The sequence below is a fragment of the Ramlibacter sp. P4_H7 genome, assembly GCF_056400765.1.
Genome location: NZ_JBFUKP010000015.1, coordinates 1 through 112,797, shown reverse-complemented (window position 1 = coordinate 112,797; position 112,797 = coordinate 1). Strand labels below are relative to the sequence as shown.

Sequence of the window (112,797 nt, the reverse complement as noted above, 5' to 3'; positions counted from 1 at the left end):
TTGCCCAGGGAGGACACCACACCGCCGGTGACGAAGACGAATTTGGTCATGTCAGGTCGGGAGGGCCGCTCCCGAGGAGGTGGTAAAGGGAGATTATAAGGAAGGACCTTTGTCCCTCCGACGGCACGGCGCATGGATGTGCCGGAAATGCAGCGGCGGCGGCATGTTTGCACGGCGAACAACTTGGTTTGGTGACGGTTGGTAGTTCGCGGAAGCGTGTCGCGCGAGGAGGCTTGAGGTGGCGGCCTCTCGCAGATCGCGTTGGGGACGGAGGCGTGTCGCGCCAGGCGGTGCGCGGTGCCGGCCCGCTGGGGTGGCGTCCGGCGCGCAAGCGCGCCGGCAGACCTGAAAGGCTGGTCCCGGCGCCGCTCGCAAAACAACTCGTCTGGAGTTCGTCCGCGCGCGAACGAACTCCAGACTCGAACAAGTTTTGCGAGCCAGAGACGTACGCGCGGCTCGATACGCGCCAAGGCGCTCTCGTAGCCGCGCTGCGGCGCCGGGACCAGCCTTTCAGGCGCCACCCCTTCATGCGGGCCGGCACCGCGCACCGCCTGGCGCGACACCGAGCGCTCTGCTCATTCGGGCAGCACGCACACCGCTGCATGACACCTAGGGCTCCGGCCGATCCACACGTGGTGCACCAAGGCTCTGCTGGCTGCCAAGCCCCGCGTGGGCGGGCTGGGGCGCGCATGAAGGCAGGGCGCCTGCGAGGGCCGGGCGGGCGGCCAGCATGGCTACGAGAGCGTGTAGCGCGTATCGAGGCATGCGTACGAGATCTGACTCGCGGATGCTGCCCGAGCGGAGGGTTTGCCTGCGCGCAGGCAAACACGCAGCGAGTTCAGCCGCGCGGGCCGYCYRCCCGGYCMWCGCAGGTTTGCCGGCGCGCTTGCGCGCCGGACGCCCTGCCAGCGCGCCCCRGCCCGCCCGCGCGGGGCTTGGCAGCGGGGCGCAGCTCCCGGCTGAGTACGGCAGCCACTGTGCCCGCTTTACAGGAGCGGGTCCCAGCAGCGAAAGCGACACGAACCCTCTGCTACATTGCGCCCCATGAACGACCTGGCCGGCAAGCACATCGTCCTGGGACTCACGGGCGGCATCGCGTGCTACAAGGCCGCGGAGCTGTGCCGCGCGCTGATCAAGGAGGGCGCCACCGTGCAGGTGGTGATGACCGAGGCGGGCGAGCAGTTCATCACGTCCGTGACCATGCAGGCCCTTTCGGGGCGCAGCGTTTACGGCTCGCAGTGGGACCCGCGCGAGCCGAACAACATGCCGCACATCAACCTGTCGCGGGAGTCCGATGCCATCCTGATCGCGCCCTGCAGCGCGGACTTCATGGCCAGGCTGGTGCACGGCCGCGCGGACGAACTGCTGTCGCTCATGTGCCTGGCCAGGCCGATCGACCGTGTGCCGCTGCTGATCGCTCCGGCCATGAACCGCGAGATGTGGGCGCACCCCGCAACCCAGCGCAACATGGCGCAGCTCGCGGCCGATGGCGCCACGTTGCTCGGCGTGGGCAGTGGTCCGCAGGCCTGCGGCGAAACGGGCGACGGCCGCATGCTGGAGCCGCAGGACTTGCTGGAGGACCTCATCGCCTTCTTCCAGCCCAAGCTGCTGGCCGGCCGCAAGGTGGTGATCACGGCCGGTCCCACCTTCGAGGCGCTGGACCCGATCCGCGGCATCACGAACCACTCCTCCGGCAAGATGGGTTTCGCCATCGCGCGCGCGGCGCGGGAAGCCGGCGCCGAGGTGGCGCTGGTGGCCGGGCCGGTGAGCGTGCCGACGCCGCGGGGCGTGCGCCGCATCGACGTGAGGTCGGCGCGCGACATGCTGGCTGCCACGCAGGCGGAGACGCCGTCGGCCGATATCTTCATCGCGGCCGCCGCGGTCGCGGACTGGCGGCCGGTGTCCGAGTCGGACCAGAAGATCAAGAAGGTCGGCAGCGGCGATGTGCCCACGGTGCGCTTCACCGAGAACCCCGACATCCTCGCCACGGTCGCCCAGGGCGAGCGTGCCAGGAGCGGCGCGCTGTTCTGCGTCGGCTTCGCCGCGGAAAGCCACGACCTCGTGAAGCACGCCACCGAGAAGCGCAAGCGCAAGGGCATCCCGCTGCTGGTGGGCAACATCGGCCCGCTCACCTTCGGGCAGGACGACAACCAGATGCTGCTGGTCGATGCCGACGGCGTGCAGGAACTGCCGCGGGCCTCCAAGACCGACTGCGCGCGCCGCCTGGTCGGCGAAATCGCCCGCCGCCTGACGCCGCGGGCCTGAACACTCCCGAATGAAAGTCGACGTCAAGATCCTCGATCCCCGCATGGCGGATCAACTGCCCACCTATGCCACGCCCGGCAGCGCCGGCCTGGACCTGCGGGCCTGCCTCGATGCACCGCTGACGCTGGAGCCCAACGCCTGGCAGCTGGTGCCCACCGGCATCGCCATCTGGCTGAACGATCCGGGCTATGCCGCGCTGATCCTGCCCCGCTCGGGGCTGGGCCACAAACACGGCATCGTGCTGGGCAACCTCGTCGGCCTGATCGACAGCGACTACCAGGGCCAGCTGATGGTGAGCGCCTGGAACCGCAGCGACACGGCCTTCACGCTGCAGCCGATGGAGCGCCTGGCGCAGCTGGTGATCGTGCCCGTCGCGCAGGCGTCCTTCAACGTGGTGGCCGACTTCCCCGCGACGCAGCGCGGGACCGGCGGCTACGGTTCGACAGGGAAGAGCTGAGGCCCGGTCCCGTGCGCGACCGCTGACCGGGGAGCCGACCCTCTCCTACACCAAGCTGCGGGAATGGCTGCGCCTGCGGATGGGTTTTCCTCGCTTCAATGACTGGACAGGGCGACCCATGGTGGGTCCCGCCATGTTGTATCGAACGAAGGAGATTTCCATGAACCTGTCCCGCCTTTCCACCCTGGTCGCCGGTGGTGTCGCTGCCGCCATGCTGGCTGCCTGCTCGTCCTACCCGGTCGCCAACAACACCTATCCGTCGTATCCGACGAGCACCTATCCGACCACTACCAGCTATCCGGCTGCGTCCTATCCGGTCGCCGGCACCGAGTACGGCCGGATCACCAACATCGAATACATGCCGGTCGGCACCAACGCCCCGAACCACAACGGCATCATCGGCGCGGTCGTGGGCGGCCTGGCCGGCGCGGCCATCGGCAGCCAGATCGGCGGCGGCACCGGCCGTACCGCTGCGACCGTGCTGGGTGGCGTGGCCGGCGCGGCGATCGGCAACCAGGTGGCGCGCAACCAGCAGGGCGTGACGACCGCTCCCGGCTATCGCATCACGATGCAGTCCGACCAGGGCGCGATGCGCACGTTCGAAGTGCCCGCGACCGGCGACCTGCGCGTGGGTGACCGCGTGCGCGTCGACAACGGCGTGATCTACCGCGCGTGACGGTCCACTTCGGGAACACCGGGTGTTCCTGAAAGGGTCCAACACCGAAAAGCCGGGCGCAGCCCGGCTTTTTCATTGGAGCTGCCGGCCGGCAGTCCTTCTGCACGGGGCTCCGGCCTCAATCCCCGATCCGGAAGAAGCCGGTGCCCAGCGTGCCCTGGCCGATTTCCTCTTCGGTGGCCTCGCGCACGCCCTCGACCTTCAGGTGCAGCCGTAGCGCGATGCCGGCCAGCGGGTGGTTGCCATCGAGCACCACGTGCTCCGGATAGATCTCGGTCACGGTGTAGAGCAGGTTGCGCGGGGCGTCCTCGCTGGTGGCGCCGGTGGGCAGGCCCTCGTAGGTCATGCCTTCCTCCAGCACCTCGGGGAACACCGTGCGCGGCTCCAGGAACACGCGCGTTTCGTCGTAGTCGCCGAAAGCGTCTTTCGGCTCCAGGTGCAGGTCCACCCGGTCGCCCGGTTCGTGGCCCTGCAGCGCCTCCTCGATCTTCGCCAGCAGGTCGCTGCCGCCCACCAGGAACTCCACGGGCTCTTCCAGCCGATCGAGTTCCTCTCCCAGCGTGTCCTTGAGCGTCCAGCTGAGGGCGACGACGCAGTGCGGTGTGATTTCCATAGGAGAATTGTCGCACCGCGATGGACATCGATCGACATTCGGCCCTGCTGGGCGGCCTCACGCCGGCCCAGTTCATGAAGCGCCACTGGCAGAAGAAACCCCTGCTGGTGCGCCAGGCCGTGCCCGCGTTCCAGCCGCTGCTGACGCCTGCGGAACTGTTCGCTCTGGCCGCCCGCGACGAGGTCGAGTCGCGGCTGGTGGCCCGCGAGGGCGCATCCTGGCGGCTGCAGCGCGGCCCCTTCGCCCGGCGTGCGCTGCCCGCACGCAAGCAAAGCGACTGGACGCTGCTGGTGCAGGGCGTGGACCTGCACGACGCGCGCGCCCATGCGCTGCTGCGCAGCTTCGACTTCCTGCCCGCCGCGCGGCTCGACGACCTGATGATCAGCTTCGCGACCGACGGTGGCGGCGTCGGCCCCCACTTCGACAGCTACGACGTGTTCCTGCTGCAGGCGCAGGGCCGGCGCCGCTGGCGCATCGGCCGGCAACGGGACCTGTCGCTGCAGGAAGGGCTGCCGCTGAAGATCCTGGCCCACTTCGAGCCCGAGCAGGAGATGGTGCTGGAGCCGGGCGACCTTCTGTACCTGCCGCCCCGCTATGCGCACGATGGCATCGCGGAGGGTGACTGCCAGACCTATTCGATCGGCTTTCGCGCGCCGGCGCAGGGCGAACTCGCGCGCGAGCTGCTGCAGCGCATGGCCGATGAGGCCGCGGAGCAGGGCGCGGAGCGCATCTACCAGGACCCGCGGCAGGAGGCCACCGGCTCGCCGGGCGCGATTCCCGAAGGCCTGGCCGTCTTCGCCCGAGATGCGCTGGCCGCGGCTCTGAAGGATCCTTCGTCGCTGGACCGGGCCCTGGGCGAGTACCTCACGGAGCCGAAGGCGAACGTGTGGTTCGAGCCGGGACGGGTGCCGCGCCGGCTGCGGTCCATCGCGCTCGATGCGCGCACGCGCATGCTGCACGACCGTCGCCACGTGTTCATCAATGGCGAGGCCTGGCGCGCAGGCGGACGCGATGCGGCACTGATGCGCCGGCTCGCCGACCAGCGCCGGCTCGATGCGCGGGAACTGGAGGGCGCCAGCGAGGCGGCCCTTGACCTGCTGCGGTCCTGGTGCGATGCGGGCTGGGCCCACGCGAATGGAGGTGCGACATGAACGACGGCGTGCATGCGGCCGGGCCGGAACTTCCGTCCCGCCGCTTCGAGGGTCGGGAAGAGTTCCGCCAGCTGGTCCGCGACGCTCTTGCCACCGCGGCGCGGGAAGGCTGGCGCGAGATCGTCCTTAGCGATGCCAGTTTCGAGGACTGGCCCCTGGGCGAGCGGGCGGTGGCCGAATCGCTGCAGGCGTGGTCCCGCACCGGGCGCCACATGGTGCTGCTGGCCAAGCGCTACGACGCTGTGGCGCGCCAGCATGCGCGCTTCGTGCGCTGGCGCGGGCTCTGGTCCCACATTGTCACCGCGTCGGCCTGTTCCGCGGCCGATCCGCTGGACCTGCCCAGCGCGATCTGGAGCCCGTCGTGGGTGCTGGAGCGCCGCGACATCGAACGCTGCAATGGCTACTGCGGCAGCGAGCCCGAGCGGCGCGTCGCCGTGCGCGAACTGCTGAACGCGTGGCTGCAGAAGGCAACGCCGGCATTTCCGGCCAGCACGCTGGGCCTCTGACGGGTCAACGCGGCAGTGGGGAAGGCCCGAAGAAAATGCAGGTAAGGTTATAATAATTGGCTGAGCTGGAAAGGGCTCGAGCCTCTCCACTCGGTCACCTGGCGGCGCATGCTGCCAAGGACAAATTCCGGAATCGTTGTCCCTATCCCTAGAAGGAAACTGAAATGAAGAAATCGCTCGTTCTCGCCACGATGGTCGCAGCCGTTGCCCTGGCCGCCTGCGGCAAGAAGGAAGAGCCGGCGCCTGCTCCGGCTCCCGCTGCTGCTCCCGCCCCGGCTCCGGCGCCCGCCGCTGCCCCGGCTGCCGACGCTGCTGCCTCCGCTGCCGCTGGTGCCGCTTCCGCTGCTGCGGACGCCGCCTCCGGTGCCGCCAGCGCTGCTTCCGCCACCAAGTAAGCCTTCGCGCTTGCCAACAGAGCCGCCTTCGGGCGGCTTTGTCATTGGTGGGCCGCGTTCCTAGGCGGCAAGCCAGCCGCTGCCGCTGCGCCCGTCGGCGATGTGGATGTCCACGGCCGAGCCCAGGGACTCCTCGAGCGCGCAGCGCGCCAGTTCCGGCCGGTTGTTCTGCTCGCTCAGGTGGGCGGCCAGCACTTGCCGCAGCGCCCCTGCCTGCAGCAGCGACTGCGCGAGGGCGGCCGCCGCACTGTTGGCCAGGTGGCCCCAGGCACCGCCGACGCGGCGCTTCAGGAAGGGCGGATAGGAGCCGCCCATCAGCAGCTCCTCGTCGTGGTTGCACTCCAGCAGCACGGTCGCGCAACCGGCGAGCTCCTGCTGCACGTGCGCGCTGACGTGGCCGAGGTCGGTCAGGATGCCGAAGCGCGTCGCTCCGTCGGTGCAGGTGAGCTGCAGCGGCTCGCGCGCGTCATGCGGCACCGTGAACGGCCGCACCTGCAGGCCGCCGACCTCGAAGGCCGATGCGTCGCATGCAATGCGCAGCAGCCCGTCGAAGTCAGGCTGGCCGATCGCGGCATAGGTGCCTTCGCTCATGTACACGGGAATGCGCTCGCGCAGGGCGAGCTGGCGCGCGCAGCCGATGTGGTCGCCGTGCTCGTGGGTGACGAAGATGGCGTCGATCTGCTCGGCCAGCATGCCGGCGGCGCCCAGGCGCTTGTCCAGCTCGCGGATTCCGAGGCCGCAGTCGACCAGCAGGTGGCTGAGGCGGGCGCCGGCATGCGCCTGCACGACGGTGGCGTTGCCGGAACTGCCGCTGCCCAGGGATTTGAAGCGGATCACGGCGAAGGGGACGAAGCCCGCGGCGGCAGCCCGGGCCCCATCCCGTCCTTACTTCAGGTCGTCCGCGATGACCTGCACGATGCGCTGGGCATCCTGCGAGGCCTCGGGCGCGCCGCTGGAATTGAGCACCGCGACCGTGGTGGTCTGGCCCTCGCCCTTGACCGTGATGCGGTACTTGAGCGGCTGCTCGTTCGAGGTGCGGCTGAACAGCTTGCCGAAGAAGCCGGGCTCCTTCTTGTCGGGGTTCGGCGGCACGTAGCGCACGAAGTAGGTGCCCTGGCTGCGGTCGCGGTCCTCGACCGTGAAACCGGTACGGTCGAGCGCCAGGCCCACGCGGCGCCAGGCGCGATCGAAGGGTTCGTCGATCAGCACCACGGGCTGGCTGCCGATCGTGGAGACGCGCGAGGTCGGCTTGATGTCGGATGGGGCGGCGGCGGCGGACTGCGCCTGAAGTTGCGGCGCGCCGAGCTTGACCATCAGCCGGCGCAGGAATTCGGCTTCCAGCTCCGGGTCGGTCGGCCGCGGCTGCCACATCGTCTGGTCCTTCTGCGTGTTGCTGTACACCTCGATCATTCCGCGATGGCTGATGAAGATCTCGGTGCCGCTGGCGGAGCGCTCCAGGCGCGTGCGGAACTTGTCGCGCTCGGCCGTCGAGTAGACCGAGTCGAGCAGCTTGCCCAGCGAATTGCGGATGAAGTCGGTCGGGATCTTGGCGCGGTTCTCGGCCCAGTCCGTTTCCATGATGCCCAGGTTGGACTGGTCCATGGCCAGCAGGAAACCGTTCTCCTGCCAGAAGTCGCGCACCAGCGGCCACAGCTGGTCCGCCGGGCGGTTCACCACCAGCCAGCGCTGCGTGCCCGCGCGCTCGATGCGCACGTCGCCCACGGCCGTGGCGGCCGTCGGCAGGCCGGGGACCGACTGGCCCAGCGCATAGCTGTTGGCCGACACCGTGCCGCCGCCGGGCACCACGTAACGCGTGTCGCGCGACAGCTGGGTGAGGTCGGGCGGGACTTCCAGGGTCGGGGCCTTGCTGGCGCTGCGGTAATCGATCTTGTCGCTCTCCAGCACCGAACAGGCGCTCAGCGCAACGGCGAGGGCGAGCAGCCCGAACTTCTCAATCAACTTCATTGAATCCCCTCAAACTTTCGCGGGCTCAGGCCAGCAGGCCGGCGGCGCGCAGCGCGGTTTCGACCGCGGCCTCGTTCGCCTTGGCAAGCGGCGTCATCGGCAGGCGCAGCGCGCCGCCCATCAGGCCCATGCGGGCCATCGCCCACTTGACCGGGATCGGGTTGGCCTCGACGAACAGGTGCTTGTGCACGGGCATCAAACGGAACTGGATCTCCATTGCGCGCCTGGTGTCGCCCGCGATCGCGGCCACGCACAGCTCGTGCATCAGGCGCGGCGCCACGTTGGCGGTCACGCTCACGTTGCCCTGTCCGCCGCACAGCATGAGCGCCACGGCGGTCGGGTCGTCGCCGGAGTAGACGGCAAAACCCTTGGGCACTTCGCGGATGAGCCACTGGGCCCGCTCGATGTCGGCCGTGGCCTCCTTGATGCCGATGATGCCGGGCACGCGCGCGAGCCGCAGCACGGTGTCATGCTGCATGTCCGCGACGGTGCGGCCGGGCACGTTGTAAAGCACCATGGGCAGGTCGCCGGTCGCTTCGGCGATGGCCTTGAAATGCTGGTACTGCCCTTCCTGCGTCGGCTTGTTGTAGTAGGGCACGACCTGCAGCTGGCAGTCCGCGCCGACCTTCTGCGCGTAGCGGGCGAGCTCGATCGCTTCGACGGTGGAATTGGCGCCGCAGCCGGCCATGATCGGCACGCGGCCGTTGGCCTGTTCGACCGCCACGCGGATGATCTCGCGGTGCTCCTCGACGTCGACCGTCGGCGACTCGCCGGTGGTGCCGACCACGCCGATGCAGTCCGTGCCTTCCGCGATGTGCCAGTCGACGAGCTTGCGCAGCGCCGGATAGTCGACGCTGCCGTCCTCGTGCATCGGCGTCACGAGCGCCACGATGCTGCCAGTAATCGGTGTCATGGGGGTTCTTCCCGGGGAATAGGTGATTGTAGCTAGAGCAGGTAACGCACCGGTGCGGCGCCTGCCGGCTCGCGCACGGCCGCGATCCGCTGGACGAATCGATCGGGTCCGCCCAGGAAGCCGTCTTCGTAGGCGACCACCCGCAGCCCCGCGTACGCACGCAGCAGTTCGCCCGGCGCGAGCAGGAAATCCGCACGCGACGGCTTGCCCACCGTTTCGTTGCCTTGCGCGAAGGTTTCATGGAGCAGCACGCCGCCGGGCGCCACCGCTTCCAGGATGCGCGTGCAAAGGGGACGCCAGAGGTAGTTGGTGACGACCACGGCGGCGAACTGCCGTCCGGCCAGCGGCCAGGGACCGTCCTCGATGTCGGCCAGCAAGGTTTCGCCGATGCCCTGCAGCGGCGCCAGCGCATCGGCGTCGCGGTCCACGCCGGTCACCGGATGGCCGCGGCTGGCGAACCAGCGCAGGTGGCGGCCGCGCCCGCAGGCGAGGTCCAGCACGGCGCCGCCGGCCGGCACCAGCGGAGTGAACCGGACGATCCAGGGGGAGGGGGCTTCGCTGCCGTGCATGGCTTCAGCGGGGACGCACTTCGTCCTTCAGGGCGGCCAGCGCCATGTTCTCCACGACACCCGGCGCCAGCAGCTTGAGGAAGCGGCCGATCTTGCCCCGGGCCGTCATGACGATGTCGCGCTGGCGGCGCTCCATGCCGTCGACGATCAGGCGCGCGCATTCCTCCACCGTCATCGCGTCGTCCTCCTTCAGTCCGCTGAACCCGGCTGCCTCGCCGCGCGCGTTGTAGCCGCGGTGCCGCAACTGCGTGGTGACGACGCCGGGGTAGGCGATGGTGACGCTCACGCCGGCGCTTTTCAGCTCCGCCCGCAGCGCCTCGAAGAATCCCGTCATCGCGAACTTGGTCGCGGCGTACGCGGAACGGCCGGGGACGCCGAGCAGTCCCGAGAGCGAACTGACCGCGACGATGCGGCCGCGAGCCGCCTTGATGGAGGGCAGGGCGGCATGGGTGCACCATACGGAGCCCCACAGGTTGACCTTCATGAGGTCCTCGTACCAGTGCAGGTCCCGCGCGCTGACTTCCTCGAACAGGGCCTGCGCCGAGACGCCCGCGTTGTTGACCAGGGTGTCCAGGCGGCCGAACCGGCGCAGCGCTTGCTCGACGAGGTCCCGGCACTGCGCCTCCACCGCCACGTCCATGGCCACGGTGAGCACGTCGCTGCCGTGGGCGCGGCACTGCGCGGCGACGGCGTCCAGCTTCTCGGTGCTGCGGCCGGCCAGCACCAGGGCCTGGTCCTTGCCGTGCAGGGCGGCGAGCTGGCGCGCCATCTCGGCCCCGATGCCGTCGGAGCCGCCGGTGATGAGGGTCACGTTCATGGCCGCGAACTGTAGTGCACGCGCGGCGAAGTGCGGTTGCAGGCTGTCGGAAACGGTGTCACCGGAAACAGGCCCAGATCATGTCGCCCAGCGCGACCATCATCTGCGGCTGCGCGTAAAGCGCGAACACGCCGGCCAGGACCACCGCGGCGGCGGTCCAGGCGGTGAACTTCCAGGCGCGTGGGCTCATGCCGGCTGCGGCTGCGCCCCGCGCGCGATCGGTGACTCGCGCACCGGCAGGTTCACCAGCGCGGCGAACAGGCCCAGGGCGATGGCGATGTACCAGACGATGTCGTAGCTGCCGGTGCGGTCGTACAGCAGGCCGCCCAGCCACACGCCCAGGAACGAACCGATCTGGTGGCTGAAGAAGACGAATCCGCCCAGCATCGACAGGTGGGCCACGCCGAAGATCTGCGCGATCGTGGCATTGGTGGGCGGGACCGTGGACAGCCACAGCACGCCCATCACGGCGGAGAACAGGTAGACCGACATCGGCGACAGCGGGGCCCACAGGAACAGCGCGATCGCGATCGAGCGGCCGAGGTAGATCGCCGCCAGGATCTTGCGCTTGGCAAGCTTCTGCCCCAGGGTGCCGGCGATGTAGGTGCCGAACACGTTGAACAGTCCGATCAGCGCGAGGGCATAGCTGGCCACCTGCGGCGACAGGCCCTTGTCCTTCAGGTAGCTGGGCATGTGCACGCCGATGAACACCACCTGGAAGCCGCACACGAAGTAGCCCGCCATCAGCAGTTGGAAGCTGGGGTACTTGAAGGCTTCGGTCAGCGCCTGGAAGATCGTCTGGTCGCGCTTCGGTGCGGGCGCGCCCGCGTGGAAGCCGGGCTCGCGCAGTCCGAAGGCGAGCGGGACGATCAGCAGCACCGCGATCGCCAGCACCAGCAGCGCCTGCTGCCAGCCGACGCCGCCGATCAGGAAGCCTTCGACCGGCACCATCAGGAACTGCCCGAACGATCCGGCCGCCGCGGTGATGCCCATGGCCCAGGAGCGCCGGGCCGGGTCCACCTGCCGCCCCACGACCCCGTAGACCACCGCGTAGGTCGTGCCGGCCTGGGCTGCGCCGATCAGCACGCCCGCGGTGAGGGCGAACAGCAGAGGGGTCGGCGCCAGGGCCATGCCGGCCAATCCGGCCGCATAGAGGGCCGTGCCCGCGAGCAGCACGCGGAACGCCCCGAACCGGTCGCTCAGCATGCCGGCGAAGATGCCGATCACGCCCCAGGAGATGTTCTGGATCGCGATCGCGAAGGCGAAGGTCTCGCGGCTCCAGCCCTGCGCCTGGGTGATCGGCTGCAGCCACAGGCCGAAGCCGTGGCGGATGCCCATGGACAGGGTGACGATCAGCGCCCCGCAGGCCAGCACCTGCGTCATCGATAGCTTGCGTTGGACGGATTGCATGGATGGGACTCTACCGACTGGTCCCTGCTTTCGCTTGCTGCACGCCTGACAACCCTGTTGAAATGTTCGGGGGGGATTGATGAGGCCCGCGCATCAATGTACGCTTGCCTGTACGTTCATCCAGTGAGCCAACGCGCGCCGACTACAATTCGCACCCCTATGGCCACCAAACCCTCCGAGTACTCCGAAGGCTCGATCCGCGTGCTGAAAGGCCTGGAGCCCGTCAAGCAGCGGCCCGGCATGTACACGCGCACCGACAACCCCCTGCACGCGCTGCAGGAGGTGCTGGACAACGCCGCCGACGAGGCCCTGGCCGGGCACGGCAAGCGCATGAAGGTCATCCTGCACGGCGATGGTTCCGTGAGCGTGGAGGACGATGGCCGCGGCATCCCGTTCGGCCTGCACCCGGAAGAGAAGGCCCCCGTGATCGAACTGGTGTTCACGCGCCTGCATGCCGGCGGCAAGTTCGACAAGGGCAAGGGTGGCGCCTACAGCTTCTCCGGCGGCCTGCACGGCGTCGGCGTCTCGGTGACCAACGCCCTGGCCAAGCGGCTGGAAGCCACGGTCCACCGCGACGGCCAGGTGGCGACGATCACGTTCTCCGGCGGCGACGTCGTCGAGCCGCTCAAGGTCCGCAAGGCCGGGCCCGACGACCGCAAGCAGGGCACGACGGTGCGGGTCTGGCCCGACGCGAAGTACTTCGACAGCACCGTGCTGCCCATGAACGAGCTGGCGCACCTGCTGCGCAGCAAGGCGGTGCTGATGCCCGGAGTGACCGTGCAGCTGGTCGACGAGAAGAAGAAGGACACGCAGTCCTGGCAGTACAAGGGCGGCCTGCGCGACTACCTCATGCAGACCCTGACGGCCGATCCCGTCATCCCGCTGTTCGAGGGCGAGGGCTACGCCGACAGCAACGAGAACTTCGCGGAAGGCGAGGGCGCGGCGTGGTGCGTGGCCTTCACGGAAGACGGCCAGCCCGTGCGCGAAAGCTACGTCAACCTGATTCCCACCACGGCCGGCGGCACCCACGACAGCGGCCTGCGCGATGGCCTGTTCAATGCGGTCAAGAGCTTCATCGAACTGCACAACCTGCAGCCCAAGGGCGTGAAGCTGCTGCCGGAGGACGTGTTCGCCCGCGCCTCGTACGTGCTCTCGGCCAAGGTACTCGACCCGCAGTTCCAGGGCCAGATCAAGGAACGGCTGAACTCGCGCGATGCGGTCCGGCTGGTGTCCAGCTTCGTGCGGCCGGGGCTGGAGCTCTGGCTCAACCAGCATGTCGAGTACGGCAAGAAGCTGGCTGAATTGGCGATCCGCGCCGCCCAGTCGCGCCAGAAGGCCGGCCAGAAGGTGGAAAAGCGCAAGGGCTCCGGCGTCGCCGTGCTGCCCGGCAAACTCACCGACTGTGAAAGCAAGGACCTGTCGCACAACGAGATCTTCCTGGTCGAGGGCGACTCCGCCGGCGGCAGCGCCAAGATGGGCCGCGACAAGGAATGCCAGGCCATCCTGCCGCTGCGGGGCAAGGTGCTCAACACCTGGGAGGTCGAACGCGACCGCCTGTTCGCCAATACCGAAATCCACGACATCGCCGTCGGCATCGGCGTGGACCCGCACGGTCCCAACGACACGGTGGACCTTTCGGGCCTGCGCTACGGCAAGATCTGCATCCTGTCCGACGCCGACGTGGACGGCTCGCACATCCAGGTGCTGCTGTTGACCTTGTTCTTCCGCCACTTCCCCAAGCTCATCGAGGCCGGCAACGTGTACGTGGCGCGGCCCCCGCTGTACCGCGTGGACGCGCCTGCACGCGGCAAGAAGCCGGCATCCAAGCTCTATGCGCTGGACGAAGGCGAACTGACCGCCATCCTCGACAAGCTGCGCAAGGAAGGCGTGAAGGAAGGCTCCTGGACGATCAGCCGGTTCAAGGGCCTGGGCGAGATGAGCGCGGAACAATTGTGGGAAACGACGCTCAATCCCGACACCCGGCGGCTGCTGCCGGTCCAGCTCGGCAAGTTCGACTTCGCCGGGACCGAGAATCTCATCACCAAGCTCATGGGCAAGGGCGAAGCCGCCGCCCGCCGCGAGCTGATGGAACTGCACGGCGACGCCGTGGAGATCGACATCTGAATCGAGACCCCGACGCATGACGAAAGCCGCTGCCGCCTCCCCCCTCCAGCAGGCGCGCGTGCGCCTGCGGCCGACCATGCAGAGCGACCTGGATTACGTGCTCACGCTCGAGCGCGACCCGGAGAACCTGCCGTACATCACGCCCTGGGAGAAGATCCAGCACGAGGCGGCGATCCGCTTTCCGGACTTCCGCCACTTCATCATCGAGACCGGCCCCGATCTGGAACGCGGCGGCTTCCTGATCCTGATCGGCTGCCGCAACCAGCACCAGTCGATCGAGCTCAAGCGCATGGTGGTGCAGACCAAGCACCAGGGCTTCGGCCGCTCGGCGCTGCGCGAGATCCAGAAGATCTCGTTCGACGACCTGGGCGCGCACCGCTTCTGGCTGGACATCAAGAAGCGCAACACGCGCGCGCAGGCGCTCTACGTCAGCGAAGGCTTCGTGTTCGAGGGCGAACTGCGCGAGGCGGTGAAGGTGAGCGACGGATACGACTCGCTGGTCGTCATGTCCATGCTGCAGTCGGAGTACGCGCGCCGGCGCCAGCAGGCCACGGAGATGCCCGGATGAAAACCCGCCAGGCCCTCGCTGCGGTCGCCGTGGTGGTCGCGACCACCTGGCTGGCGCCCGCGCACGCGGAGGTCTGGGGCTACGTGGACGACCAGGGCGTGGCGCACTTCGCCTCGGAAAAGGTGGACGCGCGCTACGAACTGTTCTTCCGCGGCGGCGAGAGCTTCGACACCAGCGGCGGCGTGACGCCGCGTGCGGTGGCCGTGCCCACCCGGTCGGCGACCAAGCTGCTCGCCTTCTTCGACATTTCGCCCAGCTACAAGCAGGTGAAGCACCACCTGCGCGAAGCCGCGCGGGAGCAGGGCGTGGACTTCGAGCTGCTGCAGGCGCTGATCGCCACGGAGTCGGGCTTCGATCCCCGGGCGGTTTCGCCCAAGGGCGCCGTGGGCCTGATGCAGATCATGCCGGCGACGGCGGTGCGCTATGGCGTCCTCGGCGACCACCCGGAGGCGGTGGCGAAAAAGCTCACCGATCCGCGCACCAACGTCCGCACCGGCGCGCGCTACCTGCGCGACCTGATCCGCATGTTCCCCGGCCAGATCGAACTCGCGCTGGCCGCCTACAACGCGGGCGAGGGTGCCGTGCAGCGCGCGGGCAACCGCATTCCCAACTACCGCGAAACGCAGAATTACGTGAAGACGGTCATGCAGCTCTACGGCATGCTCAAGCCGCCCGCGACGGTCGCTTCCGGCGGCCATCCGCTCCAGCGCGTTCAGATGGAACTACCCGCACCCACGGCCATGGCGCGCCGCAACCTGCCGCCGCAGGCCGCCGCGCCCGAACACGGCCAACTCGTCCTCGACGACTGAAGGATGCCGTCCCTGGCCCACACCGGCGTCGACCGGCACGGGGACGCACGCGCATGACGGAACCCATCGTCCCCGAACAGCTCTGGCTCGGCGCCTTCGTCGGGGCCCAGGTGCTGCTGGTGTGCTTCTGCGTCATCAAGGCGAATACGTACCACGAGCGGGCCCTGCTGCTGCACGGCGCGGCCACGCTCATGTCCGTGGTCGCCGTGCAGGTCCTGATCGGCAACCACCTGCCCCCCGGAGTGCTGCTGCTGGTGCCCGCGCTCGCCGGCCTGCAACTGCTGGACCTGGTCAGCCACGCGGGCGGGCTGCGCGCGGCGCGGCGCTGGCTGCTCGCGGTGAGCGTGCTGGTGCTGCCACTGTTGGCCGCCGGCGCGGTCTACAGCGTGTGGGCCCTGGCGGCCGGCGCCACGCTCTGGACCGCCGTGGTCGTCCTCATGCTGCGGCACGCCTGGCGCCAGAGCCAGCCCTGGGTGTGGTGGCTGGTGCCGGGCGTTGCCGCGCTGGTCGTCGCCAGCTTCGAGGTTGCGATCGACCATCCTCCGTACTCGCTCGATGACGCCATCGTGCTCAGTGGCCTGCTCACCGCCTGGTCGGCCTGCACCTACCTCGCTACGGGTTGGCGCGGCCGCATCCTGGGAGAGACGCGCGCCCGCCTGAATGCGCGCAAGACGGTGGACCCCCTGACCGGGCTCGCTACCCCGCTGGTGCTGGGCGAGCGCATCCTCGCGGCGCGCCACCTGGTCCGGCGCTACGGACATCCGAGCGTGCTGATGGTGGTGCACATCGAGAACCTGGCCGCGCTGGCCGAGGAGTTCGGTCCCGAGACGGCCGAGTCCGCCGTGCTCGCCGCCGCCAGCCGCGTGCGCGAAGCCCTTCTGCGCGACGGGGACGTCGCCGCCCGGTTGACGCATGCGCGCTTCGGCGTGCTGGTCGAGGGCGCCGCCCCGGGCGAGGCGGCGGCCACCGTGGCAACGCGTATCCTCGTGGCCGGGCTCAAGGAGCCGCTGCCGGCCGCACGGGCGGAATACCTGCGTTTCCGCATCGTGCTGGCGGGGGTGCCGACCGAGGACGTGCCGCCCAAGCTGCTGCTGCAGGCGCTGAACGCGCGGATGGACCAGGAGCTGCGGCTGGCCTCGGAGCGGCGCATCGTGACCCTGACGCAGGAAGAACTCACCGCGGCCTTCCCCTGGCCGCAAGACTAGAAGAAAGCATGGAGCAAGAACTCATCACCCTTCCGCCGGGCGACGACGACAGCGGGCTCGACCTGGCCACCTACGCCCAGCGCGCCTACCTCGAATACGCCCTCAGCGTCGTCAAGGGCCGCGCCTTGCCCGACGTCGCCGACGGCCAGAAACCGGTGCAGCGCCGCATCCTCTATTCGATGTACCGCATGGGGCTCGGCTTCGGCACGGGCAGCGGGCCCAAGCCGGTGAAGAGCGCGCGCGTGGTCGGGGACGTGCTGGGCCGCTTCCATCCGCACGGCGACCAGGCCGCCTACGACGCCCTCGTGCGCATGGCGCAGGACTTCGCGCAGCGCTACCCGCTGATCGACGGCCAGGGCAATTTCGGCAGCCGCGACGGCGACGGCGCGGCGGCGATGCGCTACACGGAAGCGCGGCTGGCGAAGATCGCCAACCTGCTGATGGACGAGATCGACGAGGGCACGGTCGAATTCATCCTCAACTACGACGGCAGCACGCAGGAGCCCGTGGTGCTGCCGGCGCGCCTTCCGTTCGCGCTGCTCAATGGCGCCAGCGGCATCGCGGTGGGGCTGGCCACGGAGATCCCTTCGCACAACCTGCGCGAAGTGGCGGAGGCCTGCGTGGCGCTGGTGAAGAACCCGAAGCTGGCCGACGAGGACCTGCTGTCGCTGGTGCCGGGACCGGACTACCCGGGCGGCGGCCAGATCATCAGCAGCGCCGCGGACATCGCCGAGGCCTACAGCACCGGACGCGGCTCGCTCAAGGTGCGCGCGCGCTGGAAGATCGAGGACCTCGCGCGCGGCCAGTGGCAGCTGGTGGTGACCGAGCTGCCCCCGGGCGTGAGCTCGCAGAAGGTGCTGGAAGAGATCGAGGAGCTGACCAACCCCAAGGTCAAGGCCGGCAAGAAGGCCTTGTCGCAGGACCAGGTGCTGCTCAAGCAGACCGTGCTGTCCGTGCTGGACACGGTGCGCGACGAGTCGAGCAAGGACGCCCCCGTGCGCCTGGTGTTCGAGCCCAAGACCAGCAGGATCGACCAGAACGAGCTGACCACGACGTTGCTGGCGCACACCTCCCTGGAGAATTCCGCCCCCGTGAACCTCACCATGGTGGGGTTGGACGGAAGGCCGGTGCAGAAGTCGCTGCGCCAGATGCTGGTGGAATGGATCGAGTTCCGCCAGCGCACGATCGAACGCCGCTCGCGCCATCGCCTGGACAAGGTCCTGGACCGCATCCACATCCTCGAGGGCCGGCAGCTGGTGCTGCTGAACATCGACGAGGTGATCGCGATCATCCGCGCGGCGGAGGATCCCAAGCAGGCGCTCATCGCGCGCTTCAAGCTCTCCGAGCGGCAGGCCGAGGACATCCTGGACATCCGGCTGCGCCAGCTGGCGCGACTGGAGGCGATCAAGATCGAGCAGGAGCTGAAGGAACTGCGCGCCGAGAAGGACAAGCTGGAGGAAATCCTCGGCTCGCCGGCGGCTTTGCGCCGCCTCATGATCAAGGAGATCGAAGCCGACACCAAGCAGTTCGGCGATCCGCGCCGCACGCTGATCCAGGCCGAGAAGAAGGCGGTGGCGGAGGTGAAGGTCATCGACGAGCCGGTGACGGTGATCGTTTCGCAGAAGGGCTGGGTCCGCGCGCGTCAGGGCCATGGCCACGAGGCGAGCAGCTTCGCCTTCAAGGCGGGGGACGGCCTGTACGGCACGTTCGAGTGCCGCACCGTGGACACCTTGCTCGCCTTCGGCAGCAATGGACGCGTGTACTCGGTGCCGGTGGCGACGCTGCCGGGCGCGCGCGGCGACGGCCAGCCGCTCACCACCCTGGTGGAACTGGAATCGGGCACGCAGCTCGTGCACTACTTCGCCGGCGCCGCCAGCGCGTGGCTGCTGCTGTCCAACTCGGGCGGGTATGGCTTCCTGGCGACCGTGGAGAACATGGTGTCGCGGCAAAAGGGCGGCAAGTCCTTCCTCAGCCTCGGCGCGGGGGAAACCGTCTGCCGTCCTTCACCGGCGAACGTGCCGCCGCAGGCGCCCGCGACCCACGTGTGCTGCGCTTCCAGCGGCAGGCGCATCCTGACCTTCGAGATCGGCGAGCTGAAGCCGATGGTCAACGGCGGCCGCGGCCTGATGCTGATGGACCTGGAGCCCAAGGAAGAACTCGCGGGTGCGGCAGCCTACACGCGCTCGGTCCGCATCACCGGGCTGGGTCGCGGCGACAAGGAACGCGAGGAAGTGCTGGAGGTCCGCTCGCTGAACAACGCCAAGGGTGCCCGTGGCCGCAAGGGCAAGGCGGCGGACCTGGGCTTCAGGCCGCTGTCCGTCGCGCGGGTGGAGTGATGGAACGCCGCCGCCTTCGCGCGGGCCAGCCGATCACGCCCCAGGAGTTCGACGAACTGTCGGACGAGGAGCTGGAGCGGCTGGTGCCCAAGCGCTATCGCGAATTCTTCCCGGGCAAGGATGGCTGCGCCGACGGCTTCTTCTACCTGCACGACGGCACGGCGTACAGCTTCTACCGGGGAGGCTTGCTGGACGAGTGATCCGGCGACGCCGGTGAGTTGAGCTAGATCAGGCAGCCGCCGCGGTCGCCGGCGGATCATGGGGCGTACAAGAAGGGAGGCTGCCTTGAGTTCGATCCCCATGACCGCCCCCGCGACCCCGGCCGCGGCGTCGACCGGCAACCTCGTCCGGCGGTTCGGGCTGTTGGCCGCGGTCGCCGTGATGCTGGCGGTGCTGCTGTGGCCGGCCCAGGCCGGCTTGCCGCGCTCGGGCCAGGTGATGCTGGGCATCCTGGCTTTTGCCGTGATCGTCTGGATGACCGAGGCACTCGACTACGCCGTGAGCGCCGTGGTGATCGCGGCGCTGATGGTGTTCCTGCTCGCCTTCGTGCCGGATGCCGCCAAGCCGGCTGCGGGTGCGATGGGCACCGGCGCGGCGCTCACCCTGGCGCTGTCCGGCTTTTCCAGCAGCGCCGTGACGCTGGTGGCCGCGGCCCTGTTCATCGCCGCCGCCATGACGGCCACGGGCCTGGACCGGCGCATCGCGCTGCGCGTGCTCACGCGCATGAAGCCCCGGCCGGGCAGCATCGTGATCGGCGCCATGGTGGTGGGCTTCCTGCTGGCGTTCATCGTTCCGAGCGCGACGGCCCGGGCGGCCTGCCTGATGCCGATCATGATCGGCTTCATCCACGCCTTCGGCGCCGAGCGGCGCAGCCGCTTCGCGGCGCTGCTCGTGATCACGGCGGCGCAGACGGTCAGCATCTGGAACATCGGCATCAAGACCGCCGCGGCGCAGAACATGGTGGCGATCGGCTTCCTCGAGAAGCAGCTCGGCGCCGGCATCACCTGGACCGACTGGTTCGTCGCCGGCGCGCCGTATTCGGCGCTGCTGACCATTGCCCTCTACTTCATCATGACCCGCATGCTCAAGCCCGAGGTGCAGGAGATCGCCGGCGGCACCGCGGCCATCCGCGAGCAGCTCGCGGCGCTCGGCCCCATGACCAGCGCGCAGTGGAAGCTGCTGGTCCTGGTGCTGGCGCTGCTGGCCTTCTGGTCCACCGAGGGCGTGCTGCACGGCTTCGACACCACCTCCACCACCGTCGCGGCAATCGCCCTGATGATGCTGCCCGGGGTCGGCGTGATGGACTGGAAAGCCTCGCAGAAGGGCTTCCCCTGGGGCACCGTCGTCCTCTTCGCCGTGGGCATCAGCGTCGGCTCGGCGCTGTTGAAGACGCAGGCGGCCGCCTGGCTGGCCAACCTGATCGTCACGCACCTGGGGCTGCAGCAGGCGAGTGCCTTCGCCATCCTGGCGCTGCTGTCGATGTTCCTGATCGTGATCCACCTGGGCTTCGCGAGCGCCACGGCGCTCGCCTCCACCATGATCCCGATCGTGATGAGCGTGCTGTCCACGGTGCAGACGCCCGGCATCAACGTGGTGGGCATGACGATGCTGCTGCAGTTCGTGGTCAGCATCGGCTTCATCCTGCCGGTGAACTCGCCGCAGGCGATGATCGCCTACGGCACCGACACCTTCGACGCCAAGGACTTCGTTCGCACGGGGCTCGTGCTGACGATCGCCGCGGTGGCCTTGCTGCTGCTGTTCTCGCTGACCTACTGGCCCTGGATGGGGTACATGACGACGGCGCGCTGACGCCGCGGCGGGTCATCAGACTTCCGCGATCAGCTCGATCTCGACGCAGGCTCCCATCGGGATCTGCGCCACGCCGAAGGCGCTGCGCGCATGCGCTCCCTTGTCGCCGAACACCTGGCCGAACAGCTCGCTGGCGCCGTTGGTGACCAGGTGCTGCTCGGTGAAGTCGGGGGTCGAGTTCACCAGGCTCATCACCTTCACGATGCGCTTCACGTTGTTCAGGTCGCCGACCGCCGCATGCAGCGTGCCCATCAGGTCGACGGCGATCGCGCGAGCGGCCTGCTTGCCTTCCTCGGTCTGCATGGTCTTGCCGAGCTGGCCGACCCAGGCCTTGCCGTCCTTCTTCGCGATGTGTCCGGACAGGAACACCAGGTTGCCCGTGCGCACGAAGGGCACATAGGCCGCCGCAGGCGTGGCCACCGGCGGCAGGGTGATGTTCAGTTCCTTGAGCTTGTCGTAGATGTTCATGGGCGCTCCTGCAAAGGCCCCATTCTAGGAAGCCGGCTGCGGCTCGGGGCCCGGCCCGCCCGCAGGCGTCACCGTGACCGCAACGCGCAGCGAATGGTTGGCGCCGCCATGGATCACGCCGCGCACGGGCGACACGTCCGAATAGTCGCGACCGGTCGCGAGCCGCACGTAGTCCTCGCCGGCCAACCGGTCGTTGGTGGGGTCGAGTTCCAGCCAAGTGCCGGGGCCGTCTGCCGCCGGCAGATAGAGCGCCACCCAGGCATGCGAGGCGTCGGTGCCCACCAGCCGCGGCCGGCCCGCTGCCGGCTCCGTGAGCAGGTAGCCGCTCACGTAGCGTGCGGGCAGGCCGAGGCTGCGCAGGCACCCCAGCATCACGTGCGCGAGATCCTGGCACACCCCCTTGCGCAGGCTCAGCGCCTCCAGCGCGGGGGTGTTCACGTCCGTGGCCGTGGTCGCATATTCGAAGTCCTCGTGCACGCGGTGCATCAGGTCGCGGGCCGCTTCCAGCAACGGACGTTCCTGGTCGAAGCTGGGCTGCGCATAGCTCGCAAACGCCAGGTCGCGCGGCACGTACGGCGAGGCAAACACGAACTCGCTGGCGGGGTCGTAGCGCGCCTCGCGGTGGTAGCGCATGCGCTCCGCGACCTCCTCCCAGGACAAGCTGGAATCCGGCAGCTCCGAGGCAGCGGTGGACACCAGGCTCTCCGCGCGGATGCGCAGCTTGTCGTGCGACGCCTGCAGGCTGAAGAAGCACCGCGTGTTGCCGTACACGTCCACGGCCTCGGTCTGCCGGGCGGGTGCTGGCTCCACCTTCAGCCGGTGCGACAGCAACTGCTGGCCGCTGGTGCTGGCCGGCTTGAGGTGGGCCATGTGCTGCGCGGTGCGCACCACGGGCACGTAGTCGTACGCGGTCTCGTGCAGGACGTGCAGCAGCATGGTGGTTCAGGCGCCGACGCTGTGGCGACTGTCGTCCGAATGCGCAAAATAGCGCGCCGTGAGTTCGTCGGAAAGGCGGAACGAGGCGTCGACGCACAGCTGCAGCAGGTCCATCAGCGCAGCGTGCCGTCCCTGGACGTCCCGCTGGCACAGGTACTCCAGGTTCCACCGCTGCGGGTCCGGCACCGTCATGGAAATCGCGGCCAGGGTGCCGGGCGCGGAACCCGCGAGCTTGGCAAGCCGTCCGCGCAGGGTCTGCGCCACCCAGCCCAACGAACGCGGGTTGTCGCGGTCCAGCACCAGCAGGTCCACCAGCGCGTGGATGTCGTGGCGCTGCTGGTACTGGGCGTGGAACGTGATCGTGCTGTCGAACAGCGCCACCACGGCCTCGAAGCCGCCTTCATCGTGCACGGCGCCGGAGCTGAAGGCATAGGCCAGCGCCTGGGCGAGGAAGCCGAGGCGCTCCAGGTGGCGGCCGGTGGACAGCAGCCGCCAGCCGTCGTCCCGCGTCATGCGGTCGGTCTGCGCACCGGTCATGGCTGCGGTGTGCTCGGACAGCGTCTCCAGCACCCGCAGAGCTTCGACCGAGGAATACTCCCCTTCGCTGACGCAGGACGCACAGCCGAGGCGGAACTCCTGCTCCGCGCGCACGATCAGGTTCCATTGCTCCTGCGAGAGCCGCTCGCGCACGGCGGCCGCGGATCCTCGCAGCGCGCAGAGGTTATAGCCGACGCTGGTGGCCTTCTTGCTGTCGCCCAGCGAAGCGACGAGGGAGCGCTCGAAGACCCGGCGGGCGTGCGTGGCAGCCGGCACTGCCGTCAGCACGAGCCCGTTGGCCACCGCGAGTTCGCTGAGCCAGGCCATCAGGGGTTGTGACGACTGGTCCTCGCCATTGAGGCTCTCGATGGCGAGCCGCGCAAGGCGGGCCGTGTTCTCCGTGCGCTCGGTATAGCGGCCCAGCCAGAACAGGTTCTCGGCCGCGCGGCTGGTGACGCTGTGGGTGCGGTGCGGCGTGTCCACCGACGGATGCTCGTGGTGCAGCAGGCTGGTGCGATCCACCTCGCCCTCGGTGAGCACCCAGGTATCGGCGCTGCTTCCGCCGCGCTGCATCGAGGTGATCTCCAGCTCGTTCGAGGCGATCCGGGTGAGGCCGCCCGGCAGCACGCGCCATCCCTGGGCGCCATCGGAAACCGCGAACACCCGCAGCAGCAGCGAGCGCGGAAGGATGCGTTCGCCGCCGCGGCCGGCCTTCCATGTCGGCATCTGCGAAAGAGGCACGTAGGCCTGCACGGTGTGCCGCTCCGGCTCCCGCATGATTCGGCCCGCCCATTCGTCCAGCTGGCGCCGCGACAGGTTGCGACCCAACACGGCGCCCGGCACGCCGCCGGCGAAAGTGGACTTGACCACGCTGCTGGCGAGCTGGGGCAGCACGGCGAGCATGGCGGCGCGCTCACCGCACCACCAGGTGGGCAGCGCGGGCAGGCGCAGCTCCTCGCCCAGCAACTTGCGGCTGAGCGCCGGCAGGAAGCCGATCAGCGCCGTCGATTCCAGGAATCCCGAGCCAGGACTGTTGGCCACCAGCACGTTCCCCGCACGGATCGCCTGCAGCAGGCCGGGCACGCCCAGGTGCGAGTCGGCGCGCAACTCCAGTGGATCCAGGAATTCGTCGTCCAAGCGCTTGAGCACGCCATGCACGGGCTGCAGGCCGGTGAGCGTCTTCAGGTACAGGCGCTCGTCGCGCACGGTGAGGTCGCTGCCCTCCACCAGGGTCAGGCCGAGGTAGCGGGCGAGATACGCATGTTCGAAGTAGGTCTCGTTGTACGGGCCGGGCGTGAGCAGGACGATGCGCGGTTCGCCGCCGTCGGCGGGGCACATGGCGGTCAGGCTTTCCAGCAGCGCGCGGTAGGTCGCCGCCAGCCGCTGCACCTTCAGGTTGCGGAAGGCCTCGGGGAACAGCCGGGAGATGATGAGCCGGTTTTCGAGCAGGTAGCCGAGACCGGAAGGCGCCTGGGTTCGCTGGGTCATGACCCACCACGCGCCGGAGGCATCGCGCGCGAGATCGAAAGCGGCGATGTGCAGGCGCCGCCCCCCCGCCGGCTTCACGCCGTGCATCGCGCGCAGGTACCCGGGGTTGCCTTGCACCAGCGCCGGCGGCAGCAGGTTGGCCGCCAGCAACTGCTGCGGGCCGTAGACGTCGTCGAGGATGCGCTCGAGCAGCCGCACGCGCTGGAGCACGCCGGCTTCGATCTGCTGCCAGGAGTCGGGCGGGATGATCAGCGGGAACAGGTCGAGCGACCAGGGCCGCTGCGGCCCGCCCTTGTCGGCATACACGTTGTAGGTGATGCCGTTGCCGCGCACCTGGCGCTCCAGGTCGGCGGTGCGGCGATTCAGGTCGGCAAAACCCTCGCGCCCCAGGTTCTCGAAGAAGGATGCCCAAGGGGCGGTCGGCAGTGCGTGCGGCCCTACGACGACTTCTTCCTCGCGGTCCTCGTCGTCCGACGGCGTCGAAACGCCGCCGCGCAGCTCATCGAAGTGGCCCGCGGCGGCAGGCGGAGCCAACGCCGCGGCCAGCGCAGCGGGTGTTTCCTCGGCCTCCGCGCCGAACAGCGAATCGATGTTGGAGTCCACGTGCCGGCCATTGTCCCATTCGCGCCCGTGCCGTGCCACGCCGCATGTTGCGCTCCCCACACGCGAGCGCCGAGTTCATGTGCAGGCGTGGTCCGCGGCTTCAGGACTTCCGGAGGTCGAGCGTGAACGGGAATTCGCGGCTGCCCGGCACGTTGATGGTTGCGGGCGGCACGTGCAGCCGCCCCGGCGTGTGACCCATGCGGAAGAAGCGCGAGAGCCGGCGGCTCTCGGCCTCGAACGCGTTCACCGGGAAGGTTACGTAGTTGCGCCCGCCCGGGTGTGCGACGTGGTACTGGCACCCCGCGATGGAGTGGTTCATCCAGGTGTCGACGATGTCGAAGGTCAACGGCGCATGCGCGCCCACGGTGGGGTGCAGGGACGAAGGGATCTCCCAGGCACGGTAGCGCACGCCGGCGACGAATTCCCCGACGGTGCCGGTGGACTGCAAGGGGAGGGCACGGCCATTGACGGTGACCACATGGCGGCTCTCGTTGAGTCCCGTGACCTTCACCTCCATGCGCTCCAGCGACGAGTCGACATAGCGCACGGTGCCGCCGGCGGAGCCTTCCTCCCCCATGACGTGCCAGGGCTCCAGCGCGGAGCGCAGCGTCACCTCCATCCCCAGGGCGTGGAGGTCCCCCGCCACGGGGAATCGGAATTCGAAGTGCGGTGCGAACCAAGCTGCGTCGAAGGCGAAGCCGGCCTGCTTCATCTCGGCCAGCACGTCCTGCAGGTCCATCCAGATGAAGGTGGGCAGCATCCACCGGTCGTGCAGTTCCGTTCCCCAGCGCGTGACCGGCGCGCGGTACGGCTCGCGCCAGAAGCGGGAGACCAGCGCGCGAATCAGCAATTGCTGCACCACGCTCATGCGCGCGTGCGGCGGCATCTCGAAGCCGCGCAATTCCAGCAGGCCGAGGCGGCCGGTGGCCGAGTCCGGCGAGTACAGCTTGTCGATGCTGAACTCCGCGCGGTGCGTGTTGCCGGTGACATCGATCAGGATGTTGCGCAACGTCCGGTCGACGGTCCAGGGTGGCATGGCTTCGCCGTACACCTGCCGGTTGCGTTCGATCTCGCGCAGCGCGATCTCCAGTTCGTACAACTGGTCGTTGCGTGCTTCGTCCACGCGCGGGGCTTGGCTGGTGGGACCGATGAACAGCCCGCTGAACAGGTAGCTGAGGCTCGGATGGTTGTGCCAGTACAGCAGCAGGCTGGCCAGCAGCTCCGGCCTGCGGAGGAAAGGCGAGTCCGCGGGCGTGGCGCCGCCCATCACGAAGTGGTTGCCGCCCCCGGTGCCCGTGTGGCGGCCGTCGGTCATGAACTTCTCTGCCGAGAGCCGGCACTCGAAGGCCGCCTGGTAGAGGAATTCGGTGTTCTGCACCAGCTCGTCCCAGTGGTGCGCGGGGTGGATGTTGACCTCGATGACGCCGGGATCGGGCGTGACCGCCAGCGTCTTCAGGCGTGGATCGCGTGGCGGCGGATAGCCCTCCAGCACGATCCGCACTCCCAACTCCTCTGCCGTCGCCTCGATGGCTGTCAGCAGTTCGAGGTAGTCCTCGAGTCGCGCCAGGGGCGGCATGAACACGTACAGCATGCCGCTCTTGCCGCCATGTTCGCGCTCGGCTTTCGGACCGTTGGCGCGCTGCGGATCGCGCACTTCGACGCACAGCGCGGTGCGGGTGATCCAGTGGGCCGACTCGTGCCGCGCGGGCGCGCGCGTGTCCACCATGCTGGCGTGCGAGGGCTCGGCTTCGCCGCGCAGGTTGGCGAGCCCGGCGCCTTCGATGGGCTGCCTGGCGGGCGGCGCATCGCCGGCGACCATGCCGCCTTCGGCGAAGCGGGGATGTCCCGGCGGGAACTGCGCACGCAGCGGCGTGTCCCCGCGCAGGGGCGGTTGCTGATCGAACGGATCGCGCGGAATCTGGTGCGGGTAGTCGCCCTGGCTCACCCACGGCAGCGAATCGAGGGGCAGCCGGTAGCCCATGGGCGAGTCGCCTGGCATCAGGTACATGCGCTCGTCGCGCAGGAACCAGGGCCCGGTCTGCCAAACGGGCCCCGCAAGCTGCGCTCCGCTCTCACGCGCCTGCAGCGGCACCGCATAACCCACGACGGTGTCCAGCTTCTGCGAGAACACGCGCAGCAGGCGCGACCGTTCCAGTTCGTCGTCCAGCCGCGAATCGAACGGATCCACGTTGACGGGCAGCCGGCGCTCCCGCCACAGGTAGTAGAACACGTCCTCGTAGCCCGCCTCGATGTGCTTGTCCGTGAGCCCCAGGCGGCGCACCACCTTGCGAATGAAGCGCTCCGCATCGTCCGTGGTGTAGCGGACCGGCACCCTCTCATCGGCAAACAGCGCCGGATTGCTCCAGCATGGGAGGCCGTCGGCGCGCCAGCAGATGGACAAGGCCCATCGCGGCAACTGCTCGCCGGGATACCACTTGCCTTGGCCGAAGTGCAGGAAGCCGCCGTGACCGTATTCCGCGCGGAGCTTGTGGACGAGTTCGGTTGCGAAGCCCCGCTTGGTCGGACCCAGTGCGTCGGTGTTCCATTCGGCCGCGTCCCGGTCTCCCACGGCGACAAAGGTCGGCTCGCCGCCCATCGTGAGCCGGACGTCACCCGCTTGCAGGTCGCGGTCGACGGCCGCTCCCAACGCCAGCACGTCCTGCCATTGCTCTTCGGTGTAGGGCTTCGTCACGCGCGGCGATTCGTGAATGCGCGTGACCTGCATGTGGTGGCCGAACTCCACCTCCGCCTCGTCCATCAGCCCTTCGATGGGCGCTGCGCCCGAGGGCTGGGGCGTGCAGGCGAGGGGAATGTGACCTTCGCCGGCGAGCAGGCCGGAGGTGGGATCGAGCCCGACCCAGCCAGCCCCGGGAAGGTAGACCTCGCACCAGGCGTGCAGGTCGGTGAAGTCCACTTCGGTGCCGCTCGGGCCATCCAGCGCCTTGACGTCGGACTTCAGCTGGATCAGGTAACCGGAGACGAAACGTGCCGCGAGGCCCAGCCGCCGCAACAGCTGGACCAGCAGCCAGCCGGAGTCCCGGCAGGAGCCACTCGCCAGTCGCAACGTCTCCTCTGGCGTCTGCACGCCCGGCTCCATGCGGATCAGGTACTTCACGTCGCCCTGCACCTGCTGGTTCAAGGCGACCAGGAAGTCGATCGTCGGGCGGGACCGCCGATCGACTTTTTCCAGGTACGCCTGCACCAGGGGCGTCATGGGCTCGCAGTGCAGGTAGGGGAGGAGTTCTTCGGCGAGCTCGGTTTCGTAGTGGAACGGGAACTTCTCGGCGCTCGGTTCCAGGAAGAAATCGAACGGGTTGTAGACCGCCATCTCCACAACCAGGTCCACCGTCACCTTGAATTCGGTGGTCTTCTCCGGGAAGACGAGGCGGGCCTGGAAGTTGGAGAACGGGTCCTGCTGCCAGTTGATGAAGTGGGTCGCCGGCTCGATGCGCAGAGAGTACGAGATGACCTTGCTGCGGCAGTGGGGGGCAGGTCGCAGCCGCACCACCTGGGGACCGAGGTTGACCGGGCGGTCGTACTTGTAATGCGTGACGTGGTTCAGCGCGGCATGAATGGACATAAGAGGTCATCGTAGCAACGAGTGGGCCAGCGGTTACACCCTGGACCCGCCGGTCGGCCCCCCGGACCGGTCGGCGGCTGGCCGATGCCGTCGGTCCCTGCGTCTGTAACAGTGCGCCTCAACCGACGAGAAGTGCCGCTTCAGGCGTCGCAATCAAGTGACAAAGTCGCAGGCGAATTCTTGTGACCAAATGTAGATGCCGGTAGCATGTAACCAAATGCGACAACCCTTGGAAGCCCGCTCTCCCGCCGAAGCGCCGCCTGCGCAGCGGATGGCCGACTTCGCATCGTCTGCGCAACTGAGTTCCACCCTGGGCGATGCGAGCGTCGTCGATGGCCAGAGCGTCGCCACCTTCCTCTATGCCCGCCTGCATAACTTTTCGGCGCTGTGCAATGCGCTGGAGCCGGAAGAAGCGGCTTCCTTCGTCAACGAGGTCCGCCGCCTGCTCACCGAGCCCGTGATGAAGCTCGGCGGCGAGGTCGCGCAGCGGAGACCCGATTCCATCCTCGCCGTCTTCTGCAACAACCCCGACGACAAGAGACCCAACCACGCGCAACGCGGCTTGCACGCGGCCATCCTGGCCGTTCATGACGCCGTGCAACTCGCGCAGGTGGTCGCCGGAAAGCCGCACCTTGCGCACCTGCCCATGCTCACGCTGGCGGCCGGCGTGCACCTCGGTGCGGCGGAGTTGTCGCGACGCAGCAGCGGAGGCAACACAAAGGTGCATGCCGCTGGCGACGCGGTCGAGGTGGCGCGCCTGCTCGAGGTCACTGCGATGGACCTGAACTGGAGCATCGCCACATCTGCCGGGACGCGACTTGCGTCGGCCGGCCGCGCCGACGGAGGCCGTATCGGTTCGGTGGGCCTGCCCGACAACAGCTTCATCGACATCACCGAAATCACGGGCCTCGTCCCGCGCAAGGGGTCGAACACCCCCCAGCGCGTATTCGACATGCTGCGCGAGTCGCTGGTCACCAACGTGCAGGCCCGCAAGCGCGCCGCGTCCGCTCCGGCGGTGAATGCCGCTCCGCTCTCGGGCGCCCAGCTGCTGATCGAGGGCTACCGCGTGCTGCGCAAGATCGGGGAGGGCGGGATGGCCTCCATCTTCCTGGCGCAGGCGGCGGAAGGCGGTCCCCCGCAGGTGTTGAAGGTGATGCAGCTGGACAAGGCCGTCGAGGCCGATGGCCTGCAGCGTTTCATCCAGGAGTACGCGCTGCTCGCGCAGATCAAGCACCCGAACGTCGCGCGAATCTTCCGGCAGGACTTTTCGCTGGCGCACGCCTACATTTCGATGGAGTACTTCCCGCAAGGCGACCTGCGCGCACGCATGAAGGCCGGAGCCATCTCTCAGGAGATGGCGATCTCGTACATCAAGCAAACGGCGGCGGGCCTTGCGGCGATCCACGAAGTAGGCATCGTCCATCGCGACCTGAAGCCGGACAACCTGATGTTCCGCCAGGACGGAAGCCTCGCCCTGGCTGATTTCGGCGTGGCCAAGCAGACGGAGATGAAGATCACCGACACCGGCGATGGCGACATCGTCGGAACGCCCTATTACCTGAGCCCCGAACAGGCTCTCGGCCAGCCGGTGGACGCGCGCTGCGACATCTACAGCCTCGGCGTGCTGGCGTTCGAGTTGCTGACCGGCCGCAAGCCCTATCACGCGAGCTCGGCCCAGGAGCTGCTGCGGATGCACGTCCAGGACCCGGTGCCCTTGCTGCCGCCGGAGTACGCGCAGCTGCAGTCCGTCATGGAAAGCATGATGGCCAAGGACCGGGAGCAACGCTATCCGTCCGCCAAGACGCTGCTCGACGACCTGGTCCAGCTGGGGTTCTGATGGAATCGTCCTTTTCCATGCCCGCTTCGCTTGCCTGGCGCGCTCCGCGTGCGGACGGTCATGATGCGATCTCGATCGATGCGCCGCCGCGGGTGCCTGGCTATCGCGTGCTGCGCCAGATCGGCAAGGGGCGCCGCACGACCACCTGGCTCGCATGGGATCTCAACCGCAAGTCCGACGTGGTGCTCAAGCTCGAAGCGGCATCCGGCGGTTCGCTGCAGCGCGACTGCGTCGTCGCTGCCCGTGTGCAAAGCCCTCGATTGGTGCGCGTGCACGGACATGGGCGGACGGCGCAATGGTCCTTCGTCTCGATGGAGCACGTGCCGGGCGGAGATCTGGCACGGCGCATGCGCACTCCGCTCGAGCGGACGGACGCGCTGCGGCTGTTCACCCAGGCGGTCGAAGCGCTCGCCCAGTTGCACCGCCAGCACCTGGTGCATCGCGACGTGAAGCCTGCCAACTTCCTGCTGCGGGAAGATGGGTCGCTGGTGCTGGCGGATTTCGGGCTCGCCATCGATGCCGGCACGGTGGACCCAGCGGCCTGCGAAGGGGCCATCGTGGGCACACCGCACTACGTCGCGCCCGAGCAGCTGCAGGGCGCGCCCGCCACACCGGCGGCGGATGTCTATTCGCTGGGGGTCATGCTGTACGAGATGCTGTGCAGCAGGCCGCCATTCCCCGGTGAGACGCTGATGGAAATCTGTTCCCAGAAGCTGCTCGCCACGCCCGCCCCGCTGCCCGCCGTCTTGGCGGACCTGCAGCCACTGCTGGATCGCATGCTTTGCAAAGAGGTGCAATGCCGGCTTCCCCATGCGGACGCCGTTCTCGGCCTGATCGGCCAGAGGTTCTGACGTGACTCTGAATGAACAATACCTGGTCGACGTGATCGGCTTCAACCCGGTGGAGCGCTCGATGCTTGCCAGCATCTTTGCGCTGGCCGCCCGGCGCGATCCTGGCTTCGTGCAGTACGACCCTGCTTCGACCGTCAGCGGATCCGCGGACATCTACCTCGTGGATGCCGAGAACGCCGAGGCGATGAACGAGTTCCGCACGCTGTCCAAGCGCGCCAACCTGCCGGCCGTGATCGTGGGATCGGGCGGCGACAGCATGGGCTTCCCGGTGCTGCCGCGGCCCTTGCAGTGGGCCCGCCTGCTGCAGGCGTTGGAACAGACGGTGAGTGCCGCCGGCACGCGCAAGGCCCGGCAGGAGGACGAGGGAACGCTTCCGCTGGGCAAGACACTGTCGGCCAGCGCGGCCGGCCGTTCGCATCCGGGAGGTGCGACCCCCCCGGCGCTGGACGACGCTGCGGCCATGAAACGTGCACGCGGGGACACGGTCCTCGTGGTGGATGACAACGCGTCGGTGCGCATGTTCATGAAGGCCAAGCTCGCCCCGTTCAATTTCGAGGTCGATTTCGCCGAAACGGGCGAGGAGGCCGTGGGATTGACCGGAGCGCGCGAGTACACCTGCGTGTTCCTGGACGTGGTGCTTCCCGGAATCGACGGGTACCAGGTGTGCAAGCTGATCAAGGCGAACAAGCACGCGATGAAGAAGACCGCGGTCGTGATGCTCACCAGCCGCAGCTCGCCGTTCGACAAGCTGCGGGGTTCCCTCGCAGGTTGCGACGAATACCTGACGAAGCCGCTGGACGAAGACCGCCTCCTGGAGGTGATCGCCCAGTTCCTTCCTTCCAGCCGCAAGCGCGAGAAATCCCGGAGCAAGTAAGAATGAGCAAATCAATTCTGGTCGTCGACGACACGCGCTCGATGCGCGCCATGGTCGCCGCGGTGCTCCAGGGCGCGGGCTATGAGGTCGCGGAGGCGGGTGACGGCGTCGAGGCCCTCGAACTCGCTCGCAACCGCGTATTCGACCTCGTGGTGACGGACCACAACATGCCTCGCATGGACGGCGTTACCTTGGTGCGGGAACTGCGCACACTGCCCAATTACGACCCGGTGGCGCTGATCGTGCTGTCCACGGAAGCCAGCCCCGAGCTGAAGCAGAAAGGCCGCGAGGCCGGTGCCACGGGCTGGATGGCCAAGCCCTTCGATCCCCAGCGCATGCTGGACATCGTCGGCAAATTCATCTGACGGCAACTTCGGGAGGCACCATGTTCCAGCCCGCCAATGCCTTCGGCGATCCGGTTGCGTTTCGCACCATCTTCTTCGAGGAAGCCCAAGAGCACCTGGCCAACGTCGAGGCCATCCTGCTGCGCATGGACACGGACGCGCCACACCCCGACGATCTCAACGCGATCTTCCGGGCGGTGCACTCCATCAAGGGCAGTGCGGCGATGCTGGGATGCACGGAGATCGCCGCACTCACACACCTCCAGGAAAACCTGTTGGACCTGCTTCGAAAGGGAGAACGTCCCATCAACGGCGAGGACGTGAATGCGATGCTTAAGGCGGGCGACGTGTTGCGGCTCCAGGTGCTGCATCGTCGTGGCACCGTGGCCGAGGCGCCCAAGTCCGAGGGCGTGGAGGCCATGCTCCGCGAACGCGTAGCGCAGCCGTCTTCAGATGCAGTGAACGGCCAGGCGGGCCCAGTGAGCCGAAGCTTTCGTGTCAAGCTCGGCCCACTGTCCGAACCGATCGACGAGATCGAACTGGACATGATGCTGACGGGTCTCTCCGAGATGGGCACCGTAGGCGACACCGTCGTGGACAACACCATCGGCGGCGGCGTGGCTTTCGACTTGCTGCTGCAAGGCGCGGCCGCCGATCTCCAAAGTGTGCTGTCGCTGGTCGTTGCGCCGGAGCTGATCTCCATCGAGACCCTGGGAGTCGTGGCCGCGGCGGAGTCCGAGCCAGCTCCGGTGAAGATGGAGCCGGCACCGGAACCTCAAGCCGCCGTTCCGGTCTCCGCAGCCAACGAGTTGGATGAGTTCTTCGTCGACCCGGCGGAGTTCCGCAAGATGCGGAGCGTGACCGCGGAGCCGCGGCCAACGGTGATGGAAGCGTCGGCAGCGGAGGCGGACTCGCTCGTGGACCTCTTCGTCACGCCCGAGCAGTTCAAGAAGGACCGTGCGCCGCGCGCGGCAGCGATGGCCCCTGCGGCGACTTCCACGGCGATGGCGGCGGATGTGCACGACCCATTGCTGCCAGCGTCCCATGAGGCGACGTTCATCCGTGTCTCTACCGAGAAGATCGACTTGCTGGTGAACCTGGTGGGGGAACTGGTGATCACCGAGGCGATGCTGGCGCGAACGGGGGCACTCGCCGACGCTGGCAACGACGGACGCTACGCGACCAACACCGGATTGGCGGACCTCTCTCGCCACACGCGCAACCTGCAGGAGGCGGTGCTCGCCATCCGCATGCTGCCGATTTCCAACGTGTTCCAGCGTTTCCCGCGCGTGGTGCACGAACTCTCGGCGCGCCTTGGCAAGCGGGTGGATCTGAAGATGTTCGGGGAGGCTACCGAGCTCGATCGCGGCCTGATCGAAAAGATCTCCGATCCCCTGATGCACCTGGTGCGCAATGCCATCGACCACGGACTGGAAACGCCGGAGGCGCGCATTGCCGCCGGCAAGCCCCCGGCAGGCACGGTCACGCTGCGCGCTAGCCAGCGCGGGGGCAACATCATCATCGAGGTCGGCGACGACGGCCGCGGCCTGGACCGTGGGCGCATCCTCGCCCGTGCCCGCCAGCGCGGCACGGCGCTATCCGATGACGCGCCCGACTCCGAGGTGTTCCAACTTGTTTTCGAGGCCGGGTTTTCCACCGCAGAAAAGGTGACCGACGTGTCGGGCCGCGGGGTCGGCATGGACGTTGTCAAACGCAACATCCAGGCCCTGAGCGGCACGGTGGACCTGAACTCGGTGGCGGGGCAGGGCACCAAGGTGACGGTCAGCGTCCCCTTGACGCTGGCCATCATGGAGGCGATGACCATTGCCATTGGCGGTGAAACCTACGTGTTGCCGCTTGCTTGCGTGGTCGAGTCCCTCAGCGTGGCGAGCGACGAATTGCACACGCTGCCCGGGCACGGCGACACGCTGCGTGTACGGGAAGAGTACCTGCCGGTGCTGCACCTGGCCCGCCTGTTCCCTCCCCGAAACCCGCGCGAGCAATCGGCCGGCATTGCCGTGATCGTCGAAACGGATGGCTCGAAGGCTGCGCTTCTGGTCGATGAACTGGTCGGCCAGCAGCAAGTCGTGGTCAAGAGCCTGGAGACGAATTTCCGCAAGGTCCCGGGGCTGTCCGGCGCCACGGTGATGGGGGATGGTTCCGTGGCCTTGATCCTCGACGTCGCGCACATGGTGCGACTGTCAGGCCGCGATGGCGCAATGCTGTTCTGATTTCTCGACGGTGCGCCTGGCGCATCAGGTGCGGGGAGAACGGAAGTACCCAAAACGAGACAGGACGATGTGGAAGGAAAGGCACTTGCTACAGGACGAGCGGGACGTCCAAACCACTAGTGCACACGCCTCCGAGTGTAACCACGCTTAACTATTGCAACAGAACTCGACGGCTGGCATTCTCAGCAAGGACCGCCGGGGAATTCGGAAACGAGGAGAAAAGAAGATGCAAGCACACGCTACCGCCGTGAGCACCCATGGGAACCGCGCGAGCGATGGCTCCGACAGCGAATTCCTGACCTTCCGACTGGGTGCGGAAAGCTATGGCATCGAGATCCTGAAGGTGCAGGAGATTCGGGGCTACGAGGCGCCCACGGCGATCGCCAACGCGCCGGCTTTCATCAAGGGCGTGATCAACCTCCGCGGCGTCATCGTGCCCATCCTGGACCTCCGGATCAAGTTCCGGCTCAGTGAGGCCAAGTACGACGAGTTCACCGTGGCGATCATCCTCAACGTCGCGGGCCGCGTGGTGGGCGTGGTGGTGGATTCGGTCTCCGACGTGCTCACGCTGGCGGAGGACGCCATCCGTCCGACGCCGGAGTTCGCTTCCGCGACGTTCGACACGAAGTACATCACGGGCCTCGGCACGGTGGACGATCAAATGATCATCCTGCTGGACATCGAGAAGCTCATGACCGGTGCCGACATGGCGCTCGTCGATGGCGCCGTCCATTGACCGCCGGGGGCGACCAGATGCTCACCCGTGCTGACCAGAGCGGCACCGCGCTCGCCGACCTGCGCGAAGTCGACCGTTCCGCGCTCGGATTCTTCCGCCGCTCGACGATCCGTGCCCGACTGACCACTGCGTTCCTTCTGCTCGCCGGCGTGCTGGCCTTGCTGGGCGTCGTCGGGGTGTGGCAACTGCAAGTGCTTGCCGATGCGGCTTTGGCGAATTCGGGTGCCGAGGCCATCCAGGCCGCGACACGCTCGGGGCAGATCGTCGTGGGTGCCATCAGCGGCACGGTCTTCCTGCTCGCCTTTGCGCTTTGCTATCCGCTGACCGTGCATGTGGTGAAGCCGGTGCGTGTCGCTGCTCGCATCGCCACCAGGGTGGCCGCGGGTGACCTGACCGTGCGAGTTCGCACGGGTGGCTCCGACGAGGCTGCTCAATTGATGAAGGCCTTGGCGGACATGACGAGCAACCTGCGCAATGTGCTTGGCAGCGTGGTGCAAGGCGCGCACGCGGTGGCCGAGACCAGTGGCCGAATCGTCAGCGGCAACCAGGACCTGTCGCAACGCACCGAGGAACAGGCGAGCACGCTGGAGGAAACGGCCAGCTCCATGGAGCAGCTGACCAGTACGGTGGCGCAGAACGCCGACAACGCGCGGCAGGCGAGCAAGCTGGCGCTGGATGCATCCGCCGTCGCCCGGCGCGGCGGCGAGGCCGTGGACCAGGTGGTCAACACGATGGATGAGATTTCGGATGCATCGCGAAAGATCACCGAGATCATCAGCGTGATCGACGGCATTGCCTTCCAGACGAACATCCTCGCGCTCAATGCTGCGGTGGAAGCCGCGCGTGCGGGGGAGCAGGGCCGCGGCTTCGCCGTGGTGGCCGCGGAAGTGCGTAGCCTGGCGCAACGCAGCGCGGAGGCAGCCAAGGAAATCAAGACCTTGATCAGTGCCTCTGTGGAAAAGGTGAACATGGGCTCGAGCCTTGTCGACACGGCCGGCCACACCATGGTGGAAGTGGTGCTTTCCGTTGAGAAGGTCAGTGCGCTGATCGCCGAAATCGCCCAGGCAAGCCAGGAGCAAAGCGCAGGGATCGGCCAGGTCAATACGGCGATCGCCCAGATGGAGCGCGTCGTGGAGCGCAATGCCTCGCTCGTGGAGCAGGCCACCGACGCCACCGGCGCCATGAACGCGCAAGCGGAAGCGATGCTGGAACTCACGCGGAGATTCCGGCTGCAGGACGATGCCAAGTCCGCGACGGGTCGCGTGACGCCGGCAGCTTCGTCCCCCCAGCCGGCACGGCCCGTTCACCCGTTGCAGCCCATTCGATTCCAGTCCCCCAGGAGCCAGCCGGCCGTGGCCGTGCGCAAGCCGAGCCGTCCCACGGCGTCGGGCGAATGGACTGCGTTCTGACGCGAGCGGCTCCCCTTCCTCCTCTACGCACCGCGATTTCCCTCTGAAGGCGTGCGGGGCCGTTCGCCTTTCCACCCGTCACCTTCGATTGTTGCCCGCGATGGGCGGACGTGCCCCAGGGCCCGGCGGTGTTGTCCGCTTCGCATCCGTCTCTGATACTTCTTGAAACGTTTGTGACAAAGAAGGAGGGGACGCATGAACGACGAAGCGCAAACCAGGTATGCCCGGAGGCGCCGCACCTTCGCTGCGGCGATCGCAGCAATGTTGATGATGTTCAGCATACCGTCGGGTGCCGCCAACCCCGCCGAGCGCGAGTACGACGAAGCGGTGCGTACTTTCCGCGCAGGCCGCATGTCCCATGCGTTCGGCAAGTTCATCGACCTGGCCAATCGGGGAGATGTCGACTCCGCGCGGATCGCCCTGTTCCTGCATTCCTATGGGCCGGTATTGTTCGGCAAGCAATGGGATGCCGGCGAGCAGGACGTCGCCTACTGGAACATGCTGGTTCGCAACAGCGGCACCTCGGCCCGGCCTCTGCCCGAGTTCGCCCCCACGGTTCTGACACCTTCCAAGGCGAGGAGCCGCGCGGCGCCTGCGAAACCGCGCGCTGTTCCCGACCTGGCGAACGTGGCGAAGAACTGACCGTGGGCGCTGTGTGCTGCGCACAACATGCAATGCCTGGTTCCACTGACGCTGCGCCGACGAAGGGTGTCGCCAGCACCGACGAACTGTATTGCCCACCCAAAACTGTGCGCCCGTCCTCTTGTTACATTGACTGACGATTGCAACAGAACGCCGCCAATGGCATCCTCGAATGCAGTTGTTCGGAAACCGTGCTGTCTGGCGGTCGAGGAGCCCGCAAGCGGGCAGGGAGGCCGGCCCGTGTCCGGCACATCGTTGAGAGCAAAAGGAACAGTGAAATGAAAAGCAAAGTGATGGCCGCCGTCACCATCGGAGCCGCGCTGGCAGTCTCCTCTGTTTTTGCAGCGGAGCGCGTGACGCCCAAGGAAGCCGAAGCCATGGTGCGCAAGGGTGTTACGTATATCAAGGCCACGCCGCGTGACAAGGCGATGGCCGACATCACCGACCCGAAGGGGTCGTTCGTCGACCGCGAGCTCTACCTGACGGTCTACAAGATGGATGGCACTGCGCTGGCGCATGGCGCAAACGCCAAGTTCGTGGGCAAGAACATGATCGAGCTGCGCGACGGCAACGGCAAGGAACACATCCGCGAGCGCATGGAGCTCGCCAAGACCAAGACCTCTTTCTGGCAGGACTTCACCTTCGTGAACCCCGTGAACAAGAAGATGGAACCCAAGCAGATGTACTGCGAGCGCACCGACGACATGCTCGTTGTCTGCGGCGGGGTCTACAAGCCGCTTTGAGGGTCGCGGCGCAGCCGCACCCGACGCATCAAGAGCGGCGCCAGGGAGGTGCCGCTCGTTTCCCAAGAGGCATTCCTTCATGAAGATCTGGCACAAGATTCTGGTCGCCCCCGGGCTGGCGATCATCTTCCTCCTCGGTTTCGGCGCGGTCGCCTATGGAGTCGTCGACCGGCAGAATGCCGCGCTCGAGGACCTCGCGAAGAAGCGGCTGGCGGGCGTGGTCATCGCAACCGATGCCTCGCAGGACCTGAGCGAAGTGCACTCCAACGTGTACCGCCTGTTCACGTGGATCGCCAATCTCAGCGAAGACAAGGTCAAGCAGTCCACCGCGGAACAGAATGCCAAGATCGAAGCCGTCGCGAAATCTTTGACGCAGTTCCGGGCGCAGGCCCATGTGGGCGCGGAAGAGCGCAAGCGCATCGATGTCGTGCTGCCGATGCTGTCGAAGTACCTCAAGCTCGTGGACGACGCGATCGATATCAGCACGATCGACGTGTCCACGGGCGCCATGACGATGCAGGCCGCGGACACGCACTTCGTTGCGATGGTCAAGAACCTGGACGACCTCGTGCAGTTCGAGAAGAAGCTGGCCCAGGACAGCTACGAGTCGGCCGCCGGGTCCGCACGCATCGCCGCACTGCTCCTGATCGCGATCCTGCTGGTGGCCGTCGCGGCTTCCGTGGTGGCCGCGTTGCTCATGAGCCGGGTCATCGTGCGGCCGCTCCATGCCGCGATTCGCACGGCGGACCGCATTGCCCGGGGCGACCTGAGCGCTGACGTCAAGGTGCAGGGCGCTGACGAGACGGCGGACCTGCTGCGCGCGCTGTCGGAAATGACGAACAACCTGCGCCAGCTGGTGGGCGAGGTCGCCGGCGGTGCGCACATGGTCGCCGATACCAGCGCGCAGATCGCCCAGGGCAACCAGGACCTGTCGCAACGCACCGAGGAACAGGCGAGCACGCTGGAGGAAACGGCCAGCTCCATGGAGGAGCTGACGTCCACCGTCTCCCTCAATGCGCAAAACGCGCGCCAGGCAAGCCAGTTGGCAATGAACGCCTCCGATGTCGCTCGCAAGGGTGGGCAGGTGGTCGGCCAGGTTGTGAGCACCATGGCCGGCATCTCGGACTCATCGCGCAGGATCGGCGACATCATCGGAGTGATCGACGGGATCGCTTTCCAGACCAATATCCTGGCTCTGAATGCCGCGGTCGAGGCTGCACGGGCCGGTGAACAGGGACGAGGGTTCGCGGTGGTGGCCGCGGAAGTGCGCAATCTGGCGCAGCGCAGCGCGGCGGCGGCCAAGGAGATCAAGTCCCTGATCGGCGAATCGGTCGAGAAAGTCGATACCGGCGGCAAGCTGGTGGACGCAGCAGGCAAGACGATGGACGAGATCGTCGCGTCGGTGAAGAAGGTCAGCGACCTGATCGCGGAGATCGCCGCGGCCAGCGAAGAGCAGGATGCCGGCATCCAGCAGATCAACACCGCGGTGACTCAGATGGACCAGGTGGTGCAGCAGAACGCCTCGCTGGTCGAGGAGGCGAGCGCGGCGACGGAGTCCATGAAGTCACAGGCAGGCTCGCTGCTGCAGATGGTGTCGCGCTTCAAGCTGGCCGAGGACGAAGCCGAGTACGCGCCCATGATGCCGGCGGCTTCACGTGATCGCGCCGGTGCGACCGAAGCCGCCTTCCTCCAGCCCATCCAGGTGAAGTCTTCCGGTGCCAGGCTGCAGACCGCTGTCGCTGGCGGGCACGGTGCGCCCAAGGGCGCCGGAGCAGAATGGAAAGAGTTTTAAGGCCAATGCTCGCAAGCGCAGGCCTGCGCGCGACGGGCACGTCTGCGGACCCGTTCGTTGCATGCGACGCCGCACTGCTGCTGAACGAGCGCGACTTCGGCACGATCCGCAAGATCATTGCGGACTACGCAGGCATCAAGCTCAGTCCCCAGAAGCGCAACATGGTCTACAACCGGCTGCTGCGCCGCCTGAGGGCGCGCGGCCTGTCCAGCTTTAGCGACTACCTGGAGTTGGTGCAGCGGGAAGGCTCCGACGAGCGCGAGCCATTCGTCAATGCGCTGACCACGAATCTCACCGCATTCTTCCGCGAGCCGCACCATTTCGAATTGCTGCTGGCACATGCCCGCCAGCGCGCCGGCAAGCGTGGCGCGCCGCTTCGCTGCTGGTCCAGTGCCTGCTCCACGGGCGAGGAAGCCTGGTCGATTGCCATGGTGCTGCGAGAAGCGGAGTGTGCCGGCGAGGTGCTGGGCACCGACATCGACACCGACGTCCTGAATACGGCGCAAGCGGGCGTCTATCGCTCAGAGCGGGCAGCCGCCCTGGCACCCGAGCGCCTGCGCCGGCACTTCCTTCGTGGAACGGGCGACAACGACGGGCTGGTCAGCGTGCGGTCCGAATTGCGCAGCCTGGTGCGCTTCGGCCAGTTGAACCTGCAATCCCCCGCGTGGCCGGCGCTGGAGCGCTTCGACGTGATCTTCTGTCGCAACGTGGTGATCTACTTCGACCGCGAATACCAGAAGAAGCTGCTCGGCCGGTTTGCCGACCTCCTGGTGCCGGGAGGACTGCTCATGGTGGGCCATTCCGAAAGCTTTCCCGCCGCCCATCCGGGCTTCCGTTCCTGCGGGCGTACCGCCTACGAGCGCGTGGGCGCATAGGGAAAGGGCGTTGGTGGAGTCCTCGGTCCCCCTGCAGTACTTCGACCGGGAATTCCGGGTCGATGCCGTCAAGATCCTTCCGGGCCAGTACCACGCCGCCCGCAAGGGCGCCATCACCACGGTGCTGGGCTCCTGCGTTTCCACGTGCCTGTGGGACCCGGTGGAGCGCATCGGCGGGATGAACCATTTCATGCTGCCCGGAGACACCGCGAGCCAAGGATCGCCGTGGGCCGCCTCCGCGCGGTTCGGCGTGTACGCGATGGAGGTGCTGATCAATGAAATGATCCACCTCGGCGCCGACCGCCGGCGCATGGTTGCCAAGGTGTTCGGCGGCGCCCAGTTGCTTGCGGGCTTCGACCGCCTCGACGTGGGCGCGAAGAACTCCGAGTTCGTCCTTGACTTCCTCAAGGTGGAAGGCATACGCCTGCTCGCCCAGGACCTGCTCGACGTGTGTCCCCGCAAGGTGCACTTCTTCGTCGACAGCGGCAAGGTGCAGGTGAAGCGGCTGAGCCTCACGCCCAGCGAGCCGGTCCAGCGCCGGGAGCGTGAGTACCTACAGCGCATCGGCGGCGAACGCGGCGGTGACGTCGAGATCTTTTCCTCGCCCCGATGATCCGCGTCCTGGTCGTCGACGATTCCGCCGTCATGCGCGCCTTTCTCGGCCGCGTGATCGGCGCGCAGCCGGACATGGAACTGCTGGGCGCGTCGCCCGATCCACTGCTCGCCATCGATCGCATCCGGCGCAACCCACCGGACGTGATCACGCTGGATGTCGAGATGCCGCGAATGAATGGCCTGGACTTCCTGCGAAACCTGATGGCCGTACGCCCGCTGCCGGTGATCATGATTTCGTCGCTGACCCGCCAGGGTGCCGAAACGACCATGCGCGCGCTGGAGTTGGGCGCCGTCGACTTCTTTCCCAAGCCGGACACGTTCGACGGGCTGGAGGGCATCGCCCAGGAGATCGCCGAAAAGATCCGCGCCGCAGCGGGGGCGCGCATCACGCGCCGGCGGCCTGCAGCGGCTCCGCCTGCGCCTCCGATCCCCAAGTCGAACTTCGCTCCGCTCCACCCGTCCGCACCCGCGCCGGGTGGAGCATGGAGCCGCGTGATCGGCATCGGCGCGTCCACCGGCGGGGTCGAAGCCCTGCGCGATGTCCTGATGCCCTTGCCTTCGCACATGCCGCCGATCCTCATCGCGCAGCACATGCCTCCCGGCTTCACCGAGACCTTTGCCCGCCGCCTCGACACGCTGTGCCGCATCCACGTCAAGCAGGCGGAGGACAACGAGACCGTGCGCGGCGGCGTGGCCTACATCGCACCTGGCGGGCGCCACCTCATGCTGATGCGGCGCGGTGCCGGTTACTACCTGCGCGTCACGGAAGATCCGCCAGTGAACCGCCATAGGCCTTCGGTGGACACGCTGTTCCGCTCGATCGCTCGAACTGCGGGCACGCGCGCCGTTGGGGTGATGTTGACCGGCATGGGAGGCGATGGCGCCGACGCCATGCTGGAGCTGTGCCAAGGTGGCGCCTACACCTTGGCACAGGACGAGGCCAGCTGCGTCGTCTTCGGCATGCCGCGCCAGGCGATCGCCGCCGGCGGCGTGCGAGAAGTGATCACGCTCGCGGACATCCCCGCGCGGCTCGAGGCGCTCGCGGTCGCCTGACAGGTCCCCCAACTGGAGGAGCTCGCGACCGCTCTCGGTGCGTTGAGCGGAGATGAGCACGCCCGCGCCCGGCTACAGGACCAGCGCCTTTGCAGCGTCACTGCCCGGCATCGTGCTCGGCGCCGCCTTGCAACTGCAGCAACCGCAGCTCTGGGCGCTCTGGACGTACGCCGCGGGCACGGCGGCCGCGGCCATCGTCCTGGTGGTTCTCTGGCATGTCGCATGCCCGGTTCGATTGCGCTCGTTCCTGGTCTTTGCCGCGGCCTGCCTGCTTTCGGCCGGCGCAACGGGCTGGCGCGCGTCTGCCTATGCAGGGAGCGGGTTGGAAGCGTCGCTGGAGGGACGCGACCTCGTGCTCACCGGCATCGTCGCGGCCTTGCCGCACCGAGGCGAGACAGGTATCCGCTTCCGCTTCGAGCCAGAGTCGGCGCGCCTGGGGGGGAAGGAGGTGCGGGTGCCGCCGCAACTCCTGTTGGGTTGGTATGGCGGCCCCGAAACCGGTGCCGAGGGCATCTTGTCGCCGCAGCGGCAACCAGCCGATCTGCGTCCTGGCGAGCGCTGGCAATTCAACGCGCGGCTGAAAGCGCCCCACGGCCAGGTCAACCCGCACGGGTTCGATTACGAGCTGTGGCTCTGGGAGCAGGGTGTCCAGGCGACCGGCTCGATCCGTGCCGGACCGCGCGACCCGCCACCGCAGCGGCTCGCCACCAGCTGGCGGCACCCGATGGAACTGGCGCGGCACGGCGTCCGGGCGGCCATCGAGGTGCAGGTGACCGATCCGCGGCTGGCGGGTGTGCTGGCGGCCCTGGTGGTGGGAGACCAGGGCGCAATCGAGCGCGCCGACTGGGACGTGTTCCGGGCCACGGGGGTCGCCCACCTCATGAGCATCTCGGGCCTGCACGTCACGATGTTCGCCTGGCTGGCGGCGGCCGGTGTCGTGCGGCTGTGGCGGCGCAGCGCTCGTCTTTGCCTGGCCTGGCCGGCACAGCACGCCGGGGTTGCAGGCGGCATCCTGTTGGCGGCGGCGTATGCTCTGTTCAGCGGCTGGGGCGTCCCGGCCCAGCGCACGGTGCTGATGCTGGCCACCGTCGGGGCGCTGCGGCTCGGCGCGCGCTCCTGGCCGTGGCCGTGGGTATGGCTGGCCGCGTGTGCGGTGGTCGTCGCCTCCGATCCCTGGGCGCTCACCCAGGCTGGTTTCTGGCTCAGCTTCGTGGCCGTCGGTGTGCTGTTTGCAAGCGGACCCAGCCGCGAGGCGTTGCCCGCCGCCGAAAGGCCGCGGCTGGCGGGCCGCGTCGCCGAGGCCGTGCGCGGGCTCGTACGCGAGCAGGCGATCGTGACGGTGGCACTGACGCCGCTTTCCCTGCTGTTGTTCGGCCAGGTGTCCCTCGTGGGGCTCCTGGCCAACCTGCTCGCCATTCCCTGGGTCACGCTGGTGGTGACGCCGCTGGGCCTTGCGGGGGTGGCGTTCACGCCCCTGTGGGGGCTGGCCGCCGGAGCAGTGGATGGGCTGGCCGTGTTGCTGCGGTGGCTGGCGGAGTGGCCGATGGCGACCTGGTCGGCGCCTGCCCCACCGCTCTGGGCGGCGGCCGTGGGCGTTGCCGGTGGGGTGCTGCTGGCCATGCGCCTGCCGTTGGCTGCGCGCCTGCTGGGCGTGCCGCTGATGCTGCCCGTGCTGTTGTGGCAGCCCGAACGGCCTTCCCCTGGTGAGTTCGAGCTGCTTGCCGCCGACGTGGGCCAGGGCAATGCGGTGCTGGTGCGCACGGCCGGCCACACCCTGGTGTACGACGCGGGACCCCTCTACAGCCGCGAAACCGACGCGGGCCAGCGGGTCCTGGTGCCGCTGCTGCGCGCGTTCGACGAGCGGGTGGACGTGCTGGTGCTGAGCCACCGCGATGCGGACCACACCGGCGGCGCCGTGGCCGTGCTGCGCATGCAATCGCAGGCCCGCCTCGTCAGCTCCATCGAAGCATCGCATCCCCTGCAGGCCCTCCGGCCGGTGGAACGCTGCATGGCGGGGCAGGCCTGGGAGTGGGACGGTGTTCGCTTCGAGATCCTGCACCCCCAGCCCGAGGCCTACGCTGCACCCGCGCGGCCGAACTCGCTGAGTTGCGTGCTGCGCGTGGGCAATGGCCGGGTCCATGCCCTGCTGGCCGGCGACATCGAGAAGCCGCAGGAAGCGACGCTCTCCGACACGCCGGCGGCCCTCCAGGCCGACTGGCTGCTGGTGCCCCACCACGGCAGCCGGACCTCCTCCAGCGCCGTCTTCCTGGACGCCGTTCGCCCCGCCATCGCGCTGGCGCAGTCCGGCTATCGCAACCGCTTCGGCCATCCGGCCCCCGACGTGGTGCAGCGCTACGTCGAGCGCGGCATCTCCCTGTCGGTGTCGCCCACCTGTGGTGCGCTCACCTGGCGGTCGGCGCTGCCCTCGGCGGTACGCTGCGAGCGGGAAGCGGCGCCACGCTATTGGCACCACGGTGCGCCGGCACCGGGCCGAAATGGTGCATGAGGACGCCCTGCCGGCGCCCAACCATGGCCGGGAACTTGCTATCCTGTCTTCCGAGCCATCGCACAGAGGATCATGCTGAAATTCGACGAGATGTTCGCACTGCTGCCCGGGAACGGATCGGTGCAGTTCCAGAGCCAGTCGCTCGGATCAATGTCTCAGACGCAGGTCCAGGGCGTGCGCGACCATTACCGCACCTACGCCGACTGGCTCGGTCGCCAGCCCCAGGAAATGATGCGCGCCCGCCGGGAAGAGGCGGAGATGATCTTCCGCCGCGTGGGCATCACCTTCGCCGTCTATGGCGCCAAGGACGAGGACGGCTCGGGCACCGAACGGCTGATTCCGTTCGACCTGATTCCCCGCATCATCCCCGCCTCCGAATGGCGGCAGATGGAAAAAGGGCTGGTCCAGCGGGTGACGGCCCTCAACCGCTTCATCCACGACGTCTACCACGAGCAGGAGATCTTCAAGGCCGGCATCGTGCCCCTGGCGCAGATCACGGGCAACGCGCAGTTCCGCCAGGAGATGGTGGGCGTCAACGTTCCCAACAACATCTATTCGCACGTGTCCGGCATCGACATCGTGCGAGCGCCCAACGCCAAGGGGGACGCCGAGTACTACGTGCTCGAGGACAACCTGCGCGTCCCCAGCGGCGTGAGCTACATGCTGGAAGACCGCAAGATGATGATGCGGCTGTTCCCGGACCTGTTCAGCGCCTACCGGGTCGCGCCGGTCATGCACTACCCCGACCTGCTGCTGGAAACGCTGCGGGCCTCGGCGCCGGCCACCACCGACGATCCCACCGTGGTCGTGCTCACCCCGGGCATGTACAACAGCGCCTACTTCGAGCACGCCTTCCTGGCCCAGCAGATGGGCGTCGAGCTGGTGGAAGGCCAGGACCTGTTCGTGCGCGACAACTTCGTGTACATGCGGACCACGCGGGGCCCGCGCCGCGTGGACGTGATCTACCGTCGCGTCGACGACGATTTCCTGGACCCGCAGGCCTTCCGCCCGCAATCGACGCTGGGCTGCGCCGGCCTGCTGAATGTCTACCGCGCCGGCAACGTCTCGCTGTGCAACGCCATCGGCACCGGCGTGGCGGACGACAAGTCCATCTACCCCTACGTGCCGAAGATGATCGAGTTCTACCTCGGGGAGAAGCCGATCCTGTCCAACGTGCCGACCTACATGTGCCGCAACCCGGACGACCTCAAGTACGTGCTGGCGAACCTGAAGGAGCTCGTGGTGAAGGAGGTGCACGGCGCCGGCGGCTACGGCATGCTGGTGGGACCGGCGGCGACGCAGCAGGAGATCGAGGATTTCCGCAGGCAGCTGCAGGCGAAGCCCGAGGGCTACATCGCGCAGCCGACGCTGTCGCTGTCCAGCTGCCCCACCTATGTGGACAAGGGCATCGCGCCGCGCCACATCGACCTGCGTCCCTTCGTGCTCTCCGGCAAGGACGTGCAGATGGTGCCGGGCGGCCTGACCCGCGTCGCGCTGAAGGAGGGATCGCTGGTGGTCAACTCCTCCCAGGGGGGCGGCACCAAGGACACCTGGATTCTCGAAATCTGAAGCTGACGGAGAAACTGCGAACATGCTCTCGCGCACCGCCGACCACCTCTTCTGGATGGCGCGCTACACCGAACGGGCGGAGAACACCGCCCGCATGCTGGACGTCAATTACCAGACGTCGCTGCTGCCCCAGTCTGCCGCCGTCTCCAAGGTGGGCTGGCAGGGCATGCTGTCCATCAGCGAGCTGATGCCCGCCTACCAGGCCAAGCACGGCGAGGTCGAACCGCAGCGGGTCATGCAGTTCATGGTGCGCGACGAGAGCAATCCGTCCTCGATCGTGTCGTGCCTGCGCGCGGCGCGGGAGAATGCGCGCGCGGTGCGGGGCTCGCTGACCACGGAGGTGTGGGAAACGCAGAACCAGACCTGGCTGGAAGTCAACCGCATGCTGCGCACCGGCGACTTCGAGCGCGACCCCGGCCAGTTCTTCGAATGGGTGAAGTTCCGCTCTCACCTGTCGCGTGGCGTGACGGTGGGCACCATGCTGATGGACGAAGCGCTTTACTTCATGCGCCTGGGCACCTTCCTCGAGCGCGCGGACAACACGGCGCGGCTGGTCGACGTGAAATTCCATGCCGTGCAGAGCGACTTCTTCGGCGCCGCCAGCGAGAAGGACCAGGAGTACGACTTCTACCATTGGAGCTCGATCCTGCGCAGCGTCTCCGGCTTCGAGATCTACCGGAAGGTCTACCGCGACGTGATCAAGCCGGAACGCGTGGCGGACCTGCTGATCCTGCGGGCGGACATGCCCCGCTCGCTGCACGCGAGCATGAACGAAGTGGTGCACAACGTCTCCATGGTGGCCAACGACCAGTCCTCGGAGACGGCGCGCCGCGCAGGCAAGCTGCGCGCGGAGCTTCAATACGGCGACATCGAGGAGATCCTGGCCACGGGCCTGCACGCCTTCCTCACGCAGTTCCTCGACCGCGTGAACGACCTCGGCGCCCGGATCAGCCGCGACTTCCTGATCCCGACCTAGGGTCAAACGAGCGCGGCCTGCAGCCAGGCCACCGCCGCCCGCTCGTCGTCGAACACGCGCACGTTGGTGCCGCTGCGCCGCGCGGCCTTCTCGCTCATGCGCGTCACGCGCTCCGGCAGGACCAGCGACGCGATCTTGCCCATGTGCGACAGGCTGGCCGCCGCCTCCTCGCCGATGCGGTAGTGGTCCAGCAGCGTGAAGACGGTCCGGACCGATCGCAGGTCGACGAGCACCCGGTCTTCGTTCCAGGTCTCGCTCTCCACCCCCAGCAGGTGGATCATCGACAGCAGTTCTTCGATGGCGAGTTGGCCGCTGACCGTGATCCGCACGAAGTGCAGTTCCTGGTCGATCGCGACATCGAAGTTCATGGCCCCGTCAATGTGCCAAAGCCGAGGCTGAGCGGGCGCAAACGTTTCCCGCTTGCAGCGACACCAGCAGGGTTGTTACCGGAGTAACTCCAGTCGAGCTGCGCGCGCCGGGGCGCACGCAGGCGAGACTTTCATCCGGCTGCGAGTACGGCCAGCGCCCCTGCCAGGTTCTCGCGGGCGCGATGCTCCAGCGCGTCATGGAAGGCTGCGGTGGCGTAGATGCGCGGGCGCGCCAGGAAGCCTGACAGCACCTGGGCCCGCCCCTTGCGGTAGTCGGCCTCCGGCACGTGCGCATACTCGGCGCGGATCTGGTTTCCGTACTCGGCGAATCGCGCAGGCGCGGCACCCAGGATCGCCAGGTCGATGTCCAGCAAGAGCTGCGTGTCGGCGTCCCCCGAGGCCGCTTCGTGGTCGCGGGTGGCCAGCACCAGGGACTGCACGCGCTGGGCGACATCTTCTGCGCAGCCCGCCGCCAGGATGCTGCGCCACGCCCATTCCGCGCTGCGCTCTTCGTTGTCGGCGCGGCGCGGGTCATACACGGCGTCGTGGAACCAGAGCGCGAGTTCCACTTCCGCCGGGCGCCGGGCGAGCGAGGCCGCCGCCTCGCAATGCGCCAGGCATTCGCGCAGGTGCTGCAGCGTGTGGTAGTGGCGATGCCGCTCGCTGTAGGCAGCCACCAGCTGGTTGAACACACCGCCGTCGATGGTGTGGGCGCCAAGCTCCGTCCAGATCCGACGCCAGGAGTCGCCGCTGACCGTCATGGGTTGCGTGCCGTGGTGCGCGACAAGGCTTCCTTCACCTCGCGCCCCAGCTCGATCACGGCCATCGCGTAGTAGCTGGACCAGTTGTAGCGCGTGATCACGTAGAAGTTCTCGGTGCCCGCGACGTAGCTGGGAGGGTCGCCTCCGTTCTGCAGTTCGACCAGCGCGAGGGGCCCCTTGTGCTGCAGCGCATCGCCTTCGAGGACCGCGCCCTTCTCCTGGAGGCGGGCCGCGGTGAAGGTCGGAAGGATGTCGGGAGCGAGCAGGCCTTCGAGGTCGAGCTTCGCCGGATCGAAGCCCACGGGGTAGTGGGTGGGCATGCCCGGCGTCCAGCCGTAGCCCTTGAAATAACTGGCCACCGAACCGATCACGTCGTCGGTGCTGTTGGCCAGGTCGACCTTCTTGTCGCCGTCGTAGTCCACGCCCCAGCGAGCCAGGCTGCTGGGCATGAACTGCGGCATGCCCCAGGCGCCCGCATAGCTGCCCCGGGGCTGCAGCGGATTGGTGCGCTCCGCCTTGTGGAAGGCGAGGAACTGCTCCAGTTCGTTGCGGAAGTACTGGGTGCGTTCCGCAGCGCGGGGGTGGCTGGAAGGGAAGTCGAAAGCGAGCGTGGCCAGCGCGTCGATCACGCGGAAGTCGCCCATCTGCTGCCCGTAGATCGTTTCGACGCCGACGATGCCGACGATGATGTCCGCGGGCACACCGAACTCCTGTTCGGCCCGCTCCAGCGTCTTGCGGTTGTCGTTCCAGAACCGCACGCCCGCATTGATGCGCGTGGCATCGATGAAGCGGCTGCGGTAGACCCGCCAGTTCTTGGGTTGGCTGGCCGGCGGAGGCTGCATCAGCCGGCTCACGACCGCCAGGTTGCGGGCCTGTCCGACCATGCGGCGCACCCAGGCCGGATCGAGGTCGCGCTTGGCCGCCATCTCCTCGGCGAATTCCATCGCGTCCTCGCGCTCCGCATAGGGCGGGCCGTTGCGCTGCACCGCCGGCTTTGCGCGCGGGGAAACGCGAGGCTTCACCTTGGCCGGCGGCGAAGCCTCGGACGGGGACGCGCTCTCCTGCCCCAGGACAGCGGGCGACCAGGCGAGCAGCAGGGCGAGCAGGACAGGAAGGAAGGGCATCAACGGGGCCAGGATAGCTGGTGGAACTCGCGCCGGAGCGCGCCCAGGCTGCTGGCGGGGGGCCGGGCGTACCGCTGGGCCTCCAGCCTGAGCAACCAGTCCGCCAATTCTTGCGCATCCGCACCGAAACGCGTGCTCACCAATTGTGCAATCTCTCGAGGAGGCGAGGTGAACCCGACCTCCAGGCCGGCCTGGCCCAGCCGCCGGCGCGTGCGCGCGAGCAGGCGCAGCCATGGATCGTGCTGCAGTCGGTCCCACCAGCTCCACGCGGCGCCCGCGAGGGCCACGATGACGACCACGCCGAGCAGCAGCCGGCTCAGGTCCTCCCAGCTCGGCGAGCTGAAACCCAGGTTGCGCAGCAGGTCGAGCTGGCGACTCTGGGTGTAGTTCAGGATCCACTGGTTCCAGCTGTTGTTCATCGCCTCCCACGCCGAGCGCAGCACCGCCGACAGGTTGGGCGTGACGGTGTCCATGGCCGCCCCCAGCACCCCGCGCGGCGCCAGCAGGCGCTGGAAGCTGCCCGTGCGGCCCGGCGCCACCGCGGAAGTGGGGTCGACCCGGACCCAGCCGCGCCCCTCCAGGAACACTTCGGTCCAGGCGTGGGCGTCGCTCTGCCGCACCACCCAATAGCCATCCATCGCGTTCAGTTCGCCGCCCTGGTAGCCGGTGACCACGCGCGCCGGGATGTTCATCGCGCGCACCAGCACCGCGAACGCGGAGGCGATGTGCTCGCAGAAACCCTCCTTGCGGTCGAACCAGAATTCGTCGGCCGTGTGCTGGCCGTACACGCCGGGATCGAGCGTGTACCGGTAGCCGCCGGTGCGAAGGAGCTGCAGCGCGGCCTGCACCAGCGCTCCCGCGTCGGCGCCAGGGTGATCGCGCCGCAACTGCGCGGCGAGTTCCAGGGTGCGCGGGTTGTAGCCCGGCGGCAGCTGCGCGTACTCGGGCAGCACGAGCAGGCTCCGCGGCGGGCCATGGCGGAACACCACATGGCTGACGGCGCGGTAGCGCAGCAGGTCCACCACCGGGCGCGAGGCGATCCACTGCAGCTCGCTGGTCATTGCCGCCTGCAGCTCGGGAGCTTCGGGCGGCTGGAGGGCGGCGTCCAGCGTGAGCAGCCAGGGCCGGTTGTTCGCCTCCATCGTCACTTCGTAGCGGACCGGTGCGCCGAGACCCCGCAGCTGCGGGTCCATCAGGTGGGGCGGAGGAAAGCGCGAACCCAGGCGCGGCAGCAGCGGGCGCCATTGGCGGCCGTCGAAGTCGCTCAGCACCGGCCCGCGGAAGTACAGGTCGCTTTGCGGAGGAGGGCTTCCCTCGAAGCGCACCCGCATCGCGATGCTTTCGTCCAGCGCGAGATGGGCGAGCGTTCCGACCTCCATCTGCGCCGACAGGCCACTGCGGCCGGACATCGCGTCGCCGGGGATGCCCCACAGCGGCGCGAAGCGCGGGAACAGCAGGAACAGAACCGCCATCACCGGCGCGCCCAGCAGCGTCATCCCCCCGGCGATGCGCGCGGATTTCAGCAACGCGGGGCGCCCCACGGGCATGTGCGCATTGACCAGTGCCGTCAGCAGGCCCAGCAGGCCCACCAGCATGGCGGCGGCCACGGCGAGGGACTGGGAGAAGAAGAAATTGGTGAGCATCGCGAAGAAGCCCAGGAAGAACACGACGAACGCGTCGCGCCTTGCCCGCAGTTCCAGCGTCTTCAGCGCCAGTAGCGCCACGATCAGCGTGACGCCGGCGTCACGCCCCAGCAGGGTGCGGTGCGTGGCCCAGGTGCCGAGCAGCGCCAGCGCCAGCAGCACGGCGAGCCACGCGCGTCCCGGCAGCGGCTGGCCCAGCACCGCCAGCGCGCCGCGCCAGGCCAGGATCACTGCCGCAAGCAGCGAGCACCACCACGGCAGGTGGTTCACGTGCGGCAGCACGATCCAGCCGATCACCAGCAGCAGGAACAGCGTGTCACGGCCGTCGCGCGGCAACGTGGCGATGCGGCGGGGAAGGAGCCTCAGCACAGTGCCAGCGCCTCCAGGCAACGGCGCTTGTGGACCTCGCCCGAGCCGGCCGCGATACGCTGTCCGGGCAGTCGCAGGCCATAGTCCTGCCCCAGCTTGTCCGCTTGCAGCACCCACGCCGTCAGCCGCGACAGGCGCGCCTCCCGTTCAAGCTGCCCGCATCGCTCGTAGTCCAGCCACAGCTCCATGCGCTGTGCCTGCAGCGTATCGCGGCTGACCAGCTCATTCGACTTGGCCGCCTTCTTCCACACCACCAGTTTCAACGGATCGCCCCGGCGGTACGGGCGCACGCCCTCGAACTCGCCGGTGTTCTGCAGGCGGTTGACGGCCGCGCCGCCAGACCGCGGTTCGCCCGGCGGCAGCGGCGGCGGCTGCGGCTCGGGGGTGGGATAGACGAGCACCTGCGCCGCCGGGCGCCACACGGTCCAGACGCGGAACGTACCCAGCGGGAAACGGGTCTCCGCCGTGAGCGGGGGCACGCGGTGGAGGCCGCGACGCTCCGGCCGGAAAGCGACCTGGATCGTGCAACCGCCCTGGGCGGGCACGTCGGTCCAGGTCCAATGGTCCTCGTGCGTAGCGTCCAGCACCGCCAGCCCGATGCCGTGGCGCTCGCTGCGGCGCGCATTGGTCAGCACCACGGACAGCGGCGTGCTCGCGCCGGCGAACTGCGGCGCGGGCGTCAGCAGGCTCATGGTCAGGCCGCGCAGGGTGGCGTGGCACACGTGCATGCCCACCACGGCGCACCCGGCCAGCAGGAAGGTGAGCAGGTAGCCCAGGTTCAGCTGGTAGTTGATGGAGCCGACCAGGAGCACCAGCAGTGTCGCGCCCAGCATGAAGCCGGCGCGCGTGGGCAGGATGTAGACGTTGCGCTGCGTCAGCGTCATCGTGTCGGTGAGCGGCAGCCGTGCCTGCCACCAGCGGCGGAAGCGGCTGCGCGCGAACGCGACGGGTTGCAGCAAGGTGGTGCTCACGCGGACCTCAGGGCAGCGGGACGGCCTCCAGCATCGCACGCACCTGTTCCACCGGGCCGCGCCCGGCATCGCCCACCGGGATCATCCGGTGCGCGACCGTCTGCGGAAAGATGGCCTGCACGTCGTCCGGTGCCACGTAGTCCCGGCCGGACAGCAAAGCCTGGGCCTTGGCGGCGCGGATCACCGCGATGCCGGCGCGAGGCGACAGGCCCTGCAGGAACCAGCGCCCCGTGCGGGTCGCCGCCACGAGGTCCTGCACATAGTCCATCAGGGGGTCGGCGGCGTGGATGGCCAGCACCTGCTCCTGCAGCTGCTGCAGCTCGATGGACGACAGCGTGTTGGCCAGTCGTTGCACCATGTCGCGGCGGTCGGCTCCGGCCAGCAGCGCGCGTTCGGCGGCGCGGTCCGGATAGCCCAGCGAGATGCGCATCAGGAAGCGGTCCAGCTGCGACTCCGGCAGGGCGAAGGTGCCCAGCTGGTCATGCGGGTTCTGGGTGGCGATCACGAAGAACGGGGAGGGCAGGGCGCGGGTCTCGCCTTCCACCGTGACCTGCTTTTCCTCCATCGCCTCCAGCAGCGCGCTCTGCGTCTTCGGGCTGGCGCGGTTGATCTCGTCGGCCAGCAGCACCTGCGCGAAGATCGGGCCGGGGTGGAAGATGAAGCTTTCCCGCCCGCGGTCGTACACGGACACCCCGGAGAGATCGCTGGGCATCAGGTCCGCCGTGAACTGCACGCGCGAGAAGTGAAGCCCGAAAGCCCGGGCCAGCGCGTGCGCCAGCGTCGTCTTCCCCACTCCCGGAACGTCCTCGATCAGCAGGTGGCCGCCTGCCAGCAGGCAGGCCACGCAGTCCCTCACCTGGGCGGGCTTGCCGACAATCACCGTGTTAAGCTGATCCAGGAGCGTTTTGAGTTTTTTTCGTGCTTCCATGAAGCACGACCTTATCCGAAATTTGGAACAGGTCCGCGACGAGCCATGCACAAGACCGGCTATTTCACACACCCGGATTGCAGGAGACACGACATGGGTCGTGGGCACCCGGAGTGCCCCGAGCGACTCGATGCCATCGAGGACCGCATGCTGGCCTCCCGCCTGCTCGACGCGGTGGAGCGGCGCGAGGCGCCCCTCGCCAGTACCGAGATCCTCGAACTCGCGCACGATCGCATGCACGTGGCCGCCATGCGCGGACTGGCCGAGGAACTGCGCGAGCAGGAAGCCGCCGGCGGCATGGACCACCTGCACATCGATCCCGACACGTCCATGAACCGGTACACCTGGAACGCGGTGCTGCGCGGTGCGGGCGCGGCGATCGCCGCGACCGACGCGGTGATCGGGGGCGAACTGGAGAACGCGTTCTGCGCGGTGCGCCCGCCCGGCCACCACGCGACGCGCAGCCGCGCGATGGGCTTCTGCATCATGAACAACGTCGCGGTGGCGGCGCGCTACGCGCTCGATCGGCACGGCCTCAAGCGCGTGGCGGTCGTGGACTTCGACGTGCACCACGGCAACGGCACGGAGGACATCCTGTCCGGCGACGAGCGCGTGCTGATGGTGGGGATCTTCCAGCACCCTTTCTATCCCTACAGCGGCTTTGAATCGCATGCGGACAACATGGTCAACGTCCCGGTGCCCGCGTACACGCGCGGGCCGGCGATCCGGGAGCTGATCCAGAAGCACTGGCTGCCGCGACTGGAGGCGTTCCAGCCGGAGATGATCTTCGTCAGTGCCGGCTTCGACGCGCACCGCGAAGATGACCTCGGCCAGCTGGGGCTGGTGGAGGCCGACTACGCCTGGATCACGCAGCAGATCAAGGACGTCGCCCGCAAGTACGGCAAGGGCCGCATCGTCTCCTGCCTGGAGGGCGGGTACAACCTCGACGCGCTCGGTCGCAGTGTCGAGGCGCACGTGCGCACGCTGGCCGACGTCTGAAGCCGAGCGAGGAGCAAGGAATGGACGACGCGTTGGTGCAGGCGCGCGATGCGCGGGGCGTGGTCACGCTCACGATGAACCGCCCGGGGAGCTTCAATGCGCTGGGCGAGGAAATGCTGCAGGCCCTGCAGGGGGCGCTGGACCGCATCGCCCGCGATGACGCCGTGCGGGTGGTGATCCTCACCGCGACCGGCAAGGCCTTCTGCGCCGGTCACAACCTCAAGGAAATGATCGCGCAGCCGGACCTGACCTATTACCAGGCGCTGTTCGCACAGTGCAGCCGCATGATGCTGGCGATCCAGCAGCTGCCGGTTCCGGTGATCGCTCGGGTGCAGGGCATCGCGACCGCCGCGGGCTGCCAGCTGGTCGCTCAGTGCGACCTCGCCGTGGCGTCGACCGATGCGCGCTTCGCGGTCAGCGGCGTCAACTACGGCCTGTTCTGCTCCACTCCCAGCGTGCCGCTGCTGCGCAACGTGCCGGCCAAGCAGGCGATGGAAATGCTCGTGACCGGCGACTTCATCTCGGCCCAGGAAGCGCAGGAGCGAGGGCTCGTCAACCATGCCGTCGCGCCGGACCGGGTCGACGCGGAAATCGATCGGCTGGTGGCCAGCATCCTGGCGAAGCCGCGCGTGGCCCTCGCGATGGGCAAGGAACTGTTCTACCGCCAGCGTGAAATGGGCATCGCGGCCGCGTACCAGCTGGCCGCGCAGGTGATGGCCGCCAACATGATGGACGGCTGCGCGCAGGAGGGCGTCACCGCCTTCACCGAGAAGCGCAAGCCGAAGTGGACGCCCGGCGCTGAATGATCGACATCGACCAGCTGATCTCCGAACTCAGCCAGCGCGGAACGCCGTGGGAGGGCACGACCCTCATTGCCTGCCTGGTCGCCGCGTACGGGATCTGCTGGCTGACCGGCCGCCGGCAACCGCCCGACTCCGTGCTGTTCGGCCGCCACCTGTTCGATGGCGTGTTGTTTCCGCTGCTGGCCCTGGCCTTCACCTACACCGCCCGCGTGGCCCTCGGCCAACTGCACCGGGTGCCGCTGCTGCGCCTGGCGGTGCCGGTGCTGGTGTCGCTGGCGGTGATCCGCCTCGTGGCCCGCGTGCTGCCGCTGGTGTTCCCGCGTTTCGGCTGGGCGCGGGTGGTGGAACGCGTGTTCTCCTGGCTCGCCTGGATCGCGGCCGTGCTGTGGATGCTCGGGCTGCTGCCGGCCGTGATGGCGGAGATGGAGTCCATCGAATTCGCCTTCGGCAAGTCCAGGGTGAGCCTGCTGTCCATCGTCCAGGGCGTGCTGTCGTCCGGGCTGGTGATGGTGCTCGTCCTCTGGGTGTCGGCCGCATTGGAGCGCAAGCTGCTGTACGCCGCGGTGGCCGACGACCTCTCCTTGCGCAAGGTGGCCGCCAATACCATCCGCGCCGTCCTGCTGCTGCTCGGCTTCCTGTTCGCGCTGTCCGCGGCGGGAGTGGACCTCACCGCGCTGTCGGTGCTGGGCGGCGCCATCGGCGTCGGCCTCGGCTTCGGCCTGCAGAAGCTGGCGGCCAATTACGTGAGCGGCTTCGTCATCCTGGCGGAGCGCAGCCTGCGCATCGGCGACACCGTCCGCGTGGACAACTTCGAAGGCGTGGTGGCGGACATCAAGACGCGCTACACGCTGATCCGCTCGCTGTCCGGCACCGAGTCCGTGGTGCCCAACGAGAAGCTGATCACCGAGCGCATCGAGAACCTGTCGCTCGCCGATCCGCGCGTGCTGCTGACCACCGACGTGTCGGTGGCCTATGACAGCGACGTCGAGCTGGTGCAGAAGGTGCTGCTGGAGGCCGCCATCGGTGCGACGCGCGTCGTGCCCGAGCCGGCGCCCGTGGTGCGGCTGGCGCGGCTGGGCGCCGACGGGCTGGAGTTCTCCGTGCTGTTCTGGATCGCCGATCCGCAGAACGGCCAGCTGGCCGTGCGGTCGGACGTGAACCTGCGCATTCTCAAGGGGCTGCGCGCAGCGGGCATAGAGATCCCGTTCCCGCAGCGCGTCGTGCACCTCACTTCATCAGCGACGGAAGCCAGAGGCTGAGCTGCGGGAAGGCGATCAGCACGCCGAGCATCAGCACCATCACCGCCACGAAAGGCCAGCAGCCGCGGAAGATGTTGCCCAGCCCGACGCCGGGCAGCAGCGCATTGAGCACGAACAGGTTCATGCCCACGGGCGGCGAGATCAGGCCGATCTGCACGATCATCACGATCAGCACGCCGAACCAGACCGGGTCGAAGCCCAGCGAGGTCACGATGGGAAAGAACAGAGGGATGGTGAGCAGCACCATCGTCAGCTCCTCCATCACCGTGCCCAGCACCACGTAGATCGCCATCATCGCGACGACGACCATGGTGGGCGACAGGCCCAGGTGGGTGATCCACTGCTTCAGGTCGCCCGGCAGGGTGGTGAAGTTCACGAAGTTGGCGAACAGCGTGGCGGCGATCAGCAGCGTGAACAGCATCGCCGTGGTGCGCGCCGATTCGACCAGGACGTCGTACAGGTCGCGCCAGCTGAGCCTCCCGCGCAGCAGCGCGAACAGGAAGGCGCCGGCCGCGCCGAAGCCCGCACCCTCCGTGGCCGTGAAGAAGCCGCCGTAGATGCCGCCCAGCACCAGGACCACCAGCACGAGCACGCCCCAGATGCCGCGCAAGGCGCGCCAGCGTTCGGGCCAGGAGCTCCGCTCGCCGGCCGGGGCGTGCTTGGGATCGCGCGAGGTGACGATGACGATCGCACCCATCAGCATCGCCGCGGTGAGCAGCCCGGGGATGACACCGGCGGCGAACAGCTTGCCGATGTTGGTCTCGGTGATGATCCCGTAGATCACCATGATGGTAGATGGCGGGATCATGATGCCGAGCGTGCCGCCCGCGGCCATGACCCCCGTGGAGAGCGAGTCGCTGTAGCCCAGCTTGCGCATCGACGGATAGGCCACCTTGCTCATGGTGGCGGCGGTCGCGATGGAGGATCCGCAGATGGCGCCGAAGCCCGCGCAGGCCGCCACGGTCGCATGCGCGAGCCCGCCGCGCAGGTGGCCGATGAAGGCGTAGGCGGCCTGGAACAGCTCGTGCGCGAGGCCCGCGCGCGCGACGAAGTTGCCCATCAGGATGAACAGCGGGATCACCGACAGCGTGTAGGCGAAGCCGGTCTCGTACACCACTTGCGCGGCGCTCGCCATGGCCGGTTGCCAGCCGCGCGTGAGCCCGATCCCCGCGAAGCCGACGAGGCCCATCGCGAATGCCAGGGGCACCCGCATGAGCGCCAGGATGAAGATGGCGGCGAAGCCGATCAGCGCCGCGGTCACAGCGCGACTCCTTCGCCTTCGGCGCGGTCCACCGGCGGCGCGCCCAGCAGGGCCAGGTGCACCACGCCGGTGATGCCGCACAGCAGGCCCATGCCATAGATGAAGGGCGCCTTGGGGATCTGCAGCTGCGCGGTGGTTTCACCGTTCTGGGCGAACTGGAGGCCGGTGCGCCACATCAACCAGGCCAGCGCCAGCAGCACGGCGGCGCACAGCAGGTGCACCACCACGCCCTGCGCGCGCCGCACCCAGGCCGGCAGGTAGGGATCGAGCGAGTCGAATTCCACGTGCTCGCCGCGACGCGACACCAGCGGCAGGGCCCCGAAGATGACGACGACCATCAGCAGCTCCGTGAGCTCCAGCGAGCCAGGAATGGAGTTGGAGACGAGCTTGCGCCCGATGACGTCGAAGAAGGTCAGGGCCATGATCGCGAAGAGCGCGATCCCCGACAGCAGCCCGCACAGCAGGTCCAGCAGCTTGTTCAATCTCTTGGTCCGGTTTTCTGGAAGGGTGCGCAAAAAGGCGGCACCCGGAGACCTCCCCGGCTGCCGCCTTCGTAGCAGGGCTGTGGGCTTACTTGGAAGCCTTCGCGATCTCGGAGCGGAATTCCGCCAGCACCTTGGCCGCGTCCTTGAGGCCCTTGGCTTCCGCTTCCTTCACCCACTTCTGCTCGAGCGCGGAGGTCTTGGACTTCACGTCGGCCACGAACTTCGCGTCCGCCTTGGTGATCTGCACGTTGTTGGCCTGCATGAGCGCGTAGGCGCGCAGGTCCACCTTGTCCCAGTTGCGGCCCATGATGCGCGCCGCCACCTCGCCGGACGCATCGTCGACTGCCTTCTTGTCGGCGGCGCTGAGCTTGCCGTACGTGCCGGGATTCATCATGAAGACGAAGCTGGTGTTGTACAGGCCGCCGGGGAAGGTGGTGGCGTACTTGATCACCTTGTCGATCTTGAAGGACTCGATGGATTCCGCCGGGAACAGCGTGCCGTCCATCACGCCGCCCGAGAGCAGCTCGTACGAATCCGGCGCCGGCTTGAGCGTCACGTTCATGCCCAGCGTCTTGGAGATCTCGTTGACCATGCCGCCGCCCACGCGCCACTTGAGGCCCTGCAGGTCTTCCAGCTTGGTGACCGGCCGCTTGGTGTTGAACACGATGCCCGGCCCGTGCGTGAAGAAGGCCAGCACGTGCACGCCCTGGTGCTCCTGCGCGAACTCGGGATGCTTCATCGCCACGCGGTTGAAGGCCACCGACAGGGGCTCGGCCGAATCGCCCAGGAAGGAGAACTCGGCCATCTGCGTCAACACGAACCGGCCGGGCGTGTAGCCATGGACGGTGAAGGAAACGTCCGCGAGGCCGTTCTTCACCGCGTCGTAGGTGCCGGGCGGGTTGGCCACCGCGCGGGGCAGCACGTTGCACTTGACCCGGCCGGCGGAGTTCTTCTCGACCAGGTCGCACCACTCCTTCTGCGCGACGCTCAGCGCGTGCGTGGGCGGCACCCAGCTGGAGGCGGTCAGCACTGTCTGGGCGCCGGCCGTGCCGGCAACGCAGAAGGCGGCCATGGCCGAGAGGGAAAGCAGGCTGCGTTTCATCCAACGAACTCCAGTGTCTGAAAGTGCGTTGGACTGTAATTCGCGGCCCGCGCCGCGCCGGTCCTGACTTACCCGCATCGCAGGTCGCGCGGCGCGGTAGCCGTCGCGAGCTGGGGGGCTTTCCGGGACGGGGCGCGTAGCGGGCCTATAATCGCAAAAAAGAACGGTCGTTCTTTTTCTGTCGCGCCATGCGGTGGCACGATGCAATCCGCGGCCGCCGCTCCCTGGCGGCATAGAATTCCAGTTTACGTCAACGTCAATTCTCGGAAGAGATCTCTAGGAGTGCCCAGCATGAAGGTCCTGGTCCCGGTCAAGCGGGTGGTGGACTACAACGTGAAGGTCCGCGTGAAGTCGGACAACACGGGTGTGGACATCGCGAACGTCAAGATGAGCATGAACCCGTTCGACGAGATCGCGGTCGAAGAGGCGGTGCGCCTGAAGGAAAAGGGCGTCGCCACCGAGGTGATCGCCGTCTCCTGCGGCGTGCAGCAGTGCCAGGAGACCCTGCGCACCGCGATGGCGATCGGCGCCGACCGCGCGATCCTGGTGCAAACCGACGAGGAACTGCAGCCGCTGGCCGTGGCCAAGCTGCTCAAGGCCCTGGTCGACAAGGAGCAGCCCGGCCTGATCATCCTGGGCAAGCAGGCGATCGACGACGACTGCAACCAGACCGGCCAGATGCTGGCGGCGCTGGCCGACCTGCCACAGGCCACCTTCGCCTCCAAGGTCGAAGTGGTCGACGGAAAAGCCAGGGTCACGCGCGAAGTCGACGGCGGCCTGGAGACCCTGTCGATCTCGATTCCCGCGGTGATCACCACCGACTTGCGCCTGAACGAGCCGCGCTACGTGACGCTGCCCAACATCATGAAGGCCAAGAAGAAGCAGCTGGACATCGTCAAGCCCGAGGACCTGGGCGTGGACGTCAAGCCGCGCCTGAAGACCCTGAAGGTCACGGAGCCGCCCAAGCGCGGCGCCGGTGTGAAGGTGCCCGACGTGGCCACCCTCGTTGCGAAACTCAAGAATGAAGCCAAGGTGATCTGATGGCCGCCCTCGTCATTGCCGAACACGACAACAAGTCGATCAAGCCCTCCACCCTGAACACCGTCACCGCGGCCATCGCCTGCGGCGGCGAAGTGCACGTGCTGGTCGCCGGCGCCAATGCAGCCGAGGCCGCCAAGGCCGCCAGCCAGATCGCCGGCGTGGCCAAGGTGATCCACGCCGATGGCGCCCAGCTCGAACACGGTCTCGCCGAGAACGTCGCCGCGCAGGTGCTGGCCATCGCCGGCAACTACAGCCACGTCCTGTTCCCGGCCACCGCCGGCGGCAAGAACGTCGCCCCGCGCGTGGCCGCCAAGCTGGACGTCGCGCAGATCTCCGACATCACCAAGGTCGACAGCCCCGACACCTTCGAGCGTCCGATCTACGCCGGCAACGCGATTGCCATCGTGCAAAGCGCCGACAAGATCAAGGTGATCACGGTGCGCACCACCGGCTTCGACCCGGCTGCGGCCACCGGCGGCAGCGCCGCGGTGGAAAGCGTGGGCGCCGCCGCCGACAGCGGCAAGAGCAGCTTCCTGGGCCAGGAGATCGCGCAGAACGACCGTCCCGAGCTCACCGCCGCCAAGATCATCGTCTCCGGTGGCCGGGCCATGGGCTCCAACGAGAAGTTCCACGAGGTGCTGGAGCCTCTGGCCGACAAGCTGGGTGCCGCCATCGGCGCCAGCCGCGCGGCGGTCGACGCGGGCTACGCGCCCAACGACCTGCAGGTCGGCCAGACCGGCAAGATCGTGGCGCCGCAGCTGTACATCGCCTGCGGCATCTCGGGTGCGATCCAGCACCTGGCCGGCATGAAGGACTCCAAGGTGATCGTGGCGATCAACAAGGATCCGGAAGCGCCGATCTTCAGCGTGGCCGATTACGGCCTCGAGGCGGACCTGTTCCAGGCCGTGCCGGAGCTGGTGAAGGCCCTGTAAGGGCGCGCGACGGCGCCGGTCCCAACCCCTCCGCGGGAGGGGGAGGGGGGCGCCGCATTTCACGGAGGATCTCGCCATGAGCTACACCGCCCCCCTCAAGGACATGCTGTTCGACATCGAGCACCTCGCCGGTCTCGAACAGATCGCCCAACTGCCCGGCTTCGAGGAAGCCGGCCTCGAAACGGCCCAGGCCGTGCTCGAGGAATGCGCCCGCTTCAACGAAGGCGTGGTCGCCCCGCTGAACGCCGAAGGCGACAGGAATCCTTCGAGCTGGAAGGACGGCAAGGTCACCACCACCGCGGGCTTCGTGCAGGCGTACAAGCAGTACGCCGAGGGCGGCTGGCAGGGCCTGCAGCATCCGTCGGATTTCGGCGGCCAGGGCCTGCCCAAGGCGATCGGTGCGGCCTGCATCGAGATGCTCAACTCCGCCAACCTGAGCTTCGCGCTGTGCCCGCTGCTCACCGACGGCGCCATCGAGGCGCTGCTGACCGCGGGTTCGGACGGCCTGAAGGCGGTGTACCTGGAGAAGCTGGTGAGCGGCGAATGGACCGGCACCATGAACCTCACCGAGCCGCAGGCCGGCAGCGATCTCGCCATGGTGCGCAGCCGCGCCGAGCCGCAGCCCGACGGCACCTACAAGGTGTTCGGCACCAAGATCTTCATCACCTACGGCGAGCACGACATGGCGGACAACATCGTCCACCTGGTGCTGGCCCGCATCCCCGGCGCGCCGGAAGGCGTCAAGGGCATCAGCCTGTTCGTCGTGCCCAAGTTCATGGTGAACCAGGACGGCTCCCTCGGCGCGCGCAACGACGTGCACTGCGTGAGCATCGAGCACAAGCTGGGCATCAAGGCCTCGCCGACCGCGGTGCTGCAGTACGGCGACCATGGTGGTGCCACCGGCTTCATCGTCGGCGAGGAGAACCGCGGCCTCGAGTACATGTTCATCATGATGAACGCGGCGCGCTACGCCGTGGGCATGCAGGGCATCGCGGTGGCGGAGCGTGCGTACCAGAAGGCCGTGGCCTACGCCCGGGACCGCGTGCAGTCGCGTCCGGTCGATGGCTCGGTCGGCGGACCCGCCGCGATCATCCACCACCCCGACGTGCGCCGCATGCTGATGACGATGCGCGCCTACACCGAGGGCTGCCGCGCGATGGCCAGCGTGGCGGCTGCCGCGTACGACGCCGCGCACCACCATCCGGATGCCGCCGCGCGCAAGCAGAACCAGGCTTTCTACGAATTCCTGGTGCCGCTGGTGAAGGGCTACAGCACGGAGATGAGCCTCGAAGTGACATCGCTGGGCGTGCAGGTGCACGGCGGCATGGGCTTCATCGAGGAGACCGGCGCGGCCCAGTACTACCGCGACGCCAAGATCCTGACCATCTACGAAGGCACGACCGCGATCCAGGCCAATGACCTGGTGGGCCGCAAGACGGCCCGCGACGGCGGCCAGACGGCCCAGGCCATCGCGGCGCAGATCGAGAAGACCGAGGGCGAGCTGGCGAAACGCGACAGCGTGGCCGCCCGCGCCGTCGCCAGGCGGCTGGCCGCCGCGCGCCAGGCCTTCCTCGACGTGGTGGCCTTCGTCGCCCAGCAGTCCAAAGGCTCGCCGAACGCCGTGTTCGCCGGCTCGGTGCCTTACCTGATGCTGGCGGGCAACCTGGTCGCGGGCTGGCAGCTGGCCCGCTCGCTGCTGGTGGCCGAGGACCTGTTGCAAAAGGGACAGGACGCGGACTTCATGCGCGCGAAGATCGTCACCGCACGCTTCTACGCCGACCACATACTGGCCAAGGCACCCGGCGTGCGCGACAGCATCGTCGAAGGCGCGGACAGCGTCACGGCGCTGCCGCTGGAAGCCTTCTGATCCCCTAGGAGCCCCGATGTCGAAACTGCCCCCCGTCCTGCGCAACCTGTCGCTGCCCGTGATCGCGTCGCCGATGTTCATCATCAGCACGCCCAGGCTGGTGATCGAGCAGTGCAAGGCGGGCGTGGTGGGTTCGATGCCGGCGCTCAACGCGCGGCCGGCGTCGCAGCTGGACGAATGGCTGCACGAGATCGAGGAAACGCTGGCGGCCTACAACCGCGCGAACCCGGACCGGCCCGCTGCGCCGTATGCGATCAACCAGATCGTGCACAAGAGCAACGACCGGCTCGAACACGACATGGAAGCCGTCGTCAAGCGCAAGGTGCCGATCATCATCACCTCGCTGGGCGCGCGCGTGGACGTCAACGAAGCGATCCACTCGTATGGCGGCGTGGTGCTGCACGACATCATCAACAACACCTTCGCGCGCAAGGCGATCGAGAAGGGCGCCGACGGCCTGATCGCCGTGGCGGCCGGCGCCGGCGGCCACGCGGGCGTGAAGAGCCCGTTCGCGCTGGTGCAGGAAATCCGCGAGTGGTTCGACGGCCCGATCGCGCTGTCCGGCGCCATCGCCAACGGCGGCGCCGTGCTGGCGGCGCAGGCCCTGGGCGCGGACTTCGCGTACATCGGGTCGGCCTTCATCGCCACCCACGAGGCGCGGGCCCCCGAAGGCTACAAGCAGGCCATCGTGGAAGGCAGCTCGGACGACATCGTGTACTCCAGCCTGTTCACCGGCGTGCACGGCAACTACCTCAAGGCCAGCATCCGCGCGGCGGGGCTGGACCCCGACAAGCTGCCGGAAAGCGACCCGAGCAAGATGAGTTTCGGCGGCGGCGAGGGCAGCAAGAAGGCGTGGAAGGACATCTGGGGTTCGGGCCAGGGCATCGGTGCGGTGAAGGAGGTCACGCACGTGGCGGACTTCGTCGCGAACCTGAAACGCGAGTACGCGCAGGCGCGGGAGCGCCTGGGCATGCCTTCGCTCGCCACGGCTTGATCCGTAGGCTGGGGTGAGCGCGCAGGCGAACCCCAGCGCTTCGCGCTTCGCTGGGGTTCGCCTGCGCGCTCACCGCCAGCCTACGACCCCGGCCCGTACGAGAGCGCCGAGGCCTTGCCCCAGAACACGCGGTACATGAACACCGTGTAGACGATGATCGCGGGCAGCGTGACCGCCACCCCCGCGAAGATCACCACCAGCGACTCGTGCGCGCTCGCCGCCTGCCACACCGTCAGCCGGTCGATGACGATGTACGGGTAGATGCTGTACGCCAGTCCCAGGAAGGACAGCACGAAGATCAGCACCGTGCTGGCGAACACCACCCAGCCGTAGCCCGCCTGCACCACGTTCTCGCGCCCCGTCACATGCCAGGCCGCGAAGAACGCGGCGGCGCACGCCACCGGGATCGGCAGCAGCCCCAGGAACTGCGGCATCGCGAACCACTTGTCGAACACGTTGGGGCTCACCAGCGGCGTCGCCAGCGAGATGCCGACCAGGGCCGCGCCCATCGGCCACAGCACCAGCCGCGCCCAGCGCACGGCGCGGGCCTGCAGTTCGCCGTCGGTCTTCATGATCAGCCAGCCCGCACCCAGCATCGCGTAGGCCGTGGGCAGGGTCACGGCGATCAGCAGGCTGAACAGCGTCGGCCACAGGCCATGGTCGAAGGCGGTGAGGTAGCGCCCCAGCATCCAGCCCTGGGCGGCGGCGGCCATCAGCGAGCCCAGCGCGAACAGGCGGTTCCACATGTCCTTGCGCGCGGCCCGCGCCTTCACCCGGAAGTCGAAGGACACGCCGCGCAGGATCAGCCCGATCAGCATCACCGCGACCGGCAGGTACAGCGCCGACAGCACCAGGCCGTGCGCGCGCGGAAATGCGATCAGCAGCACGCCGATGCCCAGCACCAGCCAGGTCTCGTTGGCGTCCCAGAACGGGCCGATGCTCGAGACCATCACGTCCTTCTGTTCGTCGCTGGCGAAGGGCAGCAGCAGGCCCACGCCGAGGTCGTAGCCGTCCAGCACCACGTAGGCCAGCAACGCGAGCCCCATCACGGCCATGAAGACGAGGGGCAGCAGGTTGTTCCAGTTCAGGTCCATCGCGCGCTCCTCAGGCGGGTCCGCCGACGGCCATGGCGGCCTTGGGACTTTGCGGTGTTTGAAGGGTGGGCATGGCCGGATGCTCCGACATGTACATCAGCACCCGCACGTAGGCGCCGAGCAGGAACACGTACACGGCGAGGTAGGAGAGCAGCGTCGCGAGCACCGTGCCCGGGGGGTGCTGCGCGACGAGCTCCGCCGTGCGCAACTGGCCGTAAACCAGGAAAGGTTGGCGGCCTACCTCGGTGACGATCCAGCCGGCGAGGGTCGCGACCCAGCCGGAGAAGGTCATCGCCGCGAGCAGGCGCAGCTGCCAGCGCGAAAAGGGCGAGTCCTCGGCCGACGCCGTGCGGCGTCGCCGCCAGAGCGTCCACGCGGACCACCAGGACACGCCCAGCATCAGCAGGCCCATGCCCACCATCACGCGGAAGCCCCAGAACACCGGCGCCACCGGCGGATGCGCGTTCGGGAACTGGTCCAGACCCTTGAGCTCCGCCTCGGCGTCGTGCGCGAGGATGAGGCTGGCGAGCTTGGGCACCTGCAACGCGAAGTCGGTGCGGCCTTCCTTTTCGTTGGGCCAGCCGAAGAGCGTCAGCGGCGCGCCTTTCTCCGTGTGCCAGATGGCTTCGACGGCCGCGATCTTGGCCGGCTGGTGCTCCAGCGTGTTGAGGCCGTGCATGTCGCCCGCGACGATCTGCAGGGGGATCGCGATGGCGGTGGCGACGACCGCGGTGCGCAGCGCGCGCGTGGTGCCCCCGTTCGCCGTGCCGCGCAGCAGCTGCCAGGCCGACAGCCCCGCGATCAGGAAGCCGGCGGTGAGTGTCGAGGCCAGCAGCTTGTGCGCGAGTCTGTAGGGGAACGAGGGGTTGAACACGATCGCGAGCCAGTCCTGCGCGTGGTAGCTGCCGTCGATCACGGTGAAGCCCGTGGGCGTCTGCATCCAGGAGTTGAGGCTCAGGATCCAGAAGGCCGACAGCGTGGTGCCCGCCGCGACCATCAGCGTGGCGATCATGTGCACGCGGTCGGACACGCGGCCGCGCCCGAACAGCATGATCCCGAGGAAGGTGGCCTCGAGGAAAAAGGCCGTCAGCACCTCGTAGCCCAGGAGCGGGCCGGCGATGTTGCCGACGCGTTCCATGTAGCCCGGCCAGTTGGTGCCGAACTGGAAGCTCATGGTGATGCCCGAGACCACGCCTATCGCGAAGCTGAGTGCGAACACCTTGGTCCACAGGTAGTAGGCCTCCTCCCAGTGGCGCGCCTCGCCCTGATCCTTCGCGGTGCTGTGGCGCACGCGGAAGTAGACGAGGAACCAGCACAACGCGATGTTGATGGTGGGGAAAAGGATGTGGAAGGCGATGTTGGCTGCGAACTGCAGGCGCGACAGCATCAGGGTGTCCATCGTTCACGTTTCCTTGTCGTTGCGGGACCTGCCGGTCACCCGGTCCTTGAGTTCCAGCACGCGCGTCACGGCCGCGCCCATTCCCATCAGCTGCAGGGCGGTCTCGGGCGCCAGCTTCTGCACGTCGTCGAACCAGGTCATGAGGCGGTCGATCAGCTCGTACATCTCGCGCATGCGCTGCTGCGCATGGCGCTCGGCATCGCTGCCGGGCTGCTCCAGCAGCGCCATGCGCAGCATCGACAGTGTCGGCTCGATTTCGCGCCGGCGGCGCTCTTCCGCAAGCACGCGGAAAATCTCCCAGACGTCCGGCGGCGCCTCGAAGTACTCGCGCCGGTCGCCGGGCTGGTGCCTCATCCGCACGAGCCGCCACGACTGCAACTCCTTCAGCCCCATGCTCACGTTCGAACGCGAGAACTCGAGCGTGTCGGCGATCTCGTCGGCGTTCAGCGGGCGCTGCGAGATGAAGAGCAGGGCGTAGATCTGGCCGACCGTGCGGTTGATGCCCCAGCGGCTGCCCATCTCGCCGAAGTGCGAGACGAACTGGCGGCCGAGGGGCGGGAGCTTCTCCTGCAAGGACATGGCTGGTCATTCTGTCGGGTCGTTCCGCAAGTTTCAGAAAGTTCTGAAATTTCAGACAAAGCGTCAGGGGCTCTCGCCATGTCGGTTTGCGCCATACTGTACGCATGAACAGTATCGATCGCAGCAGTTCCAACGTTCCCGAGGAGGTGCGCGTGCCGCTTTCGGCGCTCAAGGGACGGGGATCCGCGAGCTGGTTTCCGCATCGCTTCGAAAAGGATGCGCGCGAGTCCTTCGACGACGGCTGGGACCGCAGCGACGAAGAGGCCGCCGGCCTGCCGCGCACGCAAGTGATCTGGGAAAACGCCCGCAGCATCATCGCCAGCAACGACTCGCCGGACATCTTCTTCGACCAGTCGCTCAATCCCTACCGCGGGTGCGAGCACGGCTGCATCTATTGCTACGCGCGGCCGACGCACAGCTACCTGAACCTCTCGCCGGGACTGGACTTCGAGACCAAGATCATCGCCAAGCGCAACGCCGTGGAGCTGCTGCGCCACGAGCTGGGGCGCAAGTCCTACCGCCCCGCGTTGATCGCCATCGGCACGGCCACCGACTGCTACCAGCCGGTGGAGCGCGAACTGCGGCTGACGCGCAGCGTGATCGAGGTGCTGCAGGAAACGCAGCATCCCTTCGGCCTGGTGACGAAGTCGAGCGGCGTCGAGCGCGACCTCGACCTGATCGCGCCGATGGCGCAGCAGCGGCTGGCCGCGGTGTACGTGACCATCACCACGCTGGATCCGCAGCTCGCGCGCACGCTGGAGCCGCGCGCCGCGGCGCCGCACCGGCGCCTGCGCGTGCTGCGCACGCTGGCCGAGCACGGCATCCCGTGCGGCGTCAGCCTCGCGCCCCAGATTCCGTTCCTCAACGACGACATGGAGCAGGTGCTCGAAGCGGCCTGGGACGCCGGCGCGCGCGAGGCCTTCTACCATGTGATCCGCCTGCCCTGGGAGGTGGCGCCGCTGTTCCGCCAGTGGCTGGAGACGCACTACCCGCAACGCGCGCAACGCGTGATGCACCGCATCCAGGAGATGCGCGGCGGCAAGGACTACGACAGCGATTTCGCCACGCGCATGAAGGGCTCGGGCACCTGGGCGGAGCTGCTCAAGCAACGTTTCGAGAAGGCGGCCAGGCGGCTCGGCTTCAACGCCAAGACGCTGCCGTTCCGCACGGACCTGTTCCGGCCGCCCTCGGCCGGGGGCCAGGCCACGCTGTTCTAGCGGAGGGCGAGGGCGCCTTCGCGCCGGGCACTCAGTGGATCAGGAAGAGGCCGGCGCCGAACATCGCCGCGGCCAGCAGGCTGCCGGTGATGTTGGACTGGAGCTGGCGCGGACCCGGCACGCGGCGCACCTGGTGGTTCCACAACCAGACCACGGGCAGCACCGCCAGCAGGGCGACCAGGGCCAGCACGTCCCAGCGCATGAAGCTGGTCCAGGCCGGCAGCAGCACGCGCGAAGGCCCTTGCCAGAGGGTTTCCATCGGCAGCTGCTGGCTCCACAGGCCGGCGGCCACGAGCGCACCGGCGACGAACGAGAGCGTGAGGATGGGCTTGAGCGTGCGCCGCCACCCGAGCAGGCTGAAGAGCGTCCCGCTGGCGCCAGCAATCACCAGGAAGGATCCGAGGGCCGTGCGGGCGTCGACGCTGCCGCCGACCCAGCGCCAGATGGCGACGTTGCAGGCCACGCCCAGCCACAGGCTGCCCCACAGCACCAGCATGGCCGGATGCGTGGGCATGTGCGACTCGCCCGGCATCAGCAGGGTGGAGTAGCCGGTGGATCGGAACAGCCGGAGCGCCATGCGGTCATTGTCGCCGGGGCGCACCGGCTTGGCACTTTGCGGCCGCGCAGGCTGTGCACAGGAAGCGACACGGCGGTGCCGCTGCTTGCGAATCAGGCGCTGAAGAAGCCTTTCAGCTTGTGGCTTCGGCCAACAAGCCCTTCGGGCAATTGTTACCCTGCTCCCCTGCGCTTCGGCCTACGTGCTCACGCACTGAAGAAGCCTTTCAGCTTGTCAGCCCAGGACTCCTCGCCGGGCGAGTGCTTGGCACCGCCTTTCTTGAGCGATTCGTCCAGTTCCTTGAGCAGCTTGCGCTGGTGCTCGGTGAGCTTGACCGGCGTCTCCACGGCGATGTGGCAGTACAGGTCGCCCGCGACGCTGGAGCGCACGCCCTTGATGCCCTTGGCGCGCAGGCGGAACTGCTTGCCGGCCTGGGTGCCCTCGGGGATGTCGATGGCGGCCTTGCCGTCCAGCGTCGGCACGTCGATCTCGCCGCCGAGCGCCGCGCGGGCGATGCTCACCGGCACCACCACGTGCAGGTCGTCGCCGTCCCGCTCGAACAGCGTGTGCTTCTTCAGCCGGATCTCGATGAACAGGTCGCCCGGCGGCCCGCCGTTGGTTCCGGGTTCGCCGTTGCCGGCGCTGCGGATGCGCATGCCGTCGTCGATGCCCGGGGGGATGCGCACTTCCAGCGTCTTCTGCCGCTTGACCTTGCCCTGGCCGTGGCAGGTCTGGCACGGCTCGGGAATGATCTTGCCGGTGCCGCGGCAGTGCGGGCAGGTCTGCTGCACGCTGAAGAAGCCCTGGCGCATCTGGACCACGCCCGCGCCGTGGCAGGTCGTGCAGGTCTTGGCCTGGGTCCCGGGCTTGGCGCCGCTGCCGTGGCAGGTCTCGCATTCGTCCCAGGACGGAATGCGGATCTGGGCGTCCTTGCCCTTGGCCGCCTCTTCCAGCGTGATCTCCATCGCGTACGACAGGTCGCTGCCGCGATAGACCTGGCGGCCGCCGCGGCCGGCACCCCCGCGCTGCTGGCCGAAGATGTCGCCGAAGATGTCGCCGAACGCTTCCGCGAAGCCGCCGAAACCTTCCGCGCCGGGCCCGCCCGGGCCGCGCATGTTGGGGTCCACCCCGGCATGCCCGAACTGGTCGTAGGCGGCGCGCTTCTCGGTGTCCGAGAGCATCTCGTACGCTTCCTTGGCTTCCTTGAAGCGCGCTTCCGCGTCCTTGGCGCCGGCGTCCGCCCCCTGGTTGCGGTCAGGGTGGTGCTTCATCGCCAGCTTGCGATAAGCCTTCTTGATCTCGTCGTCCGAAGCGTTCTTCGGTACGCCCAGGATTTCGTAGTAGTCGCGTTTCGTGGCCATTGTTCGAGTGGTACTTCAACGAGAACGCCGCGTTGACCTCCGCCGAAGGCGTGAGCGTCGAACGCGGCGAGTTAAACCGGCGCTGAGCGTCCGCGTTTAACCCTTCTTCACTTCCTTGACTTCCGCGTCCACGACGTTGTCGTCGTTGGCCGGCTTGGACGATGCACCGGCGGCGGCCGCGGCGGCGTCCGCACCCGGGGCGCCCGCGCCACCGGCGGCCTGCTGCGCCTCGTACATCTTCTCGCCCAGCTTCTGGCTGGAGGTCATGAGCGCGTTGGTCTTGGCCTCGATCGCTTCCTTGTCCTCGGACTTGAGCACTTCCTCGAGTTCCTTGGCCGCGGCTTCGATCTTGTCCTTCTCGCCGGCATCGAGCTTGTCGCCGTACTCGGTGAGGCTCTTGCGCACGCTGTGCACCATGGCTTCGCCCTGGTTGCGGGCCTGGACCAGTTCCAGCTTCTTCTTGTCCTCGGCCGCGTTGACTTCGGCGTCCTTCACCATCTTCTCGATCTCGGCCTCGGACAGGCCGGAGTTCGCCTTGATGGTGATCTTGTTTTCCTTGCCGGTGCCCTTGTCCTTGGCGCCCACGTGCAGGATGCCGTTGGCGTCGATGTCGAAGCTCACCTCGATCTGGGGCAGGCCGCGCGGCGACGGCGGGATGCCTTCCAGGTTGAATTCGCCCAGCAGCTTGTTGCCGCTGGCGATGTCGCGCTCGCCCTGGAACACCTTGATGGTCACGGCCGGCTGGTTGTCGTCGGCCGTCGAGAAGGTCTGGGCGAACTTGGTCGGGATCGTGGTGTTCTTCTTGATCATCTTCGTCATCACGCCGCCCAGGGTCTCGATGCCCAGCGACAGCGGGGTGACGTCCAGCAGCAGCACGTCCTTGCGCTCGCCCGAGAGCACTTGGCCCTGGATGGCGGCGCCGACGGCCACGGCCTCGTCGGGGTTCACGTCCTTGCGTGGCTCCTTGCCGAAGAAGTCCTTCACCTTTTCCTGCACCTTGGGCATGCGCGTCATGCCGCCCACCAGGATCACGTCCTGGATGTCGTTCACGGACACGCCGGCGTCCTTGATCGCGACCTTGCAGGGCTCGATCGTGCGCTGGATCAGCTCATCGACCAGCGCTTCGAGCTTGGCGCGCGTGAGCTTGATGTTCAGGTGCTTGGGACCGGATGCATCGGCCGTCACGTACGGCAGGTTGATGTCGGTCTGCGTGCTGTTGGACAGTTCGATCTTGGCCTTCTCCGCGGCTTCCTTCAGGCGCTGCAGCGCGAGCACGTCCTTGGTCAGGTCGACGCCCTGTTCCTTCTTGAACTCGGTGACGATGTAATCGATGATGCGCTGGTCGAAGTCCTCGCCGCCCAGGAAGGTGTCGCCGTTGGTGGACAGCACTTCGAACTGCTTTTCGCCCTCGACGTCGGCGATCTCGATGATCGAGATGTCGAAGGTGCCGCCGCCCAGGTCATAGACGGCGATCTTGCGGTCGCCCTTGCCGTGCTTGTCCAGGCCGAAGGCCAGCGCCGCCGCGGTGGGCTCGTTGATGATGCGCTTGACGTCCAGGCCGGCGATCCGGCCCGCGTCCTTGGTGGCCTGGCGCTGGCTGTCGTTGAAGTACGCGGGCACCGTGATCACGGCTTCCGTCACTTCCTCGCCCAGGTAGTCCTCGGCCGTCTTCTTCATCTTGCGCAGCACTTCGGCGGACACCTGCGGGGGCGCCAGCTTCTTGCCGCGCTCTTCCACCCAGGCGTCGCCGTTGTCGGCGGCCACGATCTTGTAGGGCATCAGGTCGATGTCCTTCTGCACTTCCTTCTCGGTGAACTTGCGGCCGATCAGGCGCTTGACCGCGTAGAAGGTGTGCCGGGGGTTGGTCACGGCCTGGCGCTTGGCCGAGGCGCCCACGAGGATCTCGCCGTCCTCCTGGTAAGCGACGATCGAAGGCGTGGTGCGCGCGCCTTCGGAGTTCTCGATGACCTTGACGTTGTTGCCCTCCATGATGGCAACGCACGAGTTGGTCGTGCCCAGGTCGATGCCGATGATCTTTGCCATTTCTCTCTCCTAAATCTGTTCGCCCGCGGGGGCTGTGAACCAGTCTATGGGGTAGTTGTGGATAACTGTTACGGATTCAAGGCCGCGCTGGCGCGTTTCACTTGGGCGCCGCCACGGTGACGAGAGCAGGGCGCAGCACGCGTTCGGCCAGGGCGTAGCCCTTCTGCAGGACCGTCACGACGGTGTTGGCCTCCTGGTCGGCGGGGACCACGGAAATCGCCTGGTGCTGGTGGGGGTCGAACTTCGTGCCGGCCGCCGGATTGATCTCGACGACCTTGTTGCGCTCCAGGGCCGCCTTCAGCTGGCGCAGCGTCGCCTCGGCGCCGGCGCGGATCTGTTCGGTGGTCTGGTCCTGGTGGTTCAGCCCGGCCTCGAGGCTGTCGCACACGGGCAGCAGGCTCTCGGCGAAGCTGTCCAGGGCGAACTTGCGCGCCTTGGAGACTTCTTCCTCGGAGCGGCGGCGGATGTTCTGCATCTCGGCCTGCGCTCGCAAAAACTGGTCCACCAGCTCGGCATTCTTGGCGCTCAGGCTGGCGACCTGCGCCTGCCAGTCCTGGTCGGGTGAAGGGGCCGAGCCATTGGCTGCGGGATCCTGGGCGGGAGCCGTCTCTGGCGGCAATTCGCTTTCGGTGCGGACGTCGTTGGACATGGAAAATGCTTGGAGTGTTCTCTTTGACGCGGAGGAGCTTGGGGCGGCGAAGCCCTTTTCAAGCCAAAGGTCATCCTCCGGTCGGACAAAAAAGACTGCCTTGCGGCAGGTCAGCGGATCCCCCCGGCCCAGGCTTCGGCCCAGTGGTCGAGCGGCTTCAGTCGACGGACCAGTTCCAGCCCGGATGGCGTGAGCGCGTAGCCGCCTTCGCCGGCCTCGACCAGCTGGGCCTCCCGCAATTCCTTCAGCCGGTCGTTCAGGACCGAGGGCGACATGCCGCCGGCATTGTCCTGCAGCAGCCGAAAGCTCTGGCCGCGGCCATCGCGCAGCTCCCACAGCAACCGCAGCGTGCCGCGCCGACCCAGGAGGTCGAGCAAGGCCATCACCGGCCGGCCGCTGCGCGAGCCGCGGACGCTGCGGCCGGGCAGCGGGACCTTGGTCGTCATCGGCCCGCATTGTAGGCCGCGGGATGTGTCGCGGCCGCGACGGCCGCTTCGGAATCCGTAGCGCATCATCGGATCCGCTACGCATTCCGTAGCGGAAAGGCAGGCCATGGACGCCGCACCCCGCATTCCGCCGCTGTCACCCCCGTATGCGCCCGAGCTCCAGGCGCTGCTCGAGCGCATGACGCCACCGGGTGCGCCCGACCTCCTCGCCCTGTTCCGCGTGCTGGCCCACCATCCGCAGCTGGCCGAACGCATGACCGGCTGGGGCGGCTTCCTGCTGGGACGCCGCGCCGCACTGCCGTTGCGCGACCGCGAAATCGTGATCGCCCGCGTGTGCGCGCTGTGCGGCGCGCAGTACGAATGGGGCGTGCACGTGGCGGCGTTCTCGGAACAGGCGGGACTTTCTCCCGACCAGCACGCGGCGATCGCGAACCCGCACGACACGCTCGCCGCGCTGCCGCCGCGCGACCGCCTGCTGGTGCGCCTGTGCGACGCGCTGCAGGAGACGGCCACGGTGGACGATGCTTTGTGGAGCGAGCTTGCCGGCGAATGGAGCACTGCGCAGCTGATCGAGCTGCTGTTGCTCGCGGGCTGGTACCGGGCGATCAGCTACGTCTGCAACGCAGCGCGCGTGCCCCTGGAACCCTGGGCGGCGCGCTGGCCGGAACGCGTCAGCGCGTCTCCAGCAACTCCACGTCGAACTTGAGCGTCGCATTCGGCGGGATCACGCCGCCGGCGCCGCGGGCGCCGTAGCCGAGTTGCGGCGGGATGACCAGGGTGCGCTTGCCGCCCACCTTCATGCCGGCCACGCCTTCGTCCCAGCCGCGGATCACCATGCCGCCGCCGAGGGAGAACTCGAAGGGATCGTTGCGGTCGCGGCTCGAGTCGAACTTGGCGCCCTGCACGCCGTTGTTGTACAGCCAGCCGGTGTAGTGCACGCGCACGTCCTGGCCGGCTTTCGCCTCGGGGCCGCTGCCGATCAGTTCGTCTTCGTACTGGAGGCCGCTGGGGGTGGTGATCATCTTGTTCTTTCGTGAGTTCAGAGCAGGCGGCGCCGGGCGAGGTCACGCATCAGCGCTCCCACGCCATAGCGCCACGGTTCGATCCGGTCACTGGTGTTGACGCGGTTCACGAGTGTACCGAGGCCCGCCGTCGAAATGGCCACCACGTCTCCCACGGCATGGGTGAAGCCCTGGCCCGGTGCGAAGCGGTCCTTGGTCGGCGCGAACATCGTGCCCAGGAACAGCACGAGCCCGTCCGGATACTGGTGGCTGGGGCCGATGGCGTGCTCCACCAGCTCCAGTGGATCGCGGCTGATCAGCTTCAGGCTGCTGGAGCCGTCCATTTCGAACCCCTCGGGGCCGAACACTTTCATCGCGAGGTCAGCCTGCCGCACCTGGGTGATGCCCCAGTGCGGGTCGAACAGGCGGATGAAGGGGCCGATCGCGCAGCTCGCGTTGTTGTCCTTGGCCTTGCCGAGCAGCAGCGCGCTGCGCCCCTCGAAGTCGCGCAGGTTGACGTCGTTGCCGAGCGTGGCGCCGACCGTCTCGCCGCGGCTGTTGACCACCAGGACGATCTCCGGCTCCGGGTTGTTCCACGCGCTCTTGGGGTGGATGCCGATCTCGGCGCCGGTGCCGACCGCGCTCATGGGCTGCGACTTGGTGAAGATCTCGGCGTCGGGGCCGATGCCGACCTCCAGGTACTGCGACCACAGGTTCTTGGCCAGCAGCACCTGTTTGAGCTGGGCTGCTTCGCTCGATCCCGGCCGCACCTTGGACAGGTCGTCGCCGATCACGGCCACCACTTCCTTGCGCACCGATTCGGCCAGGGCCGGGTTGCCGCGCGCCTGCTCCTCGATCACCCGCTCGAGCATGGACGCCACGAAGGTGACGCCCGAAGCCTTGACTGCCTGGAGGTCGCAGGGCGCGAGCAGCCAGGGTGTCTCGTCCACGCGGGCGTCGGCGCTGCTGTTGGCGATGACGTCGGCGACCGCCGCGATGCGCGGCGCGGGATGATTGCGCACCGCCGTGGCCGGATCCGGCAACTCCAGTAGCGCGCTGCAGGTGGGTGCGAGGCCGGAGAGGTCGTACAGGGACTGGTGGTCGGCACGGACCAGCACGGGGCCCTGGCCTTCGATCCACACGCGTCCCACGAGCGTGGCTTGCTGCGCATCGGCGGGCAGCGTCGCCTTCAGGAAGGTTTGCATCAGTTGGGCGGGTGTTTTTTCTTGGCCTGCACCGCCACCCAGCGGGCGGCAAAGGGCTGCAGGTCGGCCATGCGCTTCAAGAGGTCGACGCCGCTGGCGGTGACACTGTAGCCGTCGCCGTTGTGGTGCATCAGGCCGGCTTCGCGCAGTTCCTTGATGCGGGTGTTCAGCGTGTTCGGCGTGATGCCGCCCACGCTGTCCTGCAGCAGGCGGAAGGTCTGCGGATGGCCGTCGCGCAGCGCCCAGAGCACCCGCATGGCATAGCGCGCCTCCAGCAGCGCGAGCAGCTGGTTGGTGGCGGCGTTCTCCTTGACACTCATTCGCGGGGCACTCCTGGCGCCCACGCGAAAGCGGGGCGGGGGAACGGAGTGTACGCAGCCTGCGCTATACAAACAATAGCGTTCGTCACCCCCGCGCAACGGCCGGGCCGCGAGGCCCGTTCAGGCCGGTCGGTAGACCTTCTTCAGCAGGTTCAGCAGGGTGCGCTGTTCCGCAGGCGACAGCCGCGAGGCCACCTCCGCCTCCAGCGCCGCGACGGTCTTCTCGGCGTCGCGCATGAGCTTGTGGCCGGAGGCGGTCAGGTGCAGGCCGACCGCCCGGCCGTCGCGTGGATGCGGCTGGCGGGCGATCAGCTCGCGCTTTTCCAGCGCATTGACCAGGCCCACCAGGTTGGGCGGCAGGATGCCGAGCGCCGTGCAGAGCTGGCGCGAGGTGATGCCGGGGTTGTGCGTCACCAGGGACAGCACGGAGAACTCCACCGGCTTGAGCTGGAAGGGCGCCATCCCGTCGAGGAAGACGTCGATGGCCGCCAGCGCGGCACGGCGCGCGTTGTACCCGAGCAGGGTCTCCAGGAAGGACGTATCCACTTCCTCCACCATGGCGGGCGGGGCGTTGCGGGCGGGACTGGCGCGGGGCATCTGCGGTGCGTCGGGACGGTGGCGGTCAGGGCGTGCGGCAGCTGAAGCTGGCGGCGTCCTCGGGGTTGCCGCGGCCGTCGTAGTGGGCGTACTGGGGATACGGGCACAGCGGGCGCGAACGGCCGGGGAACACGCTGGTCCCCGTGGCGACGATCTTCTGCGGCGCCTGTCCCTTCTCGACCCAGTCGACCAGGGCGCCCAGCCCGTCCCAGCTGTCGGTGGCCGCGCCGCCGGCGCAGTGGCCCATGCCCGGGACCAGGAACAGGCGAGAGAAGTCGGCGGTGGCGGCGCCGTGCTTGGCGGTCAGCCGCTGGTAGTAATCGATCATCTCGTGCGGCGAGAAGATGGGGTCGGCGAGCCCGTGGGCGAACAGCAGCTTGCCCTGGCGCGCGCGGAAGCCGGCAAGGTCGACGTCCTTCTCGGTGTCGAACATCCAGTCGTGCGCATCCATGCGCGCGGGATCGCGGTCGAAGTCGAACGCGAAGATGGACAGCGAGCGGTCGGGCGGCGTCACGAAGTAACCCTGCAGCGCGTCCTGCATCAGGAAGACGTGGCGCGAATTGGGCACCGCGGTCTGCGAGTTGCCCAGCTTCCACATGCGCCAGTCGTTCGCCGGGTGGCCCATGCCCGGGTCCCACGGCCAGCTGAAATAGAGCTTGCGGCCGGCGGAATCGACGGGGCCGCCGAACATCTTCTGCAATGCGCTGACCTGCGCGGGCGCCAGGCAGTCGGCGCTCTTGCCGCCGCTGCAGGCGAGCGAACGCACGTCGAACCGGCAGGCCGCGGGATGCGACACCAGGCCGTCGGCCAGCCCGTCCTGCGCATCGCAGGACTTCAGGATCGCGTTGCGCACCAGCGCGAGGTCGGAATCGTTCAGTGCGCGCGCGAGGACCGGCTTGCCGTCGGTCCCGGCCGGCGCGATCGCGCCCAGCGCCTGCGTGTCCCAGGCGGCGGCAATCGTCGCGCCCTTGGACACGCGCATCGCCGGCGCCATCGCGATCACGCCGTCGAAGTAAGAGGGGAAGCGCTGCGTGAACATCATCCCCTGCCGGCCGCCGCCCGAGCAGCCGATGAAGTAGGAACGGTCCGCCGGCTTTCCGTACCAGCGGCGGACGATGTCCTTGGCCGTGACGGCGACGCGGTCGTGGGCGTTGTACGCGTTGTCGACGCGTGCCACGGGATCGAAGCCGAAGCCGGCGTCCGGCCCCTGGTGGCCGGCGTCAGTGGTCACCACCGCGAAGCCGCGATTGAGCGCATAGCCAGGTGCGGCCTGCGGCCCGACCGCGGGGCGGATCACGCCGTCGTTGCCGCCGCCGCCCTGGTACAGGAAGCGGCCGTTCCATTGCGCGGGCAGGCGCAGCTCGAAGCCGATGTGGTACGGCTTGCCGTCGACGCCGGTGCGCTCGTTCATGCGGCCCTGGATGCGGCAGTGCGCCACCAGCAGCGGGCCCGTCGTCTGCCCGGAGGGACGCACGGTGTCGCCCGCGATCGCCTCGGCCTCGGTGATGCACACCCCCGGCACGGCGAAGGCCTGGGCCGCGCTGGCGCAGGCGCTGGCCGAAGCCGCGGGCGGCGCCGCCGGACCGGGCGCACCGCATGCGGCGAGCAGCGCGGTGGCGCAGGCAAGGGAGGACAAGCCAAGTCGGCGGTTCTTCATGCGATGGTGTCCTTGGCCGCTCTGGCTGCGGCGTCGTCCGGGCGCGTGCGTGCCGCACCCAGGTAGGTTTCGATGACGCGGGGATCGCCGGACAGCTGCATCGCCGGCCCCTGCATGCTGATCTCGCCGGTCTCCAGCACGTAGCCGTAGTCGGCGACCTGCAGCGCGGCGCGCGCGTTCTGTTCCACCAGAAGGATGGACACGCCCTGTTCGCGCAGGCGCTCGATGATGTGGAAGATCTCGCGCACCACCAGCGGCGCCAGGCCCAGGCTGGGTTCGTCCAGCATCAGCAGCTTGGGCTGCGCCATCAGCGCACGGCCCACCGCGAGCATCTGGCGCTCGCCGCCGGAGAGCGTGCCGGCCAGCTGCGTGCGGCGTTCCTTCAGGCGGGGGAACAGTTCGTAGACCCGCTCCAGGCCGGAGCGCCAATTGGGGATGCGCAGCTTCATCGGCCGGAAGCCACCCAGGACCAGGTTGTCCTCCACCGGCATCGTGCCGAACAGCTCGCGCTTTTCCGGCACGAGGGCCAGGCCCAGCATCACGCGCTCTTCGAGGGTCGTGTCGGCGAGATCCTGGCCGTCGAAGCGGATCAGGCCGCGCGCCGGCAGCAGGCCCATGAGGGCGTTGAGCGTGGTGGACTTGCCGGCGCCATTGGGGCCGATCACGGTCACGACCTGGCCGCGCGCCAGTTCGAAGTTCAGCCCGGTGAGCACCTCCGCGCGGCCGTAGCCGGCGTGCAGGTCCTTCACGGCCAACAAGGGGGATGCACTGTCCATCAGTGCTCCGTCCCGAGGTAGGCGGCGCGCACCGCGGGGCTGGCCTGCACTTCCGCGGGCGTGCCTTCCAGCAGCCGGGTGCCGAACTCCATCACCACGATGCGGTCGGTCAGGCCCATCACGAATTCCATGTCGTGTTCCACCAGCAGCAGGCTCATGCCTTCGCCCTTGAGCTGGCGCAGCACGTCGGCCAGCGCCTGCTTTTCCTTGTGGCGCAGGCCCGCCGCCGGCTCGTCCAGCAGCAGCAGCGCCGGGTCGGTGCACAGCGCGCGCGCGATCTCCATCAGCCGCTGCGGGCCGAGCGCCAGGTTGCCGGCCAGTTCGTGCATGCGGTCCGCCATGCCGATGCGCGCCAGCTGGCGTTCCGCCTCGGCGAACAGCCGGCGCTCCTCCTCGCGGTCCAGGCGCAGCATGGCCCGCGTGGTGCCGCTCTGGCCGCGCAGGTAGCCGCCGAGCGCGACGTTCTCCAGCACGGTCATCTCCGGGATCATCTTCACGTGCTGGAACGTGCGCGAGATGCCTCGCCGCGCGATCTCGCGCGAGGGCAGGCCGCCGATCGCCTCGCCGCGCCAGCGCACCTGGCCGCCGGTGAGCGACAGCACGCCCGTGATCAGGTTGAAGGTGGTCGACTTGCCGGCGCCGTTGGGGCCGATCAGCCCGACGATGTCGCCCGCGTTGATCGCGAAGCTGACGTCGTTGACCGCCACCAGGCCGCCGAACTGCTTGCGCACGGCGTCGACCTGCAGCAGCGCCTCGCCGCGCGCCGGCTTGTCGCGCGCGGGCAGCGGGGCCGCCGACGCCCAGTCGCGCTTGCGGTCGGCGCGCGGCAGCAGCTTCTGCACGAAGGTCCACAGGCCGTCCGGCGCGTACTTGAGCACCACCACCAGGACGATGCCGAACACGATGGTCTCGAAGCTGCCGCTGGTGCCGATCAGTTTCGGCAACAGCACCTGCAGCTGGTCTTCCGTGAGCTTGACCACCGCGGCGCCGAGGAAGGCGCCCCACACGTGCGAGACGCCGCCCAGCACCGCCATGAACAGGTATTCGATGCCCTTGCCCAGGGAGAACGGCGTGGGGTTGACCGTGCGCTGGAAGAAGGCGAACAGCCAGCCCGAAACCGCGGCCAGCACGGCGGCCAGCACGAACACCACCAGCTTGTAGCGGAAGGTCGAGATGCCCATGGCCTCGGCCATGGTGGAGCCGTCCTTCACGGCGCGAATCGCACGGCCCGGCCGCGAATCGAGCAGGTTGCTGCAGCCCAGCGCCGCGAGCAGGGCGATCACCCAGATCACCCCGTGCAGTCCGCGGCCGGTGCCCAGGTCCATGCCGAACAGCTTCAGCGTCGGCACGCCGAGCAGGCCGTCGTACTTGCCCAGGAACTCCATGTTGCCCATGGTGTAGTAGAGGGCCAGGCCCCAGGCGATGGTCGCGAGCGGCAGGAAGTGGCCCGACATGCGCAGCGTGATCGCGCCCAGGATCAGCGCCGCGATCACGGCCAGGCCCACACCCACCAGCAGGGCGAGCCAGGGCGAGGACGCCAGCTTCACCGTCATGAAGGCGGCCGTGTACGCACCCACGCCCACGAACGCGGCCTGGCCGAACGAGGTGAGGCCCGCGACCCCGGTCAGCAGTACCAGCCCCAGCGCCACCAGCGCATAGAGGCCGATGTAGTTGCTCTGCGAGATCCAGAAGTCCGGGACGGGCAGCGCCGGCAGCACCAGCATCAGCAGCGCGAACAGCGGAAAGGCGTAGCGGCGCAAGGCCATCAATGTTCCTCCGCGTGCGGGTCCGCCAGCGAGCGCCAGAGCAGCACCGGCAGGATGGACGCGAACACGATCACTTCCTTGAACGAGCTGGCCCAGAACGATCCGAAGCTTTCCAGCAGGCCCACCGCGAGCGCGCCGACCAGCGCCAGCGGATAGCTGGACAGGCCGGCGAACACCGCGGCGACGAAGCCCTTGAGGCCGATCAGGAAGCCGCTGTCGTAGAAGACGGTGGTGGTCGGGCCGATCAGCAGGCCCGAGAGCGCGCCGATCAGCGCCGCCATGGTGAAGGCCAGCCGCCCGGCGCCGCTGGAGGAGATGCCCATGAGGCGGGCGCCGGCACGGTTGACGGCGGTGGCGCGCAGCGCCTTGCCGGTGAGCGTGCGCTCGAAGAACAGGTACAGCAGGACGATCAGCGCCAGCGAGGCGATGAAGATGATGATGGTCTGGCCGGTCAGCGCCAGCGCGCCGGCGGAGAAGCGGCTGTCCCAGAAGCTGGGATTGCGGAAGCCCTCGGCGCCGAAGAAGAACAGCCCCAGTCCGACCAGCGCGAAGTGCACGCCGACCGACACGATCAGCAGCACCAGCACCGACGCGTCGGCCAGGGATTCGTAGGCGAGGCGGTAGATCAGCGCACCGAAGGGCGTCACCAGCGCCAGCGTCAGCAGCGCCTGCGCCACCAGCGGCAGGCCGCGCGGCGCGGCCCAGATCGCGATGGTCGATGCGATCACTGGCCAGGCCAGCGTGCGCACCACCTGCAGGGCGACGCGCCGGGCGGGCAGGTGATGCCGCCAGCCGTTGACGATGTCGCCCAGGGCCGCGAGCACGGCGAGGGCGAGCAGGAACCACACCGTCCCGGGCACCTTGCCCGTCTGGAACAGGGCGAGTGTCAGCGCGCCGAAGGCGACGAACTCGCCTTGCGGAATGAAGATCACGCGCGTGACGGCAAACACCAGCACCGTCGCCAATGCGAGCAGGGCGTAGACGGCGCCGTTGGTGAGGCCGTCCAGTGCGAGGATGCCGGCGATCGAGAGGTCCATGGAGGATGTTCCGGGTTTTCGTTCCCTCCCCCTTTGGGGGAGGGTGAGGGTGGGGGCGCGGCGGCACTGAAGAAGCGCCCCCATCCCGACCTTCCCCCAAAGGGGGAAGGAGCAAGGCAGGACCGCTTACTTCTCCACCACGAACTTGCCGTCGCTGACCTTCAGCATGACGCCCGTCTCGTTGGTGTAGCCCCAGTGATCGTCCTTGGTCCAGTTCATCACGCCGTGCGCGAACACGGTGCGGCCCATGGTTTCCATGGCGTCGCGCAGCGCGGCGCGGAACTCGGGCGTGCCCGGCTTGGCCTTCTTCAGCGCCACCGGAACGATCTTCTCCATCACGATCTGGAAGTCGTAGGAGTGGCCGGCGAACTGGTTGCGCGAGCCGGCGCCGTTGGCCTTCTCGTACTTGGTCACGAAGTCCATCGCCACCTTCTTGGAGGGATGGCTGTCGGGCAGCTGCTCGGCAACCACCGCCGGGCCGGACACGACGAAGGTGCCTTCGACGTCTTTGCCACCGATCCGCACCAGGTCGGGCGTCGCCGCGGCGTGCGTCTGGTAGATCTTGCCCTTGTAGCCGCGCTCGACGATCGCCTTCTCCGGCATCGCGGCGCCGGAACCGGTGGCCACCACAACCATCGCGTCCGGGTTGGCGGACGCGAGCTTGAGCGCCTGCGGCGTGACGCTGGTGTCGGCGCGCGCGAAGCGCTCGGCCGCCACCACCTTCATGCCGTTCTTTTCCGCTTCCGCCGTCAGCGCCTTCAGCCACAGTTCGCCATAGGCATCGGTATAGCCGATGAAGCCGATGGTCTTGATGCCCTGCTTCTTCATGTGCTGGACCATCGCGTGGGCCATCACGTCGTTGCCCTGGGGCAGGCGGAACAGCCAGTGGTCCTGGCCGGGCGGCACGCCCACGGGCGAACCGGCGATCTGCAGCGTCTTGTTCTCGGCGGTGACGGGCGCCATGGCCGCGGCCACGGGCGTCAGGCCCGAGCCGTAGATCACGTCGACCTTGTCTTCGGTGATCAGGCGGCGCGTGTTGCTCACGCCCTTGCCCGGGTCGGACGCGTCGTCCAGGATGATCAGGTTGACCTTCTCGCCCGCGATCTCCTTGGGGAACAGCTTGAGCTGGTTCTGCATCGGGATGCCCAGGCCCGAGCCGGGGCCGGTGAGCGACAGCACGACGCCGACGTTGATGTCGGCCAGCGCGGCGCCGGCGGCGGACAGGGCCACCGCGGCGGCGATCAGGGTGCGTACGAGTTTCATCTTCTGTCTCCGGGTTGAAATGCGTTGTTCAGCGCGGCGCCATGCGCAGCGCGCCATCGAGGCGGATCACTTCGCCGTTGAGGTGGGTGTTGGTGACGATATGGCAGGCGAGCTGGGCGAACTCTTCGGGTTTGCCCAGGCGCGGCGGGAAGGGGATGGAGGCGGCCAGCGAAGCCTGCACCGTCTCGGGCAACTGCTTCATCAGCGGCGTGGCGAACAGGCCGGGCGCCACGGTGCACACCCGGATGCCGTGCTGCGCAAGGTCGCGCGCCATCGGCAGCGTCATGCCGACCAGCCCGCCCTTGGATGCGCTGTACGCCTGCTGTCCGACCTGGCCGTCGAAGGCCGCGACCGAGGCGGTGAACATCATCACGCCACGCTCGCCATCCTCCAGCGGCGCCAGCCTGGCGCACTCGGCGGCGAACAGGCGGCTGGCGTTGTAGGTGCCGACCAGGTTGACGTTGATCACGCGGGCGAAGTCGTCCAGCGGCGCCGCGCTGCCGTCTTTCTGCACCACGCGCCTGGCGCTGCCGATGCCGGCGATGTTCATCAGGATGCGCGCGGGTCCGTGGGTCGCGGCGGCCCTGGCGATCGCGGCGGCCATGCTGGCGGCATTGGTGATGTCGCACTGGCAGGCCACGGCGCAGCCGTCTCCATATTGCTCGCCGATGTCCGCGGCGACCTTCTCCGCTTGTTCGAGGTTGACGTCGAGCACGGCGACTTTGGCACCGAGGCGCGCGAGCTCGCGCGCGGTGGCTTCGCCGAGGCCGGAGGCGCCGCCGGTGACGAGGGCGGCTTGTCCCTGGATGTTCATGCGCTCTCCTGGCTGGGTTTCAGGGTGAAGGGCAGGCGGTCGTCGTGGAAGGCCTGCACCAGCGCGTCGCGGTGCTTCAGCACGGCGCGCTGGTTGATCGAGCCCTTGTCGGTGACCTCGCCCTTGTCGATGGAAGGAGGCTCATCCATCAGGTGCAGGCGGGCCACGCGGTTGGCGCTGCCGGTGGCGGTCTTCGCCAGTTCGTCCAGCATGTCCTGGAAATGGTCCTGCACGGCGGCGCTTTCCAGCACCTCGCGCAGCGGCGTGTCGGGCGGAAGGTGCGGCGCCAGCTTGCGCACTTCGGGGCGCAGGAACAGCAGGGCGCCCATCTCGTTGCGGTTCAGGCCGGTGATCACCGCATCCTGCACGTAGGGCGCGCCGGCGTTGATGATCTTCGCGCGCAGCGGTCCCACGCTGACGAAGGTGCCGGTGGCGAGCTTGAAGTCTTCGGCGATGCGGCCGTCGAACTTCAGGCCCAGGTGCGGGTTGGACTCGGCGATCCACAGCACGGCGTCGCCGGTGCAGAAGAAACCTTCCTCGTCGAAGCAGTCCCGGGTGGCTTCGGGATTGCGCCAGTAGCCCGGCGTGACGTTCGGGCCCTTGTAGCGGATCTCGGTCTTGCCCTGGGTGGGAACGAGCTTCAGTTCCATGCCCGGCGTGGGCAGCCCGATGTGGCCGGACTTCACGTCCGGGTTGGTGATGAACACCGCGAAGGGCGAGGACTCGGTCATGCCCAGGCCGGTGCCCATGACGATGCGTTCGCCGATCTCCTCCTCCTGCACCTCGTGCAGCAGGTCCCAGATCGGCTGGGCCAGCGCGGCGCCGGAGTAGAAGAACATGCGCACGCGCGACAGCAGGTTCTTGCGCAGCACGGGGTCGGCCTTCATCGCGTGGGCGATCGCCTCGAAGCCGGTCGGCACGTTGAAGTACACGGTGGGCGCGACTTCGCGCAGGTTGCGCAGCGTCTCGTGCATCAGCGCGGGCGTCGGCTTGCCGTCGTCGATGTAGAGCGTGCCGCCGTTGTAGAGGACGAGGCCGACGTTGTGGTTGCCGCCGAAGGTGTGGTTCCAGGGCAGCCAGTCCACCAGCACCGGAGGCTCCTCGGCCAGCACCGGCATCGACTGGCGCATCTGCTGCTGGTTGGCGCACCACATGGCATGGGTGTTGATCACCGCCTTGGGCAGCTTGGTGGAACCCGAGGTGAACAGGAACTTGGTGATGGTGTCCGGGCCGGTGGCCTGCATCGCCGCATCCACGGCCGGGGTCGGCTGCGTCGCCAGCAACTGCGCCAGCGGCGTGGTCTCGCGGCCTTCGATGCGGCCCTCGCCCAGCACCACCTCGACGTCGGGGCCGACGGTGGCCAGCACCGCGCGGGCATAGCGGGCGTCGGGCGCGAACACCAGGCCCGGGGTCAGCGTGGCCAGCACGTGGCGCAGCTTGTCGAAGTCCTGGCTCACCAGCGAATAGGCGGGCGACACCGGGCTGTGCGGGATGCCGGCGTACAGCGCCCCCAGCGCCAGCAGCGCGTGTTCGATGCTGTTCTCGGCGAGGATCACCACCGGCCGGTCGGCGTTCAGGCCGCGGTCCAGCAGGGCCTGGCCGATGCTGCGCGCGCGCTCCAGCGCCTCGCGCCAGGTGACGGTGGTCCAATCGCCGGTGCTGCCGTCGGCATTGCGCCGGCGGCGCGCCATGAACACGCGGTCCGGGTGCTGCGCGGCCCCGTGCACCAGGCGGTCGGTCATCCGGTGGGCGTGCGGCTGGAGGCCGGATTCGGCACGCACGTAGCGCACGCCGCCGGGGCCGTCGCGCAGGATCGCGCGGGTCACGCCGAAGCGCAGGGGGCGGTAGGCGGCGGCCGCTCGCTGGGGGGCTCTCATCTCTTGTCTCCTCGGGGCCTGCGCCACGTTCAGCGCTTGCCGACTTTCGCGGCGCGGCCTTCCAGGAAGTCGCGCACGCGCTGCTTGGCTTCCGGTGCGCTCTGGGCGATGGCGGCCATCAGCGCTTCGGTCAGGAAGCCCTGGTCGGCGGGCTGCTCGGCAATGCGGGGCAACGCATGCATCAGCGCGTAATTGGTCAGCGGTGCGTTCTCGGCGACCCGCCTGGCAATCTCGATCGCCCGGGCGGACGCCTCGCCGGCGGGCACCAGGTACTGCGCGAAACCCGCGCGCTCGCCTTCGTCCGCCTGGTAGACCCGGCCGGTGAACATCATGTCGGCCATGCGTGCGGCACCGATGAGCCGCGGGATGCGCACGGCGCCGCCGCCGCCCACGAAGATGCCACGGGCGCCTTCCGGCAGCGCGTAGAAAGCGGTCGCGTCGGCCACGCGGATGTGGCAGGCCGCCGCCAGCTCCAGCCCGCCGCCCACCACCGCGCCGTGCAGCGCGGCAATGACCGGAACCGGGCCGTACTGCACTTCCTCCAGCGCGGTGTGCCACATGCGCGAGTGGTGCAGGCCGGCGCCGGCATCGCGCTCCTTCAGCTCGGACAGGTCGAGCCCGGCGCAGAAGTGGTCGCCGGCACCGTCGAGCACGGCCGCACGCACCGTCGAGGGCAGGTTCTGGAAGGTATCCCGCACGCCCATCACGAGGCTGTCCGACAGGGCATTGCGCTTTGCGGGACGGTTGAGCCGGACGATGGCGACGGGGCCGTCGATCTCGAGCAGGATGTCTTTGTGGGTGGTCATGAAGTGTTTGCGGAGTGGGTGCATTGTTTGTTATAAACAATAACCAAATCAAGGCCGCCGCCCTAGGGCTTACCCTAGGAACCACCGAAACCGGAGACAACCATGGACCACGCGAACCTGGTCGCGATCGACGTGCACACGCACGCCGAAGTCAGCTGCTGGAACCCCTTCGACAACTACGGCGAGGAGTACGACCGCGCGGCCGACAAGTACTTCCGCAGCAACCGACGCCCGACCATCGCCGAGACCATCGCGTACTACCGCGAACGCAAGATCGGCCTCGTGATGTTCACGGTCGACAGCGAGTCCCAGCTCGGGCGCCGCCGCATCCCCAACGAGGAGATCGCGCAGGCCGCGCGCGAGAACAGCGACATGATGATGGCCTTCGCCAGCATCGACCCGCACAAGGGCAAGATGGGCGCGCGCGAGGCGGAACGCCTGATCAGGGAAGAAGGCGTCAAGGGCTTCAAGTTCCACCCGACGGTGCAGGGCTACCACCCCTACGACAAGATGGCCTGGCCGATCTACGAGGTGATCAACGCGCACAAGATGCCGACGATCTTCCACACCGGGCACAGCGGCATCGGGTCTGGCATGCGCTGCGGCGGCGGGCTGCGGCTGGAGTACAGCAACCCGATGCACCTGGACGACGTCGCGATCGATTTCCCGGACATGCAGATCGTGATGGCGCACCCCAGCTTCCCCTGGCAGGACGAGGCACTGTCGGTGGCCACGCACAAGCCCAACGTGTGGATCGACCTCTCGGGTTGGAGCCCCAAGTACTTCCCCAAGCAGCTGGTTCAGTACGCGAACACGCTGCTGAAGGACCGCATCCTGTTCGGCAGCGACTACCCGCTGATCACGCCCGATCGCTGGATGAAGGACTTCGAGGACGCCGGCTTCAAGCCGGAGGTGATGCCCGGCATCCTGAAGGGCAACGCCGTGCGCCTGCTCGGGCTCGACCAGTCCAAGGCCTGAGGCCATGGGGCCGTTCTTCCGCGGCCTCGCGGACATCGAGGCGCTGGAGCGCACGCCGTACGAACAGGCGATCCCGGCGCGCACGACCTACGGGCTGATCGCGCGGGCGGCGCAGCGCTTCGGCGACCGCATCGCCTTCACCTACCTGCCCGACGGCGAACTCGCGACGCCACCGCAGCGCATCACCTACCGTGAACTGCTGGCCCGGATCCATCGCGCCGCCAACCTGTTCCGTCGCCTCGGGGTCGGACCCGGCGATGCGGTGGCGATCCTCGCGCCCAACGTTCCCGCCACCCACTACGCGCTGTGGGGCGCGCAGGTCGCGGGCCGCGCCTGCCCGATCAACTTCATGCTGCAGCCCGACCACGTCGCCGCGTTGCTGGACGCCAGCGGCGCCAAGGTGGTGGTCGCGCTCGGTCCGAACGCGGAGCTGGATGTCTGGTCGGCGGTGCAGAAAGTGCCCGGCCTGGCGTCGCGCACCGTGCTGGCCATCGGCAGCAGCTTCGACGACGCGCTGGCGAACGAATCCGAGGTGCTCGGCTTCGATCCGCAGCTGGGGCCGGGCCGCATCGCGGCGCTGTTCCACACTGGCGGCACGACCGGCGCGCCCAAGCTGGTGCAGCACACGCACGGCAACGAGGCACACACCGGCTGGTTCGCGCATCGCTTCTACGGCTTCGACGAACACACCGTCGAGGTCAACGGCTTCCCGCTGTTCCACGTGGCCGGCGCCTTCGTCTACGGTCTCGCGCTGCTGGCCATCGGCGGCACGCAGGTGCTGCCGACGGTGAGCGGCATGCGCAACGCCGCCTTCCTGCGCAACTACTGGAAGTTCTGCGAACGCGAGGGCGTCACGGCGCTCGCCTGCGTGCCCACCATCCTGGCCGGTCTGTGCAACCAGCCGGTGGACGCGGACATCTCCCGCGTGAAGGTCGCGTACACGGGCGGCTCGCCGCTGCCCACCGAACTGGCGGCGCGCTTCGAGAACACGCTGGGCATCGCGGTGCGCAACATCCTGGGCATGACCGAGTGCGCGGGGCTGGTGGCTATCGAGCCCTTCCTCTCGCCGCGCGTTCCGGGGTCGGCCGGACTGCGCCTGCCCTACACGCAGGTGAAGGTGGTGCCCTGGGGCGGCGCCAGCCTGGCGCTGGGCGAGGAATGCGCCGGCGGCGAGACCGGCGTGGTGGTGCTGCGCGGTCCCAACGTGAGCCCGGGCTATACCGACCCGGCCCGCAACGCCGGCATGTTCGAAGGCGGCTGGCTGGTCTCGGGCGACCTCGGCCACCTCGACGCGCAGGGCTACCTGCACGTCACCGGCCGCGCCAAGGACGTGATCATCCGCGGCTCCCACAACATCGATCCCGGCCTGGTCGAGGACGCCTTCCTCGCGCACCCGGCCGTGGCGATGTGCGCGGTGGTGGGGGAGCCCGATCCCCATTCCGGCGAGGTACCGGCCGCTTTCGTGACACTCAAGCCCGGCATGCAGGTCACCGCCGACGCGGTGCTGGGCGAGGTCGCGGCGCACGTCTACGAGCGCCCCGCCGTGCCCAAGCGGGTGGTGGTGCTGGAGGCGCTGCCGCTGACCGCGGTCGGCAAGGTCTACAAGCCGGCGCTGCGGCTGCGCGCCACCGAACTCAAGCTGCAGGAAGTGCTGTCCGCCGCGGCGCCGGGCGTGACGCTGCGGGTGAGCGCGAAGGAAAAGGGCGCCGGCTGCATCGCGGAGGTGAAGGTGCAGGCGGCACGGGATGCAGCGCTGGAGCAGCGCCTGCGCGATGCGCTGGGCGCGATCGCGGTGGAGACCGTCATCACGTTCGAGCGGTAGAAGGCCTCCTGTAGGCTGGGGTGAGCGCGCAGCCGAACCCCAGCGCTTCCGCGCGATCGCTGGGGTGCCGCTTCGCTCGCACCGCCAGCCTGCGAGATCACCAACCTCCGCAGGTGAGCCACTCGTCCACGTCGCGCAGGCGGTCCGATCCCCAGAAGGGCTCGCCGTCCACCACCACGGTCGGCGAACCGAAGATGCCCGCCTGGATCGAGGCGGCCACCGCATTGCGCAGCAGGGTCGCCGCTTCGTCGCTGGTGGCGCCTTCGATGACGGCGGCGGGCTCCAGGCCCGCGGGCAAGGCGATGGCGGCGACGGCTTCGGGTGTCGAGAGGTCGCGCCCCTCCGCCCAGAACGCGTGGAAGAGCGCGTGCGCAAGGGGAACCGCCAGTTCCGGATGGTGCCGCTTGACCCAGTAGAAGGCCCGGGCCGGCGGCAGCGGATTGCCGACCGAGGCGTTCAGGTCGCGGCCCAGCGGGATGCCGAGTCGGCGCGCCTGCCGCAGCACGTCGCGGCGGGCGTAGTCGCCCTTGAGCGGCGTGTCCAGCAGCGGCTTGAGCCCCATCACCTTGAGCACCGCCACGCCCAGCAGCATCGGCCGCCAGTCCACCGTGCGTCCGTGGCGCGCGGCCAGGGCCTCGACCTGCCGGCTGGCGAAGTAGCCGTAGGGCGAGATGAAGTCGAAATAGAAGGCGATCGGCGCGGCCATCCGAGCAGCTTAGCGCCGTGCTCGACCGTTGCATCCGACTACAAACCAAAGCGTTGTCCGCGCACGCCGCCGGGCTGCAACTCCACACGGATAGCCGCTTCTAACACGAATGGAACAGCTGATAGCCAGCGGGGGGAGGGGCCTTCGCTGATGGTGGATTACCTGATCGGCGTCGATGGCGGCGGCAGTGGCACGCGCGCCCTGGTCCACCATGTCCGTCACGGCGCGGTGGGCACCGGCTCGGCCGGGCCCTCGGCTCTGCAGCAGGGCATCCCGCAGGCCTGGGACCACGTGCGGCTGGCGGTCCGGCGCGGCTTCGAGTCGGCGGGCGTGGCGGTTCCCCCGTGGCAGCGCTGTGCCCTGGTGGCCGGCCTGTCCGGCGCCAGCCACGCGCCGTGGCGCGACGCCTTCCTCGCGGCCGATCCGGGCTTCGCCTTGCTGCAGGCGGAGAGCGACGCGTTCACCATGCTCATGGGTGCGCATGCCGGCAAGCCCGGGGCCATCCTCATCGCCGGCACCGGCAGCATCACCGAAGCGCTCCGCGCGGACGGCAGCCGCGCTACAGTCGGCGGATGGGGTTTTCGCGTGGATGACGAAGGCAGCGGCGGCTGGCTCGGGCTGCAGGCGGTGCGCCACGGGCTGGCGGCCTTCGACGGCCGCGCCAATCCGGGGCCGCTGGCCCGCCGGGTGTGGATCCACTGCGGCGACGAGCGCGAGACCCTGCAGGCCTGGTGCGGCAGCGCCGGCCAGTTCGAATTCGCGCAGCTCGCGCCCGCCGTGTTCGACTGCGAGGCGAGCGATCCGGTCGCCGCCCGCCTGCTGGAACAGGCGACCGCTGCCCTGGAGGACCTCGCCCTCGCCATCGATCCGCGCGCCCGGCTGCCCCTGGCGGTCGCCGGCAGCATCGCCGAACGCCTTGCCCCGCGCATGCGGCCTTTCGTCCGCGGCCGCATCGTTGCCGCACGCGCGGGCGCTGCGGAGGGTGCGCTGATGCTGGCGCGCACCGCCGTGCAGCAGGAAAGGGAAGCGGCGCTGTGAGCCGCGGCCTGCAGGGACGCATCCTCACGCCCGCGGGCCTGGTCGAGGGCGTCCTGCGCATCGGCGCGGACGGCCGCATCGCCGCGATCGAAGCCGCACCGATCGCGCTGGAGCGGGCCCGCGAACCGGGCGCCCCGTTGCTGCTGCCCGGCTTCGTCGACCTGCACGTCCATGGTGCAGCCGGGCGCGACATCATGGAAGGCGGCGACGCCGCGCTGCAGGTGGCGCGCCGGCACGCCGAACACGGGACGACGTCCTTGCTGGCGACCACGATGACCGCACCGGTCGAAGACCTGCGGCAGGCGTTGGCCGCCATCGGCGCGCTGTGCCGGGAGGGTGCGCCGGGCGCGGCCCGGGTGTTGGGCATGCACCTCGAAGGCCCGTACATCAATGCCGGGAAGCTGGGCGCGCAACCCGACTTCGCCCGGCCGGTGTCGCTGCACGAACTGGAGGAACTCGACTCGTTGGCGCCGATCCGCCTTCTCACGCTGGCGCCCGAGGTGCCCGGCAACATGGACGCGATCCCGCAGCTGGTGGCCGCCGGATTCCGGGTCCAGCTGGGGCACACGCTGGGCACCTACGAGGACGGCGTGCAGGCGCTGGAGCGGGGCGCGCGGGGCTTCACCCACCTGTTCAACGCCATGACGCCGCTGCACCACCGCATGCCCGGCATGGTGGGCGCGGCGCTGGCGCACGCGCACTACGCCGAAATCATTCCCGACCTGCTGCACGTGCATCCCGGCGCCATCCGCGCGGCGCTGCGCAGCATCCCCGGTCTCTACTGCGTCACCGATTCGACCTCCGCCACCGGTATGCCCGATGGCGAATACCGGCTCGGGAGCCAGCCCGTCACCAAGTGCCTGGGCGGGGTGCGCCTGGCCGACGGCACGCTGGCCGGCTCCACGCTCACCATGGACCGCGCGCTGCGCAACCTGGTCGACGTCGTCGGCCTGCCGCTGGACGACGCGGCGCGCCGCCTCGCCACCCACGCGGCGGATTTCCTGGAGCTCGGCGACCGCGGTCGCCTGGCTCCTGGCGCCTGGGCCGACGTGGTGGTGCTGGACCGCGACCTGCGCGTGCAGGACGTCTTCATCGAAGGAGGGGCGCTCGATGTCGCGCATGCTGGATGAAGCCCGCGAGGCGCCCGAAGCGGTCGCCCGCCAGCTGCGGCAGGACCGCGAGCGCTGGCGCGCCTTCGGCGAGCGGCTGCGCCGGCAGCCGCCGGCGTCGCTGCTGACGATCGCGCGCGGCAGTTCCGACCACGCCGCGCACTACGCGGCCTACCTGATCATGGCGCGGCTGGGGCGGCTGGTGACCTCGATGCCGATGTCGCTGGTGACGCTGTACCAGTCGGAGATCCGCAGCGAGGGACTCGCCTCGTTCGCGTTCTCGCAGTCGGGCCAGAGCCCCGACCTGGTGGGGCCGACCCGCTGGTTCCGCGAGCGTGGCGCGGTGACCTGCGCTTTCGTCAACGATCCGGACTCGCCACTGGCGCACGCGGCGGAATGGCTGTTCTGCCTGCATGCGGGCGCCGAGCGCAGCGTGGCGGCCACCAAGAGCTTCATCGCGCAGCTGGTGGCCGGGGCGCGGCTGGTGGCGTCCTGGCAGGATGATGACGCGCTCGGCGCCGCGCTGGAAGAGCTTCCGCGCGCCCTGGAGCTCGCCGCGCGCGCGGACTGGTCGCCGGCGCTGGAAGTCTTGCGGGAAGCTGACCGCCTCTTTGTCGTCGGCCGCGGTCTCGGGTTGCCGGTCGCGATGGAAGCGGCGCTCAAGTTCAAGGAGACCTGCGGCATCCAGGCCGAGGCCTTCTCCGGCGCGGAGATCCAGCACGGGCCGATGGCCCTGATCGACGAAGGTTATCCGCTGCTGCTGTTCGCGCCGCGCGGACCCGCGCAGGCCGGCCTGCTGGAGCTCGCCGCGGCGATGCGCGCCCGCGGTGCACACGTGCTGCTCGCGGCGCCGCCGGGCACGCCCGGCGCGGTGCTGCCGCTGGTGGAGAGCAGTGTGCCCGAGCTCGACGCAGTGTGCGCGATCCAGAGCTTCTATCCCATGGTGGAAGCACTCGCGCGGGAGCGCAGTCACGATCCTGACAGTCCGCCGCACCTGCGGAAGGTGACGCGCACCCGCTGAGGATGAAACGCACCGTCGTTTACATGCGCTCGTGTTTGTCCTTAGCAACTCTCACCTCTTGTTTTTATCTACCGTTCACCTACAGTGAAGTCGGCGTTCGGCCTACATGGCACGTTGAGCCAGAAAGCTGGTGCCGGAGTACATTGACAGCCGCACTGCGCGCGATCCAACGCAGTACGCAACGAAGGAGGCTTCATGGACGTCGTCCGCAATTTCCTCACGCGTTACGAAACCAAGCGCGAGGAAGAGTTGTCGATCGAGGACTACCTCGAGCTGTGCAAACGCGACCCGCTGACGTATGCCACGGCCGCAGAACGCATGCTGGCCGCGATCGGCGAGCCCGAGATGGTTGACACCCGCCACGATCAGCGGCTGTCGCGCATCTTCGGCAACAAGGTGATCCGCGTTTACCCCGCATTCAAGGACTTCTACGGGCTGGAAGAGCCGATCGAGCAGGTCGTCTCGCACTTCCGCCATGCCGCGCAGGGCCTGGAAGAGAAGAAGCAGATCCTGTATCTGCTGGGCCCGGTGGGCGGCGGCAAGTCGTCCATCGCCGAGCGCCTCAAGCAGCTGATGGAACAGGTCCCGTTCTACGCCCTCAAGGGCTCGCCGGTGAACGAGTCGCCGCTGGGCCTGCTGTCCAACGACGAGGATGGCCCGCTGCTGGAACAGCAGTTCGGCATCCCCCGCCGCTACACGCAACGCATCATGTCGCCCTGGGCCGTCAAGCGCCTCGAGGAATACGGCGGCGACATCCGCAAGTTCCGCGTCGTCAAGCGCTTCCCCTCGATCCTCAAGCAGATCGCCGTCGCCAAGACGGAGCCGGGCGACGAGAACAACCAGGACATCTCTTCCCTGGTCGGCAAGATCGACATCCGCAAGCTCGAGACCTTCGCGCAGGACGACCCGGACGCCTATAGCTACTCCGGCGGCCTGTGCCTGGCCAACCAGGGCCTGCTGGAATTCGTCGAGATGTTCAAGGCGCCGATCAAGGTGCTGCATCCGCTGCTGACCGCCACGCAGGAAGGCAACTTCAAGGGCACGGAAGGCTTCGGCGCGATCCCGTTCGACGGCATCGTGATGGCCCACTCGAACGAGAGCGAGTGGAAGGCCTTCAAGAACAACAAGAACAACGAGGCCTTCCTCGACCGCATCTATGTCGTCAAGGTTCCGTACTGCCTGCGCGTCACCGAGGAAGTGAAGATCTACGAGAAGCTGATCTCCAACTCCTCGCTCAAGGACGCCGTCTGCGCGCCCGGCACGCTGAAGATGATGGCGCAGTTCTCGGTGCTCACGCGACTGAAGGAACCGGAAAACTCCAGCATCTTCTCCAAGATGCTGATCTACGACGGCGAGAACCTCAAGGACACCGATCCCAAGGCGAAGAGCTACCAGGAATACCGCGACTACGCCGGCGTCGACGAGGGCATGACGGGCATCTCCACCCGCTTCGCCTTCAAGATCATCTCCAAGGTGTTCAATTTCGGCTCCGAGGAAGTCGCGGCCAACCCGGTGCACCTGATGTACGTGCTCGAACAGCAGATCGAGCGCGAACAGTTCCCGGCCGAGACCGAACAGAAGTACCTGTCGTACATCAAGGAACACCTGGCCGCCCGCTATGCGGAGTTCATCGGCAAGGAGATCCAGACGGCCTACCTGGAGTCCTACTCGGAATACGGCCAGAACATCTTCGACCGCTACGTCACGTACGCCGACTTCTGGATCCAGGACCAGGAATTCCGCGACACAGACACGGGCGAGATCTTCGACCGCGCCGCGCTGAACGCCGAACTGGAGAAGATCGAGAAGCCGGCCGGCCTGTCCAACCCCAAGGACTTCCGCAACGAGATCGTCAATTTCGTGCTGCGGGCGCGCGCCAACAACGCGGGCAAGAACCCGGTGTGGACCAGCTACGAGAAGCTGCGCACGGTGATCGAGAAGAAGATGTTCTCGAACACCGAGGAACTGCTGCCGGTGATCAGCTTCAACGCGAAGGCCAGCGCCGACGAGGCGAAGAAGCACGAGGATTTCGTCAACCGCATGGTCGAGAAGGGTTACACGAAACGACAGGTGCGCTTGCTCTGCGAGTGGTACCTGCGCGTTCGCAAGAGTTCGTGATCCAGGCCGCAAGCGACTTGAACAGAGGAAGGGCCGCCCAGTGAGCAACAGTAGCGGTGGCGAGCGGTCCATGCTCCACCAGGTCATCGACCGGCGCCTGTCGGGCAAGAACAAGTCGATCGGCAACCGGGAACGCTTCCTGCGCCGCTACCGCGAACAGATCAAGGAAGCGGTGCGCAAGGCGGTCGGCGACCGCAGCATCACCGACATGGAGGACGGAGCGGACATCACCCTGCCCAAGCGGGACGTGTCCGAGCCCACCTTCGGCCATGCGCCCGGCGGCAGCCGGGAACTGGTGCACCCCGGCAACGAGGAATACATCCGCGGCGACCGCATCCAGCGGCCGCAGGGCGGCGGCGGCGGCGGCTCCGGCGGCAGCGGCGCCTCGCAGGACGGGCAGGGCGAGGACGACTTCGTCTTCCGGATCACGCGCGAAGAGTTCATGAACTACTTCTTCGACGACCTGGCCCTGCCGCGCATGATCCGAACGCAGCTGCTGGCCGACGTGCCGGAATGGAAGCTGCGCCGCGCAGGCTACGTGTCCGAAGGCAACCCGACCAGCCTGCACGTCGTGCGCTCGATGCGCGTGGGCCTGGCCCGCCGCATCGCCATGGGCGGCGACGCGCGCACGGAACTCAAGGAGGCCGAGCGTCAGCTGGAGGACCTGGAGCGGCGCCCCGAAGGCCCGCCGCCCGAGGTCGAGATCCTGCGCAAGCGCGTGGCCGAACTGCGCGAGCGCATGAAGCGGGTGCCCTTCCTGGACCCCTTCGACCTGCGCTACCGCAACCGCGTGCGCGAGCCCAAGCCGACCAGCAAGGCGGTGATGTTCTGCCTGATGGACGTCTCCGGCTCCATGGACGAATCGCGCAAGGACCTCGCCAAGCGCTTCTTCATCCTGCTGTACCTGTTCCTCTCGCGCCACTACGAGAAGACCGAGGTGGTGTTCATCCGCCACCACACGCAGGCGGCCGAAGTGACCGAGGACGAGTTCTTCCACGCCACCGAAAGCGGCGGCACGGTGGTGTCCAGCGCGCTCACGCTGATGAACGACATCATCCGCGAGCGCTACATGGGCAGCGAATGGAACATCTACGGCGCGCAGGCGTCGGACGGCGACAACTGGCAGCAGGACTCGTCCAAGTGCCGCGAGCTGCTGGACGGCAAGATCCTGCCGCTGGTGCGTTACTACGCCTATGTGCAGGTGGCCGACGAGGACCAGAACCTGTGGGAGGAATACACGCGCGTGCGGGATGCCAACGCGCACTTCGCCATGCAGAAGATCGTGACCCCCGCGCAGATCTTCCCGGTGTTCCGCGACCTGTTCAAGAAGACACCACAGGCGGCATGAGTCCCGCCCGGCCGCCCGAAGGGGCCCTTACCGCAATGCGAAGCATGGAGGCATGCCCGTGACTGAAGAAGCACTCCTGACCCCCTCCGACATGAAGAAGGACGAGAAGACGAGGCTGCCCAGTCCATCCGACTGGAACTTCGAGTTGATCGAGACCTACTTCCAGGCGATCCGGCGCACCGCCGAAAGCTTCGGGCTGGACACCTACCCGACCCAGCTGGAACTGATCACCGCGGAACAGATGCTGGACGCCTACGCCTCCGTGGGCATGCCGGTGAACTACCGGCACTGGTCCTACGGCAAGCACTTCATCCAGAGCGAGAAAAGCTACCGGCGCGGCCACATGGGCCTGGCCTACGAGATCGTCATCAACTCCGATCCGTGCATCGCCTACCTCATGGAGGAGAACACGATGCCCATGCAGGCGCTGGTGATCGCGCACGCCTGCTTCGGCCACAATTCCTTCTTCAAGGGCAACTACCTGTTCCGCATGTGGACGGACGCCAGCTCCATCATCGACTACCTGGTCTATGCCAAGAGCTTCGTGTCCGAATGCGAGGAACGCCACGGCATCGACGCGGTGGAACAGGTGCTGGACGCCTGCCATGCGTTGATGAACTACGGCGTCGACCGCTATCGCCGGCCGCAGAAGATCTCGATGGTGGAGGAAGAAAACCGCCGAAAGGACCGCGAGGCCTACCTGCAGCAGCAGGTCAACGACCTCTGGCGCACGCTGCCCACCAAGGCCGGCAAGCAGGCCAAGAAGGAACAGCGCCGCTTCCCGGAGGAGCCGCAGGAAAACATCCTGTACTTCATCGAGAAGAACGCACCGCTGCTGGAACCCTGGCAGCGCGAGATCGTGCGCATCGTGCGCAAGGTCGCCCAGTATTTCTATCCGCAGCGCCAGACCCAGGTGATGAACGAGGGCTGGGCCACGTTCTGGCACTACACGCTGCTCAACACCATGTACGACCAGGGCATGCTGTCCGATGGCTACATGATGGAGATCCTTTCCTCGCACACCAACGTGGTGTTCCAGCCGCCGATCACGCATCCCGCGTACAGCGGCATCAACCCCTATGCGCTGGGCTTCTCGATGTTCTCGGACATCAAGCGGATCTGCCAGAGCCCGACGGACGAGGACCGCCAGTGGTTCCCGGACATCGCGGGCAGCGACTGGGTCAAGACGCTGGACTACGCGATGCGCCACTTCAAGGACGAGAGCTTCATCGGCCAGTACCTCTCGCCCAAGCTGATGCGCGACATGCGCCTGTTCGCCGTGCTCGACGACTCGGCGCAGTCCGAACTGGAAGTGGCGGCCATCCACGACGAGAACGGCTACCGCCGCCTGCGCGAATCGCTGTCCCGCCAGCACGACCTGAGCTGGCGCGAACCCAACATCCAGGTGTGGAACGTCAACGCGCGCGGCGACCGCTCCCTCACGCTGCGCCACGTCCGCAACGCCGACCGGCCGCTGGACAACGGCGCCGAGGAGGTCGTGAAGCACGTGGCGCGCCTGTGGGGCTTCCGCGTCCGCCTGGAGAGCGTGGACGGCCACGACCGCGTGATGCAGCACTGGGAGGTCACGCCTCCCCAACACCACTAGGCTCTAGGGCCCAAGGCGCGCGCGTCAGGCGCTCTCGGCGCCGGACTCGCGCATCCGCCGGTGCTCGTAGCTTTGCAGGTGCACCCAGGCCGCGCGCAGCCCGGGTGCCTCCACCCCGGCCGCCCGGACCCGATGGAACATGTCACCCACGACGTGCGCTCCCTCGCTCGGCCGCCCCGCTTCCAGGTCGCGCAGCATCGAGGCGGTGAGGGTGGATCCGCGCTGTTGCAGCACGCCGCGGTACCAGGCCGCCGAAGCGTCGCCTGGCGCGTGGCCGGCGGCACGCGCCGCGGCGCAGCAGGCCTCGTAAGTCTCGGCGACCAGCGCGGCGCCTTCCTCGGCGGCGACGATGTCACCGATCGCCGCGCGCATCAGGCAGGTCATGGAGGCGATGGTGGCCAGGCCCGCGAACTTCTCCCACAGCTCCTGCCAGATGTCCGCCGCCAGCACGGTTTCCACGGGCGTGCGCCGGAACAGCGCTTCCAGCTCGCGCAGCCGGCCGGGTGCACCCGCGCTGCTGTCCGGCAGCGGCCCGAACACGATCCGGTGCAGCGGCGCGATCTGCACCACTTCCCCGCTGGATGACAGGGTGGCCGGGATGCCGCAGCTGCCGCCCACAACGCGGTCCGCGCCGAAGGCCTGTTGCAGTTGCTCGATGTGGGCGATGCCATTGAGCAGCGGCAGGACCAGGGTGCCCGGCCCGACGGCGCTGCGGATGTCCTCGATCGCCGCCTCCAGGTCGTAGGCCTTGCAGGCGACGATCACCAGGTCGAAGGGGGAGCGCAGCTGCGACTGCAGGAGGGCAACGGCAGGCACCTGGAAATCGCCGTGCGGGCTGCGGACGACCAGCCCGTGCGTGCGCAGCTGCCCGGCACGCCGCTCGCGCACGAGGAATGTCACGTCGCCGCCCGCCTGCACCAGGCGGGCCCCGAAGTAACCGCCGATCGCACCGGCGCCGAGAACCAGGATCTTCATCGTTGCTCCCAGGTGGGTGAAGGGCGCCGCGGCGTCACGGCATGCCGGGCGCCCGGTGCGCCGCATGCAGCCAGGCGTTGCGCGCCGGTGCCCAGGCACCGATGATGCGCCACCATGCCGCGAAGCGCTGCCGTCCGGGCCCTTCCCCTCGTCGTCCTCCTCACTTTGGTGTGGGGCACCAACTGGTCCCTGTTTCCCCTGGCCGTGCGGGAAGTGTCCGTCTGGACCTTCCGCGCGGTGAGCCTCACCGGCGCGGGGCTGTTCCTCCTCGCATTCGCCCGGCTGCGCGGGATCCCCGCCGTGATCCCGCGGGCTTACTGGAAGCCGGTCGCGGCGGCGGCGCTCATCTACCTGGTGGTCTGGAACCTGGCCAGCACCTACGCGGCGATCCTGATCCCTTCCGGGCAGGCCGCGATCCTCGGCTTCACCATGCCGCTGTGGACCGTGCTGGTGGTCTGGGCGGTGTACGGCGAGCGGCCGACCGCTCGCATGCTGGTCGCCGTCGCGCTGGCGGCGCTTGGCGTGATCCTGCTGATGGTGCCGGCGCGCGCTGCCTACCGCGACGCACCGGCGGGCTTCCTGCTTGGCCTCGCCGCCGGCCTCGGCTGGGCGGTCGGCACAGTGATCCTCAAGCGCGCCGCCGTGCCGGTGCCGGCGCTGGTGCTCACGGCCTGGCAGCTGCTGGTCGCCGCCGTGCCGCTGTGGGTGGGGGCGCTCTGGCTGGGGCAGGGCCACTGGTTCCTGCCGTCCACCGCATCGATCCTGGTCATCGCCTACATCACCGTGGTGCCGATGGCGATCGGCAATGCCGCGTGGTTCGCCATCGTCGGCCTGCTGCCGGCCAGCGTTGCCGGCCTGTCCTCGGTGATGGTGCCCATCCTGGCGATGCTCACGGGGGCCGTCGTGCACGCGGAGCCGCTGGGTGCCTGGCAGATCGGCGCGATGGCGTGCAGCGCGAGCGCGCTGGTGCTCGCGCTCGCCCGCAAGGCCTGAGCCTGCGCCCGCGCAGGCGGCGCCGAATTCCTGTCCACCGGCCGCGACCGCCTTGTCGCTTCCGGGACCTTGGCTGGCGGCTGAAGACCGCCCATTGGACCTTGGTCCGATGGTGTGCAGTGCAGCAAAACCCCACCATTTGGGCAGCCCCGCGGGGGCGCACGCCAGTCGGGCACCCCTCGCCGCATGCCGCCCCGCAGGGAAGCCACCCTCTTTGCCTGTCGGGAGCAGACATGAACGACCCCACCCGCCATCTGTCGCGCAGCACGGCGCTGTCCGCCAAGGTCGGCCAGCTGATGCAGAAGCGCCTGACCGTGGCGCAGGAGCATTTCACCGAGCGCGCCCGCAAGGCGGTCGAGGCCCACGGCGGCCCCGCCGCCGCGAAGCCGCAGGCGCCCCTGGATCTGTGGACCGGCGCGGCCGACTATGCGGTCGATTTCGCCCAGCGCTCCGTGCTGTTCTGGGACACGCTGCGCGAGCGCGGCAACCAGTTCGTCGATCGCACGCGCAGCGGGCTGCCCCCGGTGCTGCACTTCGACTACGAAATGGAAATCGACGGGCGCGCGCTCACGCAGCCGGTCAACTACGCCCTGGTGCGCATCGTCCCGCCCGATGGCGTGCAGGTCGATCCCAAGCTGCGCCCCTACGTCGTGATCGACCCCCGGGCGGGCCATGGCCCGGGCATCGGCGGCTTCAAGGACGATTCGCAGGTGGGGGTGGCCCTGCGCGCGGGCCACCCCGTGTACTTCGTCATCTTTTTCCCCGAGCCGGAACCCGGCCAGACGCTGCTGGACGTCTGCAAGGCCGAGAAGGTCTTCGTGGGGCACGTGCACGCGCTGCATCCCAAGGCGCCCAAGCCCGCCATCATCGGCAACTGCCAGGGCGGATGGGCCGCCATGATGCTGGCCGCCGCCAATCCGGACGACACCGGCCCGGTGGTGATCAACGGCGCCCCGATGTCCTATTGGGGCGGTGCCTGGGAAGAGGGCGAGGGCGACAACCCGATGCGCTACGCCGGCGGCATGCTGGGCGGCACCTGGCTGGCCTCGTTCACCTCGGACCTCGCCGGCGGCAAGTTCGACGGCGCCTGGCTGGTGCAGAACTTCGAGAACCTCAATCCCGCCAACACCTTCTGGGACAAGTACTACCACGTGTTCGCCAACGCGGACACCGAGCCGCCGCGCTTCCTGGACTTCGAGCGCTGGTGGGGCGGCTTCTACCTGATGAACCGCGAGGAGATCGAGTGGATCACCCGCAACCTGTTCGTCGGCAACAAGCTGTGGTCGGGATCGGTGGAGACCGGGCAGGGCGGCATGTTCGACCTGCGCGCGATGAAGGTGCCGATCGTGCTGTTCGCGTCCATGGGCGACAACATCACGCCGCCGGAACAGGCCTTCAACTGGGTGGCCGACGTGTACGGCAGCACCGAGGAGATCAAGGCCAACGGGCAGGTGATCGTGGGCCTGGTGCACAAGGACATCGGCCACCTGGGCATCTTCGTGTCCGGCAAGGTCGCCAAGAAGGAGCACGCGCAGATCGTGAACGTCATGGAAGTGATCGAGGCGCTGCCGCCCGGCCTGTACGCCATGCACATCACCGAGCGTAACGGCAAGGGCGCGCCCCAGTACGAGGTGGATTTCGAGGAACGTCGGCTGGAGGACGTGGTGAAGAACCTCAATCGCCTGCAGCGCGCCGACGAGAAGCCGTTCGAGGCCGTGGCCGCGGTGTCGGACTTCAACCAGCGCGCCTACGAGCTGTTTGCGCGCCCGCTGGTGCAGGCCCTATCCACAGAGTTCTCGGGCCAGCTGCAACGCACCTTCCATCCCCTGCGCCTGCAGCGCTGGTCGATCTCCGACCTGAACCCGGCGCTGTGGTGGCTCAAGCCCGCCGCCGAGATGGTCAAGCAGCAGCGCAAGGCCCTTGCCGACGACCACCCGCTGCGCAAGAACGAGAAGCTGATGTCCGAGCTGACCAGCGCGGCGATCGATTACCACCGTGCGGTGCGCGACGCGATGAGTGAGTCGCAGTTTTTCCAGCTGTACGGCAACCTGTTCTCGCTGTACCTGGCCGACCGGCCGGAATTCGCGCCCGGCAAGCAGCAGGCGCAGGATCCGCGCGAGCAGCCCGTGGTGCAGGAGGCGCTGGCGGCCATCGACCAGGGCGGCTATGCCGCGGCCACCGCGCGCGCCGCCTTCCTGCTGGCGCGCAAGGGCGAGCCGCTGCCGCTGTCGCGCCTGCAGCTGAAGAAGGAGCTAATCGGCGATTACAAGGCACTGCTGCCGGCGATTTCCATGGACGAGGCGCGCAAGGTCCGAGGCGAACAGGAACTGATCGTGCGCTACGCGCCCGAGAAGGCGGTGGAGAGCCTGGCGCAGCTGTTGCCGCAGAAGTCGGATCGCCAGCGGCTGCTGTCGCTGCTGGACCGGCTGATGGCCGACCAGCGCGTGCAGAAGTTCAAGCCGCTGCCCGAACAGATCGCCATGCTGGAACGCATCCGCACCACGGTCGGCGGCGGCGATGGCGCAACCCAGAAACGGCGGGTGCCCGCCCGTTCCGCGCGGAGGGCCCTGTGATGGACCGGCCGCATGCCAACTACGAGCGCCTGCTGGCGCGGGCCAGGGAGTTGCCGGCGGTGCCGACCGCCGTGGTGCATCCCTGCGACGCCTCGTCCATCCAGGGCGCAGTGGACGCAGCCAAGATGGGGATCATTTCGCCGATCCTGGTCGGGCCGGCCGAGCGCATCCGCGCCGCGGCGCGGCAGGCGGACGTGGACATCTCCGGCTACGAGATCGTCGACACCCCGCACAGCAACGCCTCCGCGTCGGAAGCGGTGCGGCTGGTGCGCGAAGGGCGCGCGGAATGCCTGATGAAGGGCAGCCTGCACACCGACGAACTGATGGCCGCAGTGGTCTCGCGCGAGGGCGGCCTGCGCACGGCGCGGCGCATCAGCCATTGCTTCGTGATGGACGTGCCCAGCTACGCCTACCCGCTGATCGTCTCCGACGCGGCCGTCAACATCGCGCCGACGCTGGAGGACAAGGTCCACATCGTGCAGAACGCGATCGACCTGGGCTGCGCCCTGGGCAGCGAGGAAGTGCGCGTCGCGATCCTGTCGGCGATGGAGACGGTCAATCCCAAGGTGCCGTCCACCATCGAGGCGGCGGCGCTGTGCAAGATGGCCGACCGCGGCCAGATCACGGGCGGCATCCTGGACGGCCCGCTCGCGCTGGACAACGCGATCAACCTGCAGGCCGCGGCCATCAAGAAGATCGACTCGCCGGTGGCCGGGCGCGCCAACGTGCTGATCGTGCCGGACCTGGAAGCCGGCAACATGCTGGCCAAGAGCCTGACCTTCCTGGCCGGGGCCGACGCCGCCGGCATCGTGCTGGGCGCCAAGGTGCCCATCATCCTGACCAGCCGCGCCGACTCGGTGATGACGCGGCTGGCGTCCTGCGCGGTCGCTTCGCTGGTGGCGCATGCGCGCCGCGAGGCGCTGTCCAAGGCCGTGCAGTGAAGGGGGCGCACCATGGCTGATGCGATCGCCGTCCTCAACGCCGGCTCCTCCAGCATCAAGTACTCGCTGTTCCTGCTGCGCGGCAAGGAGCTGGAACTGGCGCTGCGCGGGCAGGTGGAGGGCATCTACACCCAGCCGCGCTTCGTGGCCAAGGACGCCGCCGGCAAACTGCTGGCGGAGAAGAATTGGGGCGAGGGCGTGCAACTGGGCCACGAAGGCGCGCTGGACCACCTGGTTCCCTTCGTGCGCGAGCACCTGGGCGGCGACAACCTGGCCGCGATCGGCCACCGCGTGGTCCACGGCGGCATGGACTACGCGCGGCCGGTGCGGATGAACGCGCACATCCTCGACGCGCTGCGCAAGTTCGAACCGCTCGCCCCGCTGCACCAGCCCCACAACCTTGCACCGATCGAACTGCTGATGCAGCGGCAGCCCGACATGCCGCAGGTGGCCTGCTTCGACACCGCCTTCCACCGCAGCAACCCCGAGGTCGCGCAGATGTTCGCGCTGCCGGCCCGGTTCCATGCGGAGGGCGTGCGGCGCTATGGCTTCCACGGCCTGTCCTACGAGTACATCGCCTCCGTGCTGCCGCAGGTGGACCTGCGCGCAGCGCGCGGGCGCACGATCGTCCTGCACCTGGGCAACGGCGCCAGCATGTGCGCGCTGGCCGACGGCCGCAGCGTGGCCAGCACCATGGGCTTCACCGCCGTGGACGGGCTGCCCATGGGCACGCGCTGCGGCGCCATCGACCCCGGGGTGATCCTGTACCTGATGGACCAGCGCGGCATGGACGTGCGCGCCATCGAGAAGCTGGTCTACAGCCAGTCCGGCCTGCTGGGCGTCTCGGGCATCTCGAGCGACATGCGCGCACTGCTGGAGAGCGACGAGCCCGGCGCGCGCACGGCGATCGACCTGTACGTCTACCGCATCCGCCGCGAGCTCGGCTCGCTGGCCGCGGCGCTGGGCGGGCTGGACGCGATCGTCTTCACCGCCGGCATCGGCGAGCACGCTGCGCCGATCCGCCAGCGCGTCTGCGAGGACGCGGGCTGGCTGGGCGTGGAACTCGATGCCGCCGCCAACGCCCAGGACGGCCCGCGCATCAGCACGCCGGCGAGCCGTGTGCCCGTCTGGGTGCTGCCCACCAACGAAGAGCTGATGATCGCCCGCCACACGCGCTCGGTCCTCACCGGTTCATGAGTTCCCGGAAGCCGACAGCATGATGCAGGTTCCCACCCCGGCCCTGAAGGGCATGAAGGCGCTGGTCGTCGGCGTCGCCAACGAGCATTCCATCGCGTACGGCTGCGCGTCGGCCTTCCACCAGCTGGGCGCCGACCTGGCGATCACCTACGTCAACGAGAAGTCGAAGGCGTTCGTGGAGCCCATCGCGCGCGAGCTGCAGGCTTCGCTGCTGCTGCCGCTGGACGTGGCCCGGGACGGCGAGCTGGAGGCCGTGTTCGGGCGCATCGCCGAGGACTGGGGCCAGCTCGACATCCTGGTGCACTCGGTCGCCTGGGCGCCCAGGGAGGACCTGCTGGGCGGCCTGCTCGACTGCAGCGCCGAGGGCTTCGCCAAGGCCATGGACATCTCCTGCCACTCGTTCGTGCGCATGGCGAAGCTGGCCGCGCCGCTGATGAAGAACGGCGGGACGATGATGGCCATGAGCTACCACGGCGCGCAGAAGGTGGTGCCCAACTACAACGTCATGGGCCCCGTGAAGGCCGCGCTGGAAGCCAGCTGCCGCTACCTCGCATACGAGCTCGGGCCGCGCGGCATCCGCGTGCACCCGGTCTCGCCCGGACCACTGAAGACCCGGGCCGCGTCCGGCCTGAAGGACTTCGACCTGCTGCTCAACGCCGCCATGGAGCGCGCGCCGGTGGGCGAACTGGTCGACATCATGGACGTGGGCTTCGCCTGCGCCTGGCTCGCCACGCCCTACGCGCGCCGCATCACCGGCGGCACGGTGTACGTCGACGGCGGCGTGCACATCATGGGATGACAATGAAGGAGACAGCATGCGCATCGTGATCGGAAACCTGCCCGACGACGTCGACGAGGAGGGCATCCGCGACGCCCTCTCGCCGTTCGCCCCCGTCGACTCCATCAAGCTCGTGCACGAGAGCGGCGCCCCCACCGCCGTGATCGACATGGAGACCACCCGCGCGCACGCGGAACAACTGGCCCAGCGCATCCGCGGACGGCTCTACCAGGGCAAGGCGCTCAACGCCTGGGTGCCCACCATGGACTGGTAGCGTGGGCGATTCGCTCTTCGACCGCACGCTGGGCGTCCTGTTCGGCCGGCAGCAGCAGGTGCGCCCCGACCAGGACCGCGAGTTCGTGGCCGAGCTCACGGACCTGGTGGTGGACACGGTCGAGCCCAAGGTGCGGGCGAACCGGCGCTACCGGCAGAAGCTGGAACCCTGCATCCGGACCACCATCGCCTACCTGCGCGAAGTGGGACGCATGCCGCTGGAGCCGGTGGTGCTGGCACGCGCGCGCTGGAGCGGCGACCCTTGCGTCAACGCCTTCTTCGGCAGCGCGGACGACATCCCGGCCTTCCTGGGCCGCAGCAAGGAACTGCGGGCCTTCTTCGACGACCCGGCCCACGCCGATGTCGCCGAGGCCTTCGCGCTGCTGGGCATGCGGCGCGAGGAGAAGACGGTGTTCGCCCCGCGCTTCGAGAACGGCATGCTGTCCGAGGAGGTCACGCAGACCACGGTCAACTTCACCGGCCACAAGCTGGTGGGCGTCTCGGCCACCGAGCACGAATCCCGGCTGGAAGTGGGCAAGCGCATCATGCTGCGGCTGGCGCAGGTGGCGCTGGGCCGCATCCTCGAGATCGACCGCAAGGGCCTGAAGCACGAGCAGCACAAGTCCTACCTCTCCACGCGGCTGCGCTTCCTGAAGCTGGCGCAGGACGGCATGGAAGGCATCGTGGACGATCCCGCCACGGTGGCGCAGCAGATCGCGCAGGTGCAGCGCGAGCTGGACCAGGCCGTGAAGGACTTCATCGAGGTGAAGTCCACGCTCGCCACGCTGGACGGCTACATCGCGCAGATCGAGGAGGTCTTCGGCCACCCCGAGCGGCACGTCGCGCTCGCGCGCAGCGAACTGCGGATGAACCGCATGAACGTGAAGGTGGAGCCCGGGCGCGACGAACCGCACCAGGCGCTCACCCTGGCCGAGCTGCGGGTGGGTGAGCACCTGAAGGCGGTGATCGCCTTCGTGCGCTGCCCGCGCTCGGAGCTGCCGGCCCGCGAGGACCTGCTGGCCAAGGCCGAGCGCTTTCTCTAGCAAGCAGGGCCGCGACGAGCGCTTCGCGCGGCCTTCCTTGCAGGCGCGATGCCGGTGCTGCTAGATTGCAGCGAGCCGGGCATCGCGCCCGCGAGGAGATTCCATGTACGCATCGCAACTGTTCGCCGGCCAGCGCATCCTGGTCACCGGCGGCGGCACCGGCCTGGGCCAGGCCATGGCCGAGCGCTTCCTGGCGCTCGGCGCCGACGTCGCCATCTGCGGCCGCCGCAAGGCCGTGTGCGACGAGACCGCGGCGGCCTGGCGCGAGCGCTTTCCGCAACGGCGCATCGACACCTTCGGCGTGGACATCCGCGTGGCGCAGGCGGTGGAGGAGATGGTCGAGTCGCTGTGGGCCGGCGGCGGCCTCACGGGCCTGGTCAACAACGCGGCGGGCAACTTCATCGCGCCGACCGAGAGCCTGTCGCCGCGCGCCTTCGACGCGATCGCCAACATCGTCTTCCACGGCACCTTCTACGTGACGCAGGCGGTCGGCAAGCGCTGGGTGGCCGAGGCGAAGGCGGGCCAGTGGACGCCCGAGCGGCCGTTCCGCAGCGTGATGAGCATCGTCACCACCTGGGTGGACAACGGCAGCCCCTACGTCGTGCCCTCGGCCATGAGCAAGGCCGGCATCGACGTGATGACCAAGTCGCTGGCGGTCGAGTGGGCCCGCCACGGCGTGCGGCTGAACACGGTGGGTCCCGGCGAGATTCCCACCGAAGGGATGAGCAAGCGCCTGAATCCCGGAGAGGAACCCGGCGCGCGCAGCAAGGCCAAGAACCCGATGGCGCGGCCGGGCCGCATGAGCGAACTGCAGAACCTCGCCGCCTTCCTGATGGCGCCGGGCCAGTGCGACTGGCTCACCGGCCAGAGCATCATGATGGATGGTGGCAACGCCCTGGCCACGGGCGGCAACTTCTACGAGCTGCGCGAATGGAGCGATGCGGAATGGCAGGCGGCGCGCGAGCGCATCGAGGCGCAGAACGCCAAGGACCGGGCCCAGCGCTAGGGGAGACGGGGATGCAGCACGACGAGCAGCAGATTCGTGAACTGGTTGCGACCTGGATGGCCGCGACGCGCTCCAGCGACGTGGAAACGGTGCTGGGACTGATGACGGACGACGTGGTCTTCCTGGTGCCCGGCCGGGAGCCCATGCGCAAGGCCGAGTTCGCGGCGGGCATGCGCGCGCACGCGGGCGCGGGTCCCAGCTTCGACGGCAGCAGCGACATCCAGGAGATCGAGGTCGCGGGCGAGTGGGCCTGGCTGTGGAGCCGCCTGCGCGTGGTCGCGACGCCGGCGGACGGCTCGCCGCGCGTGCAGCGCCAGGGGCACACGCTGACCGTGCTGCGCAAGGTCCGGGGCCGCTGGCTGCTGGCGCGGGATGCGAACCTGCTGGGCGCGCCCGAGCCCGCCTGATCGAAGCGAAGGGAGCAAGCGTGCTGGAACTGCGACCCACCTGCGAACACTGCAACAAGGCACTGCCGCCCGCGTCGACCGAGGCGCGCATCTGCAGCTACGAATGCACGTTCTGCGCGGACTGCGTGGACAGCGTCCTCGCCAACGTCTGCCCGAACTGCGGCGGTGGCTTCGTGCCCCGTCCCATCCGGCCGGCGCGCAACTGGAAGGGCGGCAACTACCTCGGCAAGGACCCGGCCGGCACGAAAGTCCGGCATAAGCCGGTGGATCCGGCGGCGCACGCGCTGTTTTCCGAGCCCATCCGCAAGCTGCGCCCCGAGCAACGCTGAGCTGGGTTCGCGGCCGCTGCCCGAGAACGCCGGCTGCGGTCGCGCCCCACGAAGCCGGCGTGCACTGCGCGAGCCTCGCGTGTTCATGCCGGGCGCCCATGGCGTGAACGTGTGTCCCTCCCTCCTTTGGCGTAAGCGCGGTGCGCGCACCTTGACTAAGGTTCGGTGCCACGTCGTCGCAGCCACCAGGGAATCTCCCATGTCCACTCCGCTCACCTCACTCCAGCCTGCTGTCGAGCTTGCCTTTCACGCCTGGAAAGTTCCCGAAGCTGTTGCGAGGCGCTTCGAATTTGTTTCAACGGCGGCGGCATTCACACTTCGTTTCTTCACCGCCGAGTTGCTCCTGCTACGCGGCGTCCCTAAGCTGTGCTTCCCTTTGTTGCATCTCGCCGGTGCGACCCCTGGCCGACATGGCTTCGCAGGGTCGGCGGCGGTGCCCCGGGGGCCGGATTGCGCCGGGGCTTCGTGCACTGCAAGCCTCCATCGCCACCGGAAGGAGGACTGATATGTACACCGCCACGTCCCGGAGCACGGAAGCCCCCCCGGTCGAACTCGCCATGCCGGTCCTGCGCCCGCGCAAGCTGCTGCTGGTCGATGACCACGAGCTGGTGCGCTACGGCGTGAAGGCTTGCTACACCGAACTGCACGGCGTCCCGCTGCACTGGATCGAGGCGACGTCGCTGCAGGATGCGCTCGCCATCTACGCGCGCGAACCCGAGATCGACGCGGTGCTGCTGGACCTCAATCTCGCCGACTGCAAGGGCCTGCAGGGATTGCGGCAGTTCGTCCACGAGCAACCGATGGCGCGCATCGCCGTCTTCAGTGCCACGCAGGACGAGTTCGTGATCCGGCAGGCGCGCGCGCTCGGCGCCATCGGCTACGTGTCGAAGACTGCGGCCAGCGCCGAAGTCCGCGAGCTGCTGTCCGCGCTGCTGTGGCCGCAGGGCAGCCCGCAGGCCCGCCGCATCGCGCCGGCGCAGGCCCTGTTCCCGCGCTTCCCGTCGTCCGCCATGTACGACCGCGTCGCCGAACTGGGACCGCGCCACCTGGAGATCCTGGAGATGGTGCTGTCCGGGTGCACCAACCAGGAGATCAGCGACTCCATGGGACTGGCGCTGGGCACGGTGAAGAACTACGTGTCGTCGCTGCTGCTGGCGCTCGACGTGAAGTCGCGCTCCCACCTCGTCAGCCTGTTCCGCTAGCGGGCCTGCCGTGTCCGCCCTGCTGCGCAGCGACGGGGCCACCGGCGACCGCGCGGCAATCCCGCGCACTCCCCGTGCGACCTTCGTCGCGGTGTCCTGCCCCGAGGGCAGTGCCTCGCAGGCCGCCGCGAACGCGAGCGGGCCTCTCGCCGATGCCAGGCTGTGGGATGCCGCCCTGCGCGCGGCGCGCGCCGCCGCCCCGGCGATGCTGGCCGCGTTTGCGCTCGCCCTGTCGTGCGATGTCCTGCTGCTCGCGCCTTCCGGGTGGCGCTGGACCTGGCTCGCCTGCACGCTGGCGGTGACCGTCGCGTGGGCCGCGAACCTCGCGGGCAGCGGCCGGCGAAGATCCTCCGCGCAGGTCCGGCGCCGGCAGCGGATGTTCATCGCGCTCGCGGCCGCGGCCCTTCTGTTGTTGGCGCTGTCGCCCTGGATGCCGGGGCCCGCCGCATCGCCGGAGGAGCGCATCGTGCTCGCCGTGGCGCTGGGCGCCGTCGCCGTGGCGGGCGCCGCGGCCTTCGCTTCCGTGCGCGGGCTCGCCGTTCTGGCGGCCGCACTCCCGCTGTCGCCCGCCGCCGCTGAAGCGCTGGTGCACGGAAGCAGCCTGGCTGCGGCCGCCGTCGGCGTGCTGCTGATGCTGGGGGCCGGCCTGGTCGCCGCCGCCAGCCGGCGCGGCTGGCTGCACGCCGCCCGCGCCGCGCTGGAACGGGAGGACCGCCTGCGCGCCATCGCCGAGGAGCGCGACGCCGCCATCCGCTCGGACCAGGAGAAGAGCCGCTTCCTCGCGATCGCCAGCCACGACCTGCGCCAGCCGATGCATGCACTGGGCCTGTTCGCGGCGACGCTGGAAAAGCGGCTGCAAGGCAGCGCCGAGGAACTGCTGGTGCACAACCTGGTGCGCTCCATCGACGCGCTGGACCGCTCCTTCAACGTGATGCTGGACGTGTCGCGCCTCGACGCCGGAACGATCGAGCCGAGCTTCCAGCGCTTTCCGCTGCGCGACCTGTTCCGCCGCCTGCACATGCATTTCGCCGGCCAGGCGGAGCAGAGCGGCCTGGGCCTGCGCTTTTCCCCCGGCGGCAAGTCGGTCACCAGCGATCCGCAACTGCTGGAGCGGCTGCTGGGCAACCTGATCCAGAACGCCATCAAGTACACGCGGCAGGGTGGGATCGTCGTCGTCGCCCGTACCGTGGACTCCTATATCAACGTCGAAGTGTGGGACACCGGCGTCGGCATCCAGGCGTCCGAGCTGCCGCGCATCTTCGACGAGTTCTACCAGGTGGGCCGCGGCGAGCGCGCGCGCGAGCGGGGCTTCGGCATGGGCCTGGCGATCGTCAAGCGCCTGGCGCAACTGCTGGGCCACCGGCTGGTGGTCGCGTCGCAGCCGGGGGGCGGCACCATGTTCCGCGTCGGCATTCCGGTCGGGGGCCTGCCCGACATCGAGGATGCGACCGCGCCCGCCGACACCTTGCCGATGCCGCTGCCGGTGCCCCAGCCGCGCACCGTGCTGATCGTGGACGACGAGGAATCGATCCGCCACGGGCTCGCGCTGCTCTTGGAAGAGTGGGGCTACCAGGTCTTCGCGGCCGGCACGGTCGAGCAGGCCGAGCAGATCGTGCAGAGCCTCGATGCGCCCCCCGACCTGATCCTGTCGGACCTGCACCTGGGGGACGGCCCCGACGGCATCGCCGCGATCGAGGCGGTGCGGCGCGTGTGCGGCTGCGACGTCGCGGCGGTGCTGATCACGGGCGACACCTCGCACGAGGAACTGCGCCGGGCGAACGACAGCGGTCACCCGGTGCTGTTCAAGCCGGTGCAACCGCGCAAGCTGCTGAACGCGCTGCGCGGGCACATCCCCTGACCGGGGTAGGCGGCGCCCGGGCCGAAATGACTTTCGGCCACTGTGCGCGCGCGGCGATGCTCCTAGAGTTGCCGCGAGCACATCGGACTGTCCCGGAATGCCCGCATGACCCACCCCGAACTCGAGCCCCTGTTGACGCCGCTCGCGGCCGACGCCCCCTGCGGCGCCGACCTCGAGTACGACCCCGCCTTCCTCGCCTTGCACGAGGCCGGCGCCGTCAAGCCCGAGCAGCAGTACGGCGACACGCTGATCGCGGCGCAGGAGCCGGACTGGGAGGCCGTGAACGACCAGGCCCGGCAGCTGGCGCTGCGCACCCGCGACCTGCGCGTGGCGGTCTGGCTGGTCCGCAGCGGCGCGCGGCTGACCGGCCTGTCGGGTGCCGTGCGGGGCCTGCAGCTGGTGCAGGCGCTGGTCGAGCGGCACTGGGACCACCTGCATCCGCAGCTGGATGCGGCCGACAACAACGACCCGACGGCGCGCGTCAATGCGCTGCAGCCGCTGCTGCATGCGAACGCGGGCCTGGCCGACCTGCGCGCGGCCAGCCTCACCGGGCGCCGTGGCGCGCTCACCGTGCGCGACCTCGAACTGGCCCTGGGCCACGCCGAGCCGGCCCCCGGCGAAAGCGTGTCGACCCAGGAGGGCGTGCTGAAAGGCGTGGCCGCCGTCATCGCCGAATCCCCCGAACTGGCCGCGCTGATGCCGGCCGGCCTGGAGGCCGTGCGGGCGCTCGGCGAAAGCCTGGACCGGCGCCTCCCCTCCACGCAGGGACTGGACTTCGCGCCGCTGCGCGCGATCCTGCAGTGCGTCGCCGACGCTGCCTTGCGCGCCACGGGCACCGCCGTCGCGCCCGCCA

Annotated in this window: 103 protein-coding genes (1 of these 103 only partly in view); 59 read left to right on the top strand and 44 right to left on the bottom strand. The window is 68.5% G+C overall.

All coding sequences use genetic code 11. The features are described 5' to 3' along the window. Positions 1-50 carry the beginning of a CTP synthase gene (locus tag AC1DSA_RS19250; protein WP_477892137.1) on the bottom strand. It extends 1,636 nt beyond the left edge of the window, so only the first 50 of its 1,686 coding nucleotides appear in the window; it begins with the start codon at positions 48-50; its stop codon lies beyond the left edge, outside the window. Positions 51-1,044: 994 nt separating this feature from the next. Between AC1DSA_RS19250 and coaBC the strand changes: the two genes are divergently transcribed. From coaBC to AC1DSA_RS19235, 3 genes are all read left to right on the top strand, one after another. Continuing rightward, the gene (gene coaBC, locus AC1DSA_RS19245) at positions 1,045-2,265 is read left to right on the top strand and encodes a bifunctional phosphopantothenoylcysteine decarboxylase/phosphopantothenate--cysteine ligase CoaBC (protein ID WP_477892135.1); all 1,221 of its coding nucleotides are present in this window, start codon (positions 1,045-1,047) and stop codon (positions 2,263-2,265) included. A 10-nt stretch (positions 2,266-2,275) separates the two neighbouring features. Beyond that, positions 2,276-2,722: a dUTP diphosphatase gene (dut, locus tag AC1DSA_RS19240; RefSeq protein ID WP_477892133.1), complete on the top strand. Its 447-nt coding sequence runs from the start codon at positions 2,276-2,278 to the stop codon at positions 2,720-2,722. Between the two features lie 160 nt (positions 2,723-2,882). After that, positions 2,883-3,398 carry an outer membrane lipoprotein gene (locus AC1DSA_RS19235; RefSeq protein WP_477892131.1) on the top strand — a complete coding sequence of 172 codons (516 nt, stop codon included), beginning with the start codon at positions 2,883-2,885 and terminating at the stop codon, positions 3,396-3,398. 118 nt (positions 3,399-3,516) lie between these two features. Here the strand turns inward: AC1DSA_RS19235 and AC1DSA_RS19230 are convergent, their stop codons facing one another. Further along, positions 3,517-4,011: an FKBP-type peptidyl-prolyl cis-trans isomerase gene (locus tag AC1DSA_RS19230; protein ID WP_477892129.1), complete on the bottom strand. Its 495-nt coding sequence runs from the start codon at positions 4,009-4,011 to the stop codon at positions 3,517-3,519. A gap of 20 nt (positions 4,012-4,031) precedes the next feature. Here AC1DSA_RS19230 and AC1DSA_RS19225 point away from each other — a divergent pair, with 20 nt between their 5' ends. From AC1DSA_RS19225 to AC1DSA_RS19215, 3 genes are all read left to right on the top strand, one after another. Next, entirely contained in the window at positions 4,032-5,162 is a 1,131-nt protein-coding gene (locus tag AC1DSA_RS19225; RefSeq protein WP_477892127.1) for a JmjC domain-containing protein, read from the top strand. Next, positions 5,159-5,668, top strand: coding sequence for a hypothetical protein (locus tag AC1DSA_RS19220; RefSeq protein WP_477892125.1), 510 nt, complete (start codon positions 5,159-5,161; stop codon positions 5,666-5,668). Before AC1DSA_RS19225 ends, AC1DSA_RS19220 begins: the two co-directional genes overlap by 4 nt. Before the next feature lie 164 nt (positions 5,669-5,832). Next, complete coding sequence (locus tag AC1DSA_RS19215; protein WP_477892123.1) at positions 5,833-6,063, top strand: hypothetical protein; 231 nt, start codon at positions 5,833-5,835, stop codon at positions 6,061-6,063. A 60-nt stretch (positions 6,064-6,123) separates the two neighbouring features. Here AC1DSA_RS19215 and AC1DSA_RS19210 read toward each other — a convergent pair whose 3' ends face one another. Genes AC1DSA_RS19210 through AC1DSA_RS19180 form a run of 7 tightly spaced genes read right to left on the bottom strand, consistent with a single transcriptional unit; the run spans position 6,124 to position 11,737 of the window. Continuing rightward, positions 6,124-6,900 (bottom strand): MBL fold metallo-hydrolase, encoded by a 777-nt coding sequence (locus tag AC1DSA_RS19210; protein ID WP_477892121.1) that lies wholly within the window; start codon positions 6,898-6,900, stop codon positions 6,124-6,126. A 48-nt stretch (positions 6,901-6,948) separates the two neighbouring features. Continuing rightward, positions 6,949-8,028, bottom strand: a complete 1,080-nt coding sequence (gene bamC / locus AC1DSA_RS19205) for an outer membrane protein assembly factor BamC (RefSeq protein WP_477892119.1) — start codon at positions 8,026-8,028, stop codon at positions 6,949-6,951. A gap of 25 nt (positions 8,029-8,053) precedes the next feature. Beyond that, positions 8,054-8,941 carry a 4-hydroxy-tetrahydrodipicolinate synthase gene (gene dapA, locus AC1DSA_RS19200; protein WP_477892117.1) on the bottom strand — a complete coding sequence of 296 codons (888 nt, stop codon included), beginning with the start codon at positions 8,939-8,941 and terminating at the stop codon, positions 8,054-8,056. A gap of 32 nt (positions 8,942-8,973) precedes the next feature. Then, the gene (locus AC1DSA_RS19195; protein ID WP_477892115.1) at positions 8,974-9,510 is read right to left on the bottom strand and encodes a class I SAM-dependent methyltransferase; all 537 of its coding nucleotides are present in this window, start codon (positions 9,508-9,510) and stop codon (positions 8,974-8,976) included. Positions 9,511-9,514: 4 nt separating this feature from the next. Further along, complete coding sequence (locus AC1DSA_RS19190) at positions 9,515-10,327, bottom strand: SDR family oxidoreductase (protein ID WP_477892113.1); 813 nt, start codon at positions 10,325-10,327, stop codon at positions 9,515-9,517. 58 nt (positions 10,328-10,385) lie between these two features. Next, positions 10,386-10,517 carry a hypothetical protein gene (locus tag AC1DSA_RS19185; protein WP_477892111.1) on the bottom strand — a complete coding sequence of 44 codons (132 nt, stop codon included), beginning with the start codon at positions 10,515-10,517 and terminating at the stop codon, positions 10,386-10,388. After that, complete coding sequence (locus AC1DSA_RS19180; protein WP_477892109.1) at positions 10,514-11,737, bottom strand: MFS transporter; 1,224 nt, start codon at positions 11,735-11,737, stop codon at positions 10,514-10,516. The genes AC1DSA_RS19185 and AC1DSA_RS19180 overlap by 4 nt, the downstream gene beginning before the upstream one ends. A 159-nt stretch (positions 11,738-11,896) precedes the next feature. Here AC1DSA_RS19180 and AC1DSA_RS19175 point away from each other — a divergent pair, with 159 nt between their 5' ends. The 7 genes from AC1DSA_RS19175 (at position 11,897) to AC1DSA_RS19145 (ending at position 20,588) form a co-directional block, all read left to right on the top strand. Beyond that, a complete protein-coding gene (locus AC1DSA_RS19175) occupies positions 11,897-13,861 on the top strand; it encodes a DNA topoisomerase IV subunit B (RefSeq protein ID WP_477892107.1) in 1,965 nt (654 codons plus the stop codon). A 16-nt stretch (positions 13,862-13,877) separates the two neighbouring features. After that, positions 13,878-14,429 carry a GNAT family N-acetyltransferase gene (locus AC1DSA_RS19170; protein ID WP_477892105.1) on the top strand — a complete coding sequence of 184 codons (552 nt, stop codon included), beginning with the start codon at positions 13,878-13,880 and terminating at the stop codon, positions 14,427-14,429. Then, positions 14,426-15,238: a lytic transglycosylase domain-containing protein gene (locus AC1DSA_RS19165; RefSeq protein ID WP_477892103.1), complete on the top strand. Its 813-nt coding sequence runs from the start codon at positions 14,426-14,428 to the stop codon at positions 15,236-15,238. The genes AC1DSA_RS19170 and AC1DSA_RS19165 overlap by 4 nt, the downstream gene beginning before the upstream one ends. Positions 15,239-15,291: 53 nt before the next feature. Then, positions 15,292-16,443: a GGDEF domain-containing protein gene (locus AC1DSA_RS19160; RefSeq protein WP_477892101.1), complete on the top strand. Its 1,152-nt coding sequence runs from the start codon at positions 15,292-15,294 to the stop codon at positions 16,441-16,443. A gap of 8 nt (positions 16,444-16,451) precedes the next feature. After that, a complete protein-coding gene (parC, locus tag AC1DSA_RS19155; RefSeq protein WP_477892099.1) occupies positions 16,452-18,779 on the top strand; it encodes a DNA topoisomerase IV subunit A in 2,328 nt (775 codons plus the stop codon). Continuing rightward, complete coding sequence (locus AC1DSA_RS19150; protein WP_477892097.1) at positions 18,779-18,979, top strand: hypothetical protein; 201 nt, start codon at positions 18,779-18,781, stop codon at positions 18,977-18,979. Before parC ends, AC1DSA_RS19150 begins: the two co-directional genes overlap by 1 nt. A gap of 100 nt (positions 18,980-19,079) precedes the next feature. Beyond that, entirely contained in the window at positions 19,080-20,588 is a 1,509-nt protein-coding gene (locus AC1DSA_RS19145) for a DASS family sodium-coupled anion symporter (RefSeq protein WP_477892165.1), read from the top strand. Positions 20,589-20,603: 15 nt separating this feature from the next. On the opposite strand, the gene AC1DSA_RS19140 is transcribed toward AC1DSA_RS19145, so the two are convergent. The 4 genes from AC1DSA_RS19140 to AC1DSA_RS19125 all read right to left on the bottom strand — a co-directional run bounded on the left by AC1DSA_RS19140 (position 20,604) and on the right by AC1DSA_RS19125 (position 28,200). Then, a complete protein-coding gene (locus tag AC1DSA_RS19140) occupies positions 20,604-21,056 on the bottom strand; it encodes a RidA family protein (RefSeq protein WP_477892095.1) in 453 nt (150 codons plus the stop codon). Between the two features lie 24 nt (positions 21,057-21,080). Then, positions 21,081-21,992 carry a transglutaminase family protein gene (locus AC1DSA_RS19135; protein ID WP_477892093.1) on the bottom strand — a complete coding sequence of 304 codons (912 nt, stop codon included), beginning with the start codon at positions 21,990-21,992 and terminating at the stop codon, positions 21,081-21,083. A gap of 6 nt (positions 21,993-21,998) precedes the next feature. After that, positions 21,999-24,620, bottom strand: coding sequence for a circularly permuted type 2 ATP-grasp protein (locus AC1DSA_RS19130; RefSeq protein ID WP_477892091.1), 2,622 nt, complete (start codon positions 24,618-24,620; stop codon positions 21,999-22,001). 100 nt (positions 24,621-24,720) lie between these two features. Continuing rightward, on the bottom strand, positions 24,721-28,200 hold the full coding sequence (locus AC1DSA_RS19125; protein WP_477892089.1) for a transglutaminase family protein: 3,480 nt from the start codon (positions 28,198-28,200) through the stop codon (positions 24,721-24,723). A 217-nt stretch (positions 28,201-28,417) separates the two neighbouring features. Between AC1DSA_RS19125 and AC1DSA_RS19120 the strand changes: the two genes are divergently transcribed. The 16 genes from AC1DSA_RS19120 to AC1DSA_RS19045 all read left to right on the top strand — a co-directional run bounded on the left by AC1DSA_RS19120 (position 28,418) and on the right by AC1DSA_RS19045 (position 47,253). Beyond that, positions 28,418-30,037: a protein kinase domain-containing protein gene (locus AC1DSA_RS19120; protein WP_477892088.1), complete on the top strand. Its 1,620-nt coding sequence runs from the start codon at positions 28,418-28,420 to the stop codon at positions 30,035-30,037. Next, positions 30,037-30,888, top strand: coding sequence for a serine/threonine-protein kinase (locus tag AC1DSA_RS19115; RefSeq protein WP_477892086.1), 852 nt, complete (start codon positions 30,037-30,039; stop codon positions 30,886-30,888). Before AC1DSA_RS19120 ends, AC1DSA_RS19115 begins: the two co-directional genes overlap by 1 nt. Before the next feature lies 1 nt (position 30,889). After that, positions 30,890-31,762: a response regulator gene (locus AC1DSA_RS19110; RefSeq protein ID WP_477892084.1), complete on the top strand. Its 873-nt coding sequence runs from the start codon at positions 30,890-30,892 to the stop codon at positions 31,760-31,762. Between the two features lie 2 nt (positions 31,763-31,764). Further along, positions 31,765-32,127, top strand: coding sequence for a response regulator (locus tag AC1DSA_RS19105; RefSeq protein WP_477892083.1), 363 nt, complete (start codon positions 31,765-31,767; stop codon positions 32,125-32,127). Between the two features lie 20 nt (positions 32,128-32,147). Then, positions 32,148-34,337 (top strand): chemotaxis protein CheA, encoded by a 2,190-nt coding sequence (locus AC1DSA_RS19100; protein WP_477892081.1) that lies wholly within the window; start codon positions 32,148-32,150, stop codon positions 34,335-34,337. 226 nt (positions 34,338-34,563) lie between these two features. Next, a complete protein-coding gene (locus AC1DSA_RS19095) occupies positions 34,564-35,073 on the top strand; it encodes a chemotaxis protein CheW (protein ID WP_477892080.1) in 510 nt (169 codons plus the stop codon). After that, on the top strand, positions 35,070-36,482 hold the full coding sequence (locus AC1DSA_RS19090; RefSeq protein WP_477892078.1) for a methyl-accepting chemotaxis protein: 1,413 nt from the start codon (positions 35,070-35,072) through the stop codon (positions 36,480-36,482). Before AC1DSA_RS19095 ends, AC1DSA_RS19090 begins: the two co-directional genes overlap by 4 nt. Positions 36,483-36,677: 195 nt before the next feature. Further along, positions 36,678-37,124 (top strand): hypothetical protein, encoded by a 447-nt coding sequence (locus AC1DSA_RS19085; protein WP_477892076.1) that lies wholly within the window; start codon positions 36,678-36,680, stop codon positions 37,122-37,124. Positions 37,125-37,264: 140 nt separating this feature from the next. Then, on the top strand, positions 37,265-37,867 hold the full coding sequence (locus AC1DSA_RS19080) for a cache domain-containing protein (RefSeq protein WP_477892074.1): 603 nt from the start codon (positions 37,265-37,267) through the stop codon (positions 37,865-37,867). 79 nt (positions 37,868-37,946) lie between these two features. Next, on the top strand, positions 37,947-39,659 hold the full coding sequence (locus tag AC1DSA_RS19075) for a methyl-accepting chemotaxis protein (protein ID WP_477892072.1): 1,713 nt from the start codon (positions 37,947-37,949) through the stop codon (positions 39,657-39,659). A 5-nt stretch (positions 39,660-39,664) separates the two neighbouring features. Then, on the top strand, positions 39,665-40,534 hold the full coding sequence (locus tag AC1DSA_RS19070; protein WP_477892070.1) for a CheR family methyltransferase: 870 nt from the start codon (positions 39,665-39,667) through the stop codon (positions 40,532-40,534). 13 nt (positions 40,535-40,547) lie between these two features. Further along, positions 40,548-41,147 (top strand): chemoreceptor glutamine deamidase CheD, encoded by a 600-nt coding sequence (gene cheD, locus AC1DSA_RS19065; protein ID WP_477892068.1) that lies wholly within the window; start codon positions 40,548-40,550, stop codon positions 41,145-41,147. Further along, on the top strand, positions 41,144-42,202 hold the full coding sequence (locus AC1DSA_RS19060; RefSeq protein WP_477892066.1) for a protein-glutamate methylesterase/protein-glutamine glutaminase: 1,059 nt from the start codon (positions 41,144-41,146) through the stop codon (positions 42,200-42,202). The genes cheD and AC1DSA_RS19060 overlap by 4 nt, the downstream gene beginning before the upstream one ends. A 52-nt stretch (positions 42,203-42,254) precedes the next feature. Next, the gene (locus AC1DSA_RS19055; RefSeq protein WP_477892064.1) at positions 42,255-44,708 is read left to right on the top strand and encodes a DNA internalization-related competence protein ComEC/Rec2; all 2,454 of its coding nucleotides are present in this window, start codon (positions 42,255-42,257) and stop codon (positions 44,706-44,708) included. Between the two features lie 72 nt (positions 44,709-44,780). Then, complete coding sequence (locus AC1DSA_RS19050; RefSeq protein WP_477892062.1) at positions 44,781-46,277, top strand: circularly permuted type 2 ATP-grasp protein; 1,497 nt, start codon at positions 44,781-44,783, stop codon at positions 46,275-46,277. A gap of 22 nt (positions 46,278-46,299) precedes the next feature. Beyond that, positions 46,300-47,253 (top strand): alpha-E domain-containing protein, encoded by a 954-nt coding sequence (locus tag AC1DSA_RS19045; protein WP_477892060.1) that lies wholly within the window; start codon positions 46,300-46,302, stop codon positions 47,251-47,253. A 2-nt stretch (positions 47,254-47,255) separates the two neighbouring features. Here the strand turns inward: AC1DSA_RS19045 and AC1DSA_RS19040 are convergent, their stop codons facing one another. The 6 genes from AC1DSA_RS19040 to AC1DSA_RS19015 all read right to left on the bottom strand — a co-directional run bounded on the left by AC1DSA_RS19040 (position 47,256) and on the right by AC1DSA_RS19015 (position 53,417). Beyond that, complete coding sequence (locus AC1DSA_RS19040; protein WP_477892058.1) at positions 47,256-47,621, bottom strand: SpoIIAA family protein; 366 nt, start codon at positions 47,619-47,621, stop codon at positions 47,256-47,258. A gap of 131 nt (positions 47,622-47,752) precedes the next feature. Then, a complete protein-coding gene (locus AC1DSA_RS19035; protein WP_477892056.1) occupies positions 47,753-48,382 on the bottom strand; it encodes an HD domain-containing protein in 630 nt (209 codons plus the stop codon). Beyond that, positions 48,379-49,506, bottom strand: a complete 1,128-nt coding sequence (gene mltB, locus AC1DSA_RS19030; RefSeq protein ID WP_477892054.1) for a lytic murein transglycosylase B — start codon at positions 49,504-49,506, stop codon at positions 48,379-48,381. Before mltB ends, AC1DSA_RS19035 begins: the two co-directional genes overlap by 4 nt. Next, positions 49,506-51,518 (bottom strand): transglutaminase TgpA family protein, encoded by a 2,013-nt coding sequence (locus AC1DSA_RS19025; RefSeq protein WP_477892052.1) that lies wholly within the window; start codon positions 51,516-51,518, stop codon positions 49,506-49,508. The genes mltB and AC1DSA_RS19025 overlap by 1 nt, the downstream gene beginning before the upstream one ends. Beyond that, positions 51,512-52,489: a DUF58 domain-containing protein gene (locus AC1DSA_RS19020; protein WP_477892050.1), complete on the bottom strand. Its 978-nt coding sequence runs from the start codon at positions 52,487-52,489 to the stop codon at positions 51,512-51,514. Before AC1DSA_RS19020 ends, AC1DSA_RS19025 begins: the two co-directional genes overlap by 7 nt. 7 nt (positions 52,490-52,496) lie before the next feature. Further along, the gene (locus tag AC1DSA_RS19015) at positions 52,497-53,417 is read right to left on the bottom strand and encodes an AAA family ATPase (RefSeq protein ID WP_477892048.1); all 921 of its coding nucleotides are present in this window, start codon (positions 53,415-53,417) and stop codon (positions 52,497-52,499) included. 45 nt (positions 53,418-53,462) lie between these two features. Between AC1DSA_RS19015 and AC1DSA_RS19010 the strand changes: the two genes are divergently transcribed. From AC1DSA_RS19010 to AC1DSA_RS19000, 3 genes are read left to right on the top strand one after another with little or no spacing between them, the layout of a single operon-like run. Further along, complete coding sequence (locus AC1DSA_RS19010; RefSeq protein WP_477892046.1) at positions 53,463-54,416, top strand: histone deacetylase family protein; 954 nt, start codon at positions 53,463-53,465, stop codon at positions 54,414-54,416. A 20-nt stretch (positions 54,417-54,436) separates the two neighbouring features. After that, the gene (locus AC1DSA_RS19005) at positions 54,437-55,222 is read left to right on the top strand and encodes an enoyl-CoA hydratase (protein WP_477892044.1); all 786 of its coding nucleotides are present in this window, start codon (positions 54,437-54,439) and stop codon (positions 55,220-55,222) included. Beyond that, on the top strand, positions 55,219-56,478 hold the full coding sequence (locus AC1DSA_RS19000; protein ID WP_477892042.1) for a mechanosensitive ion channel family protein: 1,260 nt from the start codon (positions 55,219-55,221) through the stop codon (positions 56,476-56,478). Before AC1DSA_RS19005 ends, AC1DSA_RS19000 begins: the two co-directional genes overlap by 4 nt. On the opposite strand, the gene AC1DSA_RS18995 is transcribed toward AC1DSA_RS19000, so the two are convergent. The 3 genes from AC1DSA_RS18995 to AC1DSA_RS18985 all read right to left on the bottom strand — a co-directional run bounded on the left by AC1DSA_RS18995 (position 56,447) and on the right by AC1DSA_RS18985 (position 59,326). Next, a complete protein-coding gene (locus AC1DSA_RS18995; protein WP_477892040.1) occupies positions 56,447-57,739 on the bottom strand; it encodes a TRAP transporter large permease in 1,293 nt (430 codons plus the stop codon). The two genes, AC1DSA_RS19000 and AC1DSA_RS18995, sit on opposite strands and share 32 nt — an antisense overlap. Next, complete coding sequence (locus tag AC1DSA_RS18990; protein WP_477892038.1) at positions 57,736-58,221, bottom strand: TRAP transporter small permease; 486 nt, start codon at positions 58,219-58,221, stop codon at positions 57,736-57,738. The genes AC1DSA_RS18995 and AC1DSA_RS18990 overlap by 4 nt, the downstream gene beginning before the upstream one ends. 88 nt (positions 58,222-58,309) lie before the next feature. Beyond that, the gene (locus AC1DSA_RS18985; protein WP_477892036.1) at positions 58,310-59,326 is read right to left on the bottom strand and encodes a TRAP transporter substrate-binding protein; all 1,017 of its coding nucleotides are present in this window, start codon (positions 59,324-59,326) and stop codon (positions 58,310-58,312) included. Between the two features lie 291 nt (positions 59,327-59,617). Between AC1DSA_RS18985 and AC1DSA_RS18980 the strand changes: the two genes are divergently transcribed. The 4 genes from AC1DSA_RS18980 to AC1DSA_RS18965 all read left to right on the top strand — a co-directional run bounded on the left by AC1DSA_RS18980 (position 59,618) and on the right by AC1DSA_RS18965 (position 64,160). Further along, complete coding sequence (locus AC1DSA_RS18980; RefSeq protein ID WP_477892034.1) at positions 59,618-60,367, top strand: electron transfer flavoprotein subunit beta/FixA family protein; 750 nt, start codon at positions 59,618-59,620, stop codon at positions 60,365-60,367. After that, on the top strand, positions 60,367-61,299 hold the full coding sequence (locus AC1DSA_RS18975) for an electron transfer flavoprotein subunit alpha/FixB family protein (protein WP_477892032.1): 933 nt from the start codon (positions 60,367-60,369) through the stop codon (positions 61,297-61,299). The genes AC1DSA_RS18980 and AC1DSA_RS18975 overlap by 1 nt, the downstream gene beginning before the upstream one ends. A 76-nt stretch (positions 61,300-61,375) precedes the next feature. Next, a complete protein-coding gene (locus tag AC1DSA_RS18970; protein ID WP_477892030.1) occupies positions 61,376-63,166 on the top strand; it encodes an acyl-CoA dehydrogenase in 1,791 nt (596 codons plus the stop codon). A gap of 16 nt (positions 63,167-63,182) precedes the next feature. Beyond that, positions 63,183-64,160: an NAD(P)H-dependent flavin oxidoreductase gene (locus AC1DSA_RS18965; protein ID WP_477892029.1), complete on the top strand. Its 978-nt coding sequence runs from the start codon at positions 63,183-63,185 to the stop codon at positions 64,158-64,160. A gap of 80 nt (positions 64,161-64,240) precedes the next feature. Here the strand turns inward: AC1DSA_RS18965 and AC1DSA_RS18960 are convergent, their stop codons facing one another. The 3 genes from AC1DSA_RS18960 to AC1DSA_RS18950 are packed head-to-tail and all read right to left on the bottom strand — an operon-like array spanning position 64,241 to position 67,232. Next, positions 64,241-65,254 carry a cytochrome d ubiquinol oxidase subunit II gene (locus tag AC1DSA_RS18960; RefSeq protein ID WP_477892027.1) on the bottom strand — a complete coding sequence of 338 codons (1,014 nt, stop codon included), beginning with the start codon at positions 65,252-65,254 and terminating at the stop codon, positions 64,241-64,243. Between the two features lie 10 nt (positions 65,255-65,264). Beyond that, positions 65,265-66,653 carry a cytochrome ubiquinol oxidase subunit I gene (locus AC1DSA_RS18955; RefSeq protein ID WP_477892025.1) on the bottom strand — a complete coding sequence of 463 codons (1,389 nt, stop codon included), beginning with the start codon at positions 66,651-66,653 and terminating at the stop codon, positions 65,265-65,267. A 3-nt stretch (positions 66,654-66,656) separates the two neighbouring features. Then, the gene (locus tag AC1DSA_RS18950; protein WP_477892023.1) at positions 66,657-67,232 is read right to left on the bottom strand and encodes a GbsR/MarR family transcriptional regulator; all 576 of its coding nucleotides are present in this window, start codon (positions 67,230-67,232) and stop codon (positions 66,657-66,659) included. 104 nt (positions 67,233-67,336) lie between these two features. On the opposite strand from AC1DSA_RS18950, the gene AC1DSA_RS18945 reads away from it, so the two are divergent. Next, entirely contained in the window at positions 67,337-68,449 is a 1,113-nt protein-coding gene (locus tag AC1DSA_RS18945) for a PA0069 family radical SAM protein (RefSeq protein ID WP_477892021.1), read from the top strand. Between the two features lie 31 nt (positions 68,450-68,480). Here AC1DSA_RS18945 and AC1DSA_RS18940 read toward each other — a convergent pair whose 3' ends face one another. From AC1DSA_RS18940 to AC1DSA_RS18920, 5 genes are all read right to left on the bottom strand, one after another. Beyond that, positions 68,481-69,026 (bottom strand): hypothetical protein, encoded by a 546-nt coding sequence (locus AC1DSA_RS18940; RefSeq protein ID WP_477892019.1) that lies wholly within the window; start codon positions 69,024-69,026, stop codon positions 68,481-68,483. 185 nt (positions 69,027-69,211) lie between these two features. After that, a complete protein-coding gene (gene dnaJ / locus AC1DSA_RS18935) occupies positions 69,212-70,366 on the bottom strand; it encodes a molecular chaperone DnaJ (RefSeq protein ID WP_477892017.1) in 1,155 nt (384 codons plus the stop codon). Positions 70,367-70,462: 96 nt separating this feature from the next. Beyond that, the gene (dnaK, locus tag AC1DSA_RS18930) at positions 70,463-72,409 is read right to left on the bottom strand and encodes a molecular chaperone DnaK (RefSeq protein WP_477892015.1); all 1,947 of its coding nucleotides are present in this window, start codon (positions 72,407-72,409) and stop codon (positions 70,463-70,465) included. Between the two features lie 97 nt (positions 72,410-72,506). Then, positions 72,507-73,058, bottom strand: coding sequence for a nucleotide exchange factor GrpE (grpE, locus tag AC1DSA_RS18925; protein WP_477892013.1), 552 nt, complete (start codon positions 73,056-73,058; stop codon positions 72,507-72,509). Positions 73,059-73,168: 110 nt separating this feature from the next. Next, a complete protein-coding gene (locus AC1DSA_RS18920) occupies positions 73,169-73,504 on the bottom strand; it encodes a winged helix-turn-helix transcriptional regulator (RefSeq protein ID WP_477892011.1) in 336 nt (111 codons plus the stop codon). A gap of 106 nt (positions 73,505-73,610) precedes the next feature. Here AC1DSA_RS18920 and AC1DSA_RS18915 point away from each other — a divergent pair, with 106 nt between their 5' ends. Then, entirely contained in the window at positions 73,611-74,210 is a 600-nt protein-coding gene (locus AC1DSA_RS18915; protein WP_477892009.1) for a carboxymuconolactone decarboxylase family protein, read from the top strand. Here the strand turns inward: AC1DSA_RS18915 and AC1DSA_RS18910 are convergent. The 12 genes from AC1DSA_RS18910 to AC1DSA_RS18855 form a co-directional block, all read right to left on the bottom strand. After that, the gene (locus AC1DSA_RS18910) at positions 74,176-74,526 is read right to left on the bottom strand and encodes an FKBP-type peptidyl-prolyl cis-trans isomerase (protein WP_477892007.1); all 351 of its coding nucleotides are present in this window, start codon (positions 74,524-74,526) and stop codon (positions 74,176-74,178) included. The two genes, AC1DSA_RS18915 and AC1DSA_RS18910, sit on opposite strands and share 35 nt — an antisense overlap. Positions 74,527-74,543: 17 nt before the next feature. Next, complete coding sequence (locus tag AC1DSA_RS18905; RefSeq protein ID WP_477892163.1) at positions 74,544-75,713, bottom strand: fumarylacetoacetate hydrolase family protein; 1,170 nt, start codon at positions 75,711-75,713, stop codon at positions 74,544-74,546. Continuing rightward, positions 75,710-76,030: a winged helix-turn-helix transcriptional regulator gene (locus AC1DSA_RS18900; RefSeq protein WP_477892005.1), complete on the bottom strand. Its 321-nt coding sequence runs from the start codon at positions 76,028-76,030 to the stop codon at positions 75,710-75,712. The genes AC1DSA_RS18905 and AC1DSA_RS18900 overlap by 4 nt, the downstream gene beginning before the upstream one ends. Positions 76,031-76,150: 120 nt before the next feature. Next, entirely contained in the window at positions 76,151-76,627 is a 477-nt protein-coding gene (locus tag AC1DSA_RS18895; protein ID WP_477892003.1) for a MarR family winged helix-turn-helix transcriptional regulator, read from the bottom strand. Positions 76,628-76,652: 25 nt separating this feature from the next. Further along, positions 76,653-78,284, bottom strand: a complete 1,632-nt coding sequence (locus AC1DSA_RS18890; protein WP_477892001.1) for a tannase/feruloyl esterase family alpha/beta hydrolase — start codon at positions 78,282-78,284, stop codon at positions 76,653-76,655. Beyond that, the gene (locus AC1DSA_RS18885) at positions 78,281-79,060 is read right to left on the bottom strand and encodes an ABC transporter ATP-binding protein (protein ID WP_477891999.1); all 780 of its coding nucleotides are present in this window, start codon (positions 79,058-79,060) and stop codon (positions 78,281-78,283) included. Before AC1DSA_RS18885 ends, AC1DSA_RS18890 begins: the two co-directional genes overlap by 4 nt. Further along, the gene (locus AC1DSA_RS18880; protein ID WP_477891997.1) at positions 79,060-80,826 is read right to left on the bottom strand and encodes a branched-chain amino acid ABC transporter ATP-binding protein/permease; all 1,767 of its coding nucleotides are present in this window, start codon (positions 80,824-80,826) and stop codon (positions 79,060-79,062) included. Before AC1DSA_RS18880 ends, AC1DSA_RS18885 begins: the two co-directional genes overlap by 1 nt. Then, positions 80,826-81,863: a branched-chain amino acid ABC transporter permease gene (locus AC1DSA_RS18875; RefSeq protein WP_477891995.1), complete on the bottom strand. Its 1,038-nt coding sequence runs from the start codon at positions 81,861-81,863 to the stop codon at positions 80,826-80,828. Before AC1DSA_RS18875 ends, AC1DSA_RS18880 begins: the two co-directional genes overlap by 1 nt. 126 nt (positions 81,864-81,989) lie before the next feature. Continuing rightward, entirely contained in the window at positions 81,990-83,126 is a 1,137-nt protein-coding gene (locus tag AC1DSA_RS18870; protein ID WP_477891993.1) for an ABC transporter substrate-binding protein, read from the bottom strand. Positions 83,127-83,154: 28 nt separating this feature from the next. Next, positions 83,155-83,940, bottom strand: a complete 786-nt coding sequence (locus AC1DSA_RS18865) for an SDR family NAD(P)-dependent oxidoreductase (protein WP_477891991.1) — start codon at positions 83,938-83,940, stop codon at positions 83,155-83,157. Next, positions 83,937-85,817 (bottom strand): feruloyl-CoA synthase, encoded by a 1,881-nt coding sequence (locus AC1DSA_RS18860; protein ID WP_477891989.1) that lies wholly within the window; start codon positions 85,815-85,817, stop codon positions 83,937-83,939. Before AC1DSA_RS18860 ends, AC1DSA_RS18865 begins: the two co-directional genes overlap by 4 nt. 29 nt (positions 85,818-85,846) lie before the next feature. Beyond that, complete coding sequence (locus AC1DSA_RS18855; RefSeq protein ID WP_477891987.1) at positions 85,847-86,623, bottom strand: crotonase/enoyl-CoA hydratase family protein; 777 nt, start codon at positions 86,621-86,623, stop codon at positions 85,847-85,849. A 102-nt stretch (positions 86,624-86,725) separates the two neighbouring features. Here AC1DSA_RS18855 and AC1DSA_RS18850 point away from each other — a divergent pair, with 102 nt between their 5' ends. Both AC1DSA_RS18850 and AC1DSA_RS18845 read left to right on the top strand, forming a co-directional pair. After that, positions 86,726-87,601: an amidohydrolase family protein gene (locus tag AC1DSA_RS18850; RefSeq protein ID WP_477891985.1), complete on the top strand. Its 876-nt coding sequence runs from the start codon at positions 86,726-86,728 to the stop codon at positions 87,599-87,601. A gap of 4 nt (positions 87,602-87,605) precedes the next feature. Then, on the top strand, positions 87,606-89,423 hold the full coding sequence (locus AC1DSA_RS18845) for an AMP-binding protein (RefSeq protein ID WP_477891983.1): 1,818 nt from the start codon (positions 87,606-87,608) through the stop codon (positions 89,421-89,423). 97 nt (positions 89,424-89,520) lie between these two features. On the opposite strand, the gene AC1DSA_RS18840 is transcribed toward AC1DSA_RS18845, so the two are convergent. Next, positions 89,521-90,129, bottom strand: a complete 609-nt coding sequence (locus tag AC1DSA_RS18840; protein WP_477891981.1) for a DsbA family protein — start codon at positions 90,127-90,129, stop codon at positions 89,521-89,523. A 150-nt stretch (positions 90,130-90,279) separates the two neighbouring features. Here AC1DSA_RS18840 and AC1DSA_RS18835 point away from each other — a divergent pair, with 150 nt between their 5' ends. The 6 genes from AC1DSA_RS18835 to AC1DSA_RS18810 all read left to right on the top strand — a co-directional run bounded on the left by AC1DSA_RS18835 (position 90,280) and on the right by AC1DSA_RS18810 (position 98,369). Next, on the top strand, positions 90,280-91,167 hold the full coding sequence (locus AC1DSA_RS18835) for a glucosamine kinase nucleotide-binding domain-containing protein (RefSeq protein ID WP_477891979.1): 888 nt from the start codon (positions 90,280-90,282) through the stop codon (positions 91,165-91,167). Continuing rightward, the gene (gene nagA / locus AC1DSA_RS18830; RefSeq protein WP_477891977.1) at positions 91,164-92,297 is read left to right on the top strand and encodes an N-acetylglucosamine-6-phosphate deacetylase; all 1,134 of its coding nucleotides are present in this window, start codon (positions 91,164-91,166) and stop codon (positions 92,295-92,297) included. The genes AC1DSA_RS18835 and nagA overlap by 4 nt, the downstream gene beginning before the upstream one ends. Further along, entirely contained in the window at positions 92,287-93,297 is a 1,011-nt protein-coding gene (locus AC1DSA_RS18825; RefSeq protein WP_477892161.1) for an SIS domain-containing protein, read from the top strand. Before nagA ends, AC1DSA_RS18825 begins: the two co-directional genes overlap by 11 nt. 195 nt (positions 93,298-93,492) lie before the next feature. Next, positions 93,493-95,415 carry a PrkA family serine protein kinase gene (locus AC1DSA_RS18820; RefSeq protein WP_477891975.1) on the top strand — a complete coding sequence of 641 codons (1,923 nt, stop codon included), beginning with the start codon at positions 93,493-93,495 and terminating at the stop codon, positions 95,413-95,415. 70 nt (positions 95,416-95,485) lie between these two features. Next, on the top strand, positions 95,486-96,763 hold the full coding sequence (locus AC1DSA_RS18815; protein WP_477891973.1) for a YeaH/YhbH family protein: 1,278 nt from the start codon (positions 95,486-95,488) through the stop codon (positions 96,761-96,763). A 52-nt stretch (positions 96,764-96,815) separates the two neighbouring features. Then, positions 96,816-98,369, top strand: coding sequence for a SpoVR family protein (locus AC1DSA_RS18810; protein ID WP_477891971.1), 1,554 nt, complete (start codon positions 96,816-96,818; stop codon positions 98,367-98,369). A 24-nt stretch (positions 98,370-98,393) separates the two neighbouring features. On the opposite strand, the gene panE is transcribed toward AC1DSA_RS18810, so the two are convergent. Further along, the gene (gene panE, locus AC1DSA_RS18805; protein WP_477891969.1) at positions 98,394-99,344 is read right to left on the bottom strand and encodes a 2-dehydropantoate 2-reductase; all 951 of its coding nucleotides are present in this window, start codon (positions 99,342-99,344) and stop codon (positions 98,394-98,396) included. Positions 99,345-99,458: 114 nt separating this feature from the next. On the opposite strand from panE, the gene AC1DSA_RS18800 reads away from it, so the two are divergent. The 13 genes from AC1DSA_RS18800 to AC1DSA_RS18740 all read left to right on the top strand — a co-directional run. Continuing rightward, positions 99,459-100,337 (top strand): DMT family transporter, encoded by an 879-nt coding sequence (locus AC1DSA_RS18800; protein ID WP_477891967.1) that lies wholly within the window; start codon positions 99,459-99,461, stop codon positions 100,335-100,337. 233 nt (positions 100,338-100,570) lie between these two features. Next, positions 100,571-102,910, top strand: coding sequence for a DUF3141 domain-containing protein (locus AC1DSA_RS18795; RefSeq protein ID WP_477891965.1), 2,340 nt, complete (start codon positions 100,571-100,573; stop codon positions 102,908-102,910). Further along, positions 102,910-103,851, top strand: coding sequence for a bifunctional enoyl-CoA hydratase/phosphate acetyltransferase (locus tag AC1DSA_RS18790; protein WP_477891963.1), 942 nt, complete (start codon positions 102,910-102,912; stop codon positions 103,849-103,851). Before AC1DSA_RS18795 ends, AC1DSA_RS18790 begins: the two co-directional genes overlap by 1 nt. Before the next feature lie 12 nt (positions 103,852-103,863). Next, the gene (locus tag AC1DSA_RS18785) at positions 103,864-105,048 is read left to right on the top strand and encodes an acetate/propionate family kinase (protein WP_477891961.1); all 1,185 of its coding nucleotides are present in this window, start codon (positions 103,864-103,866) and stop codon (positions 105,046-105,048) included. Positions 105,049-105,070: 22 nt separating this feature from the next. Beyond that, positions 105,071-105,847, top strand: a complete 777-nt coding sequence (gene fabI / locus AC1DSA_RS18780) for an enoyl-ACP reductase FabI (RefSeq protein WP_477892159.1) — start codon at positions 105,071-105,073, stop codon at positions 105,845-105,847. 16 nt (positions 105,848-105,863) lie between these two features. Beyond that, entirely contained in the window at positions 105,864-106,100 is a 237-nt protein-coding gene (locus AC1DSA_RS18775; protein WP_477891959.1) for a hypothetical protein, read from the top strand. Position 106,101: 1 nt separating this feature from the next. Continuing rightward, positions 106,102-107,142, top strand: a complete 1,041-nt coding sequence (locus AC1DSA_RS18770) for a hypothetical protein (RefSeq protein ID WP_477891957.1) — start codon at positions 106,102-106,104, stop codon at positions 107,140-107,142. 103 nt (positions 107,143-107,245) lie between these two features. Beyond that, positions 107,246-108,148: an SDR family oxidoreductase gene (locus tag AC1DSA_RS18765; protein WP_477891955.1), complete on the top strand. Its 903-nt coding sequence runs from the start codon at positions 107,246-107,248 to the stop codon at positions 108,146-108,148. A gap of 11 nt (positions 108,149-108,159) precedes the next feature. Beyond that, complete coding sequence (locus tag AC1DSA_RS18760) at positions 108,160-108,555, top strand: YybH family protein (RefSeq protein WP_477891953.1); 396 nt, start codon at positions 108,160-108,162, stop codon at positions 108,553-108,555. 20 nt (positions 108,556-108,575) lie between these two features. Further along, positions 108,576-108,884, top strand: coding sequence for a DUF1272 domain-containing protein (locus AC1DSA_RS18755; RefSeq protein ID WP_477891951.1), 309 nt, complete (start codon positions 108,576-108,578; stop codon positions 108,882-108,884). Between the two features lie 506 nt (positions 108,885-109,390). Then, on the top strand, positions 109,391-110,086 hold the full coding sequence (locus AC1DSA_RS18750) for a response regulator (protein ID WP_477891949.1): 696 nt from the start codon (positions 109,391-109,393) through the stop codon (positions 110,084-110,086). A 10-nt stretch (positions 110,087-110,096) separates the two neighbouring features. Beyond that, on the top strand, positions 110,097-111,944 hold the full coding sequence (locus AC1DSA_RS18745) for a hybrid sensor histidine kinase/response regulator (protein ID WP_477891947.1): 1,848 nt from the start codon (positions 110,097-110,099) through the stop codon (positions 111,942-111,944). 105 nt (positions 111,945-112,049) lie between these two features. Further along, positions 112,050-112,797, top strand: a 748-nt coding sequence (locus AC1DSA_RS18740) for a type VI secretion system protein TssA (RefSeq protein WP_477891945.1), incomplete at its 3' end; no start/stop codon positions are given.

Excerpts from the sequence above, each read along its gene's own strand:
- AC1DSA_RS18985 (WP_477892036.1), bottom strand. The coding sequence starts at position 59,326 with ATGAAACGCAGCCTGCTTTCCCTCTCGGCCATGGCCGCCTTCTGCGTT.
- AC1DSA_RS18875 (WP_477891995.1), bottom strand. The coding sequence starts at position 81,863 with ATGGACCTCTCGATCGCCGGCATCCTCGCACTGGACGGCCTCACCAAC.
- AC1DSA_RS18855 (WP_477891987.1), bottom strand. The coding sequence starts at position 86,623 with ATGACCACCCACAAAGACATCCTGCTCGAGATCGACGGCCCCGTCGCC.
- AC1DSA_RS19230 (WP_477892129.1), bottom strand. The coding sequence starts at position 4,011 with ATGGAAATCACACCGCACTGCGTCGTCGCCCTCAGCTGGACGCTCAAG.
- fabI (WP_477892159.1), top strand. The coding sequence starts at position 105,071 with ATGCAGGTTCCCACCCCGGCCCTGAAGGGCATGAAGGCGCTGGTCGTC.
- parC (WP_477892099.1), top strand. The coding sequence starts at position 16,452 with ATGGAGCAAGAACTCATCACCCTTCCGCCGGGCGACGACGACAGCGGG.
- AC1DSA_RS19140 (WP_477892095.1), bottom strand. The coding sequence starts at position 21,056 with ATGAACATCTACGACAAGCTCAAGGAACTGAACATCACCCTGCCGCCG.
- AC1DSA_RS18845 (WP_477891983.1), top strand. The coding sequence starts at position 87,606 with ATGGGGCCGTTCTTCCGCGGCCTCGCGGACATCGAGGCGCTGGAGCGC.
- AC1DSA_RS18825 (WP_477892161.1), top strand. The coding sequence starts at position 92,287 with ATGCTGGATGAAGCCCGCGAGGCGCCCGAAGCGGTCGCCCGCCAGCTG.
- AC1DSA_RS18810 (WP_477891971.1), top strand. The coding sequence starts at position 96,816 with ATGCCCGTGACTGAAGAAGCACTCCTGACCCCCTCCGACATGAAGAAG.
- AC1DSA_RS19150 (WP_477892097.1), top strand. The coding sequence starts at position 18,779 with ATGGAACGCCGCCGCCTTCGCGCGGGCCAGCCGATCACGCCCCAGGAG.
- AC1DSA_RS18920 (WP_477892011.1), bottom strand. The coding sequence starts at position 73,504 with ATGACGACCAAGGTCCCGCTGCCCGGCCGCAGCGTCCGCGGCTCGCGC.
- AC1DSA_RS18870 (WP_477891993.1), bottom strand. The coding sequence starts at position 83,126 with ATGAAACTCGTACGCACCCTGATCGCCGCCGCGGTGGCCCTGTCCGCC.
- panE (WP_477891969.1), bottom strand. The coding sequence starts at position 99,344 with ATGAAGATCCTGGTTCTCGGCGCCGGTGCGATCGGCGGTTACTTCGGG.
- dapA (WP_477892117.1), bottom strand. The coding sequence starts at position 8,941 with ATGACACCGATTACTGGCAGCATCGTGGCGCTCGTGACGCCGATGCAC.
- AC1DSA_RS19040 (WP_477892058.1), bottom strand. The coding sequence starts at position 47,621 with ATGAACTTCGATGTCGCGATCGACCAGGAACTGCACTTCGTGCGGATC.
- AC1DSA_RS19185 (WP_477892111.1), bottom strand. The coding sequence starts at position 10,517 with ATGAGCCCACGCGCCTGGAAGTTCACCGCCTGGACCGCCGCCGCGGTG.
- AC1DSA_RS19060 (WP_477892066.1), top strand. The coding sequence starts at position 41,144 with ATGATCCGCGTCCTGGTCGTCGACGATTCCGCCGTCATGCGCGCCTTT.
- AC1DSA_RS18800 (WP_477891967.1), top strand. The coding sequence starts at position 99,459 with ATGCCGCGAAGCGCTGCCGTCCGGGCCCTTCCCCTCGTCGTCCTCCTC.
- mltB (WP_477892054.1), bottom strand. The coding sequence starts at position 49,506 with ATGCCCTTCCTTCCTGTCCTGCTCGCCCTGCTGCTCGCCTGGTCGCCC.
- AC1DSA_RS18950 (WP_477892023.1), bottom strand. The coding sequence starts at position 67,232 with ATGTCCTTGCAGGAGAAGCTCCCGCCCCTCGGCCGCCAGTTCGTCTCG.
- AC1DSA_RS19235 (WP_477892131.1), top strand. The coding sequence starts at position 2,883 with ATGAACCTGTCCCGCCTTTCCACCCTGGTCGCCGGTGGTGTCGCTGCC.
- AC1DSA_RS18775 (WP_477891959.1), top strand. The coding sequence starts at position 105,864 with ATGCGCATCGTGATCGGAAACCTGCCCGACGACGTCGACGAGGAGGGC.
- AC1DSA_RS18885 (WP_477891999.1), bottom strand. The coding sequence starts at position 79,060 with ATGGACAGTGCATCCCCCTTGTTGGCCGTGAAGGACCTGCACGCCGGC.
- AC1DSA_RS18760 (WP_477891953.1), top strand. The coding sequence starts at position 108,160 with ATGCAGCACGACGAGCAGCAGATTCGTGAACTGGTTGCGACCTGGATG.
- AC1DSA_RS19105 (WP_477892083.1), top strand. The coding sequence starts at position 31,765 with ATGAGCAAATCAATTCTGGTCGTCGACGACACGCGCTCGATGCGCGCC.
- AC1DSA_RS19125 (WP_477892089.1), bottom strand. The coding sequence starts at position 28,200 with ATGTCCATTCATGCCGCGCTGAACCACGTCACGCATTACAAGTACGAC.
- AC1DSA_RS18790 (WP_477891963.1), top strand. The coding sequence starts at position 102,910 with ATGGACCGGCCGCATGCCAACTACGAGCGCCTGCTGGCGCGGGCCAGG.
- AC1DSA_RS19180 (WP_477892109.1), bottom strand. The coding sequence starts at position 11,737 with ATGCAATCCGTCCAACGCAAGCTATCGATGACGCAGGTGCTGGCCTGC.
- AC1DSA_RS18765 (WP_477891955.1), top strand. The coding sequence starts at position 107,246 with ATGTACGCATCGCAACTGTTCGCCGGCCAGCGCATCCTGGTCACCGGC.
- AC1DSA_RS19195 (WP_477892115.1), bottom strand. The coding sequence starts at position 9,510 with ATGCACGGCAGCGAAGCCCCCTCCCCCTGGATCGTCCGGTTCACTCCG.
- AC1DSA_RS18785 (WP_477891961.1), top strand. The coding sequence starts at position 103,864 with ATGGCTGATGCGATCGCCGTCCTCAACGCCGGCTCCTCCAGCATCAAG.
- AC1DSA_RS18880 (WP_477891997.1), bottom strand. The coding sequence starts at position 80,826 with ATGGCCTTGCGCCGCTACGCCTTTCCGCTGTTCGCGCTGCTGATGCTG.
- AC1DSA_RS18910 (WP_477892007.1), bottom strand. The coding sequence starts at position 74,526 with ATGATCACCACCCCCAGCGGCCTCCAGTACGAAGACGAACTGATCGGC.
- AC1DSA_RS18795 (WP_477891965.1), top strand. The coding sequence starts at position 100,571 with ATGAACGACCCCACCCGCCATCTGTCGCGCAGCACGGCGCTGTCCGCC.
- AC1DSA_RS19070 (WP_477892070.1), top strand. The coding sequence starts at position 39,665 with ATGCTCGCAAGCGCAGGCCTGCGCGCGACGGGCACGTCTGCGGACCCG.
- AC1DSA_RS19095 (WP_477892080.1), top strand. The coding sequence starts at position 34,564 with ATGCAAGCACACGCTACCGCCGTGAGCACCCATGGGAACCGCGCGAGC.
- AC1DSA_RS18940 (WP_477892019.1), bottom strand. The coding sequence starts at position 69,026 with ATGGCGCTCCGGCTGTTCCGATCCACCGGCTACTCCACCCTGCTGATG.
- AC1DSA_RS18850 (WP_477891985.1), top strand. The coding sequence starts at position 86,726 with ATGGACCACGCGAACCTGGTCGCGATCGACGTGCACACGCACGCCGAA.
- AC1DSA_RS19190 (WP_477892113.1), bottom strand. The coding sequence starts at position 10,327 with ATGAACGTGACCCTCATCACCGGCGGCTCCGACGGCATCGGGGCCGAG.
- AC1DSA_RS18835 (WP_477891979.1), top strand. The coding sequence starts at position 90,280 with ATGGTGGATTACCTGATCGGCGTCGATGGCGGCGGCAGTGGCACGCGC.
- AC1DSA_RS19045 (WP_477892060.1), top strand. The coding sequence starts at position 46,300 with ATGCTCTCGCGCACCGCCGACCACCTCTTCTGGATGGCGCGCTACACC.
- AC1DSA_RS19135 (WP_477892093.1), bottom strand. The coding sequence starts at position 21,992 with ATGCTGCTGCACGTCCTGCACGAGACCGCGTACGACTACGTGCCCGTG.
- AC1DSA_RS19015 (WP_477892048.1), bottom strand. The coding sequence starts at position 53,417 with ATGGAAGCACGAAAAAAACTCAAAACGCTCCTGGATCAGCTTAACACG.
- AC1DSA_RS19100 (WP_477892081.1), top strand. The coding sequence starts at position 32,148 with ATGTTCCAGCCCGCCAATGCCTTCGGCGATCCGGTTGCGTTTCGCACC.
- AC1DSA_RS18890 (WP_477892001.1), bottom strand. The coding sequence starts at position 78,284 with ATGAAGAACCGCCGACTTGGCTTGTCCTCCCTTGCCTGCGCCACCGCG.
- AC1DSA_RS18945 (WP_477892021.1), top strand. The coding sequence starts at position 67,337 with ATGAACAGTATCGATCGCAGCAGTTCCAACGTTCCCGAGGAGGTGCGC.
- AC1DSA_RS19115 (WP_477892086.1), top strand. The coding sequence starts at position 30,037 with ATGGAATCGTCCTTTTCCATGCCCGCTTCGCTTGCCTGGCGCGCTCCG.
- AC1DSA_RS19170 (WP_477892105.1), top strand. The coding sequence starts at position 13,878 with ATGACGAAAGCCGCTGCCGCCTCCCCCCTCCAGCAGGCGCGCGTGCGC.
- grpE (WP_477892013.1), bottom strand. The coding sequence starts at position 73,058 with ATGTCCAACGACGTCCGCACCGAAAGCGAATTGCCGCCAGAGACGGCT.
- AC1DSA_RS19215 (WP_477892123.1), top strand. The coding sequence starts at position 5,833 with ATGAAGAAATCGCTCGTTCTCGCCACGATGGTCGCAGCCGTTGCCCTG.
- AC1DSA_RS19005 (WP_477892044.1), top strand. The coding sequence starts at position 54,437 with ATGGACGACGCGTTGGTGCAGGCGCGCGATGCGCGGGGCGTGGTCACG.
- AC1DSA_RS18815 (WP_477891973.1), top strand. The coding sequence starts at position 95,486 with ATGCTCCACCAGGTCATCGACCGGCGCCTGTCGGGCAAGAACAAGTCG.
- AC1DSA_RS18840 (WP_477891981.1), bottom strand. The coding sequence starts at position 90,129 with ATGGCCGCGCCGATCGCCTTCTATTTCGACTTCATCTCGCCCTACGGC.
- AC1DSA_RS19145 (WP_477892165.1), top strand. The coding sequence starts at position 19,080 with ATGACCGCCCCCGCGACCCCGGCCGCGGCGTCGACCGGCAACCTCGTC.
- AC1DSA_RS18750 (WP_477891949.1), top strand. The coding sequence starts at position 109,391 with ATGTACACCGCCACGTCCCGGAGCACGGAAGCCCCCCCGGTCGAACTC.
- AC1DSA_RS19225 (WP_477892127.1), top strand. The coding sequence starts at position 4,032 with ATGGACATCGATCGACATTCGGCCCTGCTGGGCGGCCTCACGCCGGCC.
- AC1DSA_RS18895 (WP_477892003.1), bottom strand. The coding sequence starts at position 76,627 with ATGCCCCGCGCCAGTCCCGCCCGCAACGCCCCGCCCGCCATGGTGGAG.
- dnaJ (WP_477892017.1), bottom strand. The coding sequence starts at position 70,366 with ATGGCCACGAAACGCGACTACTACGAAATCCTGGGCGTACCGAAGAAC.
- bamC (WP_477892119.1), bottom strand. The coding sequence starts at position 8,028 with ATGAAGTTGATTGAGAAGTTCGGGCTGCTCGCCCTCGCCGTTGCGCTG.
- AC1DSA_RS19075 (WP_477892072.1), top strand. The coding sequence starts at position 37,947 with ATGAAGATCTGGCACAAGATTCTGGTCGCCCCCGGGCTGGCGATCATC.
- AC1DSA_RS18975 (WP_477892032.1), top strand. The coding sequence starts at position 60,367 with ATGGCCGCCCTCGTCATTGCCGAACACGACAACAAGTCGATCAAGCCC.
- AC1DSA_RS18965 (WP_477892029.1), top strand. The coding sequence starts at position 63,183 with ATGTCGAAACTGCCCCCCGTCCTGCGCAACCTGTCGCTGCCCGTGATC.
- dnaK (WP_477892015.1), bottom strand. The coding sequence starts at position 72,409 with ATGGCAAAGATCATCGGCATCGACCTGGGCACGACCAACTCGTGCGTT.
- AC1DSA_RS18960 (WP_477892027.1), bottom strand. The coding sequence starts at position 65,254 with ATGGACCTGAACTGGAACAACCTGCTGCCCCTCGTCTTCATGGCCGTG.
- AC1DSA_RS18865 (WP_477891991.1), bottom strand. The coding sequence starts at position 83,940 with ATGAACATCCAGGGACAAGCCGCCCTCGTCACCGGCGGCGCCTCCGGC.
- coaBC (WP_477892135.1), top strand. The coding sequence starts at position 1,045 with ATGAACGACCTGGCCGGCAAGCACATCGTCCTGGGACTCACGGGCGGC.
- AC1DSA_RS19055 (WP_477892064.1), top strand. The coding sequence starts at position 42,255 with ATGAGCACGCCCGCGCCCGGCTACAGGACCAGCGCCTTTGCAGCGTCA.
- AC1DSA_RS19010 (WP_477892046.1), top strand. The coding sequence starts at position 53,463 with ATGCACAAGACCGGCTATTTCACACACCCGGATTGCAGGAGACACGAC.
- AC1DSA_RS18980 (WP_477892034.1), top strand. The coding sequence starts at position 59,618 with ATGAAGGTCCTGGTCCCGGTCAAGCGGGTGGTGGACTACAACGTGAAG.
- AC1DSA_RS18860 (WP_477891989.1), bottom strand. The coding sequence starts at position 85,817 with ATGAGAGCCCCCCAGCGAGCGGCCGCCGCCTACCGCCCCCTGCGCTTC.
- AC1DSA_RS18955 (WP_477892025.1), bottom strand. The coding sequence starts at position 66,653 with ATGGACACCCTGATGCTGTCGCGCCTGCAGTTCGCAGCCAACATCGCC.
- AC1DSA_RS18900 (WP_477892005.1), bottom strand. The coding sequence starts at position 76,030 with ATGAGTGTCAAGGAGAACGCCGCCACCAACCAGCTGCTCGCGCTGCTG.
- AC1DSA_RS19220 (WP_477892125.1), top strand. The coding sequence starts at position 5,159 with ATGAACGACGGCGTGCATGCGGCCGGGCCGGAACTTCCGTCCCGCCGC.
- AC1DSA_RS18915 (WP_477892009.1), top strand. The coding sequence starts at position 73,611 with ATGGACGCCGCACCCCGCATTCCGCCGCTGTCACCCCCGTATGCGCCC.
- AC1DSA_RS18970 (WP_477892030.1), top strand. The coding sequence starts at position 61,376 with ATGAGCTACACCGCCCCCCTCAAGGACATGCTGTTCGACATCGAGCAC.
- AC1DSA_RS19035 (WP_477892056.1), bottom strand. The coding sequence starts at position 48,382 with ATGACGGTCAGCGGCGACTCCTGGCGTCGGATCTGGACGGAGCTTGGC.
- AC1DSA_RS19000 (WP_477892042.1), top strand. The coding sequence starts at position 55,219 with ATGATCGACATCGACCAGCTGATCTCCGAACTCAGCCAGCGCGGAACG.
- AC1DSA_RS19165 (WP_477892103.1), top strand. The coding sequence starts at position 14,426 with ATGAAAACCCGCCAGGCCCTCGCTGCGGTCGCCGTGGTGGTCGCGACC.
- AC1DSA_RS19050 (WP_477892062.1), top strand. The coding sequence starts at position 44,781 with ATGCTGAAATTCGACGAGATGTTCGCACTGCTGCCCGGGAACGGATCG.
- AC1DSA_RS18820 (WP_477891975.1), top strand. The coding sequence starts at position 93,493 with ATGGACGTCGTCCGCAATTTCCTCACGCGTTACGAAACCAAGCGCGAG.
- AC1DSA_RS19160 (WP_477892101.1), top strand. The coding sequence starts at position 15,292 with ATGACGGAACCCATCGTCCCCGAACAGCTCTGGCTCGGCGCCTTCGTC.
- dut (WP_477892133.1), top strand. The coding sequence starts at position 2,276 with ATGAAAGTCGACGTCAAGATCCTCGATCCCCGCATGGCGGATCAACTG.
- AC1DSA_RS19175 (WP_477892107.1), top strand. The coding sequence starts at position 11,897 with ATGGCCACCAAACCCTCCGAGTACTCCGAAGGCTCGATCCGCGTGCTG.
- AC1DSA_RS19120 (WP_477892088.1), top strand. The coding sequence starts at position 28,418 with ATGCGACAACCCTTGGAAGCCCGCTCTCCCGCCGAAGCGCCGCCTGCG.
- AC1DSA_RS19085 (WP_477892076.1), top strand. The coding sequence starts at position 36,678 with ATGAACGACGAAGCGCAAACCAGGTATGCCCGGAGGCGCCGCACCTTC.